Consider the following 115,343-nt stretch of genomic DNA (forward strand, 5'->3'; position numbering starts at 1 on the left):
CATGGATGCCGACCGCGAGCACGCGGCGCAGAAGACGGTGGAGGACACCGGGATGGGGACGCTGCTGTCCGCGGCTCCCCGCTCCAACCCGGAGATGGCCAGGAACGCGGCGCTGATCTACACGACCTACCGGACTTTCCAGGACACCGTGGCACACCCGTCCTGGGCTCGCCAGCAGGAGGACGAGGCCGACCTTCTCGGCTTCGATCTTCTGGAGAAGGCCGGCTACAACACCAATGTCTTCCAGGTCGTGATGGAGCGCTTCGCCGACGACGCGCGCAAGCAGTCCGCCAAGGCCGAGGAAGAGCGCAAGAAGCTCGAAGACCAGATCAACGGGTTGATGGCGTCGGGGCAATACAGCGCCGGCATCAACGCCGCCTTCAAGGAGCTGTCGGCCGGCCCGTCCAAGATCCTGGGGGAAATCGGCAAGCAGCTGCGCGTGGGGCATAACTCCGCGGAGCAGCGGTTCGCGGATCTGAGCGCCTATGCGGTCCGTGAGCAGCTGTTCGAGAGCGCGGCCCGGGACAAGAACACGGTGGGTTACGAAAAGGCCGTGTTCCAGGGTACGGCGCTGAAGGCGCTGTCGCGCAGCGTCCTGGTGCAGCGCGCGGACAGCCTGATCGCGAAGGAGCGTCTTGCCGAGGCGGAGGCCGCCCTGAAGGAGGTCGCCAAGGGAGGCTTCGAATCCGATCCCTATCTGCGGATAACCTACTACCGGCTTCACACGAAGCAGAACCGCCCGGACCTTGCGGTGAAGGACCTTGAGGTCGCCGTCAAGAGTTCCTCCGCCCCGCCGGAGGCGTTCGACCTGCTGATCGCCGAGCAGCGGGCCGCCGGCCGGGCGTCCCAAGCGCTGGCCGCCCTCGACGCCAAGGAGCGGCGTTTTGGCGGGAGCGAGCGGGGTTATCCGCTCCGTATCCGGCTGCTGGTCGAGGCCGGACGGATGCCGGAGGCCGGGTCCGTGGTCGAGCGCTGCCGCGCGGTGCGAGGCCCGGTCGTCCGCGAGTGCGAGGACGCGTGGAGTCAGGCGACGGTGGCCAGCCTGTCCCCGCCGCGGTAACCTGTGCGCCGCCCCGGCTTTCAACCGGGGCGGCGCCCCCTGAAGAACTCCCTCAGCATGTCCCCCGCCCGCGTCTCGTCGATGCCGCCGTAGACGTCCGGGGCGTGGTGGCAGGTCGGCTGGTGGTAGAAGCGGGGGCCGTGCTCCACCCCGCCGCCCTTGGGGTCGTAGGCGCCGAAATAGACCCGGCGCAGCCGGGCGAAGCTGATCGCCGCGGCGCACAGCGCGCAGGGCTCCAGCGTCACATAGAGGTCCAGACCGGGCAGGCGCGGCTCGCCCATGGCCGCGCAGGCGGCGCGGATCGCCAGCACCTCGGCGTGGGCGGTCGGGTCCTTCAGCTCCTCGGTCCGGTTGCCGGCGCGGGCCAGCACGGCGCCGGTCGCCGGATCGACCACCACGGCACCCACCGGCACCTCCCCGCGGGCGGCGGCGGCTTCGGCCTCGTCGAAGGCGATGTCCATGGGGGAGGGGGGGCGGCTCATGCGGGGCACCCTGCCCGGCGGTCCCTGTTTTCGTCAAGCCGCGGAACGCCCTTCGGCGTTGTTAAGCATCGGACGAAACAGGGAGGACGGTCATGAGCAGCCATGTCTACAAGAAGGTGGAAATCGTCGGCACCGCCGAGACCACCATCGACGACGCCATCCGCAACGGCATCGAGCGGGCGTCCAAGACGCTGAAGAACGTGGACTGGTTCGAGGTGGGCGAGATCCGCGGCCACGTCAGCGGTGGAAAGGTCGCCCACTTCCAGGTGGTGATGAAGGTCGGCTTCCGCCTCGAAGAATAACGGCGGGGACCCCGTGCCGTGGGTTGCGGGCGGGGCTTGCAAGCCCTATGGTCCGTGCCCATGGACACCCCCGATTTCGACCATTCCAAAGCCATGCCCGGCGCCGCCGATGCGGACGCGGGCGAGCCCGATGCCGGCGAGCGCATCGCCAAGCGGCTGGCGCGCGCGGGCCTGTGCTCGCGCCGCGACGCCGAGCGCTGGATCACCGACGGCCGCGTGGCCGTCAACGGCACGACCCTGGACAGCCCGGCCTGCGTCGTGCGGTCCGGCGACGTCGTGCAGGTGGACGGCAAGGTCATCCCCGAGCCGGAACCGGCGCGGCTGTGGCGCTATTACAAGCCGTCCGGGCTGGTCACCACCGCCCGCGACGAGAAGGGCCGCACCACCGTCTTCGAACGGCTGCCGCCGGACATGCCGCGCGTCATCTCGGTCGGTCGGCTCGACCTGACGACCGAAGGGCTGCTGCTGCTGACCAACGACGGCGAGTTGGCCCGCTTCCTGGAACTGCCGGCCACCGGCTGGACCCGCCGCTACCGCGTGCGCGTCTTCGGCGAGGTGAACGAGGTGAAGCTGGCCGAACTGGCGAAGGGACCGACCATCGACGGGGTGAAGTACGGTCCCATCGAAGCCGTTCTGGACCGCATCCAGGGTCGCAACGCCTGGCTGACCGTCAGCCTGAAGGAAGGCAAGAACCGCGAGATCCGCAAGGTGATGGAGGCGCTGGACCTCCAGGTGAACCGGCTGATCCGCGTCGCCTACGGCCCCTTCCAGCTCGGCAAGCTGGAGGAGAGCGCCGTCGAGGAGGTGCCGAAGCGCGTGGTGCGCGAGCAGGTGTCCCGATTCTTTACTGGCGCCGATCCGGCGGAGGAAGGCAAGGCCAAGGGCGCGGGCAAGACCTCCGCCGCCAAGGCCGCCAGGACCGAGGGCGCCGGCGAAGGCGCCAAGGGCCGTTCCGCCGCTCCGGCGAAGGCATCCAAGCCGCGCGACGCCAAGGCCGGCTGGGCCAAGGCGGAGCCGAAGGCCGCGTCCGACCGGCGCGGCCCGGCCAAGCCGGCCTCGGGGGGCTACGCTTCCGGGAAGCCGGCCTCCGCCAGGACGGATGGCAAGCCGGCGGGCAAGCCCGGCACGCTGACGCTGAAGGGCGGCAAGCCCGGCGGTGGTGGGAAGCCGGGGCCGAAGCCGCGCGGCGGCGGAGGCGCCTCCGAGGGTGGCCGCGGGCCGGAGCGGACCCGTGCGGATCGTCGGCGGTAAGCACCGCGGGCGGCGGCTGGCCGCCCCGGGGGGGAGCGACACGCGGCCGACCACCGACCGCACCCGCGAATCCCTGTTCAACATCCTGTCCCACGCCGACTGGGGGCCGGACGGCGCCGACCTGCTGGAGGGCGCCGTCGTCGTGGACGCCTTCTGCGGAACCGGCGCCCTGGGGCTGGAGGCGCTGTCCCGCGGGGCCGCCCACGCCAGCTTCCTCGACCTGGGCCGCGCCGCGCTGGACGCCGTGCGGGCCAACGTCGCGGCGCTGGGGGAGGGGGCGAACGCCGCGATCCTGCGCGCCGACGCCACCCGTCCGCCGCCTCCGCCGGGCCGCCCCTGCACGCTGGCCTTCCTCGACCCGCCCTACGGCCAGGATCTGGCGCCGCGGGCGCTGGCCGGGCTGGCAAAGGCCGGCTGGCTGGCCCCCGGCGCCGTCCTGGTGGTCGAGGTCGCCGGGCGCGACTCGCTGCCCCTGCCGCCCGGCTTCGCGGACCTGGACGAGCGCCGCTACGGCGACACCCGCGTCCAGTTCCTGCGTTACGGGATGCCTCAGCCGTAGGTGAAGAAGGCCGAGGTGACCTGGTTCGGGGCGATGCCGGCCAGGGTCAGCCGGTCGCCGCCGCCGAAGTCGAGCAGGGCGCTGCCGCTGCCGTCCGATCCCAGCCGGTAGGTCATGTTGGAGGCGATCTGGATGCGGTCGTTCTGCGTGCGGCTGAAATCGGCGATGCGGTCCTGACCGCCGCCGCGCGTGAAGACGAAGAGGTCCGCCCCCGAGCCGCCCCACAGCGTGTCGTTGCCGGCATCGCCCCACAGCGTGTCGTTCCCCTCGTCCCCCATCAGCAGATCGGCGCCCGAGCCGCCATGGAGCGCGTCGTTGCCGGCCTGTCCGCGCAGCGTGTCGTTGCCGGCGTCGCCCCACAGCAGGTCGTTGCCGGCCCCGCCGAAGAGCTGGTCGTTGCCGCTCAGCCCGCTCAGCGTGTCGTTGCCCGCCCCGCCATAGAGGCTGTCGGCCCACGTGTTGCCGGTCAGCGTCAGGTTCTTCGGGATCTCCACGATCTGGAAGGTCTTGCCGGTGAACTGCTCGGCGTAATAATCGATGGAGTTCATGTAGTTGGGGCGCAGCGTCGGGGTCAGGTCCGACATGATGGTGCCGGTGGCGGCGAAATTGCCGTAGGTGGCGCCGCCCGCATACTCGTCGAAGGCGCCGATCATGTGGCCGAATTCGTGGGCCGCCAGCTCGTCCTGGTAATCGGGCCCCCAGTCGGTCTGGGTGCACCAGTTCAGCATGTCGCAGCGCCCGTAGCTGTTGCTGACGTTCACGTTGTAATGCTGGTTCCCGGCCGCCACGAACTGCACGTCGAAGCGGATGGCGTAGCTGCTGGTGCCGTCCGACAGGCTGTACTTGTCGCTCCAGATCCCCTCGATCCCCTGCTCCCAGACCTGCTTCAGCGCGCCGGCGTCGTCGCCGGTCAGGTGGATGCGGGTCTGCACGGTGAAGGCCGTGCCGTCGAAGGCGAGGTCGTACTTCACGTCCCAGCCGAACCCGCCGTCCGCCCGCGTCTCCGCGTAGTTGATGGTCACCGGGGCGAAGCTGGTGGGAACCGGCGCCGCGGGAGCCGCCGCCAGGGTGCCGGCGTTGTTCCCGTAGCTGTAGCTGACGGCCTGCGTCGTGGTGGTCTGGGTGGCACTGTTCTGGGCGGTGCCGTTCTGGGCGGCGGTCTGGCGCATGGCACGCTTCATGGCACGATTCCCCTGGTTCTGTGCGTCTTGGGGGACATCATGCGGGCAGGATTGAAGGCTTTCTTGTGACCTTAACTATACATTAACCTTTTTCCTAAGGGCGTAGGACACCCCCTTACGGTTGGCTCGGCGGGATGGCGGGACCTCGGCCGGTCGGTCCTGTTATGGCCTAGGACGAGCGGCGGCGGGCGCCGCGTCCGGTGCGGGGGCGGGCCATGATCAAGGATCTCTGGTACAAGAACGCGGTCATCTACAACCTGTCGGTCGGCACCTTCATGGACGCCAACGGCGACGGGATCGGCGATTTCCAAGGCTTGCAGCGCCGGTTGGATTATCTGCAGGGGCTGGGCGTGACCTGCCTCTGGCTGGGACCGTTCCAACCGTCGCCGATGCGCGACCACGGCTATGACGTGGCCGACTACTACAACGTCGATCCGCGCTACGGCACGCTGGGCGACTTCGTGGAGTTCAGCCACGCCTGCAAGCAGCGCGGCATCCGCGTCATCATCGACCTCGTGGTCAACCACACGTCGGACCAGCACCCCTGGTTCCAGGCGGCGCGCAAGGACCCGGACTCCCCCTACCGGGACTGGTACGTCTGGTCGGACAGGAAGCCGGACGACGCCGACCAGGGCGTCGTCTTTCCCGGCGTGCAGAAGACGACCTGGAGCTGGGACAAGGAGGCCCGCGCCTATTACTTCCACCGTTTCTACGAATTCCAGCCGGACCTGAACACCGCCAACCCGGAGGTGCAGGCCGAATTGCTGAAGGTGATGGGCTTCTGGATCGAGCTGGGCGTGTCGGGCTTCCGCATGGACGCCGTGCCCTTCGTCATCGCGACCAAGGGGCCGGACGTAAAGAAGCCCAAGCAGCAGTTCGACATGCTCCGCACCTTCCGGGAGTTCGTGCAGTGGCGGTGCGGCGACGCCGTGCTGCTGGCCGAGGCCAACGTGCTGCCGACCGTCGACCAGGAGTATTTCGGCGACGACGGCGACCGTATGCAGATGGTCTTCAATTTCCAGGTCAACCAGAACCTGTTCTACGCCCTGGCGACGGCGGACACGCGGCCGCTGGCCAAGGCGCTGGACGTCACCCGGGTGCCGCGCCCCAGCTCCAACCAGTGGGGCCTGTTCCTGCGCAACCACGACGAGCTGGACCTCGGCCGCCTGACCGAGGCGCAGCGCAAGCGCGTCTTCGACGCCTTCGGGCCGGACAAGAACATGCAGCTCTACGACCGCGGCATCCGGCGGCGGCTCGCCCCGATGCTGCGCGGCGACCGGCGCTGGCTGGAACTGGCCTACAGCCTGCTGTTCACTCTGCCCGGAACCCCGGTCCTGCGCTACGGCGACGAGATCGGCATGGGCGACGACCTGTCCCTGCCGGAGCGCGAGTGCGCCCGCACCCCCATGCAGTGGTCGGACGAGCCGCAGGGCGGCTTCACCAAGGCGGACGACCCCGTGCATCCGGTCATCAGCGGCGGCGCCTACGGCTACGAGCGGATCAACGCCGCCCACCAGCGCCGCGACCCTTCGGCCCTGCTGAACTGGACCGAGCGGATCATCCGCATGCGCAAGGAATGCCCGGAGATCGGCTGGGGCGACTTCCAGGTGCTGCCCACCGGATCGAACGCGGTGCTGGCGATCCGCTACGACTGGCGGAACAACTCGGTGCTCGTCGTCCACAACCTCGACGACCGTCCCCACGAGGTCGCGCTGGCGGTCGATGGCGAGGGTAAATCGCCGCGGCTGGTCAATCTGCTGGCCGAGGACCACAACGACCCCGAGGAGGACGGGCGGCACCGGCTGGTGCTGGAGCCCTACGGCTACCGCTGGTACCGGCTGGGCGGGCTGGACTATCTGCTGCGCCGGACGGAGGGGCCGGTCGGCGGGGCGAAGCGGTCTTGACTTTGCCCGGTCCGCTGGGGGACGCTGCCGGTGCCGTCCCCATCCGGGGGCGGCGCAACAGACGCTTGTTCTCAGGGCAGGGTGAAAATCCCGACCGGCGGTAGCCCCTCGCAAGAGGGGGAGCCCGCGAGCGCTCCCGGCCGTCAGGCGGGGAGGTCAGCAGATCCGGTTCAAGGCCGGAGCCGACGGTGACAGTCCGGATGGAAGAGGACGAGCCGGTCATCGACCGTGGTCCGCGCGTCGCGCCTGGCGTGGCGTGTGGGGCGCGTGCGCTGGCCTGCGACGGCGGTCCGCGCGGGGCAACCCGCGCGGACCGCCGGATGTCTCTTTGCGCCCTGATTCAGGCTCGCCCCAACCGGAGTGAGAACCGTGAATCAGACCTTTGCCAGCAACCCGCTTTCCACCACCTCCGCCGCCGGCCTTCTCGACCGCTTCGGCACCGCCGAGGAGCGGGTGATCCGCGCCGTGGAGGCCATCCGCAAGGGTGGCGGGGTCGTCGTCGTGGATGACGAGGACCGCGAGAACGAGGGCGACGTGATCTACGCCGCCGAGACCATCACCGCCGAACAGATGGCCCTGCTGATCCGCGAAGGGTCGGGGATCGTCTGCCTGATCCTGACCGACGCCGACGCGCGCCGCCTCGACCTGCCGCCCATGGTCGGCAGCAACACGGCGCGCTTCGGCACCGCCTTCACCGTCTCCATCGAGGCGCGGGAGGGCGTGTCCACCGGCGTGTCGGCGGCGGACCGGGTGACCACCATCCGCACCGCCATCGCCGACGGCTGCCGGCCGGAGGACCTCGCCCGGCCCGGCCACGTCTTCCCGATCCGCGCCCACGCCGGCGGGCTGGCGGCGCGGCGCGGCCACACCGAGGCGACCATCGAGCTGACCACCCTGGCCGGGCGCCGTCCGGCGGGGGTGCTGTGCGAGGTGATGAACCCCGACGGCACCATGGCCCGCCTGCCCGAGCTGGTGGCCTTCGCCGAACGCCAGGGCATGCCGGTGGTGACCATCGAGGATCTGGTCGGGGCGATGCGTCTGCGCGCCGCCGCCTGACCGGACCGGCGTGGTGAGTGGGGCCGTTCCCCCCGTTCGCGGGCGGGGCCGGTCCCATTCCCCACCCGGCAGGAAGCCGTGAGCGCCGTCCCCGATGCGATATCACACCCGCCCGTTCTTTTCCCATTGAGGACGACCGGATTGCCCTGTACGCGGTGCCCAGCGACAGGCGGTTCCAGGATGTGAGTGGAGAGGGTTGATGAGGACGACGGTGCGCGTGTGTTTGGCGGCGGCGGCCCGATTGCTCGCCGCGGCTCTGGTTCTGGCTTCGGCCCCAGCGCGCGCGGAGAACTGGACGGTCGCGTCCGAGGATTATTTCCCGCCGTACAATTTCACCGAGCGCGGCAAGCGCACGGGAATGGACACGGAAATCGTCGATGCCATGCTTAAGGACATCGGCGTCTATCCGGTTCACCGCCCCATGGCCTGGCCGGAGGTGGTGCGGGCGCACGACGAGAACGAGGTGGATGTCGCCTTTCAGTTCTTCACGTCGCCGCGCCGTCTGGAGCGCGGCCATCTGATCGGTCCCTACCGTGTGGGCGCGACCGTGCTCATGGTCCGCAGCAATTCGGAGATCACCTACACCCGCATCGACGATTTGCAGGGCCTGCGGATCGGCGTCGTCGACGGCTTCGAATACACCCCCGAATTCGACAAGTCGCCTCTGTTCGAGCGGGTCTCCAGCAGCAGCAACGTCGTGTCGTTCCGCCGCCTGCTGCTCGGCCGTGTCGATGCCATCGCCGGCGACCGGCAGGTGCTCCGATTCTTGGCCGACAGCGAGGGCCGGACGGGTTCGGTCAAGATCCTGCCCACGCCGCTGGCCATGGTGCCGCGCTACATATCCGTCCCCAAGCCGCGGACGGACAAGGCTGAGCGCTTGCAGGCGGCCTACGAGAAGCTCAAGCGGGACGGGACCATCGACGCCATCGTCCGCCGGTGGGAGCGGTAGGAGGCCACCCGCGCCGCTGACCCCCTTCGTCGGCCCTGGGGTCGGCCGGAGGCGCTACGCGCGATGCCGCTCGATCTCGGCAATCGCATGGGTTCCGCTGATGGGATTTGCCGCGACCTTCGCGCCGTCGCGCATTCTCAAGGCCGCCTCCTATCAATCGGGCGGTGCGGGCATGGCCGGGACGGCTGCGGACGTTCTGCGGTTTCTCGAAGCGATCCGCATGGGCGGCTCGCCGATCCTGAAACCCGAGACGGTCGGCCTGATGGTCCGGGATCAGGTCGGCGCGGCCGCCGGCACCCTGCAATGGGGCGGCGCCTACGGCCATTCCTGGTTCATCGACCGCGGGAACGGCCTTTCGGTGGTCGCGCTGACGAACACCGCGTTCGAGGGCATGGCGGGGGTGTTTCCGACCGATGTCCGGAACGCCGTTTATGGATGGAAGCGGCGTTGAGAGCGGGAAAAGCCCGCGTCGTCCGGTCGGGCTCCGCAGCCATGTCCGGGCCGGACCGCCCGTCCGCGCGACCGATTGTTTTCGTCAGCCGATGCAAAAATTGCTCCGGTCCGGCGCAGGAGTCCGGCGGGGCGGCCCGTATCAACGGCGGGAACATTCTTGGACAATCGGGGGCAGAGGCATGTCGGACGCGCTGGCCGGTGTCAATTCCATGGTGTCGGGCCTGACCGGCTCCATCAGCGACGGTGCCGCCCCCTCCGGGCGGACCGCCGCGGGACAGTGGGCGGTCTGACGGCGCTGCCGGTCCTCACAAGAAAACGCAAGATCATGGCGGATCATCACGACAGCGCGCCGGCGACCGGCCGGCGCGGCGGGCACGGCTCGCCCTGGGCGGCGGTCCTTCACGACCCGGCACGGGCGGAGGGCGCCTTCCTGCTTGGGTTGGCGGCGGCGCGGCTGGGGCGGGCGGAGGCGGCGATCCGCTGGTTCCGGCGCGCCGTCCGGCTGCAACCCGGCTGGCCGGACGGCTGGGCGGCGCTGGCCGACGCCTGCCGCAGCGCCGGACGCTGGAAGGAGGCCGCGGCGGCCTTCGCCGTGCTGCTGTCCCTGTCTCCCACTCATGGCGCGGCGCTGATCAACCTCGCGCTGCTGGAGCGGGCCGCCGGGCATCCGCGGGCGGCGGTGCGCCGGCTCGTCCGTGCCCTGGCGCTCGATCCCCGGCAGGCCGGGGCCTGGAACAATCTCGGCAGCGCGCTGCGCGATCTCGGTGCGACCGTCCAGGCCGCGGCGGCGTGGCGGACGGCGCTGGTGCTCGACCCGCGGCAGGCCGACGCGCTCGGCAATCTCGGCGGCGTGCGGCGCGACCAGGACCGTTTTGCCGAGGCGCGGGTTCTGCTGCGCCGGGCTCTGGCGCTGGCGCCGCAGCACGCGGCGCTTCACGGCGTCCTGGCCTACGCGCTGAGCGGCGAAGGCCGGCTGGAGGAGGCGGAGCGGGCCTGCCGCCGCGCGCTGGCGCTGGCGCCGGCGCTGGCCGACCCGCTGTGCACGCTCGGCCTGGCGACGCAGCGGCGCGGCGGCGCCGATGCCCTGCGCTGGTTCGACCGGGCCGCGGTGGCGTCGCCGGGCCACCCGCTCGCCCGCTTCAACCGTGGTCTGGCGGAGCTGGAGAACGGCGCGCTCGCCGACGGCTGGAGCCACTACGCCTGCCGCTTCGCCGCCGGCCGCGCCGGTCGGGAGCGGCGCTTCGCCATCCCCGAATGGCGGGGGGAGCCGCTGGCCGGCAAGCGCCTGTTCATCTGGCGGGAGCAGGGGGTGGGGGACGAGTTCCTGTTCGCCTCCTGCTACGCCGACGCCATCCGGCAGGCCGGCCAGGTGGTGATCGAATGCGAGCCGCGCCTGCTGCCGCTGTTCGCCCGTTCCTTCCCCAAGGCCGTCGTTCGGGCCGAGCAGCCGCTGCGCGGGCGGGCGCTGGTGGAGACGGTGGACTGCGACCTGCACATTCCCGCCGGTTCGCTGCCGCGTTGTCTGCGCGGCCGGCTGGCGGACTTCCCGCCGCGGTCCTCCTGGCTGTTCCCCGACCCGGCGCGGGTGCTGGAGCGGCGGCGGCAGCTGGATGGCATCGGCGGCGACCTGCGCGTGGGCATCGCGTGGCGCAGCCAGCTGATGACCATGGAACGGCAATGGGCCTATCTGCCGCTGGACGATTGGGGGCCGGTGCTGGGCGTTCCGGGGGTGACCTTCGTGAACCTCCAGTACGACGACTGCGAGGCCGAGATCCTGCGGGCGGAGGCGCGCTTCGGCGTGCCCATCTACGAGTTGGAGCGGCTCGATCTGAAAAACGACTTCGAGGGAACGGCGGCGCTCATCGCCAGCCTCGATCTGGTCATCGCGCCGGCCAATTCGGTGGCGGAGCTGGCCGGCGCCCTCGGTGTGCCGGTCTGGCGCTTCGGCGCGCGGGACTGGACCCATCTCGGCAGCGGCGTGCGTCCCTGGTACCCGTCCATGCGGGTCTTCCATCCCCGCGCGGGCGAGCCGCTGTCCGCGGCGCTGGGGCGCATCGCGGCGGAGCTTCGCCGCGCCGCCGTCCTGGCGCGCCGGGCGGGTGCGGAGGCGCCGGGGCCGCGTCTTCCCGCCCGCCCGGCCCATCGCAACCATCCCCAGGCCCCCTCGCTGCGGCGGCATTGAGCCGCCGCGGCCGGATGCCGGCGGCGTCGTTTCTCTTTGGTCGCGTCGTTTCTCTTTGATTGCGTGGTCGTGGATCAGACCAAGCGGATCAGATCAGGCGGATCAGACCGGGCGGATCGTGCCGGGGACGGGGGCCGCGTCGGGCGACAGGGCGTCGGAGGACGCCGTCCGGGCGCCGAAGGCGCGTTCGAAGATACGGTCGGCCAGACCATCGGGGGGAACCTCGTCGCCGTCCGTTTCGGCGAGCGCCAGTTCGATGGCCACCATCTCGTCCAGCATGGCCTGGGCCGTGACGGATTGGGCGAGGAGGCGGCGCGCCTCCCGCAGCGTCGCGCGGGGCCAGCGCTCCAGATCGCCGCCGTGGCGGTCCAGCAGCTCGCGAAACTCGTCTTCGGTCATCGCGTCATCCGTCTTCGAACGAATCCCTGGCGGCCTGCGCGCTGGCGCGCAACAGCGTGCGAAGCTGCTGGCGGGCGCGTTTCAGCAGCGATTCCACAGCAGTTACGCTGATTTGCATAATGGTCGCAACCTCCGCGCTGCTCAAGCCCTCGTTATAATAAAGGGCGAGGGCGGCGCGCTGCGGCGGCGGCAGCCGGTCCTGGGCGTCGCGCAGGCGGGCGGCCACCTGCCGGCGCTGGATGTGGGTGACGGCGTCAGGGGCGTGGTCCGGCGGCTCGGGCACGGAGTCCAGATCCTCCCCCGCCGGGCGGCGCTTGTGGTCGATGCAACGGTTCACCACCACCCGGTAGAGCCAGGTGGTGAACTTGGCCCCCTCGTCGGTCCAGCGGTCGCGCCGCTGCCAGACCTGGAGGAAGGCGTCCTGGGCGATGTCCTCCGCCTCGGCGTCGCTGCCGGACATGCGGCGGGCGAGCGCGTAGGCGCGCTTCAGGTGGCGGTGGACGAGCACGCGGTAGGCCGCCTGGTCCCCGGCGCGGATGCGCGCCATCAGGACCTCGTCGGTCTCCGCCGCCAAGCCGGCCACGCCCCTGCCGGACACGGAATTGGAAAGGGTGCCGGACGGACGCGTGCCGTCCTCAGCCAAACAGGCCGCCGCGCGCATGATCCATGGATCTCCCGATCACGGATGCGTGCGACCCTTTGGCCGAAGCACCGGTTGAACTGGGGACCACGCCGCGTTCTGCGGCGATGGTCTGCCATGCCTTCGTCATGAAGGACAGCTGGCGGATGATGGCCTCGGTCGCGGCCACGGGGTCCCGGCGCGCAGCGGCCAAACCGGCCTGCCGGACCAGGGACCGGTAGAAGCGCCGCAGCGTCGCCGCGACATCCCCACCTTTATCCAATTTCAGAATGGAATCAAGCCCCAAGAGGATGGTGATGGCGCGGTCCATGGCCTGGAAATGGGCGTCGTACCGGCCGTCCCGCGCGGCGTCGCGCGCCTGGTGCAGATGCGCCGCCGCCGTCTCGTAGAGGCGGACGACGGCGACCAGGGGCGGCAGCGCCGCGCTGTTGGCGGAGGCGTAGGCGGACAGGGCCTTGGTCAGGGTCGGGTTGCGCATGGCGCGGCTTCTCCGGATGGGGATGCGGGGACGTTGGCGGGCGCGCGGCGCCGTCAGTCGTCGCTGCTTTCCTTGTATTTCAGCTGCTGGAGCAGGAGGTTCGCGGCCTCCGCCTTGGCCTCCAGGCGGGCGTAGTAGGCGGTCAGGCGGGTGCGGTAGTCCTCGGCCTTGGTCTTGATGTCGTCGGACCGCCGGGTCAGGTCGGTGTTGTCGGCCTCAAGCTGCGAGACGATGCGGGCGACGTCGCCGTCGTCCTCCGCCGCGATGCCGTTCAGCGTGGTGTAGAGCCGGTCGGCCAGCCCTTGGGAAAAGCTGACGTCCACCGATCCCGTCTGGCCGGTGTAGACCAGCACCAGCCCGGCGAAGGCGGTGCCGTCGTTGCCGATGATGCGGTTGCCGCTGACCCGGAACAGCGACCCGTCGCCGTCCACCGAGGCGCCGGACAGGGTGCCGTCCTCCGCCACCGTGATGTCGAGCGTGAAGTCCGTACGGCCGAGGCTGCGGTCGTAGCGCAACAGCTTCAGGTCGGCGGAGGAGCTGGTCATCTCCAGGCCCAGCAGCTTGCGCACCGCGTCGATGTCGCCGGTCAGGGCGGCGTTCAGCGCCGTCTCGTCCACCTTGAGCGTGTTGTCGCTGGCGAAGGTGATGCCCAGGCTGGCCAGCGACAGGGTGCCGCCGTCCGCCGTCGTCACCTTGGCGTTCAGGGCATCGTAGACCGTCTTGGTGACCTGCCGCAGCAGGCTGTCCGCGAACAGGGTGGCGTCGCTGCCGGCGGTGCCGCCGCTGCCGACGCTCTGGTGCGTCTTGGCGAAGTCGCGGAAGGCGTTGTAGGCGTCGACGAAGCCGGTGATGGCGCTCTTGATGGAGGACAGATCGGTGCTGATCTCCACCCCGATCGTCTCGCCGGGCAGGGCGGCGTAGAGGTCGATGGTCAGCCCGTCGATGGCGTCGGCGATGCTGTTGCCGCTGCGCTCCACCCGCACCCCATCCACCGTGATGACGGCGTTCTGCGCGGCCACCAGTTCGTTGGCGTAGGCGCCGTCCGCATCGGTCAGGCCGAGGCCCGTCAGGACACCGCTGCCGCCGTCGTCCAGGGTGATCGCCTTGCCGGTATCGGTGGCGGTGAGGATGAGCTGGTACTGGCTGTCCGTCACCTTGACGATGCTGGCGGTCACGCCGCTGGTGGATTTGTGCGCGTTGATGGCGTCGCGGATGTCGGTCAGGGAGTCCCCGGCATCCACGTCGATGGACACGGCGGTGCCGCCCGCAATCCCCAGCGAGAGGGTGCCGGACTGGCCGAGCGCGGCGGTCTGGCTGGACGTCGTGGCAGCGCCGATCTTGTGGCGGGTGGCGAGCTGTTCCACCACGATGGAGTAGGTGCCGGTCTCCGCACCGTCCGCCGCCGTCACCGACAGCAGATTGTCCGGCGAGGTGGAGCCGCCGCCCGACAGATAGGCGGTCCGTCCCTCGAACAGGTTGCTGCCGCCGCCCGTCGAGACGTTGCGGTTGCGCAGCCCGTCCAGCGACGTGTTCACCGCCTGCAGCAGATCCTGCATGTCCTCGTAGGCGGCGATCCTCGCCTCGTTGGTGGTGATGGTCGTGTCGATGCGGTCGGCGCGGGACAGCCGCTTTTGCACCGACGCCTCGACCAGCGCCGAATAGTCGATGCCCGTGCCCGACCCGCTGGCGATCAGCGACGAGCTGCCGGTGGAGGCGGCGGTCGAGGATGAGGTTGAGGACACCGTCGTCATGGGCGTTGGTCCGGCGGAGGAAGGGGCGGGTGAGAGAGAGGGCGGTGTGATGCGTTCGGCACACGCCCATCCCCCTCACCCTGACCCTCTCCTGGCGAAGGGAGAGGGGTCTTGCGAAGGCGCCTTACCGCAGCAGCGAGAGCAGGTTCTGCGGCATCTCGTTGGCCTGGGACAGCACGGCGATGGCCGCCTGGGTCAGCACCTTGGTGGAGGCAAGCTCCGCCTGCTCCGCCGCGACGTCCACGTCCATGATGGCGGACTGCGCGGCTTCCGTGTTCTCGATGGAGGTGTCCAGCACCTCGCCGCGGAACTCGAAGCGGGAGATCAGGGCGCCGACGTCGGCCCGCGCGCTTGACAGCGCCTCCACCGCCGTGTCCAGAGCGGTCAGTGCCGCGCTGGCGGTGGCCGAGGTGCCGACGGCCAGCGTGCCGATGGCCAGCCCGGTCGAACTCACGTCGGAGATGCTGACCGTGATCTTGTCCGTCGCCTCGGTCCCGACGCGGAAATCCACGCCGGTCGCCCAGTTGCCGGTGCCGTCCAGCAGCGGGTCGTCGTTGAAGCGGGTGCCCGACGCGATGCCGTCGATTTCCTCGATGAGCTGCTGGAACTCGGCGTCCAGATAGCCGCGCTCGGTGTCGGTGACGGCGCCGGAGAGCGACTGGGTGGCCAGCGAGCGCATGCGCTGCACGATGTCGGAAACGCGGGACATGCCGCCGTCCGCCGCCTGGAGGATCGAGGAGCCGTGCGCGGCGTTGGTCGCCGCCTGCTTCAGCACCGTGATGTCGGAGGTCAGCGAGGTGCCGACGGCCAGGCCCGCCGCGTCGTCCGACGCCTTGGTGATGCGCGAGCCGCTGGCGATCTTGGAGACCGAGCTGGCCTGGTTGTCGGAGTTGATGTTCAGGTAGCGCAGCGCGGAATTCGCCGCCGTGTTGGTGGAGATGACGGGCATGATGTGCCTCCTGGTCGGAGCCTGATCGGATGGTGGGGCCGCCTGTGCATCAGCCCTCATGGCGTCTCACGGCCGGCGCGGCGAAAGCTGGCGCGGATTCTTCGGGCTCAGAGAAAATCGCTGAGGTTGGTCTGCTGGAGGATCTTCATCAGGCTCATGGTCGATTCCAGGTTGGCCTGAAGCTGCGACAGCCGCGTCGTCGCCTCCGCGAGGTCGATGTTGCGGATGTCCTCGACATGGGTCTGCAGGACAAGCTGCTCCTCCAGGTGGCGGTCGATGGTCCGCTCCAGCGTGGCGGAGGCGGAGCCGAGCTTGGTCTGCACCACGGTCAGCCCGTCCGCCGCCGCGTCGGCGAGGTCGGACGCCTCGTCCACCAGGGCGGTGTCCACCGGGTCGGTCGGCATGTTGGCGATCAGGCTGATGGAGCGCAGCGCCTTCTCGATGGACGGGTCGTCGGCGGTGACGCCGTACTGGACGATGAGGTCGTCGGCGGCCTGGAAGTAGGAGACGCTCTGATCGCCCCGGTAATAGCTCGTGTCGGCGGTGGAGGGGCTGGTGGCCGCGGGCAGGCCGTCCAGCGACACCGGCGCCCGGTCGATGCGGCCCCCGGCGAACAGGTAGCGGTCTTCCTGCTGGGTGTTCAGCAGCCCGGCGAACTCCGACATCAGGGCCTGCGCCTCGCTCTTGATCCCCTCCGCGGAGCCGCCGCCGGCCCCCTGGAGGCTGGCGACAAGGCTGCGCACGCGGTTGGCGAGGTCGACCATGCCGCCCACGGCGTCGTGCATGGTCTGGATGCGCCCGTTGACCACCTCCCCCTCGTCCACATAGCGCTCGGAGCGGCGGTAGTGGCTCTCCAGGTTGACGAGGCGCCCGCTGTCGCCGGCGATGCCCTTGTAATCAACCGATGCCTCGCCGGTCGCTGCCTGCACCTGGGCGGCGGCCACCCTGGACTCCGCCGCCAGCATGAAGCGGACGAGCTGGTTCTGATGGTTGAAGGTCGCGATCCGTTCCATGCCGGCTCTCCTAACGAACCAAATTCAGCGCCGTGTCGAACATCTCCTGCACCGCCTTCATGACCGCGGCGGCGGCCTGATAGGCAGATTGCAGGTTGCTGATCGCGGCGGTTTCCTCGTTGACGTTCACGCCGCTTTGTGAGGCCATCGTCGACTCCAGCCCGCTGGCGTAGGAGTCCTGGTCCTCGTAGGCGGTGGCGGCGCGAGAGGCGGCGGTCGCCGCCCCCTGGATGATGGCGCCCGCATACTGGGAGAAGCTGCCCGACCGGCCGGACAGGCCGCCCGCCGTGTCGAAGGACTGCGCACCGGAAAAGGCCGTCTTCAACGCCTGCGCCACCGAGCCCTCCCCCGCGGCCAGCGCCGATCCTCCGGCGGCGAGCGTCGCGGCGGTGGAGAGCGCGCCGGTCGCCAGACGCCCGCTGTCCTGCGCGATCGCGTCGGTCACCCTGAGGTCGGCGGCGCCGGTGCCGGTCAGCAGGTCGTTCAGCCCGAAGCGGGCGGAGAACCCCTGGCCGTCCGCCCCCACGGTGCCGTCGCCGCCCAGCGCCACGCCGTTCGCGGCGTTGTCGGCCTGGATGACCAGCCGCCCCTGGGCGTCGAGATGGGCCGAGAGCGAGTCCATGGCGTCGATGGCGTCCACCGCGTCCTGCACGGTGGCGTAGGCGGAGAGGTCGAGGTCCAGAACCTCCACCGCCGTTCCGTCCGCCGACGCGACGGTGACGCGCAGCGTGCCGCCGCCGTTCAGAGCGTCCGTTCCGGCGACCGTGGCCGTGCCGGTCAGCGCGTTGGGCGGGGGAAAGGCGGTGCCCTGGTTGTGGAGAACGTTCAGTGTGTCCTTCAGCGTCAGGGCCAACTCGTCGAGCCGGGCCTGCTGCGCCGGCAGGTCCTTGTCACGGACCTGGATCAGCCCGCCCAGCGTGCCCGAGGAGACGGAGCCGGTGACGTCCTTCCCGTCGATGGTGATCGGGCCGAAGCTCGTCCCGGCGCCGACTGCGGTGGCGGGCGTGTAGGACAGCCGGTGCACCGCGGAGTCCAGCAGGGACGTGCCGGAGGAGGTGGAGACCCGAACCATGCCGTTGGCGTCGGTCTGGTAGCGGATGTCGATGTCCCCGGCGAGGCTCTTCAGGGCGGTGTTGCGCTGGTCCTCCAGGTCGCCGGTGTCCTGGCCGAGCGCCTTGCCGGTCTGGATGCGGTCGTTGAGGTCCTTCAGCGTGTCGAGCGTCCCGTTGATCCGCGTCACCGTGTCGGCGACGGCGCGGTCGGCCTCGCCGCGCAGCTCCTGCACCGCCTTGGCGGTGGAGCGCAGCGTCTCGGCCACCGCGGTCAGGTCGTCCACCGCCGCCGCCTTGGCGCTGCCGCTTTCCGGGGAGGTCGCCAGGGTGGCCATGGTCTCGCCCAGCGTGTCGATGACCGAACCGAGCGACGACGCGGAGGTGGTGGCGCCCAGCCGCTCCTGGAAGCGGTCCAGATAGTCGCTGACCGTCCGGCTGAGGCCCAAGCCCGACTGTGCCGCCACCAGCGACGTCATCAGGTAGCGGTCCACCGTGCTGCCGATGCCGGCGACCTCCACCCCGGTGAAGCCGACGGCGGTGTCGCTGGCCGTCGGCTTGGCGGTCTTGCGGGTGTAGCCCTCCGTGTCCGCGTTGGCGACGTTGGCCGAGGCGACCGCCATGCCCACCTCGTTGGTGCGCAGCGCGGAGGTGGCGATGCTGCCGGCGACGCGCAGGGACATGACGGTTCTCCTGTGCGGCGGGTCAGGCGGTGACGGCGAGGTGCTTCGCCCCCGCCGCGCGACCGAGCGCCGCGTAGGAGCGCGACGGAGCGGAGACGGAGGCGGCGGCGCGCAGCGCCGCGCCGATGGCCGCCTGCCGGGCCTGCCGGGCCTTGGCCTGCGCCTCCAGCGCGCGCACCGACCGCCCGAGCGGGGCCAGCGCGCCGTCCAGGGCCTTGCGCACCGCCAGCCGGGTTTCCAGGGGGACGCGCTTGCTTTGCGCCGCGGTCAGCGCGTCGCGCAGCGTCCCGGCCTGGGCGTGCAGGAGCATCTGCATGGCGCCGGCCGCCCGCAGGGCGTCCACCGCGCGCCCCTCCCGCGCGGCGCTGGCGGCGCGTTGCGCGTGCCCTTCCATCTCCGCGACGAAGCGGGTGATGACCGCCACCGGGTCCGGGCGGGCGGCGGGCGAGACGTGCGGGGTGGGGAGCATAGGGTGTCTCCTTGAGGTGTTCCCTCTCCCGTCCCGGGAGAGGGATCTGGTCAGCCGCGCAGGGCGCCGGTGCGGCGGTAGGCGGTGGCGGCGCGCTGGGCGCTGCCGGTCTGGCGGATCGCCGCCTGCACCGCGGCCCGCGCCGAGGCGATGCGCGCCCGCAGGCTGAGCAGGTCGTCGATCAGCGCGAGGCGCTCCGCCGTTTCCGGGACCGGCCGGGACCGGTGACGGTCCACCCGCCGGGCGAGGCGGCGCAGTTCGCCGTCCAGAGCGGCTTCGCCGTCGAGAAGCGGTTGCGCGGGCTGCATGGCCGTCACCGCCGTCAGCGCTTCATGGCGATCAGCGTGTCCATCATGTCCTGCGAGGTCGTGATGACCTTGGAGGCGGCGGAATAGGCCTGCTGGGCGACGATCATGCGGCTGAACTCGTCGGTCAGCTCGACCGTGGAGCTTTCCAGCGCGCCCGCCGTCACCGTCCCGGCCTTGGCGTCGCCCGCCGTGCGGAGCTGGTACTGCCCGGCCGCCGCCGTCTGGGTGAAGGTGGTGCCGGTGACGCTTTCCAGCCCGTCGGCGTTGGCGAAGGTGGCGATGGGGATCTGGTAGATCGCCCGCGTCTCGCCGTTGTCGAAGACGGCGCGGACGATGCCGTCCTTGCCGATGGTCGTCCCGGTCAGGGAGCCGGGCTTGTAGCCGTTCTGCGTCGTGGTCTCGACGCTGACCGAGGGCGTGCTGTCGCCCGACGCGTGCTGGGTCAGGCCGTTGTTGCTGTTGGCGGTGCCGAGGTTCAGCGCGACGGCGCTGCCGCCGGCTCCGGTGGTCCATCCGTCGACGGTGAAGGACAGGGCGGACAGGTCGGCGGCGGTCGTCGTGCCGTCCGCGGCCACCGTGGCGGCGGAGGCCAGCGTGCCGTCCGTGTTGAAGGAGAGCTGGATGGGGAAGCCGGCGATGGTCCCGGTGGTCCGGGTGGCGTCGGAGGACAGGACGGGGTCGGAGGCGTCCAGCTCCCAGCTGTTCTCGCCGGTCTTGGTCCAGCTCAGGGTGATGGAGTGGCTGACGCCCAGGCTGTCGAACATCTCCATGTCGGTGGTGAAGCTGTCGCCGGTGTCCGCGTCCGAGGGCAGGTTGGCGTCGATGCCCATGGTCGAGGTCGCCTTGGGCGTGCCCTTGATGTTGGCGACGTTGACCGGGACGAGGCTGTCAACCGACCCCTTGTTGCCGGCGGCGACGGTGCCGTTGGCATTCAGCGCCCAGCCGTAGAGGTAGTAGCCCTCGCTGTTCGACAGGTAGCCCTGGGCGTCGGTGGAGAAGGAGCCGTTGCGGGTGAAGGCGACGGTGCCGTCCGCCGTCTCCTCCGACACCACGAAGAAGCCCTCGCCGTTGATCGCCATGTTGGTGGAGACCGACGACGACTGGATCTCGCCTTGCCCGCTGATGTTGCGGTAGGTGAAGGCCAGCACGCCGCCGGTCTGCTCGTCGATGGACGAGGTCTTGTTGATGTAGGAGTTGAAGTTGGTGCCGGTGCTCTTGAAGCCGGTCGTGCTGGAATTGGCGATGTTGCTGGAGATGGAGGCGAGCGCCTTGCTCTGCGCCATCAGGCCGGACGTGGCGCTGTACATCGCGCTGGTGATGCTCATCGTCGCACCTGTCGCAAGGAGATGGATGGGGGAGGGGGATCAGCTCAGCGACAGCACGTCGTCGGCGGGCACGCTCACGCCGCCGATGCCCAGCGCCGCGGTGGTGCCGGAGGTATCCACGGAGGTGACCGTGCCCTTGATCCGCGTCTCGGTGGCGATGGCGGCCTTGCTGGAGTCCACCGCGGTGACGGTCAGGCTGTAGTTTCCCGAAGTGTGGATTGCGCCGTCGCGCCCCGTGCCGTCCCAGGTGAAGGCGTGGCTGCCCTTCCCGGTGGCGCCGCTGTCCTGGTAGACGATGGCCCCGTCCTCGTCGCGCACCGTCAGGGTGACCGACGCGGCCTCGCTGTTCAGCGAATATTCCCAGTTGGCCGCCCCGTTCTGCAGGGCGGTCGTGTCGCCCTCCGCCGTCACCGTCCGCCCGAGATAGCCCAGCGCCGAGCTGCCGGTTCCCAGCGCCTGCACCGCCGAGGTCAGCTCGTCCAGCTTGTCGCTCATGGACATCTGCTGCTCCAGCGAGGAGAGCTGGACGAGCTGGCTGGTGTACTGGGCGGTGTCCACCGGGTTGGTCGGGTCCTGCACCTCAAGCTGCTTAAGCAGCAGCGTCAGGAAGGACTGGTAGCTGCCGGCCAGCGAGGCCGAGGAGCTTTTGGCGGACGAGGTGGTGGTGACGGTCGAGGAGCTGAGCGAGTCAACCTGCATGGCGGCCTCCAGGATGCGGCCTCCCCGTCGCGGGAATCGGGGATTCCGCGTCCGTTTCGGCGTGATGGTCCGGCGTGTGGTCCGGGAGGAGGCGCCGCGGGGCGGAGCGTTGTCCCGTTCTGTGGCTATCCACGGAGGGGACTGGAAAAGCTGGCGGACTTTTTTTCAGAATTTGCGAAACGCGGTGGCGGAACCCGCGCGTGGACGCCGGATGCCCTGCCCATGGCGGACCCGCGATGCCGACCGGCGGCTGCCCGCGGTGATGCCGATGTCATTCGATGGCGCCGTGCGCCCGCGTCGCCAAGGGGGAGCGCGGGCGTCCGGCGACGCGGGCCGCACCGGGCCTTGAGGTCGCTCGCGGGGAAAGGCTCAACCACGGATGACGGTCCGTTGCCGCTGCCGCTGCCGCTGCTCGATCTGGTCGGCGCTTCCCCGCCGTTCCGGCCGGCGGGCCGGTGTCAGGCCACAGATGGATTGACCCTGATGACGTACGGAATAGGCTGAGGTGTCATGACCCGGTTCCCACAGTGGGGCTGACCTGGTTCCGGCACTTCCGGAGCCGGATCGACCCCGCTCAGGTCTTCGCTTTATGCGCCAACGCCTTGACGGGGCTGTTGTCGGGTGGTTCGGTTCAGAGCGGATTGGTTTCGAGTCCGACCGCCGCAAAGGCACTGGATTGCTTTGCGGCGGTCCTTTCGGGACTCGGGCACGCTTCTTCGGCGAGGCCTACGGTGCGGACGGTGAGGTGGTTCGCACGGGACGACCCTCGATGGGGTAGGCGGGGTCGTTGTAGCCTGGAGACGAGGGGTGTCCGGTCGTCACCAGCCGGTCGATCAACGCCTCGTCCTCGGCGGTGAAGGTGTAATCCAGCGCGCCGAGGTAAGCGCGCCATTGCTCTTCCGTGCGCGGCCCGGCGATCGGAGCGGTCACGAGGCGATTGTTGAGCACCCAGGCGACGGCGAACTGCCCCGGCGTGATGCCGCGCGCTTCGGCATGGCTCTTGATCTCCTGGGCGATTTCCAGGCTTTCCGGGCGCCATTCCGTGTTCATCATCCGCCGGTCCTTGCGGCCGGCGCGGGTGTCGGCGGATGGTTCATCCCCGGGGCGATACTTGCCGGTGAGCACGCCGCGGGCGAGCGGGCTGTAGGGGACCACGCCCAAGCCGTAATGGCCGCAGGCGGGCAGGATCTCGACCTCCGGCATGCGGTTGAGCGCGTTGTAATAGGGCTGACAGGCCACCGGCCGGTCAATGCCCAGACGGTCGCACAGACGGCAGATCTCGGCGATGCGCCAGGACCGGAAGTTCGACACGCCGAACGCGCGGATCTTGCCGCTGCGGATCAGGTCGCCCAGCGCGGCAACGGTCTCCTCCAGCGGGGTGTCGGGGTCCTCGCGGTGCAGGTAGTAGAGGTCGATCCAATCGGTGCCCAGACGCCGGAGGCTCGCGTCGCACGCCACGATCAGCCGCCGCCGCGAGAGGCCCCGCTGGTTCGGGCCCGGCCCGGTGGGATTGCCGACCTTGGTCGCCACCACCCAGCGCTCGCGGTCGCCCCTCACGGCCCGGCCGACGATTTCCTCCGACCGGCCTTCGTTGTAGACGTCGGCGCTGTCGATGAAGTTGATGCCCGCTTCCGCGGCGTGCGCGATGATGCGCACGGCCGTCGGCTCGTCGGTGGGACCGCCGAACATCATGGCGCCAAGGCACAGCGGCGACACCTTCACGCCACTGCGGCCGAGCTTGCGGTAGTCCATCCTTGCCACCCTCCCGTTGTTCTGCTTTGGCCGGCGCTGCCCGTCATCCTGGCTGTGGGTGATGCGAGTTGCCATGGACATGGCTTGCGGAGACGATGACGGAGTCCGAAGCCCATGTTCGGTGAGACGATCCTTCCGCGCAAACCAGATTTCGTCGAGATCGAACCAGCCATGAGTGGCCGGAGCCGGCATCGAGGAGAGAGGCACGCACTCGATCCCAGGGGTGGAAGGGTTTCAGGGGAACAGGTCACACCCCCCTTCGACCATACAGCGAGAGGCCGGGTGGAGCCGCTGGTCCGAAGACCGGCGGCTGTCGCCGCGGCGTGCCCCGTCACAGCGCTGTCGGGGTTTCGACTGGAACGGGGCAAGCCCCTCTGCACGCACCGGTCCGGCAAGGTGATGACGGTGAACGCGCGTGCCGGCAAGGAGGTGGCTTTCTCGGTGCAGGTTCCCCTTTCGTCACATCCGCAACCGCAGCTCCCGAGCGTGGGGCGTTCCTACCCTTGGGTTTGCGAAAGGTGTCCGGCAACCCGTTTCGGCGACGGGGTTTCCGGACAAACCTCACGATCGTTCAGAACGCATCCTCGCCCCCTTCTGGAGGAGTCCTCGACAGGCACCGTGCAGGCGGAACGGTTCGCGCAACCAGCAACACTGGCCCGGTCAGCCGTTCACGCGGGCCAGCACACGATCGACCATGACCCCGGACTGCCCGAGGTAATTGGCCGGATCGCACAGCTTGGCCAGTTCGGCGCGGCTGAGGCAGGCGCTGATCTCCGGGGTTTCGGCCAGGAGGTCGAGCAGCGGCCGGTTCTGCCGCACCGCCTCGCGGCAGAGGTCGTAGACCAGGTCGTGGGCGTATTCGCGGCCGATGTGGCGGCCAAGCCCCATCATCACGGCCTCGGACGCCACCAGCCCGTTGGTCATCTCCAGATTGGCGCGCATCCGTTCGGCGTCGACCTCAAGGCCGCTCACCACGAACCGCGCCTGCTTCAAGGCGCCGGCCAGCAGGCAGAAGGCCTCCGGCAGGACGATCCACTCGATCTCCCACGGGCCGGTCGACCGCTCGTGGTCGGCCACCATGGCGTCGAGCAGGGCCGCCGTGTGCTGGCGCAGAACGGAGATCGACGCGTGGATGTAGCAGCTGGAGATCGGGTTGCGCTTCTGCGGCATGGTGCTGCTCGACCCGCGGCCGTGCGCGTAGGGTTCGTAGACCTCGCCGACCTCCGTCTGCATCATCAGCTTCACGTCCATCGACAGCTTGCCGAGCGTGCCGCCGACCAGGCCCAGGAAGCAGCCGACTTCGGCGATGGTGTCGCGGATGGTGTGCCAGGCGATCACCGGCTGGGCGAGGCCCAGCTCCTCCATCAGCCCGGCCTGGGTCTCCATGGCGCCGTGCTCCAGGGAGGCCAGCGTGCCGGACGCTCCGGCGAACTCGCCCATCAGCACGCGCGGACGGAGCTGCGCCAGCCGCTCCCGATGGCGTTCCACCGCCGACAGCAGCCCGGCCATCTTGTAGCCGAAGGTCACCGGCACCGCCTGCTGGAGGTTGCTGCGGCCGATCATCGGCGTGTCCCGGTGGCGCTTGGCGAGGGTCGCCAGGGCCGCCGACAGGCCCGCGAGGTCCTCCTCCACGATGGCCAGCGCCTCGCGCATCTGCAGGACCGTGGCGGTGTCGGTGATGTCCTGCGTGGTGGCGCCCCAGTGGCAGTATTCGCCGAGCCGGTCGCGGCAGAGCGCGTTGAGCTGCGAGACGACGCCCAGCACGGGGTAGCCGATGCGCTCCGTCTGCGCCTTCAGCTTCGCCATGTCGATCTTGTCGAGCGAGCAGTTGGCGACGATCTCGTCGGCCGCTTCCTGCGGGATGATGCCCAGACGGCCCTGGACGCGGGCGAGCGCCGCCTCGATGTCCAGGTATTTGCGCGTCCGGTTCTCGTCCGACCAGACGGCGCGCATGGCCGGGGTGCTGAAGATGTCGCCGAAGATGGCGGAGTCGATGATCGTGGACGGCATGGATCGGGTCCTCCCTAAAATGGTTTTCCGTTCGGGCCGCGGCGCGGGATGTGGCTCAGACCGCCTTCGCGTCGCGCAGCCGGGCGATGTCGCCGGGCGCGTAGCCCAACGCCGCGAGGATGGACTCGGTGTGCTGGCCGAGCGCCGGCACCGGGTCCATGCGCGCCTCCCCCTGCGCGCCTCGGCCGCTCGCCACTCCCGGCGGCAGCAGGGCCGGCACCGGCCCGTTCTGGGTCTCCACCGTGCGCCAGCGGTCGCGGGCCGCCAGTTGCGGGTGGTTCCAGACGTCCTGCATGGCGTTGGCCTGGGCGTTGGCGATCGAGGCCCGCTCCAGCCGGGCGACCACCTCCTCGGCGGTCAGGCCGGCGAAGGCCGCCACGATGATCCCGCGCAGCTCGTCGCGCGCCGCGTTGCGGCGGGAGTTGCTGGAGAAGCGCTCCTCCCGCGCCAGCTCGGGGCGTTGCAGCACCGTCTCGCAGAAGGCCACCCATTCGCGCTCGTTCTGCAGGCCGAGCAGCACCGTCTTGCCGTCGCCGGCCGGAAACGGGCCATAGGGGTAGATGGTGGCGTGGCTGGCGCCGGTGCGGGCCGGCGGCGGCGCGCCGTCGAAGGCGTAGTAGAGCGGGTAGCTCATCCACTCCACCAGCGACTCCAGCATGGAGACATCGATGCGGCAGCCGCGTCCCGTCTGCTGACGCTGCAGAAGCGCCGCCAGTATGTTGGTGTAGGCGTACATCCCGGCGGAGATGTCGGCGATGGACGGGCCGGCCTTGGACGGCGTCTCCGGCGTGCCGGTCACCGACAGGAATCCGGATTCGCCCTGGATCAGCAGGTCGTAGGCCTTCTTGTCGCGGTAGGGGCCGTCGCCGCCGTAGCCGGAGATGTCGCAGACGATGATGCCCGGCTTTTCGGCGGACAGCGCCTCGTAGGACAGGCCGAGGCGGGCGGCCGCGCCGGGCGCGAGGTTCTGCACCACCACGTCGGCCTGCTCGCGGATCAGGCGCTTGAGGATCGTCTGGGCCTCCGGGTGCTTGACGTCGAGCGTCAGGCTTTCCTTGGAGCGGTTGGTCCACACGAAGTGCGAGGCGACGCCGCGCACCCGCTCGTCGTAGCCGCGGGCGAAGTCGCCGACGCCGGGGCGCTCCACCTTGATGACGCGGGCGCCGAGGTCGGCGAGCTGGCGCGTCGCGAAGGGGGCGGCGATGGCGTGCTCCAGGGTGACGACGGTGAGTCCGGCCAGGGGTTTCATGATGCTCGTCCTCACTTCAGGACCGCGGTGGCGTCCATGGTCAGCCAGCCGTCATGGTCCTTGGCCCACAGGTGGACCGTCTTGCCGTCGGGGCCCCGTCCATGGTCTTGGGGCGTGCCGCACACCGAGAAGGGATTGATGTCGAAGGTCGGCCGCACCGCCTTGAAGCGGAAGGAGGCGACCTCGGCCTCCGGCCGCCGGTGGCGCAGCAGGTCGAGCAGCAGGGTGGCGATCAGCGGACCGTGCACGATCAGCCCCGGGTAGCCTTCGGTCTCCGTCACGTAGCGGCGGTCGTAGTGGATGCGGTGGCCGTTGAAGGTCAGCGCCGAGTAGCGGAACAGCAGCACGTCATCGGGAACCCAGCGCGTCTCCCACGCCGCGTCCGCCGGGGCCGGCTGGGGCTCGGGCGGCGCGTCGTCCGGATTGGCCGCCTCGCGGTAGACGATGTCGTGGAACTCGGTCAGCGCCACCTCGGTCTCGCCGGCCCGGCGGATCTCGTGGCGGACCTTGACGAAGACCAGCGGACCGGTGCGCCCGGACTTCTCGGTCACGTCATGGATGGTCGAGGTCCGGGTCAGGGCGTCGCCGACGCGCAGGGGGCTGTGGAACTCGAACTGGCTGCCGGCCCACATCCGGCGGGGCAGCGGCACCGGGGGCAGGAAGCCGCCGCGCCTGGCATGACCGTCCGGCCCGATCTCCGACTGGCGGTGCAGCGGCAGGAAGTACAGCCAGTGCCACAGCGGCGGGAGCGGCGTGCCGGGGGCGGGGCGCTCGGCGGGCCGGTCCAGCGTGGCCGACAGCGCGGCGTAGGGGGTGGGGGTGACGGTGTCGGACACGGTCTCGGTCCGGCCGATCCAGTCCTTCGCGTCCGTGGCGGAAACGGTCATGGCGGGGGCGGTCATGGTGGCGTCCTCGATGCGTGGGAGCGGCCTGTGCGGGATCAGTGCGACGGCTGGGCGGGGGCCTGGGGGCTCAGCGGCAGGACGGTGATGTCGCCCTTCTCCTCCAGGATCCGCTCGGTGCTGGCGTAGCTCTGGTTCAGCTCCCGCTGCAGAACCTCGCGGTCGCAGGCGTTCTCCCAGATCGAGACGACGATGCTGGCGACGCAGTTGCTGATGATGCTGGTCAGGGCGCGGGCCTCGGACATGAAGCGGTCGATGCCGACGAGCAGCGCGACGCCCGCCACGGGAAGGTCCGGCATCACCGTCAGCGTGGCGACCAGGGCGACGAAGCCGCTGCCGGTGACGCCCGCCGCACCTTTCGAGGTCAGCAGCATGACGCCGAGCATGGCGATGATCTGGCCGGCCGACAGGTGGATGTCGCAGGCCTGGGCGATGAACAGGGAGGCCAGCGTCAGGTAGATCGCCGTGCCGTCCAGGTTGAAGGAGTAGCCCATGGGCAGCACGAGGCCGGAGACGCCCTTCTTGCAACCCAGCGCCTCCAGCTTCTGCAGCACGCGCGGCAGGACCGGTTCGGAGGAGGAGGTGCCGAGGACGATCAGCAGTTCCTCGCGGAAGTAGCGCAGCACCTTCCACAGGCTGAAGCCGTGCAGCCGCGCCAGCGTGCCGATGACGACCACCAGGAAGAAGCCGCAGGCGGCGTAGAAGGTGAGGATCAGCAGGCCGAGCGAGCCGATGGAGTCGATGCCGTATTTGCCGACGGTGAAGGCCATCGCGCCGAAGGCGCCGATCGGGGCCAGCTTCATGATGAAGCCGAAGGCGGCGAACAGCACGTGGGAGAAGGATTCGATGCCCTGGACCACCGGCTCGCCGGCCTTGCCGACCCGCGTCAGCCCGAAGCCGACCAGGACGGAGATGAGCAGCACCGGCAGCACCTCGCCTTCGGCGAAGGCGCCGAAGAAGGAATGCGGGATGATGTGCAGCAGGAAGTCGGTGAAGCCGACCGGAGCCGCCTGCTTGGCGTAGCGCGCCGCCACCGCGGTGTCGAGCGACGCCGGCGACACGTGCATGCCGACCCCGGGCTCGATGATGAAGACCGCGGCCAGCCCGATGAGGAGCGCCGCCACCGTCAGCGCGTAGAACAGCGCCATCGACTTGACCAGCGTCTTGCCGATCTCGCGGGTGTCGTTGAGGCTGGTGATGCCGCTGACGATGGTGCAGAAGACCACCGGCGCGATCATCATCTTGACCAGCTTGACGAACCCGTCGCCGAGCGGCTTCAGGGAGGCTCCGAAGTCCGGCCAGAAGTGGCCGGCCAGAATGCCCAGGATCAGGCCGATGACGACCTGGAAGTAGAGGGCCTTGTAGATGGCTTTGGGGTAGACGACTTTGGGGTCGATGGTTTTGGGATCGGTCGGCGCCGGGGTTTGATCTCCCGTTTGTAGGCGCATGGTGTTTCCTCCTCGGTGCGTTATGGGTCAGGCGGCCATGGCGGCCCGTGGTGGCTCCAATGGCCGTGCGAACACGGTTCCCTCGAACAGGCGTCGTGACGTGCGCAGGATGCTGGCGGTGGGGGCGGATTGACCGGCGCCCGGATCAAGGTGGACGGTCAGCCGGCCGGCCGGATGCTCGAAGGTGACGTCGCCGGGCAGGGCCAGGTGTCCGGCCAATGCGGAGGCTACGGTTCCCGGGATCGTGCAGGCGGTCGCGGTGGCGACGGCCCCGGTGATGGCCATCGCCCGGTGGCAGTCGTGCGGCATGAAATAGCGCACGGCCAGCGTGCCGCCGCGCGTCGGTGGCGCCAGCAGGACGGGCTTGGGGATCACCATGCCGGCGGCGTTGGGGAAGCCCATGCGGCGGCCGGCCTCCACGCGCAACGCCTCCAGCCGGGCCATGAAGCCGCGATCGAGCCGGTAGCTGTCCATCGGCTCATGCCCCGTCTTGCCGAGGTCGGCGGCGCGGACCAGCATCACCGGGATGGCGGCGTCGATGCAGGAAACCTCGACCCCATCAATTCCATCGATCCCGATGATCCGGTCGACCGGCGCCCCGGTGGGCAGCAGCCGGCCGGTGTTGGCGCCCGCCGCGTCGAGGAAGGCGAGATGGATGGGCGCCGCGGTGCCGGGCACGCCGTCGATGGCGGCCCCGCCCTCGTAGGTCACCCGGGCGCCGGGGGTCTGGACGCGCGCCTCGATCAGCTTGCCGGTGTTGACGTTGTGGATGCGCACCACCGTCACGCCGTCCGTCGCCGGGACCAGCCCGGCCTCGATGGCGAAGGGGGCGACGGCGGCGAGCATGTTGCCGCAGTTGGGCGAGGTGTCGACGATCCCTTCCTGCACGCGCACCTGGGCGAACAGATAGTCCACGTCCGCGCCGGCGAGCGTGGCGGGACCGACGATGGCGACCTTGCTGGTCAAAGGATTGCCGCCGCCGATTCCGTCGATTCCCAGGTCGTTCCCCGCCCCCATGACGGAGAGCAGAAGGGCGTCGCGCTCCGCCGGTGTCGCCGGAAGGTCGGATGCCAGAAAGAAAGGCCCGCGGGAGGTCCCGCCGCGCATCATCACACAGGGAATGCCGATCTGGCGGCTGGTCAGGTGGTTCATGGCGCTTGGTGTCTCTTGATCTCGCCGTGACGGCGAAGAAAGCCGATGAACCGATATTCAGCCTCGGAACCGTATTTGTTAAATGCAATGATTCGGGGTATTATTCCGGAACACGCATCAATGAGCGCCGCCTTGCGGAGCCGGGCATGAATTTCGAACTGGTCGATCTGAAAGCCTTCGTGGCGGTGGCCGAACTGGGCAGCTTCAACCGCGCCGCCGAGTTGCTGAACCTCTCGCAGCCGGCGCTCAGCCGCCGCATCCAGAAGCTGGAGGACACGCTGGGGGTCGCCCTGTTCGAGCGCTCGACCCGCCATGTCGCCCTGACCATGGTCGGACGCGACTTCATCCCCAAGGTCCGGCGCTTCCTGGACGAGTTCGAGTCATCGCTGCTGGGGATCAGCGACCTGGGGGCGCGGAGCGGCGGGCAGATCACCATCGCCTCCGTCCCGACGGCGGTGTTCTACTTCCTGCCGAACGCGATCAGCCGCTTCAGCGTCGCGTTCCCGCGCATCCGCTTCCGCATCCTGGACCTCGGCGCCAACGAGGGGCTGGAGGCGGTGGCCCGCGGCGAGGCCGATTTCGGCATCAACTTCATCGGCACGTCACACCCGGACATCGAGTTCACGCCGCTGGCCGAGGACCCGTTCGTCGTCGCCTGCCGGCACGATCATCCGCTGGCCTCCCAGGAGGCCGCCACGTGGGAGGATTTGACCGCCCACCGGGTCATCACCGTGGGCCGGACCAGCGGCAACCGGGCGCTGATCGACAACGCCCTGGCGCAGCACGGCCTGAAGCTCAGCTGGTCCTACGAGATCACGCATCTCGCCAGTTCGCTCGGTCTGGTGGAGGCGGGGCTCGGCGTCGCGGTGCTCCCCAAGCTCGCCACCCCGGCCTCAGGGCACCCGATCATCCGGACCATCCCACTGAGCCACCCGAAGATTTCCCGGACGATCGGCGTCGTCCGACGACACGGCGCCATCCTCTCACCGATGGCGGCGCGCTTCCTGGAGGTGCTGCTCGGCTCCTGGAAGGCCTGACGCTCTTGAGCACGGCCGCGTCGCGTTGAAGTCCTTTGAAGGCCGGCTCCTGGCGGACGGTGTTGAAAAAGTCGGGGTTGCGCAGGGCAGATCTGTTCGCATTTGGTCCGAGCGCCGATCATGCCCAGTCGCGCCGACCAGTCCGCAAATCCGGACTTTGACCGCGCGGCATGTCGGCGGCGGCACCTCGTTAAGCGCCAAGCCGGAAAGCTGACGCAGTAGCGTCGTGTGGCGACCCGCTACGACAAGCTCGACGCCCACCACCTTGCCTCCGTCCGGATCGCATCCATCACGCTCTGGCACGGTCTGGCTGCGCAGCTACGGCGACAGATCCGGTCGGCGCGCGCGCGGAAGTTCCTGCCGACCGTCGAGGCGCCGCGCCCGACCGCCTCCGAAAAGCCCGGTGCGGTTCAGTAGCGGTTCAGTATCAGCTTCCCAGAAGGTTGGTGCGGACCTGCAGCAGATGCTCCTGAAGGGCGGCACGGGCCTGATCCCCGTCACGGTCCTTGAGCGCGCTGACGATGCGCCGGTGCTGGTCCTCATAGACGGCGCGGCGCGCCGGCGTGAGGCTGCGCACCTTGAGCCGCGCCCATTCCGGCTGGTTCCGGATGGCGTTGATCGCGTCGTACACATCCGCCAGCAGGCCGTTCTTGGCCGCCCCGATGATCGCCACGTGCAGCATGCCGTCCCAGTGCTCGAACTCCGGAACGTCCTGGGCGCGCTCGGCATGGGCCAGGCATTCCTCCATCCGGTGGAGATCCGCCGCGGTGGCCCGGCCGGCCGCCAGTTCCGCCGCCTGCGGCTCGACCATCAGGCGCAGCTCCATGATTTCCGCCGGGCTGGCGCCGATGATGCGGCTGGTCAGGCTTTGGTCCTCGGCCGGGGCCTTCGCCGTCGCCTCCGACGTGACGAACGAGCCGCGGCCCACATGGCGGACGATCTTGCCTTGCTCCTCAAGCACGCGAAGACTCTTGCGCAGCGTGTTGCGGGAAACGTTGAAGCGCTTCTCCAACTCGCGCTCGGTCGGCAGCTTGGTGCCCGGACCCCAGGTTCCGTCGGCGATGCCTTGTTCGATCAACGCAACAACCGCGCTCGCTCCGGAAGCAGCCCGATCCCTGAGATTCAGCGCGTCCATACCCGTTCCACCAGCATTCTTGATCCATTCTTCATCCAATATGGCGCCTCCGCAGCCGCCGTGCAATCTCAATCTTAGGGTTGCCAGCGCAGAGGTGGCGCAGAGGTTCAGGCAACCGGCTCAGAAAAAATGGACCAGACGCATTTTCTTCTTGACCAATTATGAGCCTTAATCGTCATATTGGATCACTTATGGCGCTGATAGCGCCGCATTGGACCCGATAATGGCTCATAATTGGATCAGCGGAGGCAGCGCATGAAATTCGTCACCTTCCAACATGATGGACGCCGCATGGTCGGGGTGATCGATCCGGACACGCAGCGGGTTTGGCCGATCGAATCCGTTCTCGGCGGGCCGGTCCGCGACATGATCGACCTCATCCGCCATTACGACGCGGCCAAGGGCGAAATGACGCTCGGCTCTGTGGGGATTCCGCTGGCCGACGTCCGTGTCGATGCGCCGATCCCGCGCCCCGACCGCAACATTTTCTGCGTCGGCAAGAACTACCACGACCATGCCCACGAGTTTACCCGCAGCGGTTTCGACGCCGGGTCGAAGGTGGCGGCCGACGCGATCCCGGAGGCGCCGATCTTCTTCACGAAGCCGCCGGAGACGGTGATCGCCAATGGTGATCCAATCCGCTATCCGCACGGGGTCAGCGACAGCCTCGACTATGAGGCCGAGCTGGGCGTGGTCATCGGCAAGGGCGGCCGCGGGATCACCAAGGCCGACGCCTACGACCATGTCTTCGGTTACGTCATCATCAACGACATGACGGCGCGTGACTGGCAGTCGCGCCATAAGCAGTGGTTCCTGGGCAAGAGCTTCGACACCTTCTGCCCGATGGGTCCCTGGCTGGTGACGGCCGACGAGGTCGACGCGGCCAATCTGGCGCTGCGCTGCTGGGTGAACGACGAACTGCGCCAGAACGCCAACACGCGCGATCTGATCTTCGACATTCCGACGATGATCGAGACCCTGTCGGCCGGAATCACGCTGTACCCCGGCGACATCATCGCTACCGGCACGCCGGCCGGGGTCGGCATCGGCTTCAACCCGCCGAAGTTCCTGAAGCCGGGCGACCGCGTGACGATCGAGATCGACGGGCTCGGCCGGCTCAGCAACATGCTCGACTGAGCACGGGCGGCCATTCTGCAACGGCAACAAGGGAAACACCTTATGGCACAGCATCCGGCTGTCGAGGTTCATGGCGCGGGCGACCCGGTGATCCTGGTCCATGGCCTGGGCGGCACCTCCAACGTGTTCACCCCGCAGGTCGGCGCGTTGTCGCGGTTCTTCCAGTGCGTGCGCTTCGACCTGCCCGGTTCCGGGCGAAGCGCCATCACCGACGACGTGTCGATTTCCGGCTTCGTCGATGCGGTCGTGGCGGTCCTCGACAGCCGCGGCATCGAGCGCGCCCATGTGGTCGGCCATTCGCTCGGCACCGTCGTGTGCCAGCATCTCGCCGTCCGCCAGCCGGAGCGGGTGCGCAGCCTGGCGTTGATCGGGCCGCTTCACGCACCGCCCGACGCCGCCCGCCCGGCTCTCCGCGACCGCGCCGCCAAGGCGCGCGCCGACGGCATGGTGGGCATCGCCGATGCGGTCGTCCAGGGCGGCACCTCGGCCGACACCAAGGCCCACCGGCCGGAAGTGGCGGCGTTCGTGCGCGAGATCCTGATGCGCCAGGACCCGGAAGGCTATGCCCGCACCTGCGAGGCCTTGGCCGCCGCCGAGCCCGCCGACGTGGCACGGATCGCCTGCCCGACGCTGCTCATCACGGGCGACGAGGACGGCACGGCGCCACCCCCGGCCGTGCGGGCGCTGGCGTCGAAGATCCCAGGGTCGACGCTGCGCATTCTCGATCGCTGCGGCCATTGGACGACGTTCGAGCGTCCGGCGGCGGTCAACGAAGCGCTGGTCAATTTCCTGTTCTCCGTCGCCTGAACGCCCTGCGGAAAAGCGCACCGCCGTGACGCGTGCCGATCACGGAAGCGGCGGTGCCGTTCGGAGGGCGGAGCCACGGTCCCGGCAAAGCCATCCGCAGCACGAACGAGACAATAAGCCGGCCAACCGGCATCCCCGATCGACCAGGAGGAAACGATGCAAACGACTCTCTTCACCAACGTGCGCGTCCTCGACAGCACCGGCGAGCAGCCTTTCGCCGGCGAAGTGCTGGTCCAAGGCAACCGCATCGCCGAGATTTCCAGACAGGAAGGGACGATCTCCCGCGACGCGCACCGCCATGTGAACGGCGGCGGCGCCACGCTGATGCCGGGCCTCATCGACTCGCACCTGCACCTGTCGTGGAACAACCAGCCCACGCTCGCGGCCATTCAGCAGATGCCGCCGGAAGAGCATGTCCTCTTCGCCGCCGACATGGCCAAGCTGGTGCTGGACGCCGGCTTCACGGCGGGCTTCGGCGCCGCCGCCGCCAAGCCCCGCCTGGACGTGGTGATCCGCAACGCGATCAACGCGGGCCAGATCCCCGGACCGCGGTACCGCGCGGCGGGCCAGGAGATCGCCACGCCCGGCGGGCTTGGCGACACCTCGCCGCCGCACATCGAGCATGAGGGCCTGAATTTCGGCATGATCGTGTCCGGGCCGGAGGAGGTCCGCCGCGCCGTCCGCAAGTTCATCAAATACGGCGTCGACAACATCAAGCTGAACCTGTCGGGCGAGGAGATCACCGGCGTCGGGGCCGAGGTGACCCCGATGGCGCGCGAAGAGATCGCGGTGGCGGTAAGCGAAGCCAAGATGCATGGGAAGACCCTGTGCGCGCACGCGCGCTCCTCCAAATCGGTCAAGCTCTGCGTCGAGTTCGGCATCGATGGCATCTTCCACGCCTCCTACGCGGACGAGGAAGCCCTGGACATGCCGGAGGCGGTGAAGGACCGGCATTTCGTGGCGCCCGGCCTGGCGTGGCTGCTCACTACGGCGCGGGAAGCGGGCGCGTATGGCATCGCCCCCGGGTCGCCGCTGTCGCAGCAGTACGAACGCGAGTTGGAGATCGCCGTCGACAGCATGAGGAAGATGCACAAGCGCGGCATCCGGGTCCTCCCCGGCGGTGACTACGGGTTCGCGTGGCAGCCGCACGGCACGAACGCCCGCGACCTCGAGATCTTCGTGAATATGCTCGGCTTCACGCCGATGGAGGCGCTGGTTGCGGCGACCCGGTATGCCGGGCAGATCATGGGCATGGGCGACGAGTTGGGCATGGTCCGGGAAGGCTGTCTGGCCGACCTGCTGCTGGTCGATGGCGATCCTCTCGCGGACGTCACCATCCTGCAGGACCGGAAGCGTCTTCTGGCGATCATGAAGGACGGCGTCTTCCACAAGGCGCCGGAAGTCCTCGCCCCGCGCGAGCGCGTCTGAAACCAAACCCGACCCGGCCGTTCCCAGCTCATCGCCTCCCGGCGGAGGCTCCGCCTTTTTTCCGGGAGCATGGACGCCCGCAGCGGCCGGGTCGCCGCACAGGCCAAGCAAAGGAGGGGGACGCGCGATGGACGATCTCGGCTGGCGCAGCGTGCTGTTTGTCCCGGCATCGCGGCCCGACCGCTTCGACAAGGCGCTCGCCGCCGGCGCCGACGCGGTCTGTGTGGATCTGGAGGACGCCGTGGCGCCGGCTCACAAGCAGGATGCCCGTGCCGCGGCCATGCGCTTCCTGGCGGATGGAGGCGACGGTGGCCCCGACCGCGTGATACGCATCAACACGCCGCGCAGCGTGGCGGGGATGCGCGACGCGCTTGCCCTCATCGAGGCGCGTCCCTCGGGTGGCGCCGTGGTCGTCCCCAAGATCGACTCGCCCGACGAGGTCGGCTGGGTCGACCAGTTGCTGACCGAGGCCGGGCTCGATCTTCGCTTGGTGGCCCAGATCGAGACGTTGCGCGGGGTCGATCAGGCCGCCGCCATCACGGCCGCGTCCCGCCGGGTGAGCGCCGTCATGTTCGGAGGCTTGGATCTGGCGGCGGAACTCGGTGTCCCGGCGTCCTGGGACGGGCTTCTGTACGGTCGATCGCGGGTCGTTCATGCCGCCGCACGGGCCGGCATCCCGGCCATCGACATGCCCTTCGTCGATGTGCGCGATGCCGAGGGCTGCCGCGCCGAGGCGCAACGCACCCTGGCTTTGGGCTTCACCGCGAAGATGGCCATCCATCCGGGCCAGGTTCCGACCATCAACGAAGCCTACACACCGACACCGGACGAGGTCGCCGACGCCGAGCGGATCGTCGCGGCCTGGAAGGACGCTCCGGACGGCGTCATTCAGCTCGACGGGAAAATGGTCGAGCGCCCGATCGTGCTCGCCATGCGGCGCACGCTGGCCCGCGCGCGGGCTCCCGAACGCGCATCCACACCGACGCGGCATGGTGATGCCGCCTGACGACCTTGCGGCTGGCGTGGGCCGGCCTGCAAAGGCGGACTTTGAAATCAGAAAGAGGGGGGAAGAGGCAATGCGCAGATCCGCATCATTCCGGGCATCATTCCGGGCGAGGCTGGCGCTGGGAGCCATCGTGGCGGTGACCGCCAGCGCCGTTCTGGCCTGCCCATCCATGGCGGCGGACGTCCGGACGGGTGCCGGCCCGTCGGGGGGCGACAAGCGTCCCAACATCCTGCTGATCCTTGCCGACGATCTGGGCTATTCGGACATCGGTGCGTTCGGCGGCGAGATCCAGACGCCCAATCTCGACGCCCTGGCGCGCTCCGGTCTCCAACTGACCAACTTCCATGTGTCGCCGGCCTGCTCGCCGACGCGGGCCATGCTGATGGCCGGCACCGACAATCATGTGGCCGGGCTGGGGACGATGGCGGAACTGCCGACGCCCGAGCAGAAAGGAAAGGCGGGCTACGAGGGCACCCTCGGCACCAACGTCGTGCCGTTCCCGGAACTGCTGCGCGACGCGGGCTACCACACCTACATGGCCGGGAAATGGCACCTGGGCATGACGGAAGAGCTCAGCCCTCCGGCGCGCGGCTTCGATCAGTCCTACGCCATGCTCCAGGGCGGGGCGGGGTTCTTCGACCAGACCGGCAACGCGCCGCCGCCCGACGGCAAGGGCACGACGAAGGCGCGCTACCGCGAGAACGGCAAGCCGGTCGAACTGCCGAAGATCGACTACACGACGAATTTCTACACGGACAAGGTCATCGAATACATCGGCAGCAACAAGGCCGATGGGAAACCCTTCTTTGCCTATGCGGCCTACACGGCGCCGCACTTCCCCCTGCAGGCGCCCGACCACCTCATCGAGAAGTACAAGGACACCTACAAGGCGGGATACGAGGTCATCCGGAACGAGCGCTTCAAGCGCATGCAGGCGGCAGGGCTGATTCCGGCCACCATGACGCCGTCCGAGCCGCCCGCGCACTGGCCGAAATGGGAGCAGCTTTCCCAGCAGCAGAAGGATGTCGAAGCGCGCCGGATGGCGGTTTACGCGGCCATGGTCGATGCCCTGGACCAGAACGTCGGCCGGCTGGTGTCCTACCTGAAGGAGATCGGCGAGTTCGACAACACCATCATCGTCTTCCTGTCCGACAATGGCGCCGAGGGGAACGACATTCTCGACCTCGTCCCCGCCGCGTGGGTCGAGGAGACCTTCGACAACAGCCTGGACAACATCGGACGGCCGGGTTCCTACGTCGGCTATGGGCCGGGCTGGGGCCATGTGAGCGCCGCCCCCTTCCGCCTGTTCAAGGCGTTCCCGACCGAGGGCGGCGTGCGGTCGCCGACCATCATTTCGTACCCCAAGCTGGCGCATCGCGGAAAGATCGACGGCCAGATCGCCTCGGTGATGGATCTGGCGCCGACCTTTCTCGAGGCCGCCGGGGTCAAGCACCCCGGAAGCAGCCACAAGGGGCGCGCCGTCCATCCCATGCAGGGAACCTCCCTCTGGCCCTACCTGAACGGGCGGTCCGATCGCGCCCACCCGAAGGATTACGCGTTGGGTATGGAGCTGTTCGGCCGTGCCTCCGTCAAGAAGGGCGACTGGAAGCTGGTCTGGGTGAACCAGCCCTGGGGAACCGGCGGCTGGGAACTCTACAATCTTGCCGACGATCCCGGCGAGACCCGCAACCTCGTCGATGCCCGGCCGGAAAAGGCCAAGGACATGATGGCCTCCTGGAATGAGTACCGGGAGAAGAACGGCGTGATCTTCGATGAGAAGATCGCCGGCCAGCTTCAGTACAGCAATGGCACGCGCTACTACCAGGAGCTTGAGTGGTAAGCGATGCGACCTCGGCGGCCGGGCATGCACGGCCGCCGGCCACGACCGGGATGCGGCCGACCGCAAGGAAAGACAGACTCATGGTCAACAAAAACGCAGTCTTCATCACGGCGCTTGTGACGGCTGGATTTGGTGTTGCCACGGGACTGGGGATGTTCGCTTGGCCTGTTCAGGCCCCCGCCATGCCAAACGTCGCGCAGGACGTGCTGTGCGACGGCTCCGCCGCGACCCCTGCCATGAATAAGGCGCCTCCCGGCATGGTGTGGATTCCGGGAGGGGAAACCCGGATTGGTTCCGACGAGCACTACCGCGAGGAGGGGCCGGTGACGCGGGTGAGCGTCGATGGCTTCTGGATGGACCGGACCGAAGTCACCAACGCCCAGTTCCGCCGGTTCGTCGAGGCGACGGGGTACGCCACCGAGGCGGAACGCCTCGTGGACGGAACCGGCGCCGGTGCGCGGCGGCTGGCCGGCTCCGTGGTCTTCGTCGATCCGACCTCCCAGGCAGGGAGGAGCGACACGTGGTGGCACCTGGTTCCCGAGGCGAACTGGCGCCATCCGGAAGGCCCCGGCAGCGACATCAGGGGGCGGGAGAACCACCCCGTGGTGCATGTCACGTACAACGATGCGGTCGCGTATGCGCGATGGCTCGGTCGGGAACTCCCCACCGAGGCGCAGTGGGAACACGCGGCCCGGGGCGGGCTGGATGGGGCGCCATACGCTTGGGGCGGCGAGTTCACGCCTCAGGGCGTGGCGATGGCCAACACGTGGCAGGGGTTTTTCCCGATCCAGAACACGCGGGGCGACGGCTATCTGGCGACCGCCCCCGTGGGCTGCTTCACGGCGAATGGTTACGGGCTGCGGGATATGATCGGCAATGTCTGGGAATGGACGTCGGATTGGTATCGGCCGCGGCATGACGGTCTGGGGGGCGTCAACCCGACCGGTCCCCGGCAAGAGGACAGTTACGACCCCCGACAGCCCGGGGTCCCCAGCCGGGTGATCAAAGGAGGTTCCTTCCTCTGCGCGCAGAACTTCTGCCAGCGGTACCGGCCGGCGTCACGCCACCCGCAGGAAGCCGGCCTGGGAGCAAGCCATCTGGGGTTCCGGACGGTGCTGAATGCGAGGTAGGGCCGGCGCCGCGATGGACGTTGGTCGGGACATCGTGGCAACCGGGTCGAGCCGTTTCGACGGCCGGTTTGCTCCAGCCTTGCATCCTTGGCCTTTTCTTTGCGCTCCGACGGCGCCGATTAACCAGAGGTAGGGGCAGGAGCGTGCCCTGTTCCGAGCCGCCCATCAGGGTGTACGGGACTTCCTGGCGTTGTGACAAAATATTTCAATTTTTGACATAACGCTCTGTCGATTGAACACGCAATAGGCCTTCTGATAGATAGAAATTTGTCGGCAATCTATCTATTGCAAAACAATCTTTACGCGAATGCGATAGGCCGGTTGCCCTAAGCGATGGAAACAGCAAGGGCACAGTCATGGACACGACCAACCTCATCGCTTCCACCGTCACCTGGACGATTCAGCGTCCTGCCGATCCCACCGCCAACGGCGGGCGCCTGGAGGCCGTGTTCATCGATACCGGCCTTGCCGATTGGCAGACGCTCATGGCGGGCGTGGCGGCGGGGATCGAGATCGTGCTCCTCGACGGCTCGGCGGACGGGTTGGCCCAGATGGCGGCTTGGGCGGCGGGGCGGTCGGGTTATGACGCCATCCATGTGCTGAGCCATGGCGCCGCTGGACGGGTCCGGCTGGGCGCGCTCCTGCTCGACACCGCCGCCGTGGCGGACCGCTCCGCCGAGCTGGCCGCGCTCGGCGGCGCCCTGACGCAAACGGGCGACCTGCTGCTCTACGGCTGCGATGTGGCGGGCGGAAGCGGCGCGTCCTTCATCGCCGCCTTGGCCGAAGCGACCGGAGCAGACGTCGCCGCTTCCACCGACCGGACGGGCAGCTTCGCCATCGGGGCGAACTGGACCCTGGAAGCCGGGACCGGTAGCCTGGAAGCCTCTTCCCTGGCGGTTCAAAGCTATGCCTATGCGCTGGACACCCTCACCGGCGGCGCCAACAACGACACGCTGACCGGCACTGCCGGCAACGACGTGATCAATGGCAACGACGGCAACGACAGCCTCCTCGGCGGCGACGGCGCCGACACCATCAACGGCGGTAACGGCAACGACACCATCTCCGGCGGTGACGGCAACGACAGCCTGGACGGCGGTGCGGGTGACGACAAGCTGAACGGCGAGGTCGGCAACGACACGCTGAACGGGGGTGATGGCAACGACAGCCTGGTGGGCGGCGCCGGAAACGACGTACTCAACGGCGATGCCGGCAACGACACGATCCAGGCCGGCGATGGCGACGACACGATCGAGGGCGGCGCCGGCAACGACACCATCGTTGGCGGGGCCGGAAACGATTCCATTGTCGGCGGAGCCGGGAACGACGTCATCGGCTACACCAGCGGCTCCGAACTCGGCGCCGGCGATTTCATCGACACCGGGGACGGCAACGACATCATCCGCTTCTACAGCACGACGCCTGGCGACACGCTGGTTCTTCCCAGCACCCTGACGGATTCGAACAACACCCTCACCGTTGCCATCACGGGTGGATACAGCAGCCAGACCACCACCACGGGGCTGAAAATCGACGCGTCCGCCGTGACGCTCTCGGGCCGTCTCACGATAAATGGCGGCGGCGGGTCCGACGTGCTCACCGGCACGGCGCAGGCCGACTCGCTCAAAGGCGGAAACGGCGACGACACGCTCAACGGCGGGGCCGGCAACGACACCCTGAACGGCGAGGCCGGAACCGACGTGCTCGACGGCGGCGCCGGGGACGACATTTTCCTCGACCCCAACGGCGACGTCATCAAGACGCTGGAAAGCGGCGATGTCATCCGGCTGACCGGTGGCGCCGCCAAGGCCCTCACCTCCAGCCATCTGCAATACGACAGCGGCACCAAGACGCTGACGGTGGACTGGGACAAGAACGGAACCTTCGGGGGAGGGAGCGACGTCGTCATCACCTTCACCAACGCGCCGAGCCTGACGACCTTCTCGGTCACCGACATCGACATCTACGCCGACATCCGGATGGGGGCCGCCCAGACCGGCCCGACCGTCACGGACGGGAACATCGCCATCTCCGGCGGCACCGGCACCGGTGGCGCCTACAAGATCGGCGATACGGTCACGGCGACGTGGGACAACACGCTGGGCGGCGACAACAACACCGACACGCTGACCGGCGTGACGATGGACTTCAGCCAGTTCGGCGGTGGTTCGGCGGTCGCGGCAACCAACAGCAACGGCGTCTGGACCGCGACCTACACCATCGCGGCCGGCGCCATCGACGCCACCAACCGCAATGTGTCGGTCACCGCGACCACGGCCTCGGGCAGCACCACGCAAGCCGACGGCACCAACGCCACGGTGGACAATGTGGCGCCCACGCTGACGCTGGGCAACATGGCGGGCCAGGCGTCGCTGGTCGGCACGAACAGCACGCTGCGCATCGGCAGCACGGTGACGGCGATCTGGGACAACAGCAGCAGCGGCGACGGAAGCGACAACACCGACACGATCGCCGGCGTGACGGCGGATTTCAGCCAGTTCGGCGGCGGTTCCGCGGTTGCCATGACGAACAGCGGCGACGTCTGGACCGCGACCTACACCATCGTCGCCGGCAGCTTCGACACCACCGGCCGCAACGTCTCGATCACGGTCACCGACAACGCCGGCAACAGCAAGACGCTGACCGACACCGCCAACCACAAGCTGGACAACGTGGCGCCCACGGTGACGGAGGCCAACATCGCCATCTCCGGCGGTACCGGCACCGGCGGCGCCTACAAGATCGGCGATACGGTCACGGCGACATGGGACAACACGCTGGGCGGTGACAACAACACCGACACGCTGACCGGCGTGACGATGGACTTCAGCCAGTTCGGCGGTGGTTCGGCGGTCGCGGCGACCAACAGCAACGGCGTCTGGACCGCCACCTACACCATCACGGCGGGCTCCATCGACGCCACCAACCGCAACGTGTCCGTGTCCGTCACCGACAACGCCGGCAACAAGACCACCACCGCCGACGCCGCCAACGCCATCCTGGACAATCAGGCGCCCAAGGTCACCGATCCGGCGATTTCCATCTCCGGCGGGACGGGAACCGGCGGCGCCTACAAGATCGGCGACACCGTTACGATGACGTGGAACAACACGGTTAGCGGCGACAACAACACCGACACGCTGGCCAGCGTCACGGTGGACTTCAGCCAGTTCGGCGGCGGCTCCGCGGTCGCGGCGACCAACAGCAACGGCGTCTGGACCGCGACCCACGCCATCACGTCGGCACCCGGCGGCACCGCGAACCTCAACGTGTCGGTCACCGCCACCGACAACGCCGGCAACGTGAAGACGACGGCGGACACCACCAACGCAACGCTGGAGGTCGCCGTGCCCACGGTGACGGACGGCAACATCGCGATCTCCGGCGGCAGCGGCACCGGCGGCGCCTACAAGATCGGCGACACCGTCACCGCGACCTGGGACAACACGATCGACGGCGACAACAACACCGACACCGTGTCCGGTGTGACGATGGACTTCAGCCAGTTCGGCGGCGGTTCGGCGGTCGCGGCGACCAACAGCAACGGCGTCTGGACCGCCACCTACACCATCACCTCCGGGGCCATCGACGACACGAGCCGCAACGTTTCGGTCTCCGCCTCTCTGGCAGGTGGCGGCACGAAGACGACGGCCGACACGACCAACGCCACGGTGGACAACGTGGCGCCCACGGTGACCGACGGCCACTTGTCGATCTCCGGCGCGACCGGGACCGGGGGCGCCTTCAAGATCGGCGACACCGTCACCGCGACCTGGGACGACACGCTGCTCAACGGCGACAACAACACCGACACGCTGTCCGGCGTGACGTTCGATCTCTCCGCCTTCGGCGGCGGGAGCGCGGTGGCCGGCGTCAACAACGGCGGCGTCTGGACGGCGACCCACACCATCACCGCCGGCGCCATTGACGCCACCAACCGCAACGTCTCGGTGACCGTCACCGACGATGCCGGCAACGCGAAGACGACGGCGGACACCAGCAACGCCACGGTGGACAGCATCGCGCCCACCGTCACCGACGCGAACATTTCGATCTCCGGCGCGACCGGGACCGGCGGGGCCTACAAGATCGGCGACACCGTCACGGTGGTCTGGAACGGCACCGCCGACGGCAACACCGACACGCTGGCGGGCGTAACGGTGGACTTCAGCCAATTCGGCGGCGGCTCCGCGGTTGCTGCGACCAACAGCAACGGCGTCTGGACCGCCACCCACACGATCACCAGCGGTTCCATCGACGCCACCGGCCGCAATGTGTCCGTCACCGCCATCGACGACGCCGGCAACACGAAGACCGGCATCGACAGCAGCAACGCCGTCGTGGACAACCGGGAGCCGTGGGCGAGGGACAGCTTCATCGCGATCTCCGGCGGCACCGGCACCGGCGGGGCCTACAAGATCGGCGACACCGTCACCGCCACCTGGGACAACAGGACGGTGGTGGGAGACAACAACACCGATTCCCTGACCAGCGTGACGTTCGACTTCTCCGCCTTTGGCGGCGGCAGCGCGGTCGCGGCGACCCAGACCGGCGACATCTGGACGGCGACCTACACGATCACGGCCGGTTCCATCGACGCCGCCAACCGCAACGTCTCGATCACCGTGACGGACGATGCCGGCAACACGGCCACGGGGACCGACACGACAAACGCCAGGGTGGACAACGTCGGCCTCACCGTCACCGACGCGAACATTTCCATCTCCGGCGGGACCGGAACCGGCGGCGCCTTCAAGGCCGGCGACACCGTCACCATGACGTGGGACAACACGCTGAGCGGCGACAACAACACCGACACGCTGGCCGGCGTGACGGTGGACTTCAGCCAGTTCGGCGGTGGCTCCGCGGTTGCCGCGACCAACAGCAACGGCGTGTGGACGGCCACCTACACCATCACCGGCGGTTCCGTCGACGCGACGGGCCGCAACGTCTCCGTGACCGTCACCGACGATGCCGGCAACACGACCACGCGGGCCGACACGGCCAACGCCACGCTGGACAACGTCGCCCCCACCGTCACCGACGCGAACATCTCGATCTCCGGCGGGACCGGCACCGGCGGCGCCTTCAAGGCCGGCGACACGGTCACCGCAACCTGGGACAACACGCTCGCCGGCGACAACAACACCGACACGCTGGCGGGCGTGACGGTGGACTTCAGCCAGTTCGGCGGCGGCTCCGCGGTTGCCGCGACCAACAGCAACGGCGTCTGGACCGCGACCTACACGATCACCGCGGGCTCCATCGATGCCACGGGCCGCAATGTTTCGGTTTCCGTTACCGATGACGCCGGCAACACGGCCACGCGGGCGGACGGCACGAACGCCAGTGTGGACAACGTCGCCCCCACGGTGACGGACGCGGCGATCTCCATCTCCGGGGGTTCGGGCCCAGGCGGCGCCTACAAGGCTGGCGACACCGTCACCATGACGTGGAACAACACGCTGAGCGGTGACAACAACACCGACACGCTGGCCGGTGTGACGGTGGACTTCAGCCAGTTCGGCGGCGGCTCCGCAATCGCGGCGACCAACAGCAACGGCGTGTGGACGGCCACCCACACCATCACCACCGGTTCGCTGGAGGCGGCCAACCGCAACGTTTCGGTCACCGTGACCGACAATGCGGGCAACGTCACCACGCGGGCGGACACGACCAACGCCACGGTGGACAACGCGCCGCCCGCCGCGCCGGCCATCACCGGCTTCTCCAGCGACACCGGAAGCTCGTCCAGCGACCACCTGACCAACGACACCACACTGGTGCTGAGCGGCACGGCGGAGGCCAACGCCCTGGTGACCGTCAAGCTGGGAGGGAACTCCATCGGCACGGCGAACGCCAACGGGTCCGGCGCCTGGACCTTCGACTACACCGGCTCGGTTCTGCCGGCGGGCACGCACAGCTTCACCGCCACAGCCACCGACGCCGCGGGCAACGTGTCCACGGCCTCGTCGCCCTTCACCGTCACGGTGGACACCGGCGCCCCGTCCGCCACCCTGACGCTGAGCGACACCAGCCTGGACGAGACGGGGGCCGCGACCCTCACCATCACCTTCACCGAGGCTCCGGTCGGCTTCGCGCTCGACGACCTGTCGGTGAGCGACGCCACCCTGTCCAACCTGACGGTCCAGGCGGGCTCCAACGGGCTGGTCTACACCGCCACCCTGACGCCGAACCTGGACGTTGAGGCGACGGGCCGCACCGTCACGCTCGGCACCGGCTGGACCGACGCGGCGGGCAACGCGCCGGCGGCCACGGCGTCCTCCCCCGCCTTCTCCATCGACACGCTGGGCGCGGCGGGCGTCATCGCCACCCCGTCCGGAACGGTGACCAGCGAGGCCGGCGGCGCCGTCACCGTCGCCGTCGTCCTGGCGACCCGGCCGCGCGGCGACGTGACCATTCCGCTGTCGGTCTCAAGGCCCGGCGAGGCGCAGATCTCGGTCGGCAGCCTGACCTTCACCGCGGCCAATTGGGACACCCCGCAGACGGTCACGGTCACCGGCCTGGACGACGGCGTGAACGATGGCGCGCAGGCCTACAGCCTCGTGCTTGGCGCGATCACCAGCACCGACAGCCGCTACGCCGGGCTCGATCCGGCGGACGTGGCGCTGAGCAACGCCGACGACGATCCGCCGTCCATCGCGCTCGCCACGGCCACCCGCGACGACCGCACCACCGGCGACCCCACGGCCCGGCTCACCGGCACCGCGGACGCCGGCTCGAAGGTGGAGGCGTGGCGCGACCTGGACAACGACGGCGTCCTCGATCCGGAGGACACGCTGCTGACCTCGGTCCAGCTCGGAGCGGGGGAGACGGCCTTTACGATCGACGTGCCGCTGCCGAGCAACGCGCTGACCGACCTCATCCTGGTGGCGGTGGACGCCGATGGGCACCGCTCCGCTCCGCTCGACGTGACCCAGCGCTTCCGCACGGTGGAGACCGGTTCCGGCACCAACGTCACCAACGAAAGCAGTGTGGACAGCGGCGGCAACGAGCGGGTGGACGTCGAGGCGGTGTCGGAGCAGGCCGGTGCGTTCGCCGAGGTGGTGCTGACCGACCAGACCGAGGACGACGGCGAGCCCATGCTGACGGCCAGCGTGTCGGCGGGCACCCGGTTGGTTGCCAGCGGCCCGGCGACGCAGCAGAGCAGCGCGGCGGCCGGCCAGACGCTCGGCGCCAGCCTGCTGACGCTCGCCGCCAGCGCTGACGAGACCGAAAAGGCCGCGTTGCAGGAACTCGCCTCCCGGATGCCGGCGGCCACCACCGCTCTCGGCTCGGCGACGCCGGTCACGGTGCGGCAGATCGTGGTGACCGCCAGTTCGGGCGGCGCGACCACCGGTCCGGTGACCATCCGCGGCACGGCGGACCAGGGCGACGGTGTCGCAGCGGTCGTGCTGGACACCCGGCAGGCCGCGGGCAGCACCGAGGTCAACCTCGACAACGTCAGCATCGCGGTGGTCCTGGGCGAGGCGCGGATCGGCGGCGGTGCCGGCAACAACGCGGCCTACGGCGACTCCAGCGCCCAGTTCATGCGCATGGGGCCCGGCGACGACACGCTGTCGGGCGGCGGCGGCAACGACACCATCGCCTCCACCACCGGCAACGACCTTTTGTCCGGCGACGACGGCGACGATCTGGTGCACGGCGGGGATGACAACGACACCGTGATCGGCGGCACCGGCAACGACACGGTCGGCGGCGGCACCGGCAACGACTATGTGTTCGGCGGCACCGGTGACGACATGCTGTTCGGCGAGGACGGCGAGGACTGGGTGATCGGCGGTGATGGCCGAGACATCCTGTCCGGCGGAGCCGGCAATGACCTGCTGTTCGGCGAGGCCGGCAACGACACCGTCTTCGGCGGCGACGGCAACGACATCGCCTTTGGCCAAGAGGGCGACGATATTCTGTCGATGGAGGCCGGAAACGACATTGTGGACGGCGGCGACGGCAGCGATACCCTTTTCGGCGGCGATGGCAACGACACCCTCTTTGGCGGGGCCGGTGCGGACCTGCTGTCGCTGGATGCCGGAAACGACATCACGGACGGCGGGGCGGGTGACGACACGCTGCTCGGCGGGGCCGGCAACGACACCCTCTTCGGCGGGGCCGGTGCGGACCTGATCGACGGCGGGGCGGGCAACGACGTGATCTTCCTCATCGAGGGTGCCGACACCGTGTGGGGCGGAGCCGGAAGCGACCTCTTCGCGCTCGGCACCGGGGGCGGTGGATCGGTGGTGATGGACTTCACCGCGGGCACCGACCGGCTGGCCCTGACCGACAGTTCGATCAGCCTCGCCGGCGTGATCGCCTCGGCGCGGGTCGTCGGCGGCAGCACGGTGCTCGACCTGCGGCCCGGCAGCAGCGTCACCATCCAGGGCCAGACCGGGGATGTCGCGCGCTGGTTCGCCTGACCGGCCGGTTGGGCGGCCTCCGCACCCCCGGAGGTCGCCCGCCCGTGAGACAGGCCGCCCCTTCCCCCACCGGCGGACGCCGAATCCCCGGTGGAGCGTCGGGCTCGCCTCTGAACGGGTCACCGCACGAAAGTGAGCAAACTGCCGGGATGGGGGAACGCGGCATGGCCGAAAACGGCGTTTCCAGGCCATGGTGAGGTCCGCCTGCCGGACATGGGTCCCGAGGCGGCCGTTCATCGACGCTGGTGATCGGTGCCCGCCGATGGGTTCGGTCCGTACATCCGCGCAACAGCCCGCCCCTGGCGATCGTCGTCGAGTGAGCTGATGTAATGGCAAGGCGGCCACCCATCACATCAGCTCTCGCCCCGGTCTTCACGCCGGCTGGCTGAAGACCACGACGGATGGCAGGCCTCCTTTGAACCGCTCCACCTCGGCAACCCCGGTGTGCCCGCAATTGGCCTGCGCCAGCTTCGAGGTCGACCGCCCGGTCGTCAGGTTGTTGACGTCCCCGTACCGGCACGGGCTGCCGATTTCCCGCGCGTTCGCCGGATCGAACCATTCCCCCCTGTTTGATGCGGATCACGCCGCCCCGCCACGCCAGTCATGCGAGACGGGGGAACCGTAACGACGGGAATCCCGATGGTCACGTCCGCGGCGGATCGATGGATCGAAGCGCCTCGCCTTCGCCGCGTGGGTCGTGGGCGCCTGAAACGGTCCCCGCATCGGTGAGGCGGATGGCCCCGGCCTGACCGAAGATCGGCGACAGGGCCGGCAGGGGCGCCACCTCATGCCCCAGGGCGGCAAGCCTCCCAATCGCGGCCTCGCCCAGGGACGCCTCGATCTTGAGACTGTCACGGCTGTCGGAGAACGTCCGTCCCAGCAGGAAGCGGGGCTGGGCGAGCGCCTCCTCGGGCGTCATGCCGTAATCGATCAGACCGGTGAGCAGAACGGAAAGCGTCTGCGGCTGGCCGTCCGCGCCCTGGGTGCCGTAGAGGAGGTGGGGCTTCCCGTTCTTGAGGGCGATGCCGGGGTTCAGGGTGTAGAAGGGCCGCTTGCCGGGCTTGATCGCGTTGCGGTCGCCGGGAACGGTCGAGAAGGCCGCGCCGCGGTTCTGCCAGAGGACCCCGGTGTCGCCGACCAGCACACCGCTGCCCCAATCGAAATAGGTGCTCTGCAGAACGCTCGCGCAGCGCCCCTGCTCGTCGGTTGCGGCGAAGAAGACCGTGTCGCCGTGGCGGTAGGGATGGGGCCAAGCCAGGGCGCGTCCCGGTTCGATGGCGGAGGCCTTGTCGGCCAGACGCCGCGGGTCGAGGACGTCCCAGGGCGGTGGCGCGGAGCCGTCGGGATCGGCGATGAGTTGTCGATCCAGGAAGGCCTGCTTCACCGCCTCGACCAGCAGGTGGTAGCGGAGCGGGCTGGAGGGGGGCAGGGCCGCCAGGTCGAAGTGGCCGAGGATGCCCATGATCGCCAATGTGGAAAGGCCCTGCGTCGGCGCGGGCGGGGCCAGCAGGGTCAGCCCGCGGTAGTCCAGGCTGACCGGGGCCTCTTCCCGCGTCCGGGTCGCTGCCAGATCCGCGGCACGGAGGGGAGAGCCCGCGTCGGCCAATCCCTCGGCCAGTTGCCGTCCGAGCCGCCCGTCATAGAAGGACCGGCAGCCGTCCTCGGCCAGCAGGGAAAGGCTGCGGGCAAGACCGGGCTGCGTGAAGGGTTCGCCGGGGACGGCGCTGAAATGTTCCGCGAAGCGTCCCCAGTGCGGGATCTCGTCGCGCCGGAAATCGAACCAGAAATGCTGCGAGCGGGCGGGGATGTAGCCGTCCCGGGCCAGGGCGATGGCGGGGGCGACGAGGTCGGCGAAGGGTTGGGTGCCGCCCCATTGAGCGGCGCTGTAGGCGAGCGCACGGTCCCAACTGTCGACCGCGCAGGCCGAGGTGATGGTCGAGGCGGGGCCACGCAGGGGGATCGCGGCGTCATGGGCGGGAAGCCGGCCCGCCGCCTGCCCGATGCCGAGGAAGCAGCGTTGCCGACCCTGCCGGTCCGCCACCAGCCAGATGGCGTCGCCGCCGATCCCGCAGAAATGCGGCATGACGACGGACAGGCTGGCGGCGATGGCGACCGCCGCCTCGATGGCGGTGCCGCCCCTCGCCAGGACGGCGGCCCCGGCCTCGGACGCCAGGGGGTGCGGGCTGGTGACCATTCCCGGCCGGGCGACGTTCATCGTTCCTCCCCATGCGTGAAGCGCGGCGCATGAAGCCCGGCCGCTGTTCCGGCCGGGCCTTGCTGCCCGCGGTCAGTCGGCCTTGTAGGCGAGCTTGCGGTCGGCCGCCGGCGGCAGGAACTGGCGGGTGAAGACCTGTTCCGGCTTGGGCGTGGCGGTCAGCTGGTAGCCTTCGACCATGATGCCGATCGAGCGGGCGAGGCGCGCGTCGTCCACGTCGCCAAGGCCGAGCCGGTCGACTTCGGGAGACAGGATGAGCTGCTCGTAGGAGAACTTCATGCGGGCCCGTTCAAGCTCCTCCTTGGCCAGATTGTCGTAGGCAAGGACCGCCTTCACGCCGGCCTCGGCATCCACGCCGATCTCCACCGCCGCCTTGTTGACCGCACGGACGAGGCCGGCAACGGCGTCCGGGTTCTCCTTGATCAGCTTCTGGGAGACCATCATGCCGTTGGAATAGAGGTCGAGGCCGAATTCGCCGAACAGCAGCCAGTTGTAGTCCTTGGCGGGGTCCTGGCGGTTGTTGATCAGGTTGAACCAGCTGGTGATGTTGAAGACCAGGGCGCCGTCGATATCGCCCTTGATCAGCATCGGCTCCTGCAGGTTCGGCCCCATGTTCTCGATGGCGACCTTGGTCATATCGACCTTGTTGAGCGTGCCGAGCACGGTGACGAGGCGGGTGGTCGGGGTGCCCTGGGCGCCGCCCAGCTTCTTGCCGACGAGATCGGCGGGCTTGGTGATGTTGGTCGTCTTCTTCGACACGATCGCGAAGGGCGGCTTGTTCCAGAGCTGATAGACCATGATCGGCACCTCGCCGGGGCGGGTCGCCGCGTTCTGGATGATCGCGTTGATGTCGCCGAAGCCGGCGTCGTAGGCACCCGACATGATGCGGGTCACCGTGGCCGCCGAGCCTTCGCCCTGGTCGATGGTGACGTTCAGCCCTTCGGCCTTGAAGTAGCCCTTCTGCTGCGCCAGCAGGAAGGGAGCGTCGGAGCCCTGGGTCTTCCAGCCGAGCGTGAACTTGATGTTGGTTTCGGCCAACGCCGGCCCGCTCAGACCCGGTCCGGTCAGACAAAGACCGAGCGCAAGCGTCGAGAGAAGCTTTTTCAACATGGGAGGCTCCGTTTCGGGGTGAAGGTTCAGGCGGCAGCAAAGCCCTGGCGGCGGGTGGCCCAGCCGGTGACGCGCGCCTCGACCAGCGAGAAGGCGACGTAGAGCAGGATGCCGAGGGCGGCGAGCAGGAAGAGGCCGGCGAAGACCAGCGGCACGTCGAAGTTCGAGGAGGCCGTCATCATCACGTTGCCGATGCCCTTGTTGGAGGCGACGGTTTCGGACAGCACGCTGCCGACGAAGGCGAAGGTGACGGCGATCTTCAGCGAGGCGAAGAAGAAGGGCATGGTGCGGGGCAGCCCGACGTTCCAGAGGATGTCGAGCTTGCTGGCGCCGAGCGACTTGAGGACGTCCTCCAGTTCCGGCTCGGTGGTGGCGAGGCCGGTCGCGATGTTGACGACGATCGGGAAGAAGCACATCGCGAGCGCGGTGAGGATGGCCGGCGTCGCGCCCGATCCGAACCACAGCACGAAGATCGGGACCACGGCGACCTTGGGGATCGAGGAGAAGCCGATCAGCAGGGGATAGACCGTGTCGTAGGCGGTGCGGGAGACGCCGATGGCCGCCCCGATGACCACCCCGACGGTGACGCCCAGGACGAAGCCGATCATCGTGGTCCAGAGGGTCTGAAGCACATGCGGCCAGAGAATGCCGAGGCGGTCGACCAGCGTCGCGAAGACCTGGGTCGGGCGGGGGAGGACCAGGTCGGAAACCTGAAGGGCGAGGCAGAGGAATTCCCAGGCCGCGAAGAAGCCGAGGATGAGGATGGCCGCCCAAAGGCGACGGCGCAGTTCGTAGCTCATGGCTCAGGCTCCGCGGATGGCGGTGTCGGTGCGCGCGTCGATGATGAGGTCGCGCAGGCGCTGGTTGAGGGCGACGAAGTCGGCGTCGAAGGTCATCTGGATCGTGCGCGGGCGGGGGAAGTCGACGGCGCTGTCGTTGATGATGCGGCCGGGGCGGGCGCTCATCACGCAGACGCGCGAGGCGAGGAACCCCGCTTCCTTCAGGTCGTGGGTGATGAGCAGGACGGTGGGTTTGCGCTTCAGCCACAGGGATTGCATCGTCCCCCACAGCTCCTCGCGCGTGAACTGGTCGAGCGCGCCGAACGGCTCGTCGAGCAGCAGCAGGCTCGGTTCATGGATGAGGGCGCGGCAGAGGTTCGCGCGCTGCAGCATCCCGCCCGACAGCTGCCAGGGGTAATGGCCGGCGAACTTGTCGAGCCCGACATCGGCCAGCAGGGCGTGCACACGGTCGCGATACTCCGTCTTGCGCTTGGCGCGGTAGTCGGAGCGGAAGGGCCGCACGATCTTCAGCGGCAGCATGACGTTCCGCTCGATGGTGAGCCAGGGCAGCATGGTCGGATTCTGGAAGGCCATGCCGATGCGCAGGGCCTTGGCCGCCACCTCGCGCCCGCCGACGAGGACGGCCCCCCGGGTCGGCTGCAACAGGCCGGCGGTCAGCCGCAGGATCGTCGACTTCCCGCAGCCCGACGGGCCGACCAGGGCGACAAATTCGCCATCGGCGATCCGAAGGTTCGTCTCCTGCAGGGCTGGAACGGCCTTGCCCGGCTTGCCGAACGAAACGGCGGCCTGCGAAAGCTCGACGGCGATGGAAGAGCGGCCTTGCTGGATGGCTTGGGATGGGGACATGCGGCGCACCTCGTGACGGACTGATCAACTGTATGCAACAGGTGCGCCAACTTCCGGGATCGGTCGCACTCCACGTCAGGGGTGACAGGCTTTTGGCAAGCAAAAGTGTGTACAATCAATGCATGCACTTCATTTGTGCAGGGTGGTGAGGCTGTTGCATTCAAATGCGGCACTTGGCGAGTTGAATTCCCGCCTGACCTCCCTTATGCAGAGCGGAGTGGGAGAGGGCGGTGATGGCCGAGGAAAAACGTTCGAGGAAAACCGGGGGCGACCGTGTCGCGGTGATCTGCACGGCCTTGCGGCGCGCGATCATCGAGCGTGCGCTGTCGCCCGGAGACCGGCTGCCGGAGGATTCGCTGGGCGAACGCTTCGGCGTCAGCCGGACCATCGCCCGCAGCGCGCTCGGGCAGTTGGCGGCGGAAGGCCTCGTCGATCTGCGCCGGAACCGCATCGCCGTGGTCGCCGTGCCGTCCTTCGAGGATGCACGGGACATCTTCGACATCCGGGTCGATCTTGAGCGTCAGGTCGTCCGGCATCTGGCCGGCAAGCTGACCGAGGCCCAGGTGAAGCAGTTGAGGGCCATTGTCGACGCCGAACATCAGGCCCGGCATGGCGCCGAGGGGATTTCGATCCGCCTGGCGACGGAATTCCATGTCCGGCTGGCGGAAATGACCGGCAAGCCCGTCCTGATCCGCTACGTGACGGAGATCTGCTACCGCGCGGGATTGTCTCTGGCGGTTTTCAGCCGGCCCCATTCGTCCGAATGCGCGGTGAATGAGCATCTGGAACTGATCGAGGCGATCCGGACTGGCCCCGCCGACAAGGCCTGCGCCCTCATGGATGAGCATCTGGAGGCCGTGGCGTCCCGCGCGCTGCTGCAAAGCTCGGGCGCCAGGAGCCGGGACCTCATGGATATCCTGGCGCCCTACACCGAGTGAGGGCGCCAGGCATTTTGGTCAGCGCGCGCAGGAGGGGTCGAGAATCCACTCGGCGCTGTCGTTCCAGACATCGGTTTCGACGATCAGCCCGTCCCGCACCACGAAGCGGTCGACATAGCGGTTGTTGTCGAAGGGCGTGCCGTCCGGCCAGGCGCCGTACAGGTAGCCGAGGCTGTAGACGATGGTTTCCGTCTCGCCCGGCACCACGTCATAGCGCTCGATCCGCTTCTTCACCCACTTGTAGCGGGCGGCGTTGAAGCCGGTCGGCCCGCTCGGCGTATCGAACACGCGATGCCCGGTGAAGCGGCAGATGAACCCCGGGGCCACATGCTTCGCCGCGCGCACGGGATCGGGGGCCATGGAGGCGTCCAGATAATCCTTCACGGCCTGCAGGTCGCGTTCGGTCATCTCACTCATTGGGAACTCCGCAAGTGTGGTCATGATGGCATCGAAAGTGCATACGGTTTATGCATGCAAATGTCACGCCGGATCTGAAATGCCGCAGAACCAGAATTTCGACCTTCTCGTGCGCAACGCCCGCCTGTGGGGAGGGCAAGGCCTGCAGGACATCGCGGTCAGGCAAGGGAGGATCGCCGCCATCGGCCCTGCCTTGGCCGGTACCGCCGTCGTCGAAGAGGACGCTGGCGGGCGTCTCGTCCTGCCAGGGCTGGTCGATACGCACATCCATCTCGACAAATCCTGCCTGCTCTGCCGGTGTCGCGATGCCGGCGGCGGACTCAAGGGGGCAATCGCCGCGGTGTCCCGCCTGAAAAGGGATTTCACGATCGAGGATGTCTACGATCGCGGCGCCCGCACCCTGGAGCGGGCGATCACGCAGGGCACCATGCACATGCGGGCCCATGTGGAACTCGATCCGCTGGTCGGTCTGCGCAGTTTCGAGGCCATGAAGCGGCTCAAGCGGGATTACGCCTTCGCCATCGATCTGTCGATCTGCGTCTTCCCGCAGGAGGGAATGACCCATGATCCGGCGGTCGAGCGGTTGCTGATCCAGGCCCTGGCGGAGGGGGCCGATCTTCTGGGCGGCTGTCCCTACACCGACGCCGATCCGTCCCTGCAGATGGAACGGATCTTCGCCCTGGCGGTGGCGCACGACGTCGATCTCGATTTCCATCTGGACTTCGATCTCGATCCCAGCTGGTCCCATCTCGAGGAGATTTGCCGGAGGACGATGGCGGCGGGCTGGCAGGGGCGGGTCGCCGTCGGCCATGCCACCAAGCTCGCGGCCATCGATGATGCCGCGCTGGAGCGGATGACCGCGCTCCTGGCCGGCGCCGGCGTGGGGGTGACGGCCTTGCCCGCGACGGATCTCTACCTCAACGGGCGCGATGCCAACCACCGGGCCCCGCGCGGGGTGGCGCCGGTTCATCGGCTGGCGGAAGGGGGCGTCACCGTCTCGGTCGCGACCAACAATGTCCTGAATCCCTTCACGCCCTTTGGCGATGGCTCGCTGATCCGGATGGGCAATCTCTACGCGAACCTCATGCATCTGGGGCCTGAACGCTTCGGCGACTGCCTCGGCATGATCTCCACCGGGGCCGCCCGGCTGATGCGGATCGCGGACTATGGCATCGCGGTCGGCGGGCAGGCGGACATGGTCGTGCTCGACGCCGATGACGAGGCCGACGCCTTCGGCGGAATAGCCACGCCGCTCATGGGATTCAAGCGCGGCCGCAAGAGCTTTGTTCGACCGGCCGCGACGCTGGTGCGGTGACGGGCATCCCTGCCGCCAGCCCTCCCATGTCGGGCCACACATAGGGGCCGTTGCCGGGTGGTTCCGTTTGGAGACGGGCTCGCCGCGGCTTTCGCCCCATTTCGACCGCCGCAAAGGCACTGGATTGCTCTGCAGCGGTCCTTTCGGGAATGGGGCACGGTTCTTCGGCGTGTCCTACGGTGCGGGCGGTGCGGTGTTTCGTACGGGAGGACCCTCGATGGGGTGGGCGGGGTCGTTGTAGCCTGGGGACGAGGGGTGTCCGAAGTCCGCGTTCGGCGGGACAATCGTTCCGGGCAAACCAAGCTCCGTTGAGTTCGAACAACAACATCCTGAACGCCGCCCGCAAGGCCTTCTCCGACCGCGACTCCGGTGGCCGCGGCCCTGTTCGACGATGTGCCATGAATGGGGCCTGACCTGGGGGCCTCCATCACCCACTTCGACATCTTGCTGGCGATGTTCAGCCACGTCGCCGCCGCGGCGCCGGGCAAGATCACCGCGATCGACACCGACTGGAGCTGGCAGGACGGACAGCGCCTCACCAAGGAGCTGTTCCAGATCAGGGGCGGTCTGATGGTCGTCCTGCAGAAGCCGGGCCTGGGCGCCCGCGACGACGCCATTGCCATGCAGGGCCTGATCGCCGGTTGCTCCCCGGCTGGCGAAGGAAGCCGCCTGTGGTCTGGATGAACGAGGCGGTGCAGCATGATCCTGACAGCGGCGACGGTGACCACGGCCTCGGCAACGTCCATGCGCTCCTCATTGATCCTTGGGCAATCTTAGGGGCCGGCGGAGCAATTCGATGCTTCTGAAACGCAGACAAGCACGCTGTTGAATCGGCGGCCCGCCATGAGATTGACGCCGGTTGCCGTACCGACATTCTTGATGCCCGGTTGCAGCGAGACCACCCAGGGCATAGCGGTGGATACGAGGGAGTGATTTTTGGCGAGGGTGCTGGCGGTGAGTTCCCGCGCCTCGGAAGGTGCCGCAACGATCGTCAGCAGGTTCGGCACAAAAGCAATGGCGTAGTTCGGCGAAGCGGCCAGCGAGCCCTGGGTGATGGCGTAGGCGCCGACGCCGCTGGTGTTGGTGGCCGCGGTGGCGAGGCTGCCCGACAGCGTATCGCCGTTGACCAGGGAGCCGCTGGTGATGGCGTAAGTCAGGGTCAGGTTGGCGTCGCCGTAGGCCCGGCTTTGCGCGTCGGCTGTGACCGTGAGGCTCCGCGGCGTCACCGTGAGGTTGGCGCCGGTGTAGGTGATGGCGTAGTTCGGCGATGCAGCCAGCAAACCCTGGGTGATGGCGTAGGTGCCGACGCCGCTGGCTCCGGTGGCCGCGGTGGCAAGGTTGCCCGACAGCGTGTCGCCATTGACCAACCCTCCACCACCCACGCTGTAGGTCAGCGCCGGGTTGGCGTCGCCGTAGCTCCGGCTTTGCGCGTCGGCCGTGACGGCGAGGCTTCGCGGCGTCACCGTGAGGTTGGCGCCGCTGTAGGTGAGGCTGTAGTTCGGCGACGCCGCCAGCGAGCCCTGGGTGATGGCGTAGGTGCCGACGTTGCTGGTTCCAGTGGCCGTGGTGGCGAGGCTGCCCGACAGTGCGTCGCCGTTGACCAGGGAGCCGCTGGTGATGGCGTAAGTCAGGGTCAGGTTGGCGTCGCCGTAGCTCCGGCTTTGCGCGTCAGCCGTGACCGCAAGACCCCTCGGCGTCACCGTGAGGTTGGCGCCAGTGTAGGTGAGGGCGTAGTTCGGCGAAGCGGCCAACGAGCCCTGGGTGATGGCGTAGGCGCCGACGTTGCTGGTCCCAGTGGCCGTGGTGGCGAGGCTGCCCGACAGCGTGTCGCCGTTGACCAACCCTCCACCACCCACGCTGTAGGTCAGCGCCGGGTTGGCGTCGCCGTAGCTCCGGCTTTGCGCGTCGGCCGTGACGGCGAGGCTTCGCGGCGTCACCGTGAGGTTGGCGCCGCTGTAGGTGAGGCTGTAGTTCGGCGATGCGGCCAGCGAGCCCTGGGTGATGGCGTAGGTGCCGACGCCGCTGGCATTGGTTGCCGCGGTAGCAAGGTTGCCGGACAGCGCGTCACCGTTGACCAGAGAGCCGCCGGAAATGCTGTAGCTCAGCGCCGGATTGGCGTCGCCATAGCTCCGGCTTTGCGCGTCGGCTGTGACCGCAAGACCCCTCGGCGTCACCGTGAGGTTGGCGCCAGTGTAGGTGAGGGCGTAGTTCGGCGAAGCGGCCAACGAGCCCTGGGTGATGGCGTAGGCGCCGACGTTGCTGGTCCCAGTGGCCGTGGTGGCGAGGCTGCCCGACAGCGTGTCGCCGTTGACCAACCCTCCACCACCCACGCTGTAGGTCAGCGCCGGGTTGGCGTCGCCGTAGCTCCGGCTTTGCGCGTCGGCCGTGACGGCGAGGCTTCGCGGCGTCACCGTGAGGTTGGCGCCGCTGTAGGTGAGGCTGTAGTTCGGCGATGCGGCCAGCGAGCCCTGGGTGATGGCGTAGGTGCCGACGCCGCTGGCGTTGGTTGCCGCGGTGGCAAGGTTGCCCGACAGTGCGTCGCCATTGACCAGCCCTCCGCCACCCACGCTGTAGGACAGCGCCGGGTTAGCGTCGCCGTAGCTCCGACTTTGCGCGCCGGCTGTGACTGCAAGACCCCTCGGCGTCACCGTGAGGTTAGCGCCGCTGTAGGTGAGGGTGTAGTTCGATGAGGCGGCCAGCGAGCCCTGGGTGATGGCGTAGGCGCCGACGCCGCTGGCTCCGGTGGCTGCTGTGGCAAGGCTGCCCGACAGCGTGTCGCCGTTGACCAGGGAACCGCTGGTGATGGCGTAAGTCAGCGCCGGGTTGGCGTCGCCGTAGGCCCGGCTTTGCGCATCGGCTGTGACCGCGAGGCTTCGCGGCGTCACCGTGAGGTTGGCGCCGCTGTAGGTGATGGCGTAGTTCGGCGAAGCGGCCAGCGAGCCCTGGGTGATGGCGTAGGCGCCGACGCCGCTGGTTCCAGTGGCCGTGGTGGCGAGGCTGCCCGACAGTGCGTCGCCATTGACCAGCCCTCCACCACCCACGCTGTAGGACAGCGCCGGGTTAGCGTCGCCGTAGCTCCGACTTTGCGCGCCGGCTGTGACTGCAAGACCCCTCGGCGTCACCGTGAGGTTAGCGCCGCTGTAGGTGAGGGTGTAGTTCGATGAGGCGGCCAGCGAGCCCTGGGTGATGGCGTAGGCGCCGACGCCGCTGGCTCCGGTGGCTGTGGTGGCAAGGTTGCCGGACAGCGCGTCGCCGTTGACCAGGGAACCGCTGGTGATGGCGTAAGTCAGCGCCGGGTTGGCGTCGCCGTAGCTCCGGCTTTGCGCGTCAGCCGTGACCGTGAGGCTCCGCGGCGTCACCGTGAGGTTGGCGCCGGTGTAGGTGAGGGCGTAGTTCGGCGATGCGGCCAGCGAGCCCTGGGTGATGGCGTAGGTGCCGACGCCGCTGGCTCCGGTGGCTGCTGTGGCAAGGCTGCCCGACAGCGTGTCGCCGTTGGCCAGGGAGCCGCTGGTGATGGCGTAAGTCAGGGTCAGGTTGGCGTCGCCATAGGTCCGGCTTTGCGCGTCGGCTGTGACCGTGAGGCTCCGCGGCGTCACCGTGAACAGGCCCGTGTTCGACAAGCTGATGGCATAGCCGCCCGACGCGGCGAGCGTGCCGAGACCAAGGGTGTAGCCGTAGTCACCAGCCCCGGCCGTCGCAGCGGAACCCGAGGAGGACACGGATGGGGCGCCGCTCAGGACGGCGGCGGCGGTGTCGGCGAGATAGGCGCCGGTGACGCCGGGGGAAAGGCCGGTGATGGTGTAGGAGGCGCCGGCGCTGGTGGTTCCGTCGTCGCCATACGTCTTGCCGGCGTTGACGGTCGTCACCGTCACCAACGGCTGTTCGGCGAAGACGTAGCGGTTGCCGGCGGCGCCCACCGTGGCGCCGGCGGACGTGTTCCAGACCGCGGTGTTGCCGCTGTCGAGACCTCCGAAGGTGTTGCCAACTGAGTTGGCCGAATAGATCAGCCAACGGTCCGAGGTCGCTGTCACCGCGTCGCTGCCGCGGTTGTTGACGAAGGCCCCGGTGGCGGACAGGGTCACCGCGGTGCCGCTGACGGTGCCGGTGGCGCCGATGGTGAGGTTGCCGGCGGTGCCGACGCTCACCGTGCCGGTGGCGGTCAGGGCGTCGTCGATGGTGAAGGCGCCGGAGGCGGTGATCGCGCGGTTGGCGAAGGTTCCGGTGATCCCGCTGCCGCCGCTGCTGGCGGCATAGGCGGTGTCGAGGGCGGACAGCGTGGTCAGCGCGGTGAACTCGCGGAACATGCCGCCGGTGATGTCGAAATCCGTCACCCGGCCGGTGGTGACGCCGGTCCGGAAGGTGGCGCCGTTGGTGGCGGCTCCGGTCGACCAGGCGAGCAAAGACGAACCGCCGGTGGCGATGCTGCCCGACGGCAGCGCCACGTAATAGGAACCATCGGCTCCGACGGACACGATGGCGACCGTGCCGGTGTCGGCGCGCAGATGGACCGTGCCGCCGGTGGGCGCCGTTCCGGACACCGCCTGCACACCGTCGGGGAAGAGGCTGGTCAGGTAGGGGTAGAGGCCGGAGGACAGGGTGAAGCCGCCGCCGAGCCCCGCCGCCGCCGTGCCGTCCTGGAACTGCGCCGTGGTCAGGCCGGTGGCGGACTGGCCGCTGCTGTTGGTGCCGAAGGCGGCGCTTCGGCCGCTGGTCGCGGTGTTCCACAAGCCGCCGGTGATCGTCCCGGCGTTGGACCCGACAAGGCCGCCGACGTCCGTGGTGCCGGTGACGGCGCCGGTGGCGTAGGCGGCGGTGATCCCGCTGCCCGGTCTGTTGTCTCCGACGAGACCGCCGACGCGGGTGCCGCCGCTGACCGCGCCGCCGGCGTGGGCGTTGGTGATCGTACCAGTGTTGAATCCGACGAGGCCGCCGACCGCTTGGTTCCCGTTGGCGGTGCCGGTGGCGTAGGCGGTGGTGATCGTGCCGGTGTTGGCCCCGGCGAGGCCGCCGACGTTGGTGGTGCCGGTGACGGCGCCGGTGGCGTAGGCTTTGGTGATCGTACCGTAATTGGCTCCGACGAGGCCGCCGATCGCGGTGGTTCCGCTGACGGCGCCGGTGGCGTGGGCGCTGGTGATCGTGCCGTTGGCGTAGTGGTACCCGACGAGGCCGCCGACGGCTTGGCTTCCGCTGACGGTGCCGGTGGCGGTGGCGTTGGCGATCGTGCCGTCGCTGGACCCGGCGAGGATGCCGACGAAGGTGCCGCCGTTGACCGAACCGCCGACGAGGCCGATGTCGCGCACCGCTCCGCTCGTGTCGATATTGCAGAACAGGCCGGCGCAGGAGGAGGGCGCGCTGACGGTCAGCCCGGCGATGCTGTGCCCGAGCCCCTCGAAGACCCCGGTGAACACTCCGGTGACGGGCGCGGCGGTGTAGGTCGTGCCCGAGGCGTCGAGGCTCCGCGCCAGCGCGTAGCGCCCCGACAGGCCGGCGCTGTCGATGCCGTCGATGTCGGCCATGGAGTACAGCAGCGTGTAGGCGTTGCCGTTGACGGTCAGCGTGCCGCCGGCGCTGGATGTGATGGCCGCGCCGGCGGCGTCGGTGTAGGTCAGGCCGGCGCCGTTGCCGAAGCTGAGGTTGGTGACGGAACCGGTGTCGTAGGCGAGCGCCACCGCGCCCGCGCCCGCGCCTTGGACGGTGACGGGGGCGTTGATCGCCAGCGCGCCGCCCGACAGCAGGCCGAGGTTGCCGCCCGACTGGATGGTGACGGGGCTGGAAACGGTGAGCGGCGCGCCGGTCGCCGTGCGCACCAGGAATCCGCCCGCCGTGTCCACGGCCTGGTCGATGGTGAAGCCGGCGCCGGTGGCGAGGAAGCCCCGCCCGGCGATGGCGTCGATCACCGCGGCGGCGGCCGCGTCGTTGCCGGCGGCGGCGATGGCGGAGCTTCGCGCCACCGCCGGCGTCGGTGCGCCCGACAGGGTCGTCGCCGCCGTCGAGAGGGTCAGCGTCTTGCCGTAGACGTTGATGCCGGATTGCAGCCCGGTCCCGGTCGCGGTGGCGAGCGTTGCCGCGTCGGTCGATCCGGTCGTGGCGTTGGCGGCGGTGGTGACCAGCAGGCTGTCGCCGCCGCCGAAGGACCCGGCCCGACCGGCGATGTAGTAGGAGCCGTCGGCTCCCGTCGTCGCCGTGCCGAAGGCGCTGCCCTTGGCGAAGCCGGTCACCGTCACGGCACCGCCAGACCCGGACGCGGCGACGGTCGTCCCGGCATCCTTGTAGACGGTGCCCGACATCGCCTGCACGCCGCCGGGAGAGAGGCTGGTCAGGTAGGGATAGAGGCCGGCACCGCCGCCGAAGGCGGCGCCGAGGCTGGTGGCGGCGGCGGCGGTTTGGAGAGTCGCCCTGGTCCGGGCGTTGGTGCCGGCGGAAGGACCGATGCCGACGCCAGCGCTTCGACCGGTGGTTTGGGTGTCCCAGTAGAGGTTGGAGAGGTTTCCGGACGAGCCCTCCCCGACCACGCCGCCGGCGTACAGGGGACTGTTGGTGGCGCCCGTCGCGTAGGCGTTGCCGATGGAGCCGCCGTTGGTTCCGACGAGACCGCCGGCGCTGTAGCTGCTGGCGGTGACGGCGCCGGTGGCGTAGGCGTTGGTGATCTGGCCGGTGTTGTAGCCGACGAGGCCGCCGACGCTCCTGGAGCCGCTGGCGGCGCCGGTGGCGTAGGCGTTGGTGACCATGCCCTCGCTCTGCCCGGCGAGGCCGCCGACCCGCTCGGTGCCGTTGACCGTGCCGGTGGCGTAGGCGTTGGCGATCGTGCCGGCGTTGGAGCCGACGAGGCCGCCGACCAACATGGCACCGCTGACCGAACCGCCGACCACCCCGATGTTGCGCACCACCCCGTTCATGCCGACACGGCCGATCAGGCCGGCGTAATTGCCGCTCTTGTTGATGGTCAGCCCGCTGACGGTGTGGCCCAGACCCTCAAAGGTCCCGGTGAAGCCGTTCGCGAAATTGATCCCGACCAGCGCGTCGGTGTAGGTGGTGCCCGAAGCGTCGAGGCTTTGCGTCAGCGCGTAGCGGCCGCCCAGGCCGGTGCTGTCGATGCTGTCGATGTCGGCCATGGAGCGCAGCAGCGTGTAGCCCTGGCCGTTGATGGTCAGCGACTGGCCGCTCTGGCCGGCGGCGAAGCTGGCGCTGGCGCCGTTGCCGAAGGTGAGGGTGCCGTTGCTGCCGCCGTTGTTGGTGATCAATGACAGCCCGCCGCCGCCGGTGATGTCGATGTCGGCGTTGATCGCGATCGAACGGTGTGCGCTCAGCGTCAGCGTGGTGGCGGCGCTCCACGACAGCGGGGCCGCGACGGTGATGTCGCCGTCCTGGGACCCGCCGGCACCGGTGGACACCGTGACGTTGGCGCCGCTGAGCGCGGTCAGCAGCGTCGTGGCGTTGATCACCGAATCGTTTCCGGTGGCGGTGAACCCGGTGTGGTTGACGTCGCCGCCGTTCGAGATGGTGACGTTGTAGGGGTCGAGCAGCAGGGTGCCGAAGGCGCCGCGGGCGGCCGAGAGATCGGTGAAGCCGGTGTAGGCGAGCGTCGCCTTGCCGGACACCTCCGCCTGCCCGCCGTCGCCGGACAGCGCCCCGCCGCGCGCGGAGATCGTGCCGTCGAAGCGGGTCGAGCGGTCCGACCACACCACCACGTCGCCGCCCTTGCCGGCCACGGCGGCGTCCGCCTTGATCCGGCTCTTGCTGTCGACCGTGACCGTGTCGGCGCGCGGCAGCGTGCCCTTGCCCTCACGCCCGCCGCCGACCCGGACGGTGCCGCCGCCGTGCTTGCCCGAGGTGTCGAGCACGGCCCCCTTGAGCGCGACGGTCCGGCCGGTGGCGGTGACCGTGCCGCCGGTGCCGCCGCCGACGTCAAGCGCGGTCGCCGCGGCGGTGCCGGAGATTTCGACCTCCCCGTCGCCGCCGGCCAGCAGGATGTCGCCGCTCCGGCCGCCGACCGTCCTGGCCTCGACGGTGCCGGACAGATTGATCGTCTGGCGCGCCATGTCCTTGGCCGCCGCCGCCGAAAGCTGCACCGAACCGCCGTCGGCGGCGATCTTGCCGGAATTGCGCACCAGCGCGCCTTTGCCCTCGGCCTTGGTTGGCACCGCCACCTGGAGGAAGCCGTCGCCCGACAGGTCGAGCGTCGCCCGCTCGCCCGAGCCCAGCCCGACCTTGCCCAAGGGCACGGTGATGGTGCCGGCGTTGTCCACCGCGCCGCCGAGCAGCGCCGCATAGCCGCCGCGCCCGATGGTGATGGTCCCGGCGTTGCTCACCGTCGCCGAGGCGCCGTTGCCGGCGAAGTCGCGCTTGCCGGCCATGAAGTCGTCGTCGCCGATGGCGAGCGTCGAGGCGACGAAGCCGGCGGCGTTGACCGTCCCGGTTTTGGTGATGGTGATGCCGTTGGGGTTGACCAGATACACTTGGCCGTTGGCGTTGATCGCCCCGGCGATGGTGGACGGGGTGGCGCCGGTGACGCGGTTGAGGATCGCTGTGTTGCCCGACGGCTGGATGAAATTGACGCTGTTGCCCTGGCCGACCGAAAAGCTCTGCCAGTTGACCACCGCCGAAGGCGAGGACTGGGTGACGGTCATTGCGCCGTTGGCCGCGGTGCCGATGGTGGCGCTGCCGGCGGCGACGCGGCCGCCGCTTGGCAGATCCTGCGCCATCGCCCGCGGCACGCCCGACAGCGCGGTGGTGGCGAGCAGGGCAGCCAGAAGCGCGCCGTGACGGGGGCGGCCGGTGCGGGTTGTGAGGCGGACGCGGATGGCGGTCATGGTTCTCGCCTCAGAACTGGAGGGAGGAGATGAAGATCAGGCGTTGACCGTCCCCGGCGCCCTGGCCGAGCCGGTAGAGCCCGTATTCGAGATTGAGATGCACGGCGCTGAAGCTCGCCCGTTGGGCGGCACCCACGCGCAGGCCGAGGCCATAGGCGGTGCCATGGCTGGTGCCCGTTTCGAGCGCGGTCGGGCGGGCCAGTGTGGCGTTCCCGTAGGCGCCGAAAAGATAGGGTGACAGCACCGCCCCCGCGTCGCGCTCGACCGCATCCGTGCCGACGGACGGCAGGGTGAAGGCGGCGGAGACGGGAAACTGCAATTCTCCGCGCAGCACGAAGCCGCTGTCGCCCTGGAGTGTCCCGGACGCGAGCGACGACAGGGCGGTGGTGCCGGTGAGGCTGATCTGCTCGGCGTTCGCCATGGCGTGGTTGAAGGCGGTCTGCGCCCGCGCGGCCAGATCGACGGCCAGATGGGGCAGCAGCGGCTGCGTGTAGCCGGCGCTGACGTCCAGCTTCTGGAACACCGGGTCGGCGCCCTGCCGGGACAGCGGCGTGGTCGTCGAGACGTTCGGCGGCGCCTGGCGGGCGCCCAGCCCGCCGATCCCGAACGAGCCGGTCAGCCGCGCCGTGACGAGGCCGTTGCCGGGCGCGTACCAGACGAGGCTGCCGCCGCCGCGCAGGACGCGCAGGCGGTCGATGGACAGGTCCTGCTCCACCGGGCCGGTCGCCGACACCCGTTCCTGTTCGGCGTCGAAGGCGGTCTGCAGGGAGAGGGTCAGATCGCGGTTGCGGATCAGCGGATAGTGCAGCCGCGCCGAAACCCGCGAGAAGACCGAGGTGCTGCCGAAGCCGTCGGCGCGCGTCGTCGGCGTGGCGCGGGCGTCGGTCAGTTCCAGATTGGCGGTCAGCCCGTCGTCTCCCAGGGGGACCGTGACGCCGGCCGCCAGCGTCCGGTTGCGCGGCTGGTCGGCAAACAGCCCGGCGCTTCCCCCCGACGGCCAGCCGGACGCCCGCAGATAGATCAGCTCGCCCTGGCCGGTCGGCGAATTCAGGTCGAGGCCGACGCTCGCCGTGTAGGTGCCGAGTTCCTCGGCCAGCGTGTTGTCGCCCGCCAGGAAGCCGGTGACCGGCTGGTGGCGGGCCTCGACCGTCAGCACCGTGGCGCCGGGTTTCGATCCCGGCGCCAGGGTCGAGCGCAGCAGTGTGCCCGGCGTGTCCCCGGCCAGCAGCAGCCTGCGCTCGATGATGTCCATGGTCAGGCCGCGCCGGCCGACCAGCGGCGCCAGCAGATCGGCGACGCGCCGGCGGATGGCCTCCGGCAGGGCGTCGGTGTCGACCCGTTCCACGTAGCCGTCGATGACGACGAGGCGGAGGACCGCTCCGTCCTTCAGCCGCTGGGCCGGCAGCACCACCCGCGCCAAGCCGTAGCCCGCGGCGATGTAGGCTTGCTCCAGCCGGCGCGCGGCGGCGAACAGCTCCGCCGCCGATACGCGCTTCCCGACGAGTTCGCCGCCGATCGCCTGCTCCTGCGCGCGGAGTTCCGGCAGGCCGCCTTCGACCGTGACGCCGGCAATGTCCACGAACAGCGCGTCGGCACCCGCCGGCGCTTCGGGACCGGCGCTGTCCGGGATGAGGATCTCACCGCCCCGCGCGGGCGGCGAAGGCTCGAAGGAAGGCGGCGTGATTTGCGACGCTGATTGTGCGTGGGCGCTGCCGGCGGCCGTGGCGACGATGAAGGCTGTGAGGGCATGGCGTCGCCAGTCGGATGATAATAATAATTTTAGAAATCTCAAATCAAACCGCACAGCCTCTCCCCCAGCGCCCGTTTCTGGCAGATACCACCTACGGTGCCAAACTTAAGGCTGGGGGGAGGTCAGTAATTGCGTTCGGATTTATGCGCAAGACGCCATTTTTTATGCCTGAAGGGCATGCGCGTCGTGCCGTGCCATGTTCTGAAGCGGTCGAGCGAGCCTGCGGATGGCATCGGGTATTGGCGGGTGAGCGGGATCGAAGCGGAGCGGAGGTCTCACGCTTCATCCGCTTTCGAACGCCGGGGCAGCCTTCTGGCGTAGGATGCCGGTGACGTGCCGAACATGGTGGTGAAGGCGGAGGTGAAGTTGCTGACATGGGTGTATCCCACCTGCCAGGCGACCTCCTTGATCGTCAGCTCACCGCGCTCGATGAGAGTCCGCGCCTGTTCAAGTCGAAGGTTCCGCAGAACCTCGAACACGGTTCCACCGAACAGTTCGCGGAACGCGACGTTCAGGCGCTTGTCGGAGAGATTGACCGACCGGGACAGTTCGCTCAGCGACGGAGGGGTCCGCAAGGACGCCTTCAGGCGCTCGAAGGCGTCCTGAGCCGAGCGGTGCTCCCGGCTCGACAGCGGATGCGGCTGCGTCCCCGCATCGCTCATCGCCTGTGCGACCAGGGTGATCAGCATCAGGGCGGCGCTTTCCAACTGCAACTGGCGGAGCGCTCCGGTCAGGCCTGGGGCTATGTTCTGCTCGATCGCCACCCGCATCTCCTCGGATACGGGAAAAGGCATGACGCAGGGTTCATTCTCCGCCATCCCCATCAACCGGCGGAAGAACTGTGGAACGTCGTCGTCCAGGTACCCTTCGAGCCGATGAGGCGGGAGCGAGACGCTCAACGACCGCACCTCGACCCATTTCTCCAGTTCGAAGCTCACGGGAGACCCGAGATACCGGAAGCCGCAACCTTGCGCCGGGGTAACCATCTGCCGGCCGCTGCCCGCATAGGAAAGGGATGCCCGTCCGGAAAACAGCACCAGCAGATTGTTCAGGCACCCGTTGTCGATCGGGTCGAAGCTGATGACCATATCCTCGGCCGGGATGAGGCGGCTGATCGACAGGTTGCCGCCATCGGCGAGATCCGTCTTGCTGAACTGCAGAACGCCCATGCCGTCGTCGAGGGTGGCATCGTCCGTGACGAAGAACTCGTTGGATACACCGCTTTCCAGAGTGGCGTTGACGCGCACCAGCGAGTTGGAATCCGGAATTGGTTCGTTGTGCTCATCTGAACTTTTCAACCCGGCCTCCCCCGGCGGCGTGATGGCATTCAGCCATGCTGGTGTCCGCGAGTGAAATGAATGGGGAATGTTGTGGCCGGTTGTCAATTCATCCGCCACCCTCTGGTTGAGGCGGCTTCTTCGATGGCATCAGCTTGCCACTGATACAAGAAGGTGGAAGGGCCGTCCTGGCGACGTCGAAGCGGGCCGTCTCCGGGTCAGTTCGTGCGGGGTTCAGGGTCACTCCATCTGTGGTCTGACACCGACGACCTATGTCAGGCCACAGATAGACTGACCCGATTGGCCTGCTGAAAAGGCTGAGCTCACCTGAATTGTCATGTCCCGGTTTCCACAGTAGGACTGACCTGATTCCGGCACTTCCACAACAAGACCGACCCGGCTCAGATCCTCGCTTTATGCGCCAACCCCTTTGGGTCCGGACGACTTTGGTGCAGAACTCGGCCTGCGGACGGATTTCGCCCAAAGGCGATGGAGATCAGCCGGTCCTCCGGGAGGTTGGCATGCCGAGGTTGGTCATGCGATTGATGACGGCGCAGGCGACGTTGGCTTCGGCTTTTTGTGCGGTGTCCGGATGCGACACCTCCTTGGTGGCATACGCCATAGGGATTTGAGGGTTTCACTGATTCTGTCCGTGGCGGGGGCATCCCCGCCGGCGCCGCGCGGGATGCGCTTTCAAGCTGCGGTGGCGGCTGCGCCGGATGGCCGTTCAGGTAACAGTGTCCAGGTAACGGTTGAGCATCGTCAACAGCCGTCGGGTCAGCCGGGTAGGGGGCTGCCGTCCATTCTGCGGGCGCCAGAGCCAGGAAGAGCCTTCCTTCGAGTCCAGTGGGCGCGCTGCCGATCATCGTCCAAAATTTTGTTTCGGAGGTCGAAAAAGACCAATTCTCAGGTCATGTCGTGGATCATTGGTTGCCGTGGATCATTGGTTAATGGCAAAGAAACCTCGCATGGGTTCAGTCATTCTTGAGCTTGGAGCCTTTTTGCAATTGGCATACGGTAGTATGCAGATTTCTAATTTCTTTAGGATATACTCCGTTAAGCGAATTGCTGGCGATATATTATCAAATGCAAGATTGGATTACGAAACACTTGGCGGTGGGCGTATTATTTTTCATTCCATTTCATCAAATGAAAACTTAGCGGTATCTGAAATACTGAAGCAATTTCTGCGGCTTATTCATTTAAAAGGATGAGAACAAAACTTGGTTTATAACTTTTATATTTTGATAAATCGGATTTTTTGAATGATGAAGACAAAAACAACCTCAATTCTTGAATGGCTCATCACAATGAATTGCCGTGCATAGGACAATCCGCTCTGGCACTTGGTGGGTTGGATAGAAATCGTACTGTTCTGCCTCTCTAGGCGCGCTTGCTCCGCGCAGCATAAGAGGCTGCTCCAGAGCTTCGTACAAAAACCTGGAAACCTTCAAAGTGACGTGTGGGGGAGGGGGGCATGAAAGGCAGGAGAATGCTTTCGAACGTCGCTACTATGGGTCTGTGCGTTGGAGGACTTATAGGCTGCGGCACGCCATCGCTGCCTGAGTTGGACATTGAGGAGCAATGGACCAATGCAATGGCGCGCCAGTCCATGTTCGCGTTCTTTCCGCTCGACGAGGACGTCATGGTCGGCGACGTTTTCCTGAACACACGAGGAGCGCCGACGTCGCGCGATGACGGCAACTTCGATCTCGTGCGGATTGCCCGGACTCCCAAGATCGAGGTGGCGCGGGGACTCTGCGACAGCCAAAAGGAAAGGCTATTCATAGCCTTCGCCGAACCGCGCGGCGTGGCGACGGAGAACCAGGAGGCCAAGGCCGCCGATTCCAAGAAGACGGTTGATGCCAAGAAGCCAACCGTCCTGGCGTCACCGGCGTCCAGCCCCTGTCCGATGATTATGGATACCTTGGAGAAAGGCGACACGCTTCCTTCATCGATCCGTCTCGCCGACGCTATGGACAGTACCAGTGATTTTCGACTGGGCCATGCAAGCATTCCGAAACTCACCGTGGCCCGACTCACGGAGGCGCAGATCGGCGCATCCGGCCTGCTTGGCAACTTCGGCGCAAACCTGGGATTCGCCAGCAGCAGCAACGTTGCGCTGACGATCGAGCTGAAGGATCTCCAGCAACTTCAACTTGAGCTTCCCATCGCGATTGACATGCTGCGTCGGTTGGTCGTTGCTGATACGGCCGTGCGCCCCGGTGCCGTCGTGCGCATCATGGCGCGGCGCTGGCCCGAGGGGACGAAGCACCTGTGCCGGGGAGATTTCGCGAAGATCCGCGACGGAATGTCCGTCGCGATCGTCACGCGCGTTCTTTATGCCGGCAAAGTCGAGTACCAATTCTCCCGAAGCGCCGAGATGGCGCTCCGTCTCGCGATCCATGCGACAAGCGTCTTGGAAGGCCAGCCGCAAGCTCCCACTGTGCCGAGCCTGCCGACCGGCAAAATCGAAACACCGACTGCGGCAGAGGGCAGCGAAGCCCGTGTCCGCGCCGCGGTCAACGCCTTGCTCGCGAGCGTGACGGGCGGGGAAACGGGCAAGGCGGCGGGCGGCCACACGACGCTCGCCATCGGTTCACTGGGTGGGACCTCCCTGTCGTCCCAATTCCCGCGGCCCTTGGCCGCCGGAGCCGGTACGAACCTCGTCTTTACGGCCGAGAGCGCGTTGCTGCCGCAAGATTCCGGCGATATCAAGGATGTCATGGAGTTCTGCAGCGATCTTCTCGAGTTGTCAGCGGGCTCAAATTCCTGGCGGGAGCCCATTGCGGACTGGTGTCCGGCCCAACATGAGCAGATCGGTGCCAGGGACCCGCGGGAAGGCCTGCGCCAGCACATGTGCAAATTCCTGGAAGTGCGGAGTAACGCCAGGAATCAGCAGAATAAGGCCAAGGAGCAGCAGAAGCAGAACGCGGCTCGCGGCTTGCGCAAGACGGTGCCGGCACCCCCGCTCCCCGGATTTGTGCCGACCGATCGTGTGCTGACCGGCGTCGCCAAGCTTGGCTGAAGCGACATCGGCAATCGTGGGGAGCGGGATCAAGGATGCAATCACGCTCCCACAACCCCGCCGCCACGCCAGGACCTTCATCTCCGGGAGCCGCTCCCCAACCCGGTGCCGGGGCACGGTTCGCCACGCGGCGGAATGGTGAGGGCTTTGCGGCACCACCGACATTCGAGGCGCAGACACATGCAGTCAGTGCTTTCCACCGTCTTTGAGGTCCAGCCCGACAGCAAGGACATGCTCGTCGCCCGCATCGTTCAACTGCGGCAGGACGAAGAGAGCCTTGTCGATCCGCAGGGAGAGAAATACGGGCGGCTGAAGGTCCGGGTTCCCTTGCTGCATTTCATGGCGCTCAGCGTGTTCGAAGACGATCGTTACGATCCGATCCTCGTCATCGAAACGAACTTCGATGGACCGCCCGGCCCGTTCTGGGCTCAGCTCGAGGCGGCCGTCGGCGAGGATCTCCGCGCGATCCTGCGCTTCTGCGAAAGGCCCTCTGGCCCGACCGGAGCGTTGTTCGACCGCGTCGTCGCGGCGGGCTCTCGCCAGCCGATCGCGTCGCTGCTGGAGGGCCACAGCTTCCAGCCCCTGATCGTCCACATCGGAAACCGTGGCCTCGACCGCGACCGCATCCTGCGGGAAGCCGAACTCTTCCATGCCGCGCGGACGATCCTGGCGGACGCCGACAGAACCGCCCCCAATCCGTACCGCTCCGCAACCAGCGCAACGGCGATCCACGCCGGCCTTCGTGGCGCGCTCCTGGAGTCGTTCCCCTGGCTCGACGAGCCGGCGCCCGCCCGCATTCCGGCCGACGAGAACCGGAGCGACTGGCTGCGGCTCGGCGGCTTCCTCGCCCTCCTGCTTCTCGTCCTGTCGCTTCCCGGGGTGCTGCTCGGCCTCATGCTCCGCCCGTGGTGGGTGGCGGTTCTCCTGTCCCTCGTCGCGGCTGCGGCGTTCGCGGCGTCGATCCGGGATCTCGGCGACCTGCTCCGCTTTTTCGGTGCGCCGGACGGCGCGGCGCCGGCCGATGCGCGCCCACGCCCGACGGCTGGCTCGCGCCTCGTCACCGCCCTCAAGGGCTTGGCCGGTGTCGTGGCCATGATCGGGGTCTATCTCGCCATTCCGTCAGCCGCCGCGGCGGCGGCGGTGGCGCCGCTGACCGGCGCCGGCTTCGGCGACATCTTCCGCGCGTCGGCCCAGGTCCTCGGCGCCGGTCTGGCGAGCATGCCCGCCAGTGCGCTCGCAATCCTGTGGTGGCTGCGCCGGTTGGAAGCGCGCGACGCGTCGCATGACCATCCCCGCCTCGACGAGGGGAAGCTGCGGGCGATGATGGAGCGCGAGGATCACATCGCCCAGAACCACATGGGAAGCCTGGTCCTCGTCAAGCCCGGGGTGCTGCGCGCGGTGCTGCTGCGCGTCGGCCTGCGCGGACTTGGGCTCGTGCTGCGCGTGACCGAGTGGGCGCGGCGTGGGTATCTGGGCAGCATGCGGACCATTCATTTCGCGCACTGGGCGCTCATCGACAACGGCGGTCGGCTGATGTTCTTCAGCAACTTCGACGGCAGTTGGGAGAGCTATCTCGACGATTTCATCGAGAAGGCGCATTCCGGTCTCACACTGGCGTGGGGCAACGCCACGGGTTTCCCGCCCGCGCGCTTCCTGCTGCTGGATGGGGCGACCCAAGGCCGGAAGTTCAAGGCCTGGGCCCGCCATTCCATGACGGTGAGCCTGTTCTGGTACAGCGCCTACAAGGACTACACCGTGGACCAGATCGAACGCCACGCGCGCGTTGCCGACGGGTTGCGCCGGCGTTCCCTGACCAATGAGGAGGGCGCCCTATGGGCTCGGGACCTGTAGCGCCGGACGCCCGGGTGGCGGCGGGCCAGGAGTACGACGTCGACCGCGACGCCGTTTCCACGCACGGCTGGGGGCTTGCAACGGACGCGTGGGCCGACGTCCAGGGGCTGGTCTACAGCGGATACGGTACCTTGCCATGGGCTCGGGCCCTGTTCCTGGACCTGACGCACGCGCAGTCCGGCTGGCTCACGTCGCTGCGCGCCGTGGCGCCGATCACCGACGGGCGTCCGATCGTCGAGCCGAAGGTCTGTGTCGACAAGGCGGCGGCCATCGCCTTTACCGGCGCCGGCCTGGCGGCGATGGGCCTTGGCGAGGATGCGCTCAGGACCTTTTCGCGGCCCTTCCGGGAAGGCATGCACCAGCAGAACCGGCGCCGTCGATTGGGCGACGACGGGCCGACCGTCGTCGACGGCGGGCCGCAGTGGAGCGGAAACACCCCCACGTCGCTGGAGACGCCGGACACCGTCCATGCCCTGCTCCTCGTCTACCACCGCAGCGAAGCGGACCTCGACCGATACGCGGAGGAGGCCCGCGGAACGCTTCTGGCCCAAAAGGTCGCGATCGTCCGCGAGATCAATCTGGACATAAAACCCGACCAGCGCGGGAAGGTGCGCGAGCATTTCGGCTTCGCCGACGGCGTCTCCCAGCCGCTGCCATACCTCGACAACGGGCGCGACGGGCCGCCCGGCCACGATCCCTGGAACGAGATCCCCCTCGGGGAGATCCTGATCGGCTACAGGAACGCCCATGCGGAGATCGCGCCGGGTCCACAGGTTCCGGCAACGGACAGCGCGGCCCGCTGGGAACTCCTGGATTCCGGAAACGCACCCGAGGGATTCCGCGATCTCGGCCTGAACGGCACCTATATGGTCGTGCGCGAACTCCGGCAGGATGTCGGCCGCTTCTGGACCTCGCTGGACAATCAGGCTGCCATCCTGCGGCGGCAGGGCGGCGACGCTGGTCAGGTCACGGCGGAGTGGCTGGCGGAGCGCATCGTCGGGCGGGACCGGGACGGCCGCCTCCTGTGCCCCGTTGGAACCTCGGTGGCGGAGGGCGACAACCGCTTCGGGTTCCGTTCCCGGGACCCGCACGGGTTCGGGTGCCCCCTCGGCTCCCACGTCCGGCGCGCCAATCCGCGGGACGGGCTGGCCCCGGACGAAGACTCCGCTGAGACGCTTCGGGCGGCGGCGAACAACCACCGCATCATGCGTCGCGGCCGCAAGTTCGGCAGGGTGATCGCGGACCCGCGCCACGACGATGGGGAGGAGCGCGGCCTCCTCTTCATCTGCCTCAACACGGACATCGCCCGGCAGTTCGAGTTCGTGCAGCAGACGTGGCTCCTCAACCCGAATTTTGCCACGCTCTATCAGGAAAGGGACCCGCTGGTCGGTCCCAACGGCCCGCTGACGATCCCCCAGGACCCGTTGCGGAGGATCGTGGACGTGGAAACCTACATCGAGCTGGTGGGCGGGGAATATTTCTTCCTTCCCGGCATCCGGGCACTGGCCTATCTGGAAAGCCTGTGATCATGCGGGTCGAAGGCGTCGGACCCAGGGGGCGGCCCGGCGGGCTGAAAGGCGCGCTCGCCGGTTGGATGATGCGAAGCCTTCCGGCGGTGTTCCGGGTCCTGCGCGCCGTATCGCCGGTTCTGCGCATTGGCGATACGGTCGTGGTGACCCGCTACGATGACGCGCGCGAGGTGTTCCTGAACGACGACGCCTTCGCGGTTCCCTACGCGAGGAAGCTCGACGTCATCATGGGCGGGCAGCCGTTCTTTCTGGGGATGCGCGATACGTCCGACTACCGCCGCGACACGGCGGCGATGAGGACGGTCGTCCGCTCCGACGACCTTCCCACGCTCGCTGCGGAGGCTGGGCGTCTCGCCGCTGAGGCGGTGCGGGCGGGCGGCGGCCGCATCGAGGTGGTGAACGACCTCGTCCGCGAAGTCACCTTCGCCGTCCTGGGCCGGTACTTCGGTGTGTCCGACCCGCCGGACGGCGATCTGAGAATCTGGGCGTCCCGGCTCTTCGAATTCCAGTTTGCCGACCCCGGCGACGACCCGGATCTGCGCGCCGAGGTCGACGCGATCGCACCGGCCCTGCGCGCCCACATCCAAGGGCTGATCGAAGCCCGCCGCGCCTCCGGCGCGTTCGGGGACGACGTTCTCGGGCGCTGCCTGGACCGCCAGAGCCGCGGCGATCCGGGCTTCTCCGACGGCCAGATCCGTGCCGCCCTGACCGGCTTCGTGGTTGGTGGACCGCCGCAGCCACCGATGGTCGTGCCCCAGGCCCTCGAGCAGTTGCTGCGCCGGCCAGCCGAGTTGGAGGGCGCACGGAAGGCAGCGCTGGCCGGTGACGACGCGCTGCTTCTCGGATACGTACTGGAGGCCATGCGCTTTGACCCGCTCGCCCCGACACTGCCGCGGGTCGCGGTGAGGGACGAGCTCATCGCGGCCGGCAGCCGCCGGGCCACCAACGTGCGCGAAGGGGCCACTCTGCTCGTTGCCTTCAGCTCGGCGATGATGGACGAACGGCGCGTGCCCGATCCCAGGCGGTTCAACCCCCGTCGCTTGGCCCATGAGTACATGCATTTCGGGCATGGTCTCCACACCTGCTTCGGCTTGCAGATCAACCACGCAATTCTGCCCATGATGCTCAAGCCACTTCTGGAACGGCGCGGGCTGCGGCGAGCCCCCGGACCGGACGGCCATCTGCGCAAGCGCGGCGCCTTCGCTGAGCGTCTGGAGGTGGTGTACGATCCGGAGTAGGTGTCAGGCCAACTCGAACAGCGTGAGGAAGGAACACCGAACGCAACGCCCAAAAAACGCTACGGATTTCCGGCCTATATTATCCATTTACCTAGCACTGCTTTGGCAGTTCTAGGGCGCTGTTAGCGCGTGATGTCTGACGCATCTGTTCGGGATGGGAGTTGAGTACGGAAACGAGGTTCTGACGGACGCGGAATGGGCGATACTGCATCCGCTGATCGAAGCCTGCCGCCCGCGCGGCAAGACACCCCCCAGCATCTGCGCCGCACCGTTACGGCGATCCTCTGGCGGCATAGGAACGGAGCCAAGCGGCGCGCCATCCCGTCGGAGTTGCGGGCGTGGTGGATGGCGGCGCAGACCTTCATCCGCTGGGCTCGGTTGGGCGTGTGGGAGCGCTTGCTCGATCTGGCCCAGCAGCGCGGCGTCGCGCTTGGCATGACCTTCCTGGACGGCACGAATATCCGAGCGCACGCGAAGGCGGCGGGCGCGTCAAAAAAAAGGGGATCTGGAGCACAGCGGGACGTGCGTGAAGCGCTTGGGCGTTCTCGTGGCGGCTATGGCACAAAAGCCTGCGTGATCGTGGATGGCGGTGGGCGACCGCGGCTAAGCTTCCGACGCCTTTCGCCAGCGGATCTGGAGCCTGGGTGCGCGACCAGCGATCCCGCACAAAAAGACCGATGCACCGGTCGCCTGTCCGGCATGGATTTACAACAACCGCAACCTCGTCGAGCGCTTTTGGGCCAGGATCAAGGAGTGGCGGGCAATTGCTACCCGCTACGAGAAAACTGCCAACTCCTTCACGGGCATCCTTTGCCTCGCCGCCGCCCTCGATTGGATCAAGCGCGAACAGGCCCTAGCGGCGCCCGAACAGCCGCTCGATGTCGGAAAGCTTTAATTCGACATAGGTGGGGCGGCCGTGATTGCACTGACCGCTGTGGGGGGTGGCCTCCATCTGGCGCAGGAGGGCGTTCATCTCCTCGATGCCGAGAGAGCGCCCGGCGCGGACGGAGCCGTGACAGGCCATGGTGCCGCACACATGCTCCAACCGTTCCTTCAGCGACAGCGCGTCGCCCAGCTCCGCCAACTCCTCGGCAAGGTCGCGGACGAGGCTCTTCACGTCGCTCTGGCCGAGCAACGCCGGCACCTCGCGCACCAGGACGCAGCCGGGGCCAAAACCTTCCACCGCAAGGCCCAGTTCCGCCAGTTCCGCGGCGCGGCCCAGCAGGCGGTTGGCGGACGGTTCGTCCAACTCCACCAGCTCCGGAATCAGCAAGGCCTGCCGTTTCACGCCGCCCTCCAGAAGGGCGGTCTTCATGCGTTCATAGACCAGCCGCTCATGGGCGGCGTGCTGGTCGACGATGACGATGCCCTCGCTGGTCTGGGCGACGATGTAGGTGTTGTGGACCTGGGCGCGGGCCGCACCCAGCGGGTGGCTGTCCAGCGGCGGAGCAGCGGCGGCGGCCTGCGCCGCGTATTCCGGCGGGCGCGCGGCGGGCGCGGCCTGCCAGCCGGCGAGGCGGCCCTGCAGGGGAGGGAGCGGCGCCTGATGGGGAGCCTGGAAGGCGGTTGCCCGGTCGGCCAGCCCGCGCGGCACGACGGAGCCGTAGCCGCCGCCCCAGGACTGTGCCGGCTGATGCCCCGGGCTGCGGTAGGGCAGGGGGGAGGGCGACGGAATGGCCCCGTCCGTACCCGTCTCGCCGTTCTCCGGGCGCAGCGCACCGAGCGTCGCCAGCCCGACGGTGGTCGAGGCGCGGTGCCCGGCCTCGGCCAGCGCGTGCTTGAGCGCCCCGACGATCAGCCCGCGCACCAGGCCCTGGTCGCGGAACCGCACCTCCGCCTTGGCGGGATGGACGTTCACGTCCACCTCCTGCGGGTCGAGGTCGAGGAACAGCGCCAGCATGGGGTGGCGGTCGCGCGGCAGGAAATCGGCATAGGCCGCCCTCACCGCGCCGACCATCAGCTTGTCCCGCACCGGGCGGCCGTTGACGAACAGGTGCTGGTGGCGGGCCGTGGGGCGGTGCAGGGTGGGCAGGCCGATCCAGCCGGCGAGCGTCACCCCCTCGCGCGCCGCCTGCACCGGCACGGCGTTGTCCTGGAAATCGCGGCCCATCAGGGCGCCCAGCCGGGTCAGCCGGGCGTCGAGCAGGTCGCCCTGCGCCGCCGACAGGCGCAGCGTCGAGCGGTTGTCGCCATCCAGTGTGAAGGCCACGCCGGGATGGGCCATGGCCAGCCGTTCGATGCAGTCGCCGATGTGGTCGAACTCGGTCCGGGCGGCCTTCAGGAATTTCAGGCGGGCGGGTACGGCGGCGAACAGGTCGCGCACCTCCACGCGGGTGCCCTGGGCCAGCGCGGCGGGCTGCGGCGCGCCCTTCAGCCCGGCGTCCACGGTCAGCGCCCAGGCGCTGTCGGCGCCGCGCGGGCGGCTGGTCAGGGTCAGGCGGCTGACCGCCCCGATGGAGGGCAGCGCCTCCCCGCGGAAGCCCAGGGAGCGGATGTCCAGCAGGTCGTCGGACGGCAGCTTGGAGGTGGCGTGCCGCTCCACGGCGAGCGCCAGCTCGTCCGGCCCCATGCCGCAACCGTCGTCGGTGATGGTGATGAGCGACTTGCCGCCATCACGCACCACCACGTCGATGCGGGTGGCCCCGGCGTCGATGGCGTTCTCCACCAGTTCCTTGACGGCGGCGGCGGGCCGCTCGATCACCTCGCCGGCGGCGATGCGGTTGACGAGCGTGTCGGGCAACATGCGGATCGGCATCCGCCAAATATAGTAGGCTCAGGAGCGGAATGCCACCATGAGCGGGGGCGTGCGCGGCGAACGGATGCGGCGGTCCTCAGGCTCCGGCGAACAGCCCCTTCAATCCCTGCAGCAGGCCGGCGGCCATGTCGGTGGCAACGTCATCCATGCCGACCGAGCGGACGGAGGCGAGGACGCGGGCGTTCGATCCTCCATCCCCGTCGGTCACCGCCCACAGGTTGGCGCCCTGGCCCGGCCGGGTGTCGGTGAGGCGTCCCAGCGTTCCTCCCTTGATGGCGCCGAGCAGCGGGTTGCTGTGGTCGTTTCCATCCTTCAGCGCGATCATGCGCAGCGGATCGTCCGTCTTGGCGGACCGGCCGGCAAGGCCGAGCCGGTCGAAGACGACCTGCAATTCCTTGCCGCTGTTGGGCATGCCGATGCCGATCACCCCGGACTCGGCCTCGGCATCCTCGGCGAACGGGTCCTTCACTCCGGCGGCGCGCAGCGCGTCCGGCAACTCGGGTTTGCTGAGGCCGTTCTTCGCCGCCAGCTTGTCCAGCAGGCCATGCGCGGCACCACCCAGGACAATGGGCTGGTCCTCGGGCAGGTTGAGCGTCTGGCGCAGCATGCCCATCGCCTCCCGCATGTAGTCGGCCTGCTTGAGGTCGTAATCGCGGCGGGCGAGCACGGCGTCCATGCCCGCCGCGACCGGGTCCCTCGCCGCCGCGTCGCCGGCCTTTGGCACCGCGAAGGAGATGACCCCGGCCTTCATGGCCCGGACCGCGTCGGGAGACAGGCTGACCGTGTCCACCGTGCCGTTGCGGCCGATCGTGGGCGCGGCGGTTCCCGACGTGGCAGCCCCGGGGCCCTTTGCCGGACCGGGCTTGGCGCTGGCGCCGAAAGCGGCGGGCGTGCTGCTGGTGACGTCGGTGATGGACATGCGCTTCCCCCCGCTTTTCGACGGCGTGGCCTTCGGGACGCATCCCGAGGTGGTGAGCGATGATGCCGTGGGCGGGGTCGGTTGTCCATGCGGCGGAAGCGACCGGTCGGATGGCGCGTGTCCGGCCCGCCTCTTCCCTTGAGGCAATAAATTGAAGGACGAAGCATCATTATGATCCGTGAAAATATATGTCATCAAGCATCCTCGATCTTTTCTCCCTTTTTCCCGAAGGAATTATAAGAATGCAAATGCATGTGGTTTGATGAGATGTTTGAATATTATTTAGATATAAGGAAGTGTGCTGCTCCACCCGATTTTCTGTGGGAGCAGTCCATGTCCGATACCCCGATCACCTACGCCGCGCCAGTCGATGTTCCGGTGGCCCGCCAGCCCTTCAACCTGCAGGGCTACAACAATTCCCTCAACGTCACCATCGGCACGCCGAGCGGCCTGCTGCACGAGGTGCAGGTCGACACCGGCTCGACCGGCATCGTCATCCCCGCAACTCTGCTGATGGTCGACGGTGACACGTCGAAGGGACTGGCCGCGGGCGTGGTGTCGCTCGGGCCGGCGCAGATCACCTATCACCCGTCGGGCAACACGCTGGCCGGTTGCCTCTATCTCGTGCCCAGCCTGTTGATCGGCGCGTCGCTGAACGACTCGAAGCAGGTTGTTTCCGTCTGCGAGGCCGGGCCGCTGGTGGTCTTCGGCGCGCAATATGCCGGCAACACCAGCACGCCCGGCGTCCAGAACCCGGTCGATCCGGGCATGGGCATGATGGGCGTCGGCTTCGGCCGCCCGGCGCTGAGCTACACCGCGAACGCCGGCCAGTCCGATCAGGTGGTCTACACGCTGAGCAACCCGTTCCTGTCGGCGTCGGTGGGCGGCCAGCCGCTCTACCCATCCTACCTGCTGTCCTCGGCGGGGAGCGGGGCGAGCGGCTACATATCGCTGGGCGTCACGACCGCCCAGTTCACGGCCGCCCCCCTCAACGGGCAGACCGTCGCGCTGACTTCGGCCAAGCCGCCGGTCACGCCGAACGTCACCAACGACTGCAACTGCGCCCCGGCGTCGGGAACCTCCTGGCCGGCGGCCCCGACCCAGCCCTACTGGCTGACCGGCCCGGCGACCATCACCATCAGCACGGTCAACGACGCGCTGCCGCTCAAGGCCACCCTGCTGCTCGACAGCGGCGTCACCGGCGCGATGATGAGCGTTCCGCAGGTGAAGAACTGGGCAAGCAGTCTCGGCGGGGCGGAAATCACCATCGCCGTGCCGAACGGGTCCAGCCCCGACGCGGAGCCGGTGATGTCCTACAGCTTCGCCATGTCCAGCGCGGCCCCGGTCAAGGGCATCTTCGCCATCGACACCGCGCTGTCCACCGCGGCGGCCCCGGCGTCGCTGGAGCCGGTCCTGCCGGACGGCGACATCGCCTTCGTCAACACGGGCATCAACCTGCTGCTGGCCTACAACTACTTCTTCGACGCGCAGCTGGGCCAGCTCGGCTTCGCACCCACCGCGCCGGTCACGTTGCCGTAAACGGTTGACGTCCTCGCTTGTGGGCCGCCCCGCTTTTCCCCGTCGCCGTGGCGCGGCGGGAAGGGCGGGGCGGCTCCAGGCCGGGGGCGGTCACGCCGGGCCGGTCTTGTCGGCGGGGTGGCCGTCCTCCTGCGTTTCCGGTTCGCTGGGGGTGGCGGGGCAGCTGGCGCGGGACGGGCCGGTGACGACGTCGAAATCGAAATCGGACATGATGGGACCTCCGGTTGGTAAGGGAGGCCGCCGTGACCGTCAGGAGGATTTTGCGTGCACCGCGTGCTGGAAACACAAAAGCCGCCTCGGGTCGGGCGGCTTTGGGTGCATCGTGGATGTGCGATACCTATGCCGCCGGAATGTACCAGCGGTACCAAAATCGCCCCAGAAGGGCGGGAGAGGTGAGGCGCACGGGGTTCATGGCCTGCACCCTACGCCGGATCGCCGTGCCGCACAAGAGCTTCCTGGGGGACTCCGACGTCATCCTGGCGGGGCAGCAGCGGGAGAGAGGCTCCCCCGGCGTTGGGACGGGGGAGCGGTGGTTCAGCGGTGCTTGCGGTACCAGCCGATCAGCCCGTTGGTCGAGCCGTCGTGCCCCAGCGCGGCGGTCGGGCCGTTCTGGAGTTCGGGCAGGATCTTGCCGGCCAGCTGCTTGCCCAGCTCCACGCCCCACTGGTCGAAGCTGTTGATGCTCCAGACGATGCCCTGGACGAACACCTTGTGCTCGTACAGCGCGATCAGGGCACCCAGCGTGCGCGGGTCCAGCTTCTTGAACAGGATGCTGTTGGACGGCTTGTTGCCTTCGAACACGCGGTGGGGGACCAGCGGCTCCACGGTGTCGGCCGGCTTGCCCGACTTGGCCATCTCGGCGCGCACCTCGTCGGCGGTCTTGCCGCGCATCAGGGCCTCCGGCTGGGCGAAGAAGTTCGACAGCAGGATGCGGTGATGGTCGCCGATGGGGTTGTGGGTTTCCGCCGGGGCCAGGAAGTCGGCGGGGACCAGCTCCGTCCCCTGGTGGATCAGCTGGTAGAAGGCGTGCTGGCCGTTGGTGCCCGGCTCGCCGAAGACCACCGGGCCGGTGGCGTAATCCACGCGCGCACCCTGGCGGTCCACCGTCTTGCCGTTGCTCTCCATGTCCAACTGCTGGAGATAGGCGGGGAAGCGGTGCATGTACTGGTCATAGGGCAGCACGGCGTGGGACTTGGCGCCCCAGAAATTGACGTACCAGACGCCGAGCATCGCCATCAGCACCGGCATGTTGCGCTCCAGCGGCGCGGTGCGGAAATGCTCGTCCATGTCGTGGGCGCCGGCCAGCAGCTCGGTGAAGCGGTCCATGCCGATGCCGAGCGCGATGGACAGCCCGATCGCCGACCACAGCGAATAACGCCCGCCGACCCAGTCCCAGAAGCCGAACATGTTGGCCGGGTCGATGCCGAACTTGCGCACCTCCGCCTCGTTGGTGGAGACGGCGACGAAATGCTTGGCGACATGGGCGGGGTCGCCGGCGCTCTCCAGGAACCAGCGCCGCGCGGTGTGGGCGTTGGTCAGCGTCTCCTGGGTGGTGAAGGTCTTGGACGCGATGACGAACAGCGTCGTCTCCGGGTCCAGCCATTCCAGCGTCTCGCTGATGTGGGTGCCGTCCACGTTGGAGACGAAATGCACGCCGATCTGCGGGTGCAGGTAGGGGGTCAGCGCCTCCGTCACCATCACCGGGCCAAGGTCGGACCCGCCGATGCCGATGTTGACGATGTCGGTGATCGGGTGGCCGGTGTAGCCGGTCCAGGCGCCGTCGCGGACCTGCCGGACGAACCGCTCCATCCGGTGGAGGACGGCGTTCACCTCCGGCATCACGTCCTGGCCGTCCACCATGACCGGGCGGTTGGAGCGGTTGCGCAGCGCGGTGTGCAGGACGGCGCGGTCCTCGGTGATGTTGATCCGCTCCCCGGCGAACATGCGGTCGCGCCAGCCTTCCACGTCCTGCTGGCGGGCGAGGTCGAGCAGCAGGCCGGGCGTCTCCTCGGTGATGCGATTCTTCGAATAATCGAACAGCAGGCCGCAGGCTTCCAGGGAGAAGCGGTTGAAGCGGTCGGCGTCGGCGGCGAACAGGTCGCGCATATGGAGGGTCGAAACGTCCTGGCGATGACGGGCCAGGGCTTCCCAGGCGGGCGAACGGGTGAGCGCTGACATCGGGATTTTGCCTCCTTCTCGCGTGCGCGGAGCCTAGCACCGATCGGTGCGCGCCGGGTACGCGCCAAAGCGGCGCATCCAACGTGCACAAAGGACTAGGTTGAGCGGACTATGCGGGGCGGACGATGAAACCGGCAACCGCCGCCCTGTGTTCTTTTCGGGACAGGAGGTGACGATGAGCGATCCGAACAAACCCGAACGGAATCCGCCGGTTCCGGCGGAGGAGGAGCGCCGCGAGGACGAGCGGCCCGATCAGGTGGGGATCATCCCCGGCAAGGTGCCGGGCCGCCCCATCGACCCTGGTGATCCACGCTTTCCGGGGAGCCAGCCGGACTTGGCCTGAGGGGCGTGGTCGCGGCGGGCCCCCCTCCCGGCCTCCCCCCGCTTCGCAGGGGGAGGGTTGGGAGGGGGCACCGCAACAGCGCTCCTCAGCTTCCCCCGTCAATCGTCCGCGTCGCGGTCACGCCTTCCGGACGGCCGACCAGCACGGTCAGCAGCCGGTTCGCGTCGAGCAGCCGCTTGGCGACGCGCTGCACGTCCGCCTGGGTGACGCTGTTGATGAAGGCGTCGCGGCGGTCGAGATAGTCGATGCCCAGCCGGTCGCGCTTGACCTGGAGCAGGATGCGCGCGATCGCCTGCGTGCTGCCGAGCTGCAGCGGGAAGCTGCCGGTGAGGTAGGTCTTGGCGTCGGCCAGCTCCTCCTCCGTCACGCCCTCGTCGGCCATGCGCTTCCATTCCTGGCGCATGATGTCCAGCGCCTGACCCGCCTTGGCGTTCACCGTGTTGCCGCCGGCCATCACCAGCGCGGAATGGTCCATCGGGATCAGGTAGCTGTAGACGCCGTAGCTGAGGCCGCGCTTCTCCCGAACCTCCTCCATCAGGCGGGAGCCGAAGCCGCCGCCGCCCAGGACGTAGTTCATCACGGTCGCCGCGTACCAGTCGGGGTCGGCGCGCTTGAGCCCGGTCTGCCCCATCAGCATGACGGTTTGCGCGGTCGGGCGGGTGGCGACCAGCGTTTCGCCCAGCCCCTTCGGCTCGACGTCGGGGATGGCGGCGTTCGCGGAGGTGGCCGGCAGGCCGCCGAACACGTGGTCGAGCGCGCGGCCCAGATCCTCCGGCGTGATATCGCCCGCCGCGGCGACGACCAGCCGGTCGCGGCCGAAGCCGTCCTTCACGAAGCCGCGCAGGTCGTCCGGGGTGATCGTCGGCAGCGATTCCAGCGTGCCGCGGATCTCATCGCCGTAGGGATGGCCAGGGTAGGCGGTGGAATAGAACAGCCGCCGCCCGACGTAGTTAGGATCGGCCTGATCGCGGCGCAGGCTGGACAGCACGGCAGCGCGCATGCGCTCCACCGCCTCCGCGTCGAAGCGCGGCTCGGCCAGCGACAGGCGGGTCAGCTCGAACGCCTCGTCGCGGCGGTCGCTCAGCGTGCGCAGGCTGCCGCCGAAGCCGTCGCGCCCGGCGTCGTAGCCCAGCGCGATGGCGTTGTCCTGGAGCCGCGCGGCGAAGGCCTGGCTGTCATAGGGGCCGGCGCCCTCGTCCAGCGTGCGGGCGGCGAGGTTGGCGAGGCCCTCCTTGCCCTTGGGGTCGGACGCCCCGGCCCCTTCGAAGGCCCATTCCAGGGCGATGATGGGAACCTTGTGGTCCTCGACCAGCCACGCCTCGATCCCGCCTGGGCTGACAACCCGCTTGATCTCGATGGCGGCTGCCGGAGTGGTGATGGCGAAGGCGAGGAGGAAAAGACAGGCGCCGAAGACGCGCTTGGACATGAGGCGCTTGGATAGGACGATCATCTCAGCTTCCCTTGTCCTGGAGCGGCAGCAGAAGGCCGGTGACGTGGTTGGTCTGGCCCAGAACGGCGCGGGCGGCGGCGTTGACCTGATCGGCGGTCACCGCGTCGATGCGCACCGGCCAGTTCTCCACGTCGTCGATGCTCTGGCCGGTGGCGATGGCCGCACCCAGCGTCTGGGCCGGGCCGGTCAGGCTGTCGCGGGCGTAGGCGGCCTCGGCCAGCATGCGCTTCTTGGCGGTGGTCACCTCCTCCTCGGTCACGCCCTTTTCGACCAGCGTCCGGATGTCGGTCTCCAGCGCCGCTTCCAGCTTCTCCATGGTCACGCCGGGGGCCGGCGAGGCGCCCGCCGCCAGCGAGGTCATGTCCCAGGACGACGGGCTGTAGCCCAGCCAGGCCGAGGTGGCGATGCGCTGCTCGACGACGAGGCTGCGGTAGAGGCGTGAGGTCGGGCCGCCGCTCATGATCTCCGACAGCACCTGGAGCGGGTAGGCGTAGCCCTCCTTGTCGGTGCGGTAGGAGGGGGCGAGCCAGTTCCGGCGGATCGAGGGCTGGCGCACCTCGTCGTCGCGCAGGATGACCCGGCGGGCGGCGCTGATCGGCGGCTCCTGCACGCGGACGCGCTCCGGCACCGGGCGGGCGGCGATGCTGCCGTAGTACTTCTCGGCGAGCGGCTTCAGCTCCTCGGCGGTCACGTCGCCGGACACCACCAGCACGGCGTTGTTGGGCGCGTACCAGCTCTTGTAGAAGGACTCTGCCTCCTCCCGCGTCAGCGTGGCCATCTCCTGCGGCCAGCCGATGATCGGCGTGCCGTAGGGGTGGTGGACGTAGAGGGTGGCGTTGATCTGCTCGCCGATGCGGTCGGCGGGCTCGTTCTCGATGCGCTGGCGGCGCTCCTCGATGATGACGTCCCGCTCCGGGTAGACCAACTGATCGGTGAGGCGGAGGTTCGACATGCGGTCGGCCTCCATCTTCATCACCAGCTCCAGCCGGTCGCGCGCCACGTTCTGAAAATAGGCCGTGTAGTCCCAGGAGGTGAAGGCGTTGTCGCGCCCGCCGTTCTTGGCGACGATGCGGGAGAAGGCGCCGGGCGGAACCTCCTCCGTCCCCTTGAACATCAGATGCTCCAGGAAATGGGCGATGCCCGACACGCCGCGCGGCTCGTCCGCCGCGCCCACCTTGTACCAGACCATGTGGGTGACCACCGGCACGCGCTGGTTGGTCACCAGCACGACCTGCATGCCGTTGGACAGGGTGAAGGTCTCCGGGAAGAAGACTCCCTTCTCGGCGGCGAAGGCGGGCGTGATGGCGGCGGGGATGGCGCCGGTCAGGGTGCCAGTCAGGGCGAAGGCCAGGACGCCCGCGGCGGCGAGCCGTCGCCAGGGCCGTTTCCAGGGTGGGGGAGCGGTGGGGCCGTTGGGGAGCATGGGCCTCTCGTTGGGAGCGAAGGGGACGGGAATGCAAAAGGGGGCGTCCCCGTCTGGGAACGCCCCCTAGATACTGGTGCGGCGAAGCGCCCGGAACAATGCCCCGAGTTGGGGCCCCGAACCGGGGCTCTGAAATCGGCTTAGAACAGCCCTTCCAGCGGCGCCCGGCGCTTGCGTTCGATGGTCGGGACGGTGCCGTCGTTCAGCGCCTTGCCGGTGGCCTGGGCCTCGCGCAGGCGCTGGTTTTCCTTCTTCGGATCGACGACCTCGTAGGGCTGCTCCTGCGTCTGCCAGAACAGCAGGGAGTCGATCCAGCTCTTGTCGGCGACGACGAGCTGGGTCGTCTCCTGATCGACCTTGTTGCGGATGCCCGGCTCGATGCCGCTCTTAGCGCCGGCCTGGGCGATCAGCGCCGACTCGCCGGCGGTGCCGCCCGTCGTCCGGCCGCCCGCGGCGGCGGCCGTGGCGCGGGAGGAGCCGCCGAAGACCGAGGCGGCGGCCACCGCGGCCGACGTGGCGTCCTGCGGGCGCGCCGCGCCGGGGCGCGGCTCCGGCAGGCGGGCGAGGCTCGGCGGCATGGTCAGCGGCGCGCGGGACACGACGGTGAACTCGTCCGGGCTCGTGCGGTCGAGGCCGATGGAGCGGCGGACGTCGGTGCATCCGGTAAGCGCCAGCGCGACGAGCGCCAAGCCCAGCAGCGGACCCCGCCCCAGGGAACGGGTGGAGCGCCGCGCGATGGAGGAGGCGAAGGAAAGCATGGTCACGTTCGAGTCCCGTCGTCTAGTCGTCAGGCCGCTTGTCGTCGGGCCGCGTCCCTTATAGCGGCTCCGTCGCGTGAACTATTACGACTTTTCGCGGCCGGCGAACAGCCCATCCAGCACGAGAAGCGCCACGCCGACGCTGATTCCGCTGTCTGCCACGTTGAAGGCCCAGAAATGCCACCCCCCGATGTGGAAATCGAGGAAATCGGCGACGGCCCCGTAGAGGAAGCGGTCGATCACGTTGCCGATGGCCCCGCCGATGACCATGCCCAGGGCGAGCGCCAGATAGCGCCGGTCGGCCTGCCGCAGCCAGAGCAGCAGCGCCACGACGATGGCGAAGGCCACCGCGGCCAGCACGTAGGGCATGAAGGCGTGGGAGCTGCCGAAGGTGCCGAAGCTGACCCCGGTGTTCCAGGCCAGCACGAGATTGAAGAAGGGCGTGACCTCGACGACCCGTGGATAGGGCTGCATGACCACGTCGAGGATCCACCATTTGGTGAGCTGGTCGAGGACCACCACCAGCGCGGCGACGGACAGGCCGAAGACCGTGTGGCTGCGGCTGCCGGACGTGGAGAGGCTGCTCATGAAGTGCTCCGAAGAGTGAAAGGCGTTCGGGCCCCCTCCCTAACCCTCCCCCGCCTTCGGCGAGGGAGGGGATCACGCTCCCTCTCCCGCGAAGCGGGGGAGGGATGGGGAGGGGGCCTGCTGCAAATCAGAACGCCGGGTCCGCGTCCACGGCTTCGGCGCAACGGAGGCACAGCGTCGGGTGTGCGGCGTTCGTGCCGACCTCCGGAAGGATCTTCCAGCAGCGCTCGCACTTGCCCCCTTCGGCGAGGCCGGGCACTACCGCGATGCCGGCCACGTCGGGCAGGACGAACGCCCCCTCAGGGGCCGTGCCTTCCGCCACCGTGATCTGCGAGGTGATGCAGATCTCCGCGAAGTCCACGCCGTCGAGCAGCGCCTTGGTCGCCGCGTCCACGAAGACGGTCGGGTTGGCCTGGAGCGACGAGCCGATCTTCTTGTTGGCCCGCTCCAACTCCAGCGCGCCGGTGACGGTGCGGCGGACGGTGCGGATGGACTCCCACTTGGCGGCGAGATCGTCGTCGCGCCACTCCGCCGGGATGGCCGGGAAGACGCGCAGATGAACGCTCTCCTCGCTCCAGCCCTCGGTGCCGGTCAGGCCCTCGGGACGGGCGAGCCACGCCTCCTCCGCGGTGAAGCAGAGGATCGGGGCCAGCCACGCGGTCAGGGTGGAGAGCAGATGCTCCATCACCGTGCGGACCGAGCGGCGGCGGACCGAGCCCGGCGCGTCGCAGTACAGGCTGTCCTTGCGGACGTCGAAGTAGAAGGCCGACAGCTCCACGGCGCAGAAATTGTGGATCGCCACCGACAGGTCGTGGAAGTCGTAGGCCTCGATCTTGGCGCGGACCAGCGCGTCCAACTCCGACAGGCGGTGCAGGACCCAGCGCTCCAGCTCCGGCATCTCGGAGACGGCGATGCGCTCGGCCGGGGTGTAGTCGGCCAGCGCGCCGAGGATGTAGCGCAGCGTGTTGCGCAGGCGGCGATAATGGTCGGCCTGGTACTTGATGATCTCCGGACCGATGCGCTGGTCCTCGGTGTAGTCGGTGCTGACCACCCAGAGGCGCAGGATGTCGGCGCCGTACTTGTCGCAGACCTCCTGCGGAGCCACCACGTTGCCCAGCGACTTGGACATCTTGCGGCCCTGCTCGTCGAGCGTGAAGCCGTGCGTCAGCACCGCGTCGTAGGGCGCCCGGCCGCGCGTGCCGCAGCTTTCCAGCAGGGAGGAGTGGAACCAGCCGCGGTGCTGGTCGGAACCTTCGAGGTACAGCGAGGCCGGCCACTTCAGCTCCGGCCGCTGCTCCAGCACGAAGGCGTGGGTCGAACCGGACTCGAACCACACATCCACGATGTCCCTGACCTGCTCGTAATCGTCGGCGCGGTACGCGTTGCCGAGGAAGTCCTGCGCCGGGCGGGCGAACCACGCGTCGGAGCCTTCCTTCTCGAAGATGTCGGCGATGCGGTTGAACACCTCGGCGTCGCGCAGGATGGCGCCGTTGTCCTTGCGGACGAACAGGGCGATCGGCACGCCCCAGGCGCGCTGGCGGCTGATGCACCAGTCCGGGCGCTGCTCGATCATCGCGCGGATGCGGTTCTCGCCCTGGGCCGGGAACCACGTCGTGTCGGAGATCGCCTGCAGCGCCGTCTTGCGCAGGTCGTTCGTCTCCATGGAGATGAACCACTGCGGCGTGGTGCGGAAGATCAGCGGAGCCTTCGACCGCCAGGAATGCGGGTAGCTGTGCTTGATCTTGCCCTTGGCGAGCAGCGCCCCGACCTCCTGGAAGGCCTTCAGCACGGCGCCGTTGGCCTCGCCCGGCTTGCCTTCGGCGGTGTAGACGCGCAGGCCGGCGAACAGCGGGACGTGGTCGTAGTAGCGCCCGTCCTCGCCGACCGTCTGCGGCACCTCGATGCCGCTGGCCTGACCGAGATGGAAGTCGTCCTCGCCATGACCCGGCGCGATGTGGACGAAGCCGGTGCCGGCGTCGGTCGTCACGAAGTCGCCGGCCAGCAGCGGCACCTTGAAGTCGTAGCCGCTGCGGGTCAGCGGGTGGTGGCAGTAGCCGCCGGCCAGACGCGAGCCGGGGAAGCGGTGCAGCAGCCGCGCGTCGGCGATCTTGGTTTCCTTGAAGACGCTCTCGGCCAGCGCCGTGGCGACGACCAGCCGCTCGCCGACCTCGGCGAGGCTGCCCTCCTCGACCGCCAGCACCTTGTAGGTCGCGTATTCGATGTCCTCGCCGAAGGCGATGGCGCGGTTGCCCGGCAGGGTCCAGGGGGTGGTCGTCCAGATGACGATGTTGGCGTCGTCGACCTCCGGGGCCGGCGAGCCCCAGATGGCGAAGCGCGCGAAGACGGTGGTCGAGGTGTGGTCGTGGTACTCGATCTCCGCCTCGGCCAGCGCGGTCTTCTCCACCACCGACCACATGACCGGCTTGGCGCCCTTGTAGAGGCCGCCGTTCATGGCGAACTTGTGGATCTCGCGGACGATCTGCGCCTCGGCGGGCAGCGTCATGGTCAGGTACGGGTCGGCCCAGTTGCCTTCCACACCCAGGCGGCGGAACTCGCCGGCCTGGATGTCCACCCACTTCTGGGCGAACTGGCGGCACTCGGCGCGGAACTGGTTGAGCGGAACCTCGTCCTTGTCCTTGCCCTCGGCGCGGTACTTCTCCTCGATCTTCCACTCGATGGGCAGGCCGTGGCAGTCCCAGCCGGGGACGTAGTTGGAGTCGAAGCCCTGCATCTGGCGCGAGCGGACGATCACGTCCTTCAGCACCTTGTTGACGGCGTGGCCGATGTGGATGTTGCCGTTGGCGTAGGGCGGGCCGTCGTGCAGGACGAACTTCTCGCGGCCCTTCGCCGTCTCGCGCAGCCGCTGGAAGAGGCCCATGTCCTCCCAGCGCTTCAGCAGCTCCGGCTCCTTGGTGGGCAGGCCGCCGCGCATGGGGAAGTCGGTGCGGGGCAGGAAGACGGTGGACTTGTAGTCGCGGGTCATGTCGGGGATTTCCTGAACCTGAAGCAGAACCGTCGGGCGGCAGCGGTCAGGCCCCCGACGCACGCACAAACGAGGCGGTCCCGGCCCCCCTCAGGAGGCCGGGTTGGTAATTCGCGCCATACGCGCCATGACCCACGCCGGATGCAGCATCGCGCGGGATATTAGCGGTGTGGGCGGTGCGGTCAAGGCGCGGCGCCTCCGGGTGCGTCAGTCGAAGCTCGCCTTGCCGCCGTGGGCGGCGGACCAGGTGACCGGGTCGTTCAGGAACTTCTCGACTTCCGACAGAGTGTTCTCGTCGAAGTACCGGTTCTCGCGGGCGACCTTCAGCACGTCCCACCAGGTGCACAGCTCGTGCAGGCGGACGCCGATGCGGTCCATGTTGGTCTTCGACTGCGGGAAGATGCCGTAATGGAAGATCACGAAGCTGTCGGTCACCGTGGCGCCGCCGTTGCGCAGCGCCGTGACGAAGTTCTCCTTGCTCTTGCCGTCGGTGGCGAGATCCTCGACCAGGATGACCCGCTGCCCCTCGGTCAGCACGCCCTCGATCTGGGCGTTGCGCCCGAAGCCCTTCGGCTTCTTGCGGACATACTGCATGGGCAGTTCCAGCCGCTCGGCGATCCAGGCGGCGAAGGGGATGCCCGCCGTCTCGCCGCCGGCCACCGCGTCGATGCTCTCGTAGCCGATCTCGCGCTCGATGGTCTGCACGGCGAAGTCCATCAGAGCCTTGCGGGCGCGCGGGAAGGACACGATGCGCCGGCAGTCGGTGTAGACCGGGCTCGCCCAGCCGGAGGTGAAGATGAAGGGCGTCTCGGCGTTGAAATGCAGCGCCTTGATTTCCAGCAGGATCTTCGCGGCGGTGGCGGCAATTGTGGCCCGGTCGGGCAGGGCAGCGGCGGTGGTCATGGCCTAACGGCTCCCAGGGAGGCTCAAACTGCCCCGTGTGTAGCCCCCCGGCGTGCGAATCGCAATGGGGCGGGCTTACCCTGCGCCGTCACTTTCCCGGCAGCGCCAGCGTGATGCAGCGGGTCAGCACCGGGTTGCCGGTCATCTCGCGGTAGGCCTGGACGATGGCGGGCTCGGCGGCCTTGCATTGCTCCATCGTCTGGAACTCGATGGTGGTCGGGCCGCCCTGGTTCAGGATGAAGAGCAGCAGGATCACGCGGTCCATCGTCGCTCAGCCTTCCGACCGCGGTTCCCGGGCCAGCACGGCGCGGGCGGCGGCGGCGTCCTGGACGATCTGGTCCTTCAGCTCGTTGAAGCTGCCGAACTTGCGCTCCGGCCGCAGGAACTCGATGAGCTGCACGCGCAGGTGCTGGCCGTAGAGGTCGCCGTCGAAGTCGAGGATGTGGGTCTCCAGCCGCTCCACCGTTCCGCCCACGGTCGGGCGGCGGCCCAGGTTGGCGACGCCGTTGCGCCAGACCGTGCCCGCTCCCTGGTCCACCCCGGTGCGCACCGCGTAGACGCCGAAGGCGGGACGCAGATAGTCGGCCAGCTCGACGTTGGCGGTGGGGAAGCCGATGGTGCGGCCCTTGTGGTCGCCATGCTCCACGCGCCCCTCGATCTCCCAGGGGGAGCCGAGCAGCCGGGCGGCCTCGCGCGGGTTGCCGGCGACCAGCGCGTCGCGAACGCGGGTGGAGGAATAGACGCCGTCCGCGTCGTCGGCCACCGGCCCGACCTCGGTCACGCCGAAGCCGTGGACCGCGCCGGCTTGGCGCAACAGGGCGGGGTCGCCGCCGCGGCCGTGCCCGAACAGGAAGTCGTAGCCGCAGACGACGTGCCGCACGCCAAGCCCGGCCACCAGATACTCCTGGATGAAGGCGTCGGCGGTCTTGTGCAGGAAGCTCTCGTCGAAATGGCAGACGAACAGCAGGTCGACCCCCAGCGCCTCGATGTGGCGGGCCTTGACGCGGAAGGGCGACAGGCGGAAGGGGGCGTCGGCGGGGCGGAAGACCGAGCGGGGATGCGGCTCGAAGGTCATCACCGCCGAGGGCGCGCCGAGATCGCGGGCGATCCGCTGGGCGGTGGCGATCACCGCCTGATGGCCGCGGTGCACCCCGTCGAAGTTGCCCAGGGCGACGACGGCCCCACGGGCGTCCTCCGGCAGGTCGGCGGTGTGTCGGAACAATCGCATGCGTCACGCCCTGATGGTCTGCGGGCCGCGGACGGCCCCCGGAAACGATGGCGGCCCGCCGGGGCGGGCCATGCCATGGGCGTCTTATATAGACCGGAGCCGGCGCGTGGTCTACGCACCGGCGACCGGCAAGTCATTTCACTTGTTAAAGGCTTCCCTGCAGGATCAGCCGCGCGACGGAACCATCAGCAGGGCCTCGCCCTCGATCACCACCGTCTCGCCGACGGTGCAGACCGTGCGGACGACGGCGCGGCGCTTCTCCGGGATGATCTCGGTGACGGTGGCGCGGGCGGTCACCGTGTCGCCGGCGCGGACCGGCGCCTTGAAGCGCACGGTCTGGCTCATGTAGATGGCGCCCGGGCCCGGCAGCTTGGTGCCGAGGACGGCGGAGATGAAGCTGACGCTCAGCATGCCGTGGGCGATGCGGCCCTGGAACATGGTGCCGCTGGCGTATTCCTGGTTCAGGTGGACCGGGTTGGTGTCGCCGGAGATGCCGGCGAACAGCACGATGTCCGCTTCGGTAACCGTCTTCGCGAAGGACGCCGTCATGCCGACGGTCAAATCCTCGATGCAGTGGCCCTCGTTGTCCTTCAGGACTTGGCGAACATCATCCATACCGCGGTTCCTTTTCATCAAGCACCGGCCGGGCGGTGCGACAACACGTATGGTGCAACGCGATATATGCACTGCAACCACGTGATGGCAACACGACTCGCCTGAAAAAGTGAAAAAACCGCTAACCTCTTTCGAAAGAGGAGGCAGTGGAGGCGTCCTGCCTATTTCCTCCGGTCTGGCGATTTCAGTCCCGTGACAGTAAAAGTGCGGAGCGGCTCCAGTTAATATGTACACTGACAATTCGGCCTGCTGCACCGCGGAATACGGGGCGACTCGGGGCCGGACGGCTTGACTTCGCGTCGCCGCGGCCAACCGTCACCTCTTATCCCCCCGAACCGCGACGGAACCCGACCCATGCCCCACCGCTTCGCGCTGGTCACCGGCGGCACCTCCGGCATCGGCGCCGGCTTCGCCCGCGCCCTGTCCGCCGACACCGGCCTCCTGCTGGCCGCCCGCAACGCCGAGGCCCTCAACACCGCCAAGACGGAGCTGGAGGCCGCCGGGCGCCGGGTGGAGGTGCTGGCCACCGACCTGACCACCGACGCGGGGCGGAACGCCCTGATCCAGAAGGCGGAAACGCTTGAGATCGACCTGCTCATCAACAACGCCGGGTCCGGCGCCTTCGGGCCGGTGCTCGACAACAGCCCGGAGGCGGAGCGCACGACGGTGGAGCTGAACGTGGTGGCGACGACGGTGCTGACCCGCGCGCTGCTGCCCGGCATGATCGAGCGGGCGGCCCGCGACGGGCGGCGGGCCGGGCTGATCCTGCTGTCGAGCACGGCGGCCTTCCAGCCGATCCCGTTCCTCGGGACCTACTGCGCCAGCAAGAGCTTCGTCCTGGCCTATGGCGAGGCGCTGGCGACGGAGCTGAAGCGCAAGCCGGTCGATGTGCTGGTCCTGTGTCCCGGCGCCACCCGCACCGCCTTCGGCAATCGGGCCGGCTTCGCCCTGAACGCCCTGCCGGGGGCCGCCGATCCGCTGGATGTGGCGCGGGAGGGGTTGCAGGCGCTGGGGCGCCGCACGGTGCATGTGCACGGCTTCGGCACCCGCAACATGCTGCGCCCCTTCCTGTGGTCGCGCCATGCGGCCTCGGACGGGCTGGGCGCGCTGCTGGCCGCCTTCGACCGCGGCCAGCGCGCGCGCAGGACCGTCCGTCCGCCGCGCGGAGGGGCTTAGCGGTCGGACCCCGAACCGCTCTGCCGGTCGGCGCCGGACGATCCGGCCCCCGACGATCCGGAGAGCGCGGCGCCGTTGCCCTTCTTCTCGGACCCGGGCTGTTCGGCGACCTGGGTCTTGTCCGCCTTCTCGGCCTTGGCCTCGACCTTCTCCTTGACGGCTTCGGTCGGCTGTTCGGACGGCTTGGCCTCGACCCGCACGGGGGCCACGCCGTCCTCGATCATGTCGAGCTGCTTGGCGGCCTTCTTCGACAGGTCGATGACCCGCCCGTCCACATAGGGGCCGCGGTCGTTGACGATGACGTCAACGCTCTTGCCGTTGTCCTGGTTGGTCACGGTGACTTTGCTGCCCAGCGGCAGCTCGCGCGAGGCCGCGGTCGGCTTGTTCTGGTCGAAGCGCTCGCCGCTGGCCGTCTTCTTGCCGTGGAACGAGCCGCCGTAGAAGGACGCCTCGCCCTCATGGACGATCACCGGCTCGCCCTCGTCCGTGCGCTCCACGGCGATCGGCGGCACCGACGCGTCCTTGGGGCTTTGCGATTTGGAGGAGGGCTGGGCCTGGGCGGCCATGGGGGACAAGGTCAGGGACAGGGCGCAGAGCGCCATGGACAGTTTACGCGCCATGTGCATTCGAATGTACCTCCCATCGGTCCTGGACAACATCCGGGGTAGCGTGGCGGTTCCACCGGATGGCCGGCCCCGCCGCCGGGCGCTGGACCCGCCCGGTGCGTTGATGCTTCAATCGTCCCGTCAGCGAGGGAGAGCGCAGGAATGGCCGTGAGCGTGGCGGATCTGGGTGTGGAGCCACGATTCGGCTGGGTGACGATGGGGGACGGGACCCGGCTGCGCACCGCCCATTGGGCGGCCACCGCCGCCACCCCGCGCGGCACCGCGCTGCTGCTGACCGGCCGCGCGGAGTTCATCGAGAAATACGCCGAGACGGCGGGGGAAATGCTCGCCCGCGGCTTCGAGGTCTTCGCCTTCGACTGGCGCAACCAGGGCCTGTCCGACCGGCCCCTGCCCAACCGCCAGATCCATCACCTGGACAGCTTCGACACGCTGGCCGGCGATCTCGACGAGGTGGTGGAGCGGCTGGTGAGGCCGCGGCAACGTGGGCCGCTGCTGCTGGTCGCCCACAGCATGGGCGGGCTGGTCGCCCTGATGGCTCTGCTGCGCAACCCGGCCCTGTGCGACGCGGCGGTGCTGACGGCGCCAATGTTCGACATCTTCACCGGCCCGGTGCCGCGCCGCATGGCGGTCTGGCTGGCCGAGCGCCTCTGCGCCCGCGGGCGGGCCGCCGAATACGCCTTCGGCCAGCACGACTACGACCCGGTGGAGGGGCTGTTCACCCCGGTCAACCCGATCACCTCCGACCCCCGCCGCTACGCCACCTACCACGACGCCTTCCGCGACCGGCCCGAGCTGCGGGTGGGCGGGGTCAGCTTCGGCTGGGTGCGGGCGGCCCTGCGCGCCGCCGACCACATCCGCTTCACCGCGCCGCTGGAGCGGGTGACGACTCCCATCCTGCTGTTGAGCGCCCCGGCCGACGCCATTGTCCGCTCGGAGTCGCACCGGCTCGCCGCTGCCCGGCTGGGCAACGCCGTGCTGAAGGAGCATCCCGACGCCAAGCACGAGCTGCTGATGGAGCGTGACGACATCCGCGAGCGGGTGTGGGCCGACGTCGACGCCTTTCTGGCCGCCCTGCATCTGTAGGTCGGGCATCTGTAGGCCGGGCTGTGCTAGGTCCTTGGCGCGGGCGCCCGCGCGCCCACATGAGGGACGCTTTGCGCCTGCTTCTCTGCTCAAGGGTCTGCCTTCCATGTCCGATTTCTGGAAAGAGTCCGGTTTCCATCTGCTGACGCGCGACGCCGACGGCTGGCTGGCGGTCACGCCGGACTTCCTGCGCGCCTATCTGATGCGGCCGGAGATGCGCCCGCCCGAGGACGCCTGCGAGACCGAGCACACGCTGTTCGCCGGCCTGCTCGACGATCCCGCCCGCCCCGTGCCGCCGGGCATGGTGGAGGCGCTGGCCGACGCGGACGCGCGGGAGAACTGGGCGGTCTGGCTGGGCTTCCGTGACCGGCTGCTCGCCGCCGGCACGGTGGAGGGCTGCTACCTCCGCCTGTTCCGCGAGGGCGCGCGGGGCGTGCCGGGGCTGTTCATCGACCAGATGGCCCACGTGATCCTGCGCAACCTTTTGGACGGCACGCCGTCGGGCCTGCGGGCGCGGGCGGGCGAGCTGTTCTTCCGGCCCCAGACGGTGTCGGTGGACGACGGGCGGGTCCGGCTGGCCGACAGCGAGACGGTGGAGATGCTGGCCGCGACCGGCGGCTTCGGCAGCCTGGGCCGGCTGGTGGTGGAGGCCGGGACCGCCCCGCGCTCCGTCGATCTCGACATCCTCGACGAGACCAACCACTCCCGCTACTGGGAGCGCGACTCGCGGCACGACACCGTGCTGGACGCGACCTTCGCCGCGGCCGGTCTCGACGCGCTGTGCCGCGTCCTGGAAGGGTGGGTGAAGCATTTCCTGGGGGTGGCGGTGTCGATCCATCCCGTGCAGCGGATCAGCGACGAGCGCTGGGTCTGGCATGTCGGGCTGGATGGGGAGGCCACGGCGATCCTCAACGACCTCTACAACGGGGCCGAGGTGGGGGAGGAGCGGCTGGCCCGCATCCTGTCGCTGTTCCGGCTGGAGTTCGCCGATCCCGCGGCGATGCGCGCCGACATCGCCGGACGGCCCGTCTATCTGGCCCTGGCGATGACCGCCGACCGCAAGCTGCGCCTGAAGCCGCAGAATCTGCTGGTCAACCTGCCGCTGTCGCAGATGAACTGACCGGCAATCCTATAACCATACTGTCAGTGTGACCATCTGCCGCCCCGGCTGCGGGTGGGCGGTGGATTATAAGGATGTTTCCTGAAGGGGGAAACGTCATGCAATTAAACACAACGCAGCCGAAGACGACGAAGCCGAACCTTGCTGACCCGCGTTGGGAAACGATGGCGTGGCAGGACGGCTTCGGCGTCGGGAATGCCGTGATCGACGCCGACCACAAGCGCCTGTTCGAGCTGTTCAACGAATTCGTCACCGCGGTGAACGAGTTCCGCGCCGACAGCGAGATCCAGGACGTGCTGAGGGACCTGCTCGACTACACCGACACCCATTTCGACCGGGAAGAGACGCTGATGCGCGAGCACGGCTATCCCGACTACACCGCCCACAAGGCGTTGCACGACAGCTTCGTCCGCCAGCTTCACGACGTGAACAGCGCGCTGGACGCGGGTGGGGAGAAGGGGGCCTTCGTGCTGGGCTTCCTCGCCAAATGGCTGTCCGGCCACATTCTGGGCGTGGACACCAAGCTGGGCGCCTACCTGCGCGAGCGCGGGGTGGAGGCGTAGGCCTTAATAACCCTCTTCCCCTGGGGCGAGGGTGGCCCGGAAGGCCGGTGAGGGGGGCGCTTTTGCCGGACGCACTGCCACGCGCACCGCCCTCACCCTGACCCTCTCCCCAGGGGGGAGAGGGAATATGGATGTTCGCGCGTTACTGCTTGTTCGACTCGCCGCTGTGCTTCGGTCCGCGGTTCAGCGAGGTCATGCTGTCGCTGTACTGGAACTCCGGCATGTCGCGCACGCTCGCCTGGGTGACGTCGCGCAGCGTGATCGGGCCGTTGCCCGGCAGCACGTCGGCCAGCGCGATGTCCGCCGCGATCTCCTTGCCGCCGATGCCGAGGAAGCCGCCGCTCTGGATCACCAGAAGCTGCGCGTTGCCGTCCGGGCCGAGGATCACGTCGGACACCTTGCCGACCTTTTCGCCGTCCGCTCCGATCACCGTGCGGCTCATCAGATGCTCGACGCTGGCGCCGCCCATGGCGTTGCTTGTGGAGCCGGCCGGGCGGGCGCTCTGCCCCTGGTCCATGATGACCGAATTCGGGGCCTGGGAGCTCGGGGCCTGGGCGGAGCCGCCGGTGCCGGTCTGGGCCGCGGCGGCGCCGGTCATCAGCGCCAGGGCGGACAGGGTCGCGATCACCGTCTTGTGCATGGAAGATCTCCTCGTTGCACGAAACCGACCCTTCCAACACCGGGAGAGCGGGAAAGGTCACGCAGGGCCGCCTGTGACATCCTGGGGCGACTCGGGGCGCTGTCCGGGAGCCTCGCCGGGGGACCGGTCCAGCGGGCAAAAGTGGGGTTGCGGAGCGGGGGATCGGGAGGAGGGCGTACCGCCGATTCGCCCCCCGTGACTCCTGGGGTCGGAGGGGCCCGGCAACCCCGCGAAAGTGACGGATTCCTTACGGAAACCGGGCGCCGGAGGCTCTCGGCGCGGGACTAGATGTGGGGGGTGGTGGATTTTTTCCGGGAACCGCCGGCGGCTTGGCCCGTTGACCTGACGCGCCATATCTAGGAGGTAGCCCCGCGTCAAGCACACAATATCTTGGGCCGGGTCTTGCTTGGTCCAAAGCTTGAGGCTAGGATGCGCACCAACATACAGGGTGTTGCGTTCGTCAGCCAGCGCGAGCTGCGCCGCACGGAGCGCGACACCTTTGTTCGCCAGCCAGAGGGAGCACGAGTCACATGCGGGTCCAGCGTCGTTTCACGAAAGAGGGTCAGGATGCTTACGCCGCTCTCGGCTTCCGCCGCACGACGAGCGAGATCCGCAACCCTGACGGCTCTGTGGTCTTCCAGCAGACGGACATCGAGGTTCCCGAGAATTACAGCCAGGTCGCCAGCGACATCCTGGCCCAGAAGTACTTCCGCAAGGCCGGCGTTCCGGTCGCCCTGAAGGCGGTCGAGGAGAACACCGTCCCGTCCTGGCTGTGGCGCAAGACCGCCGACGAGGCGGCGCTGGCCGCCCTGCCGAAGGAGAAGCGCTATTCCGGCGAGAAGTCGGCCAAGCAGGTCTTCGACCGTCTGGCCGGCACCTGGACCTATTGGGGCTGGAAGGGCGGCTATTTCGACACCGAGGCCGACGCCCGCGCCTTCTTCGACGAGATGCGCTTCATGCTGGCCGCCCAGATGGCGGCCCCGAACAGCCCGCAGTGGTTCAACACCGGCCTGCACTGGGCCTACGGCATCGACGGCCCGAGCCAGGGCCACTTCTACGTCGATTTCAAGACCGGCCTGCTGACCTCGTCGGCCTCGGCCTACGAGCACCCGCAGCCGCACGCCTGCTTCATCCAGTCCGTCGCCGACGATCTGGTGAACGAGGGCGGCATCATGGACCTGTGGGTCCGCGAGGCGCGCCTGTTCAAGTACGGCTCCGGCACCGGCTCCAACTTCTCCCGCCTGCGCGGCGAGGGTGAGAAGCTGGCCGGCGGCGGCAAGTCGTCGGGCCTGATGAGCTTCCTCAAGATCGGCGACCGCGCGGCGGGCGCCATCAAGTCGGGCGGCACCACCCGCCGTGCGGCCAAGATGGTCACGGTGGACATGGACCACCCGGACATCGAGGCCTACATCGACTGGAAGGTGACCGAGGAGCAGAAGGTTGCCGCCCTCGTCACCGGCTCCAAGATCTGCCGCGAGCACCTGACCGCCATCATGGCCGCCGCCCAGGACGGCCAGGACCCGAAGGTCAACAAGGAGCTGAAGAAGGCCATCGTCGCCGCCCGCAAGGCGCAGGTGCCGGAGAACTACGTCCAGCGCGTGATCCAGTTCGCCGGCCAGGGCTTCACCAGCATCGAGTTCAAGACCTACAACACCGATTGGGACTCCGACGCCTACCTGACGGTGGCCGGCCAGAACTCCAACAACTCGGTGCGCATCTCCGACGACTTCATCCAGGCCGTCCTGAACGACGACGAGTGGAAGCTGATCCGCCGCACCGACGGCACAGTCCATCGCACGCTCCGCGCCCGCGACCTGTGGGACAAGGTCGGCTACGCCGCCTGGGCCTGCGCCGATCCGGGCGTGCAGTTCGACACCACGATCAACGACTGGCACACCTGCCCGGCCTCGGGGCGCATCAACGCCTCGAACCCGTGCTCGGAGTACATGTTCCTCGACGACACGGCCTGCAACCTCGCCTCGCTGAACCTGATGTCGTTCCGTCTGAAGGACGGCACCTTCGACGTCGAGGCGTTCGAGCACGCCTGCCGCCTGTGGACCATGGTGCTGGAAATCTCCGTGCTGATGGCGCAGTTCCCGTCCAAGGAAATCGCCCAGCTGTCCTACGAGTTCCGCACGCTGGGCCTGGGCTTCGCCAACCTTGGCGGCCTGCTGATGTCCTCCGGCCTGCCCTACGACTCGGCGGAAGGCCGCGCCTACTGCGCCGCCATCTCGGCGGTGATGACCGGCGTCGCCTACGCCACCTCCGCCGAGATGGCGCAGGAGCTGGGCGCCTTCCCGGCCTATGAGCAGAACCGCGACCACATGCTGCGGGTCATCCGCAACCACCGCCGCGCCGCCTGCGGCGAGATGGAGGGTTACGAGGGCCTGTCGGTCAAGCCGGTGCCCTTCGTCGCCGACGAGTGCCCGGAACAGGAACTGGCGATGGCCGCGGTCCGCGCCTGGGACATGGCGCTGGAGCTGGGCGAGCAGCACGGCTTCCGCAACGCCCAGGCCACCGTGGTCGCCCCGACCGGCACCATCGGCCTGGTCATGGATTGCGACACCACGGGCATCGAGCCGGACTTCGCCCTGGTGAAGTTCAAGAAGCTGGCCGGCGGCGGCTACTTCAAGATCGTCAACCGTCTGGTGCCGGAGGCCCTGCGCACGCTGGGCTACACCGCTGACGAGATCGCCGCGATCGAGCGCTACGCGGTCGGCCACGGCACGCTGAAGGGCGCGCCGGGCGTCAACCACGAGACGCTGGCGGCCAAGGGCTTCCCGGCCGAGGTGCTGGAGAAGCTGGAGGGCAACCTCGCCACCGCCTTCGACATCAAGTTCGCCTTCAACCGCTGGACGGTCGGCGCCGACGTCATCGTCGACACGCTGGGCATTCCCGCCGAGCAGATGGACGCGCCGGGCTTCGACCTGCTGACCGCTCTCGGCTTCACCAAGGCCGAGCTTGAGGCGGCGAACACCTTCTGCTGCGGCGCCATGACGCTGGAGGGCGCGCCCTTCCTGAAGGACGAGCATCTGCCGGTGTTCGACTGCGCCAACCCCTGCGGCCGCATCGGCAAGCGCTTCCTGTCCTGGGAATCGCACATCACCATGATGGCCGCCTCGCAGCCCTTCATCTCCGGCGCCATCTCCAAGACCATCAACATGCCGAACACGGCGACGGTCGAGGAGTGCAAGGACGCCTACCTGCTGTCCTGGCGCCTGGGCATCAAGGCCAACGCGCTGTACCGCGACGGCTCCAAGCTGAGCCAGCCGCTCTCCGCCGCCCTGCTGGACGACGAGGAGGACGCGGTCGAGGAGATCGTCGAGGCGGCCAACGCGGCCCGCACCCAGATGGTCTCCGAGCGCATCGTCGAGAAGGTCGTGGAGCGCATCATCGAGCGCAAGCGCACCGAGCGCGAGCGCCTGCCGCACCGCCGCAAGGGCTACACCCAGAAGGCGACCGTCGGCGGCCACAAGATCTACCTGCGCACCGGCGAGTATGAGGACGGCCGCATCGGCGAGATCTTCATCGACATGCACAAGGAGGGCGCCGCCTTCCGCTCGCTGATGAACAACTTCGCCATCGCGGTGTCGATCGGCCTGCAGTACGGCGTGCCGCTGGAAGAGTTCGTGGAGGCCTTCACCTTCACCCGCTTCGAGCCGTCGGGCATGGTGACCGGCAACGACACCATCAAGATGGCGACCTCGGTCATCGACTACATCTTCCGCGAGATCGCCATCTCCTACCTGGGCCGCACCGATCTGGCGCACGCCACGCCGGAGGATCTGGTGCCCTTCACGGTCGGCAGCGGCGACAAGCAGGGCGACCTGCCGGAGACCGGCGCGGTCCAGCCGTCGGACATCGTCCGCAAGGTCGCGTCCACCGGTTATGTCCGCAACAACCTGCGCGTCCTGAACGGCGGGCAGACCCAGCGGGCGTCGGCCGCGGCGGCCCTGGCCGCCACCGGCGCCGCGGTCCAGGCCACGGCGTCCGCCGCCCACGCGGCCGTGGCCTCCAGCCCGGCGGTCGGCGCCGCGGTGGTCCATGCCGGCGGCACCGCCCCGGTCGGCGGCACCACCGGCACGGCCTACGGCGGGAGCAGCAGCGACCAGCGCTACGACCGCATCCGCGAGGCCCGCGCCCGCGGCTATGAGGGGGATCAGTGCGGGGAGTGCGGCAACATGACGCTTGTCCGCAACGGCACCTGCCTGAAGTGCGACACCTGCGGCTCCACCACGGGCTGCAGCTGAGGCCAGCCGGTTCCATCCCCGGCATGGCGTGGAAAAGGGGAGGTCCTCGGACCTCCCCTTTTTTCATGCGGCCTTTTTATGCGGGCTCCGGTGAGAGCGCGCTCCGGCGGGTTCAGACCGGAATGTTGGGGAAGACGCGGCCGGACAGTTGGGCGTCGGCCAGCTCCGCCGGGACGGCGTCACGCTCCTTCAGCCAGCGGGCGAACTGGCGGTCGGCGGAGTTGATGTGCAGCATCAGCCATTGCGGCAGGAAGGTCGCCAGATACTCGGCGATGTTTTCCTCCGGCACGTTGCCGGTGGTGAATGCGTGCAACTGCTCCCACGCCAGGGAATGCTGGACCAGATGGTCGGCCAGGAAGGGATAACCGGCCTGCTCCATCACCTTCTGCTCGCTCGCGAAGTGAATCTCCGTATAGACCACCGCATCGGCCAGTGTGCGATAGACCTCCTCGCGGGAGCGGCCTTCGGCAACGGCGACATGGAACGCCTGGACCAGTTCGATCCAATGCTTGTGCTGCTCGTCGATCTCCTCGACGCCCAACGCAAGATCGTCGCTCCAGACGAGATCCTGAAAATTCTCGGTGGGCATGTCCATAATCGCGATGACTCGGCTTAAGGTGGTGGAAGCTGGGCATCATAAACACGGTCGTATGTGCATCAATGGTCTGAATTGAGATAAATTGTCGCGGTTTCGGTGGCAGGCCATGGCGCAGGCCGAAAGGGTGTGTCCTTGCCGGACGCCGGGTGCGGGTCAATATGCGGGCCTGTGACGCACAGCCGACGGAATGCGCCATGCGACGTGCCATGAACCGCCGCCTCCGCCTTTTGCCTCTGCTCGCCGCGCTGGCGCTTCCGCCGCTCCATGTCGCGAGCGCCCAGAACGCGGCGCCCCAGAACGCGGCGCCCCAAAACGCACAGCCCCAGAACGGGGCGCCTCAGAACGCACCGGCCCGGAACGAGCAGAACCAGGGCGCCCCGAAGCCGGCGGAGCGGGCCACCGGCGGGTTCGACGCCCAGCGCAGCGAGACCAGGCACCAGCTTCCGTTGCCGGCCGGTCCGCTCGCCTACACCGCGGTGGCGGAGTTCCTGCCCCTGCGCGACGGCCCGCGCGAGGAGGTCGCGGCCCGCGTCTTCACCGTCTCCTACACATTGGACGGGGCGCCCCGCGGCCAGCGGCCGGTCGCCTTCGTGTTCAACGGCGGGCCGGGGGCGTCGTCGGCCTATCTGCATCTGGGTGCCCTGGGGCCGAAGGTGGTCGGCTTCAACGAGGACGGGTCGCTGACCCGCCCGCCGGCCCCGCTGCTCGACAACCCGGACAGTTGGCTGGCCTTCACCGATCTGGTCTTCGTTGATCCGGTCGGCACCGGCTACAGCCGCGGCATCCAGCGCGATGGCGGAAAGGAGGGGGGTGGGCGTCGGGAGGAGGACCCCGGCAAGCGCTTCTGGTCGGTCGATGCCGACAGCCGGGCCATGGCGGAGATCGTCCGGCTCTGGCTGACCCGCAACGGGCGCTGGGAGTCGCCGAAGTTCCTGGTGGGGGAAAGCTACGGCGGATTCCGCATCGCCAAGATGGCAAACCAGCTGATCGACGACACCGGCATCGCGGTCAACGGGCTGATCATGGTGTCGCCGGTGGTGGACTTCGCCACCATCCGCGGTGGCGGCGGGCTTCTGGTGCCGGCGCTGCGGCTGCCCTCCTACGCCGCCTCCGCCGCGGCCAACGGGCTGGTTCCCGGCACGCCGGAGCAGGCAGCGGAAGCGGCGGAGCGCTACGCCGTCACCAGTTATCTCACCGGGCTGGCCGGGCTGGACTACCGCCGGCCCGGCGCGGCGCGGGACTTCTTCGCCGAGGTGGCGCGGACCATCGGCCTGCCGGAGGAACTGGTCACCCGCTTCCGCGGCGAGATCCCCACCGACGTCTTCGCCCGCGAGCTGCTGCGTGGGCGCGGGCGGGTCGCCAGCGTCTATGACGGCACCTTCACCGCCGCGGACCCCGATCCGTCGGCGGCGCGCCTTCCCTTCGATCCCTTTCTGAAGGGCACGGTGCCGACCTACACCACCGCCTTTGCCGCCTACGCCCACGAGTGGCTGGGCGTGCGGACGGAGGTGCCGTTCGACCTGCTCAGCGACCGGGTCAACCGGGGCTGGGAATGGCCGCGCTCGGGCCAGCCCAGCGCGGTGGACGACCTCCAGGCCGCCCTGACCCTGCAGCCCGCTCTCCGGGTGCTGATCGCCCATGGGCGCACCGACCTGATCACCCCCTACATGGCATCGCGCTGGGTGGCGTCCCGCCTGGAACTGCCGGATGGGCAGGCCGACCGGGTCGCCGTGACCGTGTATGACGGCGGTCACATGATGTACACGCGGGCGCCCGAGCGCGCGAAGCTGGCCGCCGACGCGCGCGCCCTGGTCGAGGCCGCCTTGCGGTAGGGCCCCCCTGGGGCGGGGCGGGCCAGGGGCCAAAAGAAACAGGCGCCCCGGTGGGGGCGCCTGCTGCGCAATGCCTTGCCTTGGCCTGTGGTCGCCGGCTGGACCTTGCCGGTTAGAACAGACGCAGGATCGACTGCTGCGACTGGTTGGCCAGCGAGAGGGCGATGGTGCCGAGCTGCTGACGGGTCTGCAGCATCAGCAGGCTCGCGCCTTCCTCGTTCTGGTCGGCCAGCGTCAGCTTGTTGGCGCCTTCGACCAGCACGTCGCTGAACTCCTTGGTGAAGGTTTCGCGGGTCGTGATGATGTTCAGGTTGGTCGACAGCGTCTGCGAGGCCGACCGCAGGGTCTGCTTCGCGTAGTCGATGCCGGCAACCGCCTTGTCGATGTCGGCGCGGTCGGTCCAGTCGTTCTGCGCGTAGTCCAGACGCAGGCCCTGGCCGCTGGAGGTCAGGTTCTGGGCCTTCACCGTGATCGCGTTGGTGTTGCGCTCGTTGAGCTGCACCGTCAGATCGTTCGACGTGTTGGCGTCGGTCACCTGCACCGAGACCAGGTTGGCCGCCGAGTTGGCTTCCGCCGCCTGCTTGATGCTCTTCTGATCGACGTTGAAGCGCACCGTGCCGGTGTCGAACGCGAAGGAGTTCTCGCCTTCCGCCAGCTTGCCCTCGCCGCGGTTGGCCATGCCGTCGCGGGTCACCGTGGCGCCGTTCAGGTTGCTGACCTGGATCTGGATGTCGACCTTCTTCTCGATGACCGAGATGCCGTTGCCGCTGTTGGCGGCCTGCTCCAGCAGATTGCGGTCCACCGTGAAGGACACGATGGTGCCCGACGCGAAGCTCTCGGAGATGCGCTTGGTGAGGGCGTTGTCGGCGGTGGCCTTGACGGTCATCTCACGGGCGGAGTTGCTCGTCGTCGCGCCTTCCAGCGTGATCGTGCCGGTCGTGCTGACCGTGACGGTCTGGACGTCCTTGCCGCTGAGGCGGCCGCTGGCGCCCAGCGCGCTGTTGATCGACGCCTTCAGCTGGTTGGCGATGTTGACGCGGGCGGTCTGGCCGATCGCCACGTCGCCGGCGGTGGCGGTGTAGGTGAAGGTCTGGTCTTCGACGGTGATCGTGAAGCTGTCGCCGGCCTCGATCGTGCCGCCCATCGACACCTGGGTGAGCTGCGCGGTGCCCGACTTGGCCGCCCGGGTCGTGTTGGCGGCCATGGTCTGGCTGTTGTCGAAGTAGGTGATCGTGCGCGACTCGTTGCCGTCCGTGATGATGAAGGAGCGCTCACGGCCCTTCGCGCCGCGGACCTCGATCTGCACGTCGGAGAAGCTGCCGAGCGAGGTGGCCATCGTGCCGGACAGCTTCAGGCCGACCAGGCCATGGGCCATCTCGGCGCTGTTGATCTCGCCGGCCGCGCCCTCGATGGAGCCGTCGCCCTTGACGCGCACCGTGTAGGTGTCGGTCGACACCACGTTGGTGACGCGGGCGTTCTCGATGCCCTGGATGGTGTTGACGGCGCGGCGCGACTCGCTGGTGGAGTCCAGGCGCAGGCCGTTGCCGGCCAGCAGGTTCTTGCCGGCATAGCCGCTGTCGCCGGCCAGCTTGTCGATCTGTTCCTTCAGCGCGTTGAACTGGGCGGCCAGCGTCTTGCGGGTGGCGACGGAGCCGGCGTCGGTGCCCAGAGCGGAGTAGGCGGCGGTGGTCAGGCCGCGCGCCTGCTCGATCATGCTTTCGATCGCGGTCACGCCCTTGTCGGCGGCCTTGATGGTGCTGATCGACTGACCCATGGCGTCCTTCAACGACGACAGGTCACCGGCGCGCTGGGTCAGGCTCTTCGCTGCGAAGAACGACGTCGGGCCGTCGAGCGCCGAATTGATCTTGTTGCCGGTCGAGAGGATGTTCTGCTTGACACCGATCTTGTCGTTCACGCTCTGCAGTTGCAGCAGATTCGTGCGCATCGACGCGGTGAGGGTGACGTCGTTGATGGCCATGGTTCCAAGTCTCCTTCTGAGGCTCGCCCCGCGGCTGGTGCTTGAAACCGAAGCGAGGCAACGTGCATTTGCGCGACCCACCTCTATCAAGACCCGTGCCAGTTCGCGGATCTTCCGGTAAAGCGTTGATTTTAATGATTTTTATAGGGGATTGCGCGGTGGGCCGATCATGGCCGGCCGGACGGTCCTTCCCACGGCGGCGGAAAGTTTTGCCGGGCAGAAAGGGTGTTGCGCCCCGGACTCCGGGACAAAACTACCCAGTTGGGGGTGCCGCCGGGGTGCCGGTAAGCTCTTGGTGCCGGTGGCGGAGGGGGCTATCGTCGGGGGGCGCCACCCATCAGGGCATTCTCGGCGCCCGCAATGGAGAGGGAGGGATGAGCATGGCCGGACGCATCGAGGCGCGGCTGAAGGAATTGGGGATCGAGCTGCCGCAGGCGGCGGCTCCGGTGGCGGCCTATGTGCCCTACACCCAGTCGGGCAACACGCTCTACGTGTCGGGGCAGGTCACCGTGTGGAACGGCGAGCGCCGCTTCATCGGCAAGCTGGGCCAGGACTTCACGGTGGAGCAGGGGCAGCAGGCGGCACGGCTGTGCGCGCTGAACATCATCGCCCAGGCGAAGGCCGCCTGCGGCGGCGATCTCGACCGGGTGGTGCGCGTGCTGCGGCTGGGCGGCTTCGTCAACGGCACGCCGGACTTCCACGACCAGCCGCTGGTCATCAACGGCGCGTCGGAGCTGATGATGCAGGTGTTCGGCGATGCCGGGAAGCACGCCCGCGCCGCGGTCGGCGCCCCGTCGCTGCCGGGCAACGTGGCCGTCGAGGTGGACGCCATCCTCGAACTGGCCTGATCCGGGGTTCCGACCGGGGGAGGAGCCAGCCTCTTGCCGCGGCGCGGCAAAGCGCCCACCTCCCTCGGCGTACCCGCGAAGGAGAGACCATGCCCGACGGCAAGGACAGGGGCCCCGGCGCCGCCCCCGGTGCCGGGGAGACCATCACCGTCAAGGTCCTGACCGGCATCGGCCAGGCCGACCCGAAGGAATGGGACGCCTGCGCCGGACCGGACAACCCGTTCCTCAGCCATGCCTTCCTGCTGGCGCTGGAGGAATCGGGATCGGTCACCGGGCGCACCGGCTGGCAACCCAGCCACCTCACCGCCCTCGACGGGGCGGGGCGGATCATCGGGGCGGTGCCGCTCTATCTGAAGAACCACTCCTACGGCGAGTATGTCTTCGACCATGCCTGGGCGCACGCCTACGAGCGGGCGGGCGGGCAGTATTACCCGAAGCTGCAATGCGCCGTGCCCTTCACCCCGGTGCCGGGGCCGCGCCTTCTCGTCCGGCCCGGCGCCTCGGCACAGGGGACGGAGGCGGTCGCCGGCGCCCTGATCCAGGGGATGGAGGAGGTGGCGCGGCGCTATGGCGTCTCCTCGGTCCATGTCACCTTCCCGGAGGAGGGCGATTGGCGCCGCCTCGGCGAGGCCGGCTGGCTGCTCCGCGAAGGCGTGCAGTATCATTGGGAGAACCGTGGCTACGCCCGCTTCGACGACTTCCTGGAAACCTTGAACAGCCGCAAGCGCAAGGCCATCCGCAAGGAGCGGCGCGAGGTGGCGGAGAGCGGCGTCCGCCTGCACAGCCTGACCGGCGCCGACCTGAAGCCGGAGCATTGGGACGCCTTCCACCGCTTCTATCTGGAGACCGCCGACCGGAAGTGGGGCGGCGGCTATCTGAACCGCGCCTTCTTCCGCTTGCTCGGCGAGACCATGGCCGACCGGGTTATGCTGGTCATGTGCGAGGACGGCGGGGAATGGGTGGCCGGGGCCCTGAACCTGATCGGGACCGACGCCCTTTATGGCCGCAACTGGGGCTCAGACGGCAGCTACCGTTTCCTGCATTTCGAGGCGTGCTACTACCGCGCGCTGGACTTCGCCATCGAGCGCGGCCTCGGCCGCGTCGAAGCCGGTGCCCAGGGCGAGCACAAGATCCAGCGCGGCTACCTGCCGGTGCCGACCTACAGCGCCCACTGGGTGGCCGATCCCGGCTTCCACCGCGCCATCGCCGATTACCTGCGCCGCGAGCGGCCCGGCGTGGCGGCGGAGCGCGAGGCGCTTATGGAGCTGTCGCCCTATCGCCGGGACGATCAATAGACCCGCTCAGTAGGGAACGCGGTCGGGCCGGGCCGCCCATTCGTCGAAGACGGCGCGCGCCTCGTCGGCCAGCAGGCGTTGCATGGGGATGGCCCGTCGCTCCAGCGGCAGGGGGATCTCGGTGTAGAGGAAGGCGTCGTCGAAGCCGATGGCCGCCGCGTCGTCGCGCGCGTTGGCGTAGACGATGCGCTCGATCCGCGCCCAGTAGATGGCCGACAGGCACATCGGGCAGGGCTCGCAGCTCGTGTAGACGGTCGCCCCGGCGAGGCTGAAGCTGCCGAGGTCGCGGCAGGCGTTGCGGATCGCGACGACCTCGGCGTGCGCCGTCGGATCGTTGGTGGACGTCACGCAGTTCCAGCCCTCGCCGATGATCCGGCCGTCCCGCGCGATGACCGCGCCGAAGGGGCCGCCGGCGTCGCCCTGCATGTGGGTGCGGCTGAGCGCGATGGCGCGGCGCAGGCAATCCGTGTCGAAACTCGTCATGCTTTCCCTCTTCGAAACCCTAACCGCGTTGTGGTTCAATGGTTTGGTGACTGTTCCATGGCTCTGGTCCGGCATGCGCCCGGGGCATTGCAGGGGTGGCGGACGATTGGGGATTTCTCCTTTACTGCCCCCGCGCAATGCGTAGTGTGGGCGGGACCAGCCGACCGACGGACCCGCCCGATGACCGACCGCACCATGGAATTCCTGAAGCAGGTGCGGGATCATCTATTCTATCTCAAACTGAGGCCGGGCGGTGTGCGCCTTCAGGCGAAGGGCGTCGATCTGTCGAGGCTGCGGCTGAAGGGCTTCAACCTGCAAACGGCCATCCTCACCCAGGGCAACTTCTCCGACGCCCAGCTCGAGGAGGTCAGCTTCGCCATGTCCGACCTGTTCGGGGCGAATTTCAGCCGGGCGAAGCTGGTGGGCTCCTCCTTCGCGCGGGCGGACCTGCGCGGGGCGAATTTCCTCAAGGCCGACCTGACCCGCACCGACTTCGAAGGAGCCGACCTGCGTCCCGGCCAGATCATGGTGCACCGCGCCGGCCGTGAGGACGAGGAGGAAGAGGAGCGGCGGCCCACCAACCTGACGGACGCCCGGATGGACGGCGTCAGCTTCAAGGGCGCCGACCTCAGCCACGCCGAGCTGGCCAACGCCTCGACGGCCGGCGGCGACTTCAGCAACGCCAACCTGTTCGCCGCCAATCTGGCCGGGGCCGACCTGACCGAGGCGAATTTCAGCGGGGCCAAGATGAAGCGCGCCGTGCTGAACGGCGCCAACCTGACCCGCGCGGTCCTGCGCAACGCCGACCTGCGCGAAGCGACGCTGCGCAACGTCGACCTGACCGTGGCCGACACGCAGGGCGCCAACCTCAGCGGCGCCGTCTACATGCGGAACGCCGACGCCTTGCCGACGCCGGTGCGCAGCGTGCTGGACGCCCACATCCTGTGGATCAACAGCGGCGGCGGGGCCGGGCTGCGGGCGGACTTCACCGGGATGGACCTGCGCGGCCTGGACCTGACCGCCTGCGACCTGTCGGGCGGGGTGTTCCGCGACGCCAACCTGGACGAGGCCCGGCTGTCCAACGCCTCGCTCTCGCTGGCCGATTTCGGCGGGGCGAGCCTGCGCCGGGCGCGGCTGGACCAGGCGGTGCTGACCGGGGCGAACCTGAGCGGGGCCGACCTGACCGGGGCGGATCTCCACGGCGGCGACCTCGGCATGGTGGATTTGCGCAACCCGGACGGCACCCCGACAGGGCGGAGCTGGCCCGCCAACCTGACGAACGCCACTCTGACCGCCGCCGACCTGCGCGGCGCCCGGCTGACCGGGGCCAAGCTGGCCGGCGCCAGCTTCGAGATGGCCAACCTCGCCTCGGCCGACCTGCGCGGCTGCGACGAGGCGGCGGCGAACCTGTCGAAGGCCAGCCTGATGGGCGCCCGCCGTGGTCCCCTGGAGGCGCGGCCGCCGCGCGACGGCGGCGGCCCCCTCATCGCCCTCTAGCCTTCACGCCCAGGCGGCGAGCACCGCGTCGGCGGTGGATTCACGCAAGGGCGCGCGCTCGGGCGGGGTCCCGCCATCGACGCGCAGGCCCATCAGGGTCTCCACCAACGGCTCCGGCCCCGGCGTGACGCGGATCTGGCCGCGGGCGGCGATGTGCGGGTGGTCCGGCATCTCCGCCAGCGTCGGCAGCGCTTCGAAGCAGCAGTCCACCGGGTCGAGCAGCGCCTTCCAGTCGGCGAGGCTGCGGCTGGCGAACAGGGTGTCCAACTCCGCGATCAAGGCAGTCTGAGGCAGCGGGTCGCCTTGCCGGGCGGTCCAGTCGGGGCGCTCCACCGCCTCGCAGAAGCCTTGCCAGAACTTGGCCTCCAGCGCGGAGAGGGTGGCGAAGCGGCCATCGGCGGTGCGGTAGACGCGGTAGCAGGCGGCCCCACCGGACAGCAGCGCCTCGCCGCGGCCCGGGACCTCGCCGCGGGCGTCGGCGGTCAGGTTGAAGCCCTGCCAGCCCAGCACCGTCTCCATGATCGAGAGATCGAGGAAGCAGCCCTCGCCGCTGCGCTGGCGCCCGAACAGGGCGGCGACCACCGCCAGCGCGGTCTGCTGCGCCGAGGCGAAGTCGGCGACCGGCGGGTGGCTGATCGAGGGACGGTCCGGCGTGCCCGAGGAATCCAGCCCGCCGCCGACCGCCATGTAGTTCAGGTCATGGCCGGCCCGCCGGGCGTAGGGGCCCGTGCTGCCCCAGCCGGACAGGCTGGCGTGGACCAGCCGCGGGTTCAGCGCGCGCAGCCGGGCGTGGCCCACCCCCAGCTTGTCCAGCACGCCGGGGCGGTAGCTTTCCACGAGGGCGTCGGCCCCGGCGATCAGCCTTTCGAAGGCGCCGCGGTCGCCCTCGTCCTTCAGGTTCAGGCGGACGACGGTCTTGCCGGCGTTCAGCAGCTTGTAGGCGGCGGTCGTGCCGTCGGCGTCGGTGGGGCCCATGTGGCGCAACGGGTCGCCGCTCGGCGGCTCCACCTTCACCACTTCGGCGCCGAGGTCGGCCAGCATCTGCGCGGCGTAGGGACCCGGCAGATACTGGCCGAGGTCGATGACGCGCAGTCCGCTCAGGAAGGGCAGGGGCATGGTGCGTTTCCTTGTTCTTCGCTTTTTGGGGCTTCGTTCCGGGGCGCCGTCGGGACGAGTGTCCGCGATGCCGCGTCCGGAATGCAACCGTCCACCCTTCACGGTCGTGCCGCCTCCACCGTCGATATCAGACCGATGGTGAGGAGGAAAACATGTCCACGGCCAAGGCACCCAAGTACAAGGTCTACAAGGATCACCGCAACGAATGGCGCTGGACCTTCCACGCCGCCAACGGCGAGACCATCGCCGTCAGCAGCGAGGGCTACACGGCCGAGCGCGACTGCCTGCACGGCATCGCCCTGATGAAGAGCTCCAGCGACGCGGTCGTCCTGGTCGAGGAGTGACCACCCGGCGGTCCGTCAGGCGCCAGCCGGCCGGGCAAAAAGAAAGGGGGCCTTGCGGCCCCCTTTTTCGCGTTCCGTGCGACGCGGCGTCATTCCGCCAGTTCGTGCACGACCTCGTCCTCGTCCTCGTCGCCGGAGCGCCGCTTGCGCGACCCCTCGGTGTACTCGAAGGCGGGCTTGTCGTCCTTCACGGTGACCTTGACCAGACCGCCCTTGGCGAGCTTGCCGAACAGCAGCTCCTCCGCCAGCGGCTTCTTCAGGTGCTCCTGGATCACGCGGCCCAGCGGACGCGCGCCGTAGAGCGGGTCGTAGCCCTTCTTGCCCAGCCACTCGCGGGCCTGATCGTCGAGTTCGATCGTGACGCCGCGGTCCTCGAGCTGCGCCTCCATCTGCATGATGAACTTGTCCACCACGCGGTTGATGACCTCCTGGGTCAGCGGCGCGAAGGGGATGATCGCATCCAGACGGTTGCGGAACTCCGGCGTGAACAGCTTCTCCACCGCTTCCATGTCCTCGCCGACCCGACGCTCGCGCTCGAAGCCGATGGCCGGCTTGGCCATGTCCGAGGCGCCCGCGTTGGAGGTCATGATGAGGATGACGTTGCGGAAGTCCACCGTCTTGCCGTTGTGGTCGGTCAGCTTGCCGTGATCCATGATCTGCAACAGGATGTTGAACAGATCCGGATGCGCCTTCTCGATTTCATCGAGCAGCAGCACGCAATGCGGATGCTGGTCGATGGCGTCGGTCAGCAGGCCGCCCTGGTCGAACCCGACATAGCCCGGAGGGGCGCCGATCAGGCGGGAGACCGTGTGCCGCTCCATATACTCCGACATGTCGAAGCGGGTCAGCTCGATGCCCAGCGTGAGGGAAAGCTGGCGGGCCACCTCGGTCTTGCCGACGCCGGTCGGGCCGGTGAACAGGTAGTTGCCGATCGGCTTCTCCGGCTCGCGCAGGCCGGCGCGGGCCAGCTTGATGGCGGAGACCAGCGCGTCGATGGCCTTGTTCTGGCCGAAGACCATGGTCTTCAGGTCGCGCTCCAGGTTGAGGAGCGTCTCCTTGTCGTCGCGGCTGACTGACTTCGGCGGGATGCGGGCGATCTTGGCGACCACCGCCTCCACGTCCTTGACGGAGATCTTCTTCTTCCGCTTGTTCTCCGGCAGCAGCATCTGCGCGGCGCCGACCTCGTCGATGATGTCGATGGCCTTGTCCGGCAGCTTGCGGTCGCCGATGTACTTCGCAGACAGCTCCACCGCCGAACGGATCGCGTCGTTGGTGTAGCTCACCCGGTGATGCTTCTCGTAGTAGGTCTTGATCCCCTGGAGGATCTTGATCGCATCCTCGACCGTCGGCTCGTTGACGTCGATCTTCTGGAAGCGCCGGACGAGGGCCCGGTCCTTCTCGAAATAGTTCCGGTATTCCTTGTAGGTCGTCGAACCGATGCAACGCAGCGAGCCGGAGGCGAGGGCCGGCTTCAGCAGGTTCGAGGCGTCCATCGCACCGCCCGAGGTCGCACCGGCGCCGATGACCGTGTGGATCTCGTCGATGAAGAGGACGGCACCTTCCGTGGCCTCCAGTTCGGAGACGACGGCCTTGAGGCGCTCTTCGAAGTCGCCGCGGTACCGCGTACCGGCGAGCAGGGAGCCCATGTCGAGCGCGAAGATGGTGGCGCCCTTCAGCACCTCCGGAACCTCGCCATGGACGATGCGGCGGGCCAGCCCCTCGGCGATGGCGGTCTTGCCGACACCGGGATCACCGACATACAGCGGGTTGTTCTTCGACCGCCGGCACAGGATCTGGATGGTCCGCTCGACCTCCTGCTCCCGTCCGATCAGCGGATCGATCTTCCCGCTGGCCGCCTTCTTGTTCAGGTTGACGCAATAAGCCTCTAGGGCTTCGCTGCCTTTCTTCACGACCTTCTCCGCCGCCGCGTCCTCGTCGGCTCCGGTAACGCGCTTCGCTTCCGAGCGGCCCGGGGCCTTCGCGATTCCGTGAGAGATGTAGTTCACCGCGTCGAAACGGGTCATCTCCTGCTCCTGCAGGAAATAGACCGCGTGGCTTTCGCGTTCAGAGAACAGGGCGACGAGCACATTTGCTCCCGTCACCTCTTCACGCCCCGACGACTGGACGTGGATGGCCGCGCGTTGCAGCACCCGCTGGAAGCCAGCCGTCGGCTTAGCATCATCGGGCCTGTTCGTGATCAGGTTCGCAAGCTCGTTGTCGAGGTAATCCGAGAGTTCGGCGCGCAGTCGGTCCAGATCGACCCCACAAGCGCGCAAGACGGCCATGGCATCGGCATCCTCGGTCAATGCGAGCAGCAAGTGTTCGAGCGTCGCGTATTCGTGCCTGCGCTCGTTCGCATGGGCCAGGGCTCGGTGCAGCGTCTGTTCCAAGTTACGCGACAGCATCTGTGGCCTTAATCCTTTTCTAGCGTACATTGCAGCGGGTGCTGGTGCTGGCGCGCAAAGTCCATCACCTGCGTGACTTTCGTCTCCGCCACCTCGTAGGTGAACACGCCGCACAAGCCCACACCCCGCCGGTGCACATGCAGCATGATCCGCGTAGCCTCCTCGCGCGACTTGGCAAAGAAGCGCTCCAAGACATGAACGACGAATTCCATAGGTGTGTAGTCGTCGTTCAACATCAAGACCTTATACATCGAGGGCTTTTTAGTCTTAGGCTTGGTTTTGATAACCACGCCCGTGGTGGTGCCCTCGTCGCCGTGCTTGTCGTTTTCGGCCATGGTCTCAACAGGTCAACATCGCGATGTACGTCGCATGAATGATATGAGAACTCCGGGCGCGGTGGGAAGGGGCCGTTTTCGGTGAGTCCCCATTTGGGAGAGGCCCATTCGGAACAAGACCTGCCCGGCTACCCCGGAATTGGTGGAAGGCATTTGAATTTGCGGCAGAACTGCCGCACCGGCGTGCCAAAAATGGCACGGCCCGCAGCCTGTAGATGTCCCTTGCGCCGAAAAGAAACAAGCCCGGCGGTCTGCACCGCCGGGCTTTCCCGGAACTTCACAATGCCGTGAGGCGGCAGGATTTAAAGCGGTACCGCCTTGCGCCGTCCGCACCCCCGGACGAGAGCGTCCCGGGGGCGGCGGAGGTGGGAGCCGCCCCGGCCCTGCGGCCGGGTCTGTGGAATTGCTGGCTCCGGGACATTTTGTCTCAGGCTGGCGTCTGGGACCGGCCTGGATCAGGCGGCCTTCGCCGCGACCGGCTTGGACAGCGTCTCGACCGTGACCTGGAGGCGGTCGTTGATCGGCGCGAAGGCGTCCTTGGCGGTCTTCAGCGACAGCTCCTGCAGCTTGGCGCTCTCCTTGACGAAGGTCTCGAAGCTCGCCTTGGCGAAGCTGCTCTGCAGCTCGACCAGCTCCTGGACGGTCTTGACGGCCAGCAGGGCCTTGCCGGTGGCGGCGCTCTTCTCCAGCGAGGACTGGGTGAAGGAGGCGACCTGCTTGCCGGCTTCCTCGGCGCCC

Annotated in this window: 87 protein-coding genes, 1 pseudogene and 1 riboswitch (2 of these 89 cut by a window edge); of the genes and pseudogenes, 39 read left to right on the forward strand and 49 right to left on the reverse strand. The window is 68.6% G+C overall.

Features of this window, described 5'->3' with window-relative positions; all coding sequences use genetic code 11:
- Positions 1-1,060: the 3' portion of a M48 family metalloprotease gene (locus D3869_RS10670; RefSeq protein WP_175426435.1), read on the forward strand. The gene continues 524 nt to the left of window position 1, outside the view; only the last 1,060 of its 1,584 coding nucleotides appear in the window; its start codon lies beyond the left edge, outside the window; its stop codon occupies positions 1,058-1,060.
- A gap of 20 nt (positions 1,061-1,080) precedes the next feature.
- On the opposite strand, the gene D3869_RS10675 is transcribed toward D3869_RS10670, so the two are convergent.
- Positions 1,081-1,521, reverse strand: coding sequence for a nucleoside deaminase (locus D3869_RS10675; protein ID WP_175426487.1), 441 nt, complete (start codon positions 1,519-1,521; stop codon positions 1,081-1,083).
- A 113-nt stretch (positions 1,522-1,634) separates the two neighbouring features.
- Between D3869_RS10675 and D3869_RS10680 the strand changes: the two genes are divergently transcribed.
- Genes D3869_RS10680 through rsmD form a run of 3 tightly spaced genes read left to right on the forward strand, consistent with a single transcriptional unit; the run spans position 1,635 to position 3,654 of the window.
- Entirely contained in the window at positions 1,635-1,844 is a 210-nt protein-coding gene (locus tag D3869_RS10680; RefSeq protein WP_137140026.1) for a dodecin, read from the forward strand.
- Between the two features lie 60 nt (positions 1,845-1,904).
- The gene (locus D3869_RS34740) at positions 1,905-3,095 is read left to right on the forward strand and encodes a pseudouridine synthase (protein ID WP_137140027.1); all 1,191 of its coding nucleotides are present in this window, start codon (positions 1,905-1,907) and stop codon (positions 3,093-3,095) included.
- Positions 3,076-3,654, forward strand: a complete 579-nt coding sequence (gene rsmD / locus D3869_RS10690) for a 16S rRNA (guanine(966)-N(2))-methyltransferase RsmD (protein ID WP_247895621.1) — start codon at positions 3,076-3,078, stop codon at positions 3,652-3,654. Before D3869_RS34740 ends, rsmD begins: the two co-directional genes overlap by 20 nt.
- Here rsmD and D3869_RS33435 read toward each other — a convergent pair.
- Positions 3,645-4,835 (reverse strand): calcium-binding protein, encoded by a 1,191-nt coding sequence (locus tag D3869_RS33435; protein WP_014239547.1) that lies wholly within the window; start codon positions 4,833-4,835, stop codon positions 3,645-3,647. The two genes, rsmD and D3869_RS33435, sit on opposite strands and share 10 nt — an antisense overlap.
- A gap of 215 nt (positions 4,836-5,050) precedes the next feature.
- Between D3869_RS33435 and D3869_RS10700 the strand changes: the two genes are divergently transcribed.
- The 5 genes from D3869_RS10700 (at position 5,051) to D3869_RS10720 (ending at position 11,379) form a co-directional block, all read left to right on the forward strand.
- Positions 5,051-6,739: an alpha-amylase family protein gene (locus D3869_RS10700; protein ID WP_137140029.1), complete on the forward strand. Its 1,689-nt coding sequence runs from the start codon at positions 5,051-5,053 to the stop codon at positions 6,737-6,739.
- 63 nt (positions 6,740-6,802) lie between these two features.
- Positions 6,803-6,955, forward strand: a riboswitch (FMN riboswitch).
- A 153-nt stretch (positions 6,956-7,108) separates the two neighbouring features.
- Positions 7,109-7,795 (forward strand): 3,4-dihydroxy-2-butanone-4-phosphate synthase, encoded by a 687-nt coding sequence (gene ribB, locus D3869_RS10705; protein ID WP_137140030.1) that lies wholly within the window; start codon positions 7,109-7,111, stop codon positions 7,793-7,795.
- A 199-nt stretch (positions 7,796-7,994) separates the two neighbouring features.
- Positions 7,995-8,744, forward strand: coding sequence for a substrate-binding periplasmic protein (locus tag D3869_RS10710; protein ID WP_137140031.1), 750 nt, complete (start codon positions 7,995-7,997; stop codon positions 8,742-8,744).
- A 16-nt stretch (positions 8,745-8,760) separates the two neighbouring features.
- The gene (locus D3869_RS10715; RefSeq protein WP_282190173.1) at positions 8,761-9,195 is read left to right on the forward strand and encodes a serine hydrolase; all 435 of its coding nucleotides are present in this window, start codon (positions 8,761-8,763) and stop codon (positions 9,193-9,195) included.
- Positions 9,196-9,522: 327 nt separating this feature from the next.
- Positions 9,523-11,379: a tetratricopeptide repeat protein gene (locus D3869_RS10720; protein ID WP_137140032.1), complete on the forward strand. Its 1,857-nt coding sequence runs from the start codon at positions 9,523-9,525 to the stop codon at positions 11,377-11,379.
- A 102-nt stretch (positions 11,380-11,481) separates the two neighbouring features.
- Here D3869_RS10720 and D3869_RS10725 read toward each other — a convergent pair whose 3' ends face one another.
- The 17 genes from D3869_RS10725 to D3869_RS10810 form a co-directional block, all read right to left on the reverse strand.
- The gene (locus D3869_RS10725) at positions 11,482-11,778 is read right to left on the reverse strand and encodes a hypothetical protein (protein WP_137140033.1); all 297 of its coding nucleotides are present in this window, start codon (positions 11,776-11,778) and stop codon (positions 11,482-11,484) included.
- Positions 11,779-11,782: 4 nt separating this feature from the next.
- Positions 11,783-12,439, reverse strand: a complete 657-nt coding sequence (locus D3869_RS10730) for an RNA polymerase sigma factor (protein ID WP_137140034.1) — start codon at positions 12,437-12,439, stop codon at positions 11,783-11,785.
- Positions 12,414-12,896 (reverse strand): flagellar export chaperone FliS, encoded by a 483-nt coding sequence (gene fliS, locus D3869_RS10735; protein ID WP_137140035.1) that lies wholly within the window; start codon positions 12,894-12,896, stop codon positions 12,414-12,416. Before fliS ends, D3869_RS10730 begins: the two co-directional genes overlap by 26 nt.
- 53 nt (positions 12,897-12,949) lie before the next feature.
- Positions 12,950-14,647 carry a flagellar filament capping protein FliD gene (gene fliD, locus D3869_RS10740; protein ID WP_137140036.1) on the reverse strand — a complete coding sequence of 566 codons (1,698 nt, stop codon included), beginning with the start codon at positions 14,645-14,647 and terminating at the stop codon, positions 12,950-12,952.
- A gap of 124 nt (positions 14,648-14,771) precedes the next feature.
- Positions 14,772-15,596, reverse strand: a complete 825-nt coding sequence (locus D3869_RS10745; RefSeq protein WP_137140037.1) for a flagellin — start codon at positions 15,594-15,596, stop codon at positions 14,772-14,774.
- 107 nt (positions 15,597-15,703) lie between these two features.
- Positions 15,704-16,609, reverse strand: a complete 906-nt coding sequence (locus D3869_RS10750; protein ID WP_137140038.1) for a flagellin — start codon at positions 16,607-16,609, stop codon at positions 15,704-15,706.
- Between the two features lie 10 nt (positions 16,610-16,619).
- Positions 16,620-18,341 carry a flagellar hook-associated protein FlgK gene (gene flgK / locus D3869_RS10755; protein ID WP_137140039.1) on the reverse strand — a complete coding sequence of 574 codons (1,722 nt, stop codon included), beginning with the start codon at positions 18,339-18,341 and terminating at the stop codon, positions 16,620-16,622.
- 22 nt (positions 18,342-18,363) lie between these two features.
- Positions 18,364-18,810 (reverse strand): hypothetical protein, encoded by a 447-nt coding sequence (locus D3869_RS10760; RefSeq protein WP_137140040.1) that lies wholly within the window; start codon positions 18,808-18,810, stop codon positions 18,364-18,366.
- Positions 18,811-18,860: 50 nt separating this feature from the next.
- Positions 18,861-19,118: a hypothetical protein gene (locus D3869_RS10765; protein ID WP_137140041.1), complete on the reverse strand. Its 258-nt coding sequence runs from the start codon at positions 19,116-19,118 to the stop codon at positions 18,861-18,863.
- A 14-nt stretch (positions 19,119-19,132) separates the two neighbouring features.
- On the reverse strand, positions 19,133-20,443 hold the full coding sequence (gene flgE / locus D3869_RS10770) for a flagellar hook protein FlgE (protein WP_137140042.1): 1,311 nt from the start codon (positions 20,441-20,443) through the stop codon (positions 19,133-19,135).
- Between the two features lie 39 nt (positions 20,444-20,482).
- Complete coding sequence (locus tag D3869_RS10775; RefSeq protein ID WP_137140043.1) at positions 20,483-21,142, reverse strand: flagellar hook assembly protein FlgD; 660 nt, start codon at positions 21,140-21,142, stop codon at positions 20,483-20,485.
- A gap of 726 nt (positions 21,143-21,868) precedes the next feature.
- Positions 21,869-22,894, reverse strand: coding sequence for an aldo/keto reductase (locus tag D3869_RS10785; RefSeq protein WP_137140044.1), 1,026 nt, complete (start codon positions 22,892-22,894; stop codon positions 21,869-21,871).
- 660 nt (positions 22,895-23,554) lie between these two features.
- Complete coding sequence (gene pcaB / locus D3869_RS10790; protein WP_137140045.1) at positions 23,555-24,904, reverse strand: 3-carboxy-cis,cis-muconate cycloisomerase; 1,350 nt, start codon at positions 24,902-24,904, stop codon at positions 23,555-23,557.
- 55 nt (positions 24,905-24,959) lie between these two features.
- A complete protein-coding gene (locus D3869_RS10795) occupies positions 24,960-26,153 on the reverse strand; it encodes a CaiB/BaiF CoA transferase family protein (protein WP_137140046.1) in 1,194 nt (397 codons plus the stop codon).
- An 11-nt stretch (positions 26,154-26,164) separates the two neighbouring features.
- Entirely contained in the window at positions 26,165-27,055 is an 891-nt protein-coding gene (locus D3869_RS10800) for an FAS1-like dehydratase domain-containing protein (protein WP_175426436.1), read from the reverse strand.
- Between the two features lie 38 nt (positions 27,056-27,093).
- Positions 27,094-28,503 carry a C4-dicarboxylate transporter DctA gene (dctA, locus tag D3869_RS10805; protein WP_137140047.1) on the reverse strand — a complete coding sequence of 470 codons (1,410 nt, stop codon included), beginning with the start codon at positions 28,501-28,503 and terminating at the stop codon, positions 27,094-27,096.
- Between the two features lie 27 nt (positions 28,504-28,530).
- On the reverse strand, positions 28,531-29,655 hold the full coding sequence (locus D3869_RS10810; RefSeq protein ID WP_137140048.1) for a 4-oxalomesaconate tautomerase: 1,125 nt from the start codon (positions 29,653-29,655) through the stop codon (positions 28,531-28,533).
- A 146-nt stretch (positions 29,656-29,801) separates the two neighbouring features.
- Here D3869_RS10810 and D3869_RS10815 point away from each other — a divergent pair, with 146 nt between their 5' ends.
- Positions 29,802-30,692: a LysR family transcriptional regulator gene (locus D3869_RS10815; protein ID WP_137140049.1), complete on the forward strand. Its 891-nt coding sequence runs from the start codon at positions 29,802-29,804 to the stop codon at positions 30,690-30,692.
- A 228-nt stretch (positions 30,693-30,920) separates the two neighbouring features.
- Positions 30,921-31,109, forward strand: coding sequence for a hypothetical protein (locus tag D3869_RS10820; protein WP_137140050.1), 189 nt, complete (start codon positions 30,921-30,923; stop codon positions 31,107-31,109).
- A gap of 10 nt (positions 31,110-31,119) precedes the next feature.
- Here D3869_RS10820 and D3869_RS10825 read toward each other — a convergent pair whose 3' ends face one another.
- Positions 31,120-31,770 carry a FadR/GntR family transcriptional regulator gene (locus D3869_RS10825; RefSeq protein WP_175426437.1) on the reverse strand — a complete coding sequence of 217 codons (651 nt, stop codon included), beginning with the start codon at positions 31,768-31,770 and terminating at the stop codon, positions 31,120-31,122.
- A 312-nt stretch (positions 31,771-32,082) separates the two neighbouring features.
- Here D3869_RS10825 and D3869_RS10830 point away from each other — a divergent pair, with 312 nt between their 5' ends.
- The 7 genes from D3869_RS10830 (at position 32,083) to D3869_RS10860 (ending at position 47,610) form a co-directional block, all read left to right on the forward strand.
- Positions 32,083-32,964, forward strand: a complete 882-nt coding sequence (locus tag D3869_RS10830) for a fumarylacetoacetate hydrolase family protein (RefSeq protein ID WP_137140052.1) — start codon at positions 32,083-32,085, stop codon at positions 32,962-32,964.
- Positions 32,965-33,006: 42 nt separating this feature from the next.
- Positions 33,007-33,771 carry an alpha/beta fold hydrolase gene (locus tag D3869_RS10835; protein ID WP_137140053.1) on the forward strand — a complete coding sequence of 255 codons (765 nt, stop codon included), beginning with the start codon at positions 33,007-33,009 and terminating at the stop codon, positions 33,769-33,771.
- A gap of 156 nt (positions 33,772-33,927) precedes the next feature.
- Positions 33,928-35,199 (forward strand): metal-dependent hydrolase family protein, encoded by a 1,272-nt coding sequence (locus tag D3869_RS10840; RefSeq protein WP_137140054.1) that lies wholly within the window; start codon positions 33,928-33,930, stop codon positions 35,197-35,199.
- Positions 35,200-35,326: 127 nt separating this feature from the next.
- Positions 35,327-36,205 carry an HpcH/HpaI aldolase/citrate lyase family protein gene (locus D3869_RS10845; protein ID WP_137140055.1) on the forward strand — a complete coding sequence of 293 codons (879 nt, stop codon included), beginning with the start codon at positions 35,327-35,329 and terminating at the stop codon, positions 36,203-36,205.
- A 130-nt stretch (positions 36,206-36,335) separates the two neighbouring features.
- Positions 36,336-38,045 carry an arylsulfatase gene (locus tag D3869_RS10850; protein ID WP_247895622.1) on the forward strand — a complete coding sequence of 570 codons (1,710 nt, stop codon included), beginning with the start codon at positions 36,336-36,338 and terminating at the stop codon, positions 38,043-38,045.
- 80 nt (positions 38,046-38,125) lie between these two features.
- Complete coding sequence (locus D3869_RS10855) at positions 38,126-39,175, forward strand: formylglycine-generating enzyme family protein (protein ID WP_137140057.1); 1,050 nt, start codon at positions 38,126-38,128, stop codon at positions 39,173-39,175.
- A gap of 356 nt (positions 39,176-39,531) precedes the next feature.
- Positions 39,532-47,610, forward strand: a complete 8,079-nt coding sequence (locus D3869_RS10860; protein ID WP_137140058.1) for a DUF4347 domain-containing protein — start codon at positions 39,532-39,534, stop codon at positions 47,608-47,610.
- A 643-nt stretch (positions 47,611-48,253) separates the two neighbouring features.
- On the opposite strand, the gene D3869_RS10870 is transcribed toward D3869_RS10860, so the two are convergent.
- The 4 genes from D3869_RS10870 to D3869_RS10885 all read right to left on the reverse strand — a co-directional run bounded on the left by D3869_RS10870 (position 48,254) and on the right by D3869_RS10885 (position 52,581).
- Positions 48,254-49,825 (reverse strand): gamma-glutamyltransferase family protein, encoded by a 1,572-nt coding sequence (locus D3869_RS10870; RefSeq protein ID WP_137140059.1) that lies wholly within the window; start codon positions 49,823-49,825, stop codon positions 48,254-48,256.
- A 72-nt stretch (positions 49,826-49,897) separates the two neighbouring features.
- Positions 49,898-50,935 carry an ABC transporter substrate-binding protein gene (locus tag D3869_RS10875; RefSeq protein ID WP_137140060.1) on the reverse strand — a complete coding sequence of 346 codons (1,038 nt, stop codon included), beginning with the start codon at positions 50,933-50,935 and terminating at the stop codon, positions 49,898-49,900.
- A 26-nt stretch (positions 50,936-50,961) separates the two neighbouring features.
- A complete protein-coding gene (locus D3869_RS10880) occupies positions 50,962-51,735 on the reverse strand; it encodes an ABC transporter permease (RefSeq protein ID WP_137140061.1) in 774 nt (257 codons plus the stop codon).
- A 3-nt stretch (positions 51,736-51,738) separates the two neighbouring features.
- On the reverse strand, positions 51,739-52,581 hold the full coding sequence (locus D3869_RS10885; RefSeq protein ID WP_137140062.1) for an ABC transporter ATP-binding protein: 843 nt from the start codon (positions 52,579-52,581) through the stop codon (positions 51,739-51,741).
- Positions 52,582-52,814: 233 nt separating this feature from the next.
- Here D3869_RS10885 and D3869_RS10890 point away from each other — a divergent pair, with 233 nt between their 5' ends.
- Positions 52,815-53,519 (forward strand): GntR family transcriptional regulator, encoded by a 705-nt coding sequence (locus D3869_RS10890; protein WP_137140063.1) that lies wholly within the window; start codon positions 52,815-52,817, stop codon positions 53,517-53,519.
- A gap of 18 nt (positions 53,520-53,537) precedes the next feature.
- On the opposite strand, the gene D3869_RS10895 is transcribed toward D3869_RS10890, so the two are convergent.
- Positions 53,538-53,936 (reverse strand): membrane protein, encoded by a 399-nt coding sequence (locus D3869_RS10895; RefSeq protein WP_014198525.1) that lies wholly within the window; start codon positions 53,934-53,936, stop codon positions 53,538-53,540.
- 79 nt (positions 53,937-54,015) lie between these two features.
- Between D3869_RS10895 and D3869_RS10900 the strand changes: the two genes are divergently transcribed.
- Together D3869_RS10900 and D3869_RS10905 are read left to right on the forward strand one after the other, a co-directional pair.
- Positions 54,016-55,251 carry an amidohydrolase family protein gene (locus tag D3869_RS10900; protein ID WP_137140064.1) on the forward strand — a complete coding sequence of 412 codons (1,236 nt, stop codon included), beginning with the start codon at positions 54,016-54,018 and terminating at the stop codon, positions 55,249-55,251.
- 402 nt (positions 55,252-55,653) lie between these two features.
- Positions 55,654-55,935: a hypothetical protein gene (locus D3869_RS10905; RefSeq protein ID WP_247895623.1), complete on the forward strand. Its 282-nt coding sequence runs from the start codon at positions 55,654-55,656 to the stop codon at positions 55,933-55,935.
- A gap of 89 nt (positions 55,936-56,024) precedes the next feature.
- Here D3869_RS10905 and D3869_RS33050 read toward each other — a convergent pair whose 3' ends face one another.
- From D3869_RS33050 to D3869_RS10930, 3 genes are all read right to left on the reverse strand, one after another.
- Entirely contained in the window at positions 56,025-64,061 is an 8,037-nt protein-coding gene (locus D3869_RS33050) for an MBG domain-containing protein (RefSeq protein WP_175426438.1), read from the reverse strand.
- A 10-nt stretch (positions 64,062-64,071) separates the two neighbouring features.
- Positions 64,072-65,865 (reverse strand): ShlB/FhaC/HecB family hemolysin secretion/activation protein, encoded by a 1,794-nt coding sequence (locus tag D3869_RS10925; RefSeq protein WP_175426439.1) that lies wholly within the window; start codon positions 65,863-65,865, stop codon positions 64,072-64,074.
- 221 nt (positions 65,866-66,086) lie between these two features.
- On the reverse strand, positions 66,087-67,109 hold the full coding sequence (locus D3869_RS10930) for a helix-turn-helix domain-containing protein (protein ID WP_137140066.1): 1,023 nt from the start codon (positions 67,107-67,109) through the stop codon (positions 66,087-66,089).
- Between the two features lie 947 nt (positions 67,110-68,056).
- On the opposite strand from D3869_RS10930, the gene D3869_RS10935 reads away from it, so the two are divergent.
- From D3869_RS10935 to D3869_RS10960, 6 genes and pseudogenes are all read left to right on the forward strand, one after another.
- The gene (locus D3869_RS10935; RefSeq protein ID WP_137140067.1) at positions 68,057-68,302 is read left to right on the forward strand and encodes a hypothetical protein; all 246 of its coding nucleotides are present in this window, start codon (positions 68,057-68,059) and stop codon (positions 68,300-68,302) included.
- 383 nt (positions 68,303-68,685) lie between these two features.
- Positions 68,686-70,116, forward strand: coding sequence for a hypothetical protein (locus D3869_RS10940; protein WP_137140068.1), 1,431 nt, complete (start codon positions 68,686-68,688; stop codon positions 70,114-70,116).
- Between the two features lie 180 nt (positions 70,117-70,296).
- The gene (locus D3869_RS10945; protein WP_137140069.1) at positions 70,297-71,967 is read left to right on the forward strand and encodes a hypothetical protein; all 1,671 of its coding nucleotides are present in this window, start codon (positions 70,297-70,299) and stop codon (positions 71,965-71,967) included.
- 14 nt (positions 71,968-71,981) lie between these two features.
- Positions 71,982-73,493 (forward strand): Dyp-type peroxidase, encoded by a 1,512-nt coding sequence (locus D3869_RS10950; RefSeq protein WP_175426440.1) that lies wholly within the window; start codon positions 71,982-71,984, stop codon positions 73,491-73,493.
- A gap of 2 nt (positions 73,494-73,495) precedes the next feature.
- Positions 73,496-74,734, forward strand: a complete 1,239-nt coding sequence (locus D3869_RS10955) for a cytochrome P450 (protein ID WP_137140071.1) — start codon at positions 73,496-73,498, stop codon at positions 74,732-74,734.
- Positions 74,735-74,888: 154 nt separating this feature from the next.
- Positions 74,889-75,629 (forward strand): annotated as a pseudogene (locus D3869_RS10960) (IS5 family transposase).
- On the opposite strand, the gene mutL reads toward D3869_RS10960, so the two are convergent.
- Both mutL and D3869_RS10970 read right to left on the reverse strand, forming a co-directional pair.
- Positions 75,588-77,489, reverse strand: a complete 1,902-nt coding sequence (gene mutL, locus D3869_RS10965) for a DNA mismatch repair endonuclease MutL (protein WP_137140072.1) — start codon at positions 77,487-77,489, stop codon at positions 75,588-75,590. The pseudogene D3869_RS10960 and the gene mutL overlap by 42 nt on opposite strands.
- Positions 77,490-77,565: 76 nt before the next feature.
- Complete coding sequence (locus tag D3869_RS10970; protein WP_137140073.1) at positions 77,566-78,408, reverse strand: hypothetical protein; 843 nt, start codon at positions 78,406-78,408, stop codon at positions 77,566-77,568.
- A gap of 333 nt (positions 78,409-78,741) precedes the next feature.
- Here D3869_RS10970 and D3869_RS10975 point away from each other — a divergent pair, with 333 nt between their 5' ends.
- The gene (locus tag D3869_RS10975) at positions 78,742-79,947 is read left to right on the forward strand and encodes a hypothetical protein (RefSeq protein WP_137140074.1); all 1,206 of its coding nucleotides are present in this window, start codon (positions 78,742-78,744) and stop codon (positions 79,945-79,947) included.
- Between the two features lie 534 nt (positions 79,948-80,481).
- Here D3869_RS10975 and pgi read toward each other — a convergent pair.
- Complete coding sequence (gene pgi / locus D3869_RS10980; RefSeq protein ID WP_137140075.1) at positions 80,482-82,125, reverse strand: glucose-6-phosphate isomerase; 1,644 nt, start codon at positions 82,123-82,125, stop codon at positions 80,482-80,484.
- A 175-nt stretch (positions 82,126-82,300) separates the two neighbouring features.
- Here pgi and D3869_RS33055 point away from each other — a divergent pair, with 175 nt between their 5' ends.
- Positions 82,301-82,468: a hypothetical protein gene (locus D3869_RS33055; RefSeq protein ID WP_175426441.1), complete on the forward strand. Its 168-nt coding sequence runs from the start codon at positions 82,301-82,303 to the stop codon at positions 82,466-82,468.
- Positions 82,469-82,553: 85 nt separating this feature from the next.
- On the opposite strand, the gene D3869_RS10985 is transcribed toward D3869_RS33055, so the two are convergent.
- From D3869_RS10985 to D3869_RS11020, 9 genes are all read right to left on the reverse strand, one after another.
- A complete protein-coding gene (locus D3869_RS10985) occupies positions 82,554-83,918 on the reverse strand; it encodes a M16 family metallopeptidase (protein WP_137140076.1) in 1,365 nt (454 codons plus the stop codon).
- A 1-nt stretch (position 83,919) separates the two neighbouring features.
- Complete coding sequence (locus tag D3869_RS10990; protein ID WP_137140077.1) at positions 83,920-85,341, reverse strand: M16 family metallopeptidase; 1,422 nt, start codon at positions 85,339-85,341, stop codon at positions 83,920-83,922.
- A 140-nt stretch (positions 85,342-85,481) separates the two neighbouring features.
- On the reverse strand, positions 85,482-86,099 hold the full coding sequence (locus D3869_RS10995) for a DUF3035 domain-containing protein (protein WP_175426489.1): 618 nt from the start codon (positions 86,097-86,099) through the stop codon (positions 85,482-85,484).
- 84 nt (positions 86,100-86,183) lie between these two features.
- Complete coding sequence (lspA, locus tag D3869_RS11000; protein ID WP_137140079.1) at positions 86,184-86,687, reverse strand: signal peptidase II; 504 nt, start codon at positions 86,685-86,687, stop codon at positions 86,184-86,186.
- A gap of 127 nt (positions 86,688-86,814) precedes the next feature.
- A complete protein-coding gene (gene ileS / locus D3869_RS11005) occupies positions 86,815-89,670 on the reverse strand; it encodes an isoleucine--tRNA ligase (RefSeq protein ID WP_137140080.1) in 2,856 nt (951 codons plus the stop codon).
- 207 nt (positions 89,671-89,877) lie between these two features.
- Positions 89,878-90,573 (reverse strand): orotate phosphoribosyltransferase, encoded by a 696-nt coding sequence (locus D3869_RS11010; RefSeq protein WP_137140081.1) that lies wholly within the window; start codon positions 90,571-90,573, stop codon positions 89,878-89,880.
- Between the two features lie 88 nt (positions 90,574-90,661).
- The gene (locus tag D3869_RS33060) at positions 90,662-90,838 is read right to left on the reverse strand and encodes a hypothetical protein (RefSeq protein ID WP_170296000.1); all 177 of its coding nucleotides are present in this window, start codon (positions 90,836-90,838) and stop codon (positions 90,662-90,664) included.
- A gap of 6 nt (positions 90,839-90,844) precedes the next feature.
- Positions 90,845-91,801 (reverse strand): bifunctional riboflavin kinase/FAD synthetase, encoded by a 957-nt coding sequence (locus D3869_RS11015; protein ID WP_137140082.1) that lies wholly within the window; start codon positions 91,799-91,801, stop codon positions 90,845-90,847.
- 165 nt (positions 91,802-91,966) lie between these two features.
- On the reverse strand, positions 91,967-92,416 hold the full coding sequence (locus D3869_RS11020; protein WP_014239679.1) for a MaoC family dehydratase: 450 nt from the start codon (positions 92,414-92,416) through the stop codon (positions 91,967-91,969).
- A 354-nt stretch (positions 92,417-92,770) separates the two neighbouring features.
- Here D3869_RS11020 and D3869_RS11025 point away from each other — a divergent pair, with 354 nt between their 5' ends.
- A complete protein-coding gene (locus D3869_RS11025) occupies positions 92,771-93,592 on the forward strand; it encodes an SDR family NAD(P)-dependent oxidoreductase (protein WP_137140083.1) in 822 nt (273 codons plus the stop codon).
- Here the strand turns inward: D3869_RS11025 and D3869_RS11030 are convergent.
- On the reverse strand, positions 93,589-94,218 hold the full coding sequence (locus tag D3869_RS11030) for a septal ring lytic transglycosylase RlpA family protein (RefSeq protein WP_137140084.1): 630 nt from the start codon (positions 94,216-94,218) through the stop codon (positions 93,589-93,591). The genes D3869_RS11025 and D3869_RS11030 overlap by 4 nt on opposite strands.
- Positions 94,219-94,359: 141 nt before the next feature.
- On the opposite strand from D3869_RS11030, the gene D3869_RS11035 reads away from it, so the two are divergent.
- The 3 genes from D3869_RS11035 (at position 94,360) to D3869_RS11045 (ending at position 96,984) form a co-directional block, all read left to right on the forward strand.
- Complete coding sequence (locus D3869_RS11035; RefSeq protein WP_137140085.1) at positions 94,360-95,301, forward strand: alpha/beta fold hydrolase; 942 nt, start codon at positions 94,360-94,362, stop codon at positions 95,299-95,301.
- Positions 95,302-95,407: 106 nt separating this feature from the next.
- A complete protein-coding gene (locus D3869_RS11040; protein WP_137140086.1) occupies positions 95,408-96,421 on the forward strand; it encodes a DUF6352 family protein in 1,014 nt (337 codons plus the stop codon).
- A gap of 164 nt (positions 96,422-96,585) precedes the next feature.
- Positions 96,586-96,984, forward strand: coding sequence for a bacteriohemerythrin (locus D3869_RS11045; protein ID WP_038531176.1), 399 nt, complete (start codon positions 96,586-96,588; stop codon positions 96,982-96,984).
- A gap of 142 nt (positions 96,985-97,126) precedes the next feature.
- On the opposite strand, the gene D3869_RS11050 is transcribed toward D3869_RS11045, so the two are convergent.
- Entirely contained in the window at positions 97,127-97,624 is a 498-nt protein-coding gene (locus D3869_RS11050) for a PRC-barrel domain-containing protein (RefSeq protein ID WP_137140088.1), read from the reverse strand.
- Between the two features lie 530 nt (positions 97,625-98,154).
- On the opposite strand from D3869_RS11050, the gene D3869_RS11055 reads away from it, so the two are divergent.
- Positions 98,155-101,874, forward strand: coding sequence for a vitamin B12-dependent ribonucleotide reductase (locus D3869_RS11055; RefSeq protein ID WP_137140089.1), 3,720 nt, complete (start codon positions 98,155-98,157; stop codon positions 101,872-101,874).
- 112 nt (positions 101,875-101,986) lie between these two features.
- Here D3869_RS11055 and D3869_RS11060 read toward each other — a convergent pair whose 3' ends face one another.
- Positions 101,987-102,469 carry a bacteriohemerythrin gene (locus tag D3869_RS11060; protein ID WP_137140090.1) on the reverse strand — a complete coding sequence of 161 codons (483 nt, stop codon included), beginning with the start codon at positions 102,467-102,469 and terminating at the stop codon, positions 101,987-101,989.
- A gap of 197 nt (positions 102,470-102,666) precedes the next feature.
- Here D3869_RS11060 and D3869_RS11065 point away from each other — a divergent pair, with 197 nt between their 5' ends.
- Positions 102,667-104,304, forward strand: a complete 1,638-nt coding sequence (locus D3869_RS11065) for a S10 family peptidase (RefSeq protein WP_137140091.1) — start codon at positions 102,667-102,669, stop codon at positions 104,302-104,304.
- A gap of 112 nt (positions 104,305-104,416) precedes the next feature.
- On the opposite strand, the gene D3869_RS11070 is transcribed toward D3869_RS11065, so the two are convergent.
- The gene (locus tag D3869_RS11070) at positions 104,417-106,282 is read right to left on the reverse strand and encodes a flagellin (protein WP_137140092.1); all 1,866 of its coding nucleotides are present in this window, start codon (positions 106,280-106,282) and stop codon (positions 104,417-104,419) included.
- Positions 106,283-106,662: 380 nt separating this feature from the next.
- Here D3869_RS11070 and D3869_RS11075 point away from each other — a divergent pair, with 380 nt between their 5' ends.
- Positions 106,663-107,130, forward strand: coding sequence for a RidA family protein (locus D3869_RS11075; protein WP_137140093.1), 468 nt, complete (start codon positions 106,663-106,665; stop codon positions 107,128-107,130).
- A gap of 89 nt (positions 107,131-107,219) precedes the next feature.
- Positions 107,220-108,425 carry a GNAT family N-acetyltransferase gene (locus tag D3869_RS11080; protein WP_137140094.1) on the forward strand — a complete coding sequence of 402 codons (1,206 nt, stop codon included), beginning with the start codon at positions 107,220-107,222 and terminating at the stop codon, positions 108,423-108,425.
- 6 nt (positions 108,426-108,431) lie between these two features.
- Here D3869_RS11080 and D3869_RS11085 read toward each other — a convergent pair whose 3' ends face one another.
- Complete coding sequence (locus D3869_RS11085; protein WP_137140095.1) at positions 108,432-108,908, reverse strand: nucleoside deaminase; 477 nt, start codon at positions 108,906-108,908, stop codon at positions 108,432-108,434.
- Between the two features lie 180 nt (positions 108,909-109,088).
- On the opposite strand from D3869_RS11085, the gene D3869_RS11090 reads away from it, so the two are divergent.
- Positions 109,089-110,405: a pentapeptide repeat-containing protein gene (locus D3869_RS11090; protein WP_175426442.1), complete on the forward strand. Its 1,317-nt coding sequence runs from the start codon at positions 109,089-109,091 to the stop codon at positions 110,403-110,405.
- 3 nt (positions 110,406-110,408) lie between these two features.
- On the opposite strand, the gene D3869_RS11095 is transcribed toward D3869_RS11090, so the two are convergent.
- The gene (locus tag D3869_RS11095) at positions 110,409-111,521 is read right to left on the reverse strand and encodes a CaiB/BaiF CoA transferase family protein (protein ID WP_137140097.1); all 1,113 of its coding nucleotides are present in this window, start codon (positions 111,519-111,521) and stop codon (positions 110,409-110,411) included.
- Between the two features lie 152 nt (positions 111,522-111,673).
- Here D3869_RS11095 and D3869_RS11100 point away from each other — a divergent pair, with 152 nt between their 5' ends.
- Positions 111,674-111,865, forward strand: coding sequence for a YegP family protein (locus D3869_RS11100; protein WP_137140098.1), 192 nt, complete (start codon positions 111,674-111,676; stop codon positions 111,863-111,865).
- A gap of 89 nt (positions 111,866-111,954) precedes the next feature.
- Here the strand turns inward: D3869_RS11100 and clpA are convergent, their stop codons facing one another.
- The 3 genes from clpA to D3869_RS11115 form a co-directional block, all read right to left on the reverse strand.
- A complete protein-coding gene (gene clpA / locus D3869_RS11105; RefSeq protein WP_137140099.1) occupies positions 111,955-114,270 on the reverse strand; it encodes an ATP-dependent Clp protease ATP-binding subunit ClpA in 2,316 nt (771 codons plus the stop codon).
- 8 nt (positions 114,271-114,278) lie between these two features.
- Positions 114,279-114,605 carry an ATP-dependent Clp protease adapter ClpS gene (gene clpS / locus D3869_RS11110; RefSeq protein WP_038529118.1) on the reverse strand — a complete coding sequence of 109 codons (327 nt, stop codon included), beginning with the start codon at positions 114,603-114,605 and terminating at the stop codon, positions 114,279-114,281.
- A 455-nt stretch (positions 114,606-115,060) separates the two neighbouring features.
- Positions 115,061-115,343, reverse strand: partial view of a phasin family protein gene (locus tag D3869_RS11115; RefSeq protein ID WP_137140100.1) — the 3' portion only. It continues 203 nt past the right edge of the window; the window shows 283 of its 486 coding nt (coding positions 204-486); the start codon falls outside the window, past its right edge; its stop codon occupies positions 115,061-115,063.

The organism is Azospirillum brasilense, from assembly GCF_005222205.1.
Classification (GTDB): domain Bacteria; phylum Pseudomonadota; class Alphaproteobacteria; order Azospirillales; family Azospirillaceae; genus Azospirillum; species Azospirillum brasilense_G.

Excerpts from the sequence above, each read along its gene's own strand:
- D3869_RS10675 (WP_175426487.1), bottom strand. The coding sequence starts at position 1,521 with ATGGACATCGCCTTCGACGAGGCCGAAGCCGCCGCCGCCCGCGGGGAG.
- D3869_RS10680 (WP_137140026.1), top strand. The coding sequence starts at position 1,635 with ATGAGCAGCCATGTCTACAAGAAGGTGGAAATCGTCGGCACCGCCGAG.
- D3869_RS34740 (WP_137140027.1), top strand. The coding sequence starts at position 1,905 with ATGGACACCCCCGATTTCGACCATTCCAAAGCCATGCCCGGCGCCGCC.
- D3869_RS33435 (WP_014239547.1), bottom strand. The coding sequence starts at position 4,835 with ATGAAGCGTGCCATGCGCCAGACCGCCGCCCAGAACGGCACCGCCCAG.
- D3869_RS10700 (WP_137140029.1), top strand. The coding sequence starts at position 5,051 with ATGATCAAGGATCTCTGGTACAAGAACGCGGTCATCTACAACCTGTCG.
- D3869_RS10710 (WP_137140031.1), top strand. The coding sequence starts at position 7,995 with ATGAGGACGACGGTGCGCGTGTGTTTGGCGGCGGCGGCCCGATTGCTC.
- D3869_RS10720 (WP_137140032.1), top strand. The coding sequence starts at position 9,523 with ATGGCGGATCATCACGACAGCGCGCCGGCGACCGGCCGGCGCGGCGGG.
- D3869_RS10725 (WP_137140033.1), bottom strand. The coding sequence starts at position 11,778 with ATGACCGAAGACGAGTTTCGCGAGCTGCTGGACCGCCACGGCGGCGAT.
- D3869_RS10730 (WP_137140034.1), bottom strand. The coding sequence starts at position 12,439 with ATGCGCGCGGCGGCCTGTTTGGCTGAGGACGGCACGCGTCCGTCCGGC.
- fliS (WP_137140035.1), bottom strand. The coding sequence starts at position 12,896 with ATGCGCAACCCGACCCTGACCAAGGCCCTGTCCGCCTACGCCTCCGCC.
- fliD (WP_137140036.1), bottom strand. The coding sequence starts at position 14,647 with ATGACGACGGTGTCCTCAACCTCATCCTCGACCGCCGCCTCCACCGGC.
- D3869_RS10745 (WP_137140037.1), bottom strand. The coding sequence starts at position 15,596 with ATGCCCGTCATCTCCACCAACACGGCGGCGAATTCCGCGCTGCGCTAC.
- D3869_RS10750 (WP_137140038.1), bottom strand. The coding sequence starts at position 16,609 with ATGGAACGGATCGCGACCTTCAACCATCAGAACCAGCTCGTCCGCTTC.
- flgK (WP_137140039.1), bottom strand. The coding sequence starts at position 18,341 with ATGTCCCTGCGCGTCGCCGGCAGCATCGCCACCTCCGCGCTGCGCACC.
- D3869_RS10760 (WP_137140040.1), bottom strand. The coding sequence starts at position 18,810 with ATGCTCCCCACCCCGCACGTCTCGCCCGCCGCCCGCCCGGACCCGGTG.
- D3869_RS10765 (WP_137140041.1), bottom strand. The coding sequence starts at position 19,118 with ATGCAGCCCGCGCAACCGCTTCTCGACGGCGAAGCCGCTCTGGACGGC.
- flgE (WP_137140042.1), bottom strand. The coding sequence starts at position 20,443 with ATGAGCATCACCAGCGCGATGTACAGCGCCACGTCCGGCCTGATGGCG.
- D3869_RS10775 (WP_137140043.1), bottom strand. The coding sequence starts at position 21,142 with ATGCAGGTTGACTCGCTCAGCTCCTCGACCGTCACCACCACCTCGTCC.
- D3869_RS10785 (WP_137140044.1), bottom strand. The coding sequence starts at position 22,894 with ATGGACTACCGCAAGCTCGGCCGCAGTGGCGTGAAGGTGTCGCCGCTG.
- pcaB (WP_137140045.1), bottom strand. The coding sequence starts at position 24,904 with ATGCCGTCCACGATCATCGACTCCGCCATCTTCGGCGACATCTTCAGC.
- D3869_RS10795 (WP_137140046.1), bottom strand. The coding sequence starts at position 26,153 with ATGAAACCCCTGGCCGGACTCACCGTCGTCACCCTGGAGCACGCCATC.
- D3869_RS10800 (WP_175426436.1), bottom strand. The coding sequence starts at position 27,055 with ATGACCGCCCCCGCCATGACCGTTTCCGCCACGGACGCGAAGGACTGG.
- dctA (WP_137140047.1), bottom strand. The coding sequence starts at position 28,503 with ATGCGCCTACAAACGGGAGATCAAACCCCGGCGCCGACCGATCCCAAA.
- D3869_RS10810 (WP_137140048.1), bottom strand. The coding sequence starts at position 29,655 with ATGAACCACCTGACCAGCCGCCAGATCGGCATTCCCTGTGTGATGATG.
- D3869_RS10815 (WP_137140049.1), top strand. The coding sequence starts at position 29,802 with ATGAATTTCGAACTGGTCGATCTGAAAGCCTTCGTGGCGGTGGCCGAA.
- D3869_RS10830 (WP_137140052.1), top strand. The coding sequence starts at position 32,083 with ATGAAATTCGTCACCTTCCAACATGATGGACGCCGCATGGTCGGGGTG.
- D3869_RS10835 (WP_137140053.1), top strand. The coding sequence starts at position 33,007 with ATGGCACAGCATCCGGCTGTCGAGGTTCATGGCGCGGGCGACCCGGTG.
- D3869_RS10840 (WP_137140054.1), top strand. The coding sequence starts at position 33,928 with ATGCAAACGACTCTCTTCACCAACGTGCGCGTCCTCGACAGCACCGGC.
- D3869_RS10845 (WP_137140055.1), top strand. The coding sequence starts at position 35,327 with ATGGACGATCTCGGCTGGCGCAGCGTGCTGTTTGTCCCGGCATCGCGG.
- D3869_RS10855 (WP_137140057.1), top strand. The coding sequence starts at position 38,126 with ATGGTCAACAAAAACGCAGTCTTCATCACGGCGCTTGTGACGGCTGGA.
- D3869_RS10860 (WP_137140058.1), top strand. The coding sequence starts at position 39,532 with ATGGACACGACCAACCTCATCGCTTCCACCGTCACCTGGACGATTCAG.
- D3869_RS10870 (WP_137140059.1), bottom strand. The coding sequence starts at position 49,825 with ATGAACGTCGCCCGGCCGGGAATGGTCACCAGCCCGCACCCCCTGGCG.
- D3869_RS10875 (WP_137140060.1), bottom strand. The coding sequence starts at position 50,935 with ATGTTGAAAAAGCTTCTCTCGACGCTTGCGCTCGGTCTTTGTCTGACC.
- D3869_RS10880 (WP_137140061.1), bottom strand. The coding sequence starts at position 51,735 with ATGAGCTACGAACTGCGCCGTCGCCTTTGGGCGGCCATCCTCATCCTC.
- D3869_RS10885 (WP_137140062.1), bottom strand. The coding sequence starts at position 52,581 with ATGTCCCCATCCCAAGCCATCCAGCAAGGCCGCTCTTCCATCGCCGTC.
- D3869_RS10890 (WP_137140063.1), top strand. The coding sequence starts at position 52,815 with ATGGCCGAGGAAAAACGTTCGAGGAAAACCGGGGGCGACCGTGTCGCG.
- D3869_RS10895 (WP_014198525.1), bottom strand. The coding sequence starts at position 53,936 with ATGAGTGAGATGACCGAACGCGACCTGCAGGCCGTGAAGGATTATCTG.
- D3869_RS10900 (WP_137140064.1), top strand. The coding sequence starts at position 54,016 with ATGCCGCAGAACCAGAATTTCGACCTTCTCGTGCGCAACGCCCGCCTG.
- D3869_RS10905 (WP_247895623.1), top strand. The coding sequence starts at position 55,654 with ATGGGGCCTGACCTGGGGGCCTCCATCACCCACTTCGACATCTTGCTG.
- D3869_RS33050 (WP_175426438.1), bottom strand. The coding sequence starts at position 64,061 with ATGACCGCCATCCGCGTCCGCCTCACAACCCGCACCGGCCGCCCCCGT.
- D3869_RS10935 (WP_137140067.1), top strand. The coding sequence starts at position 68,057 with ATGGGTTCAGTCATTCTTGAGCTTGGAGCCTTTTTGCAATTGGCATAC.
- D3869_RS10940 (WP_137140068.1), top strand. The coding sequence starts at position 68,686 with ATGGCGCGCCAGTCCATGTTCGCGTTCTTTCCGCTCGACGAGGACGTC.
- D3869_RS10945 (WP_137140069.1), top strand. The coding sequence starts at position 70,297 with ATGCAGTCAGTGCTTTCCACCGTCTTTGAGGTCCAGCCCGACAGCAAG.
- D3869_RS10955 (WP_137140071.1), top strand. The coding sequence starts at position 73,496 with ATGCGGGTCGAAGGCGTCGGACCCAGGGGGCGGCCCGGCGGGCTGAAA.
- mutL (WP_137140072.1), bottom strand. The coding sequence starts at position 77,489 with ATGCCGATCCGCATGTTGCCCGACACGCTCGTCAACCGCATCGCCGCC.
- D3869_RS10970 (WP_137140073.1), bottom strand. The coding sequence starts at position 78,408 with ATGTCCATCACCGACGTCACCAGCAGCACGCCCGCCGCTTTCGGCGCC.
- D3869_RS10975 (WP_137140074.1), top strand. The coding sequence starts at position 78,742 with ATGTCCGATACCCCGATCACCTACGCCGCGCCAGTCGATGTTCCGGTG.
- pgi (WP_137140075.1), bottom strand. The coding sequence starts at position 82,125 with ATGTCAGCGCTCACCCGTTCGCCCGCCTGGGAAGCCCTGGCCCGTCAT.
- D3869_RS33055 (WP_175426441.1), top strand. The coding sequence starts at position 82,301 with ATGAGCGATCCGAACAAACCCGAACGGAATCCGCCGGTTCCGGCGGAG.
- D3869_RS10985 (WP_137140076.1), bottom strand. The coding sequence starts at position 83,918 with ATGATCGTCCTATCCAAGCGCCTCATGTCCAAGCGCGTCTTCGGCGCC.
- D3869_RS10990 (WP_137140077.1), bottom strand. The coding sequence starts at position 85,341 with ATGCTCCCCAACGGCCCCACCGCTCCCCCACCCTGGAAACGGCCCTGG.
- D3869_RS10995 (WP_175426489.1), bottom strand. The coding sequence starts at position 86,099 with ATGCTTTCCTTCGCCTCCTCCATCGCGCGGCGCTCCACCCGTTCCCTG.
- lspA (WP_137140079.1), bottom strand. The coding sequence starts at position 86,687 with ATGAGCAGCCTCTCCACGTCCGGCAGCCGCAGCCACACGGTCTTCGGC.
- ileS (WP_137140080.1), bottom strand. The coding sequence starts at position 89,670 with ATGACCCGCGACTACAAGTCCACCGTCTTCCTGCCCCGCACCGACTTC.
- D3869_RS11010 (WP_137140081.1), bottom strand. The coding sequence starts at position 90,573 with ATGACCACCGCCGCTGCCCTGCCCGACCGGGCCACAATTGCCGCCACC.
- D3869_RS33060 (WP_170296000.1), bottom strand. The coding sequence starts at position 90,838 with ATGGACCGCGTGATCCTGCTGCTCTTCATCCTGAACCAGGGCGGCCCG.
- D3869_RS11015 (WP_137140082.1), bottom strand. The coding sequence starts at position 91,801 with ATGCGATTGTTCCGACACACCGCCGACCTGCCGGAGGACGCCCGTGGG.
- D3869_RS11020 (WP_014239679.1), bottom strand. The coding sequence starts at position 92,416 with ATGGATGATGTTCGCCAAGTCCTGAAGGACAACGAGGGCCACTGCATC.
- D3869_RS11025 (WP_137140083.1), top strand. The coding sequence starts at position 92,771 with ATGCCCCACCGCTTCGCGCTGGTCACCGGCGGCACCTCCGGCATCGGC.
- D3869_RS11030 (WP_137140084.1), bottom strand. The coding sequence starts at position 94,218 with ATGCACATGGCGCGTAAACTGTCCATGGCGCTCTGCGCCCTGTCCCTG.
- D3869_RS11035 (WP_137140085.1), top strand. The coding sequence starts at position 94,360 with ATGGCCGTGAGCGTGGCGGATCTGGGTGTGGAGCCACGATTCGGCTGG.
- D3869_RS11040 (WP_137140086.1), top strand. The coding sequence starts at position 95,408 with ATGTCCGATTTCTGGAAAGAGTCCGGTTTCCATCTGCTGACGCGCGAC.
- D3869_RS11045 (WP_038531176.1), top strand. The coding sequence starts at position 96,586 with ATGGCGTGGCAGGACGGCTTCGGCGTCGGGAATGCCGTGATCGACGCC.
- D3869_RS11050 (WP_137140088.1), bottom strand. The coding sequence starts at position 97,624 with ATGCACAAGACGGTGATCGCGACCCTGTCCGCCCTGGCGCTGATGACC.
- D3869_RS11055 (WP_137140089.1), top strand. The coding sequence starts at position 98,155 with ATGCGGGTCCAGCGTCGTTTCACGAAAGAGGGTCAGGATGCTTACGCC.
- D3869_RS11060 (WP_137140090.1), bottom strand. The coding sequence starts at position 102,469 with ATGGACATGCCCACCGAGAATTTTCAGGATCTCGTCTGGAGCGACGAT.
- D3869_RS11065 (WP_137140091.1), top strand. The coding sequence starts at position 102,667 with ATGCGACGTGCCATGAACCGCCGCCTCCGCCTTTTGCCTCTGCTCGCC.
- D3869_RS11070 (WP_137140092.1), bottom strand. The coding sequence starts at position 106,282 with ATGGCCATCAACGACGTCACCCTCACCGCGTCGATGCGCACGAATCTG.
- D3869_RS11075 (WP_137140093.1), top strand. The coding sequence starts at position 106,663 with ATGGCCGGACGCATCGAGGCGCGGCTGAAGGAATTGGGGATCGAGCTG.
- D3869_RS11080 (WP_137140094.1), top strand. The coding sequence starts at position 107,220 with ATGCCCGACGGCAAGGACAGGGGCCCCGGCGCCGCCCCCGGTGCCGGG.
- D3869_RS11085 (WP_137140095.1), bottom strand. The coding sequence starts at position 108,908 with ATGACGAGTTTCGACACGGATTGCCTGCGCCGCGCCATCGCGCTCAGC.
- D3869_RS11090 (WP_175426442.1), top strand. The coding sequence starts at position 109,089 with ATGACCGACCGCACCATGGAATTCCTGAAGCAGGTGCGGGATCATCTA.
- D3869_RS11095 (WP_137140097.1), bottom strand. The coding sequence starts at position 111,521 with ATGCCCCTGCCCTTCCTGAGCGGACTGCGCGTCATCGACCTCGGCCAG.
- D3869_RS11100 (WP_137140098.1), top strand. The coding sequence starts at position 111,674 with ATGTCCACGGCCAAGGCACCCAAGTACAAGGTCTACAAGGATCACCGC.
- clpA (WP_137140099.1), bottom strand. The coding sequence starts at position 114,270 with ATGCTGTCGCGTAACTTGGAACAGACGCTGCACCGAGCCCTGGCCCAT.
- clpS (WP_038529118.1), bottom strand. The coding sequence starts at position 114,605 with ATGGCCGAAAACGACAAGCACGGCGACGAGGGCACCACCACGGGCGTG.